The sequence below is a fragment of the Streptomyces sp. NBC_01298 genome (assembly GCF_035978755.1).
Lineage (GTDB): Bacteria > Actinomycetota > Actinomycetes > Streptomycetales > Streptomycetaceae > Streptomyces.
On the sequence record NZ_CP108414.1, the window covers coordinates 1 to 112,503 of the forward strand.

Genomic DNA, 112,503 nt, shown 5'->3' on the forward strand with positions numbered 1-112,503 from the left:
TACCTGAGCGCTGCGCGCTCAGGACTGAACGGCCTCGCTGCGCTCGGCCGGGGGCCCTTCGGGCCCAGGCTCTGCGCTTCGCTCCGAGCCATAGCCGCCCTTCGGGCCGGGGTCCTACGCTTCGCTTCGGACTGCTCTGGTTCCGCTGCGCTCCACCAGAGCGGGCCGGCTTCGCCGGCCTTGGAGCTCCCCTCGCTTCGCTCGGGTAGGTGACCCCGTTTCACGGGATCGGGGCCTTCGGCCCGTTGGGTGGGTCCGCTGCGCTCCCCCACCCTGGCCTTCCGGCTCCGCCTTCAGGCCAAGGCCCGCTCCGCGGGCCCGGCTGGCAGCAGTCGAGGTCTCTGGTTGGACTGTCGGGTCTGCGAGGAGGGGCACTGAGGTCCCGGACTGGGCTGACTCCGCTCACGCTGGGTCAGCCCAGCGGGTTCAGACTCCTCGGACGTCGGCGGCCTGCGGGCCACGCTGACCTTGGGTCACCTCGAACTCGACCCGTTGGTTCTCCTCCAGGTTCCTGAAGCCGGTGCCCACGATCGCGCTGAAATGGACGAAGACATCAGGGCCCCCACCATCAGGCGAGATGAACCCGAAGCCCTTCTCCCCGTTGAACCACTTCACAGAGCCCTGAGCCATACCCACCCCTAGAAAGACGCCCCCAGAACGCACGGACCGCGCCCGGTTGCACGCAATCCTCCCCAGGCATCAAAGGATGAAAACATGATCGTCAAGCCCATGCGCAGGCTCCGTCAGAGCAGCCATCCAACTCAGAATGCTTCAATCTTGGCTAAAGCTAGACTCTGGAAAGATCATCCCATGCCGGGTCTACGTCGCGAGAGCCGGGTTATCGCGAATCAGTGAAACTGCGCAGCGCCCGGTCCTTCCGGCTCCGCCTCCAGGACCAGGGCCCGCTCCGCGGACCCAGCCAGCAGCAGGGGGGAGAGTGGCCGGCGCGCTCTCAACCGGCGGCCGGTAGGCCACCCACACGCGGAGGGACCCTCCGCTCCTATCCCCAAACGCGGCCCCCGGCATCTGAGCCCGCCTACATTTCCGCTCGATGCCCTCGTCACCTCTCCAATGGGGAAAGAGCATGAAAGTGGCGGATCACCGGGTTGGCATACCAAGACATCAGAAACAAGTCTGAGCTCAGCGGGCCTAAAGGCCCCCACGGTGATCCGCCGTGTTCAATCTACTACGACAAGAAGAGCCCTGCCACTCAGTGCTATCAACCCGGCACAACGAGCTCGGTGTCGCCGAGCTGAGGCTGGCCTTGGGCCGGGATCCTCCGCTTCGCTACGGACTGGTCCGGGCCGCTGCGCTTCGCACGCTGCGCGTACCCAAGGCTTGCGCGCTCCGCACGGGATCTGACCCCGTTTCACGGGGTCCAGGCCTTCGGCCTGTTGGTGGGGTCCGCTCCGCTCCCCCACCCTGGGTCCTTCCGGCTTCGCCTCCAGGACCTCGGCCCGCGGAGCGGGCCGAGGTTGCCGGCCTTCGGCCGAGGGCTCACCAGCGGCCGAAGGCTACGCCTTCCCGAGCTCACCGAATCCGGTCAGGCGAACTCCACAAGCTTCCACTGCTGGAACTTCTCCTCCACCGCATCCTCCTCCATCACCTTGACCTCCATTCCCTCAGGGGCGAACGTGCCCGTAACGGAGCCCACGACAGTAAGGAGCTGGGTGGAGCCGTCCAGTTTGGTGAAGATACGCCCGCCCTTCGCCCACCAGGTCTGGAATGAATCCCGTCCCGTCGACAGCAACTCGACGCCCCCTTCCAGCTCACCGGCATCGTTCATGTCATCCATTCCGTACAGGGTGAAACGACCGTACGGCTTGAAGTCCATCCGGTTGACCAGCAGGTTCGCCGCCCTACCGTGCGAGTCCCTCGACATGTCGTAGTGCCAGCCCTGGAACACGTTCTCCCCCGACGGCAGCCGCTTCTCCAACCGCACCTCCGGCGGATCCGTACGCGTCCACGTCGTCGTGTTCCCCAAACGCTCCTCCCTGCCCAACACACGATCAGCACCCGGATAAGCCGCCAGACACAACCCCGACGCCTCATTCACGATGAAGAAATCACCCTCCGGGAAACCATTCCTCGCCACAACCCTCAACTCCCTCTCACTCCCTGAACGAAACCGGCCAAAACGCCACCAAACCCGCCGACCGGACCTTGAGAGTGAGCCTAGAGTCACCCCGCGTAGCCAAACGGGTGAAAATCGCCAACCATCCGAAACCAGACACAATCCGACCGAAACACCGCCACCCACACAGCCCCCGGCTCCGCCCTCACTCCAGGCCGGCCGAACCGCGCCTACCCGACGGCACTCACCAGCCGAGCCCCCACCCGCAGTGACCTCACCCCTGCATCAAAGCTTGGCAGTGCTGTGTAACATCCCGAGGAAAGCCTTACTCCTTCAACGGACCACAAAAGTATCTATATAGATAGACAGACCGGCTCGCCAGCAACCTCTTGCAGGAGCTCTGACCTGCCGAAACCTGCTTTCGGCAGGGGCCGATCGGGGATGATGGCCGCATGGCGCACACCATGGTTTTGGCCGTCTCCCCCCACCACCTGGAGCAGCTCGACGCGCTCGTGACGTCGCATCGGGACGCCGAGGAATAGTGGATACGGGATGAATCAGCCCGTATCGACCTTCCGATGCTGTGCGGAGCATCATGGCGGGATGCTCAGGTCCGGATCCGGGCCGCCCGCCGGCAGCACCGGGAGACCGGCCGCCACCGCCCGACACGCGCACTCGCCCTAGCACCCGCCCTCCGGGCCGAGCTGGACGCACAAGGACTCCTACGGGACTGGGACCCCATCCCGGCCGGCGCCCCAACAGCATGTCAGACCCTCGGCGGACGCGGCCCACACACGGGCGCAGGACTCACCGCGCGCCTGGTCGTCGCCCTCCCCGACGAACTCTGGCTACCCCTGACCCGAGGCGTCCACTGGACCAACCAACCCCACCTACAAGCCTTGCCGGAGTGGGCCGACCGATGGGGCCCGGCCCCACCGCCGGACACTCCACCGCCCCACCCGAAGCCCTCGCCGAACGCGCCCGGACCGCCGCCCACATCACCACCACCGGCCAGGTCCTCCGCACCGCCCTCGAACACACCCTCCGCAACCCCTGACCGGCTCACGAGAAATGAAGGCACTCTTTCGCGAGGACGGCCGACCAAGGTCCACCACCGCGCGCCGCCACGCAGGTCAACGGACTCGCCGCAGCCTGCGGTCCCGGATGGCCGGATCGCCCAGCCGGGTGATCTTGGTCGACCGAGGTAGGCAGTGACGACAAGTGAACGATCTAATGCGCGGCGTGACCGAGTCCCGGTCCGGATCCTTGAGCAAGGCAGCGCGCATGTCGACCCTGATCGTTGGCGGCGCCGCCATGATCGCCGCCACCGGCGCATACTGCGTCAAGTTCTCCAACCCGAACTTCAAGTTCGACGACGTCATCATCACCGCCACGTCCCACCAGTACGGCCACTTGCCCACGGTGACCGCCGCGGCCGCGAACTGCGGCACCGACGCCAACACCGTCCGGGTCCTCACGAACCACCTGACCAGCAGCAACTCCTACGGCGACGCCAGCTTCTCCCTCGCCGTCCACTGACCCCGCCAGGGGAGCCGTGCCCGCGCACAACCGCGTCGGCACGGCCCCCGCCCAGAAACCGGGGCCGACTTCGGTGACCGTGTGCCGCTGCTTGCGCGCCGCGTCCATGCCAGCCCGCAGTATCTCGTCGATCACCGGCTTGTACGGTCCAGCGCGGTCGGTAGCAGCGTGAGCTTCTTCCGCAGCTCCGGCCAGACCGAGCCCAAGGCCTCTCTGATCGTCCGCGGCAAGCCGACCAACTGGAAGCCCGGACCCCAACGAGGAGTGAGCAAGTGCCGCTGCGGCGCTGCTGACGACGGGGCCCAAGGAGTGTCAGGGCCGGCCGGCGCCACCGACAGGAGCCACCGTCATCCGGAACGGTGGATGTTGGACAGCTGCTTGTCCGGCTGCGGGCTCTTGCGATAAATCAGGGCCTGCTTGCCGATGGTCTGCACCAGCTCGGCGCGGCCGGCCCTACACAGTTCGCTGATGGCGGCGGCGCGCTCTGCGCGGTCTTCCGAGCTGATCTCGATTTTGACCAGTTCGTGGTCGGCCAGTGCCCGGTCCAGTTCGGCGATCACACCTTCGTTCACACCATCGCCCGTGACGATCATGGCCGGCAGGTCGTGACCCATCGTTTTGAGCTGATTCCTCTGCTCGTTACTGAGCGGCATAATCTGACCCTTTTCATCGAGTTCGCGGGTGGGCAGCGAGACTTCGCCCCCAGGCCAATGAACGAGCGGCAAGGCCGCAAGTCATGGCGAGGCGCGCACAGCTGCCCCTCACGCCCACGTCGCTATGAGGGCGGCCGCCCTGAGGCTGCCCAGCTGCCCCGGCCGTTCCCTCACCAGCCAATGCGGGCGATCGAGTTGGCCGAGCGACCAGACCGTGATCGCCGACGGCCCGGGTCTTGGCCTTGTTGGTTCTCACTGGATTTCACACCCCCTCCCCACCTGGGCCATCCCTGATCGAGGGTGATCGTTTCTCCGGGTGAGAGGCCACCTCCACCCGGGTGACGGCGGTCCAAGATCCCTTCCGGAGTGAGCTCGCGCGCGTCTACAAACGGTGCGTGATCCACACCCGTGGTCACATCCTGCGCGCCGAAGTCCGCGCCGCCCGCTGTCTGCCCCGTCACCAGCGGCGGCAGGGCGGTTTCGCGCCCCGGCACCCACCTCTGCCCAGCCGAGCAGACGAACCGGCCGGCGATCGCGGGCCTGCGCACCCTGGCGCACCACACGTAACGCCCCCTGCGGCATCACCCACTGCCGGGGTGTCGACGGTGGGCCCGGCCCCAGTGCGGGCGGGCCCACCGTCATGCGGATGGATCGTCTTCTTCTACGCGCAATGGTCGCCGGCCGGATTCCTGCGGGCGGAGGAAGGCGTAGCGGCCGAGGGTTCACGTGCGTCCAGAACAGCGGCGACAGCGCCCGCCGGTCTGCATCGGTCAGCTTGTCCGCCCACTTCGGATCAGCCAGGACTTCCTGCATCAGCAGCGTGTTGACGTGCACCAACGCGGACTGGAGCAGGTGCAGCGCGAGCATGCTGACCTCCTGGGATTCCTTGTCGGCCCCGGCCAGGTCGCCGTCCTTGCCGTAGAAGAGGTCCTTGTTCGCGGAGTTCCAGTTCTCGACCACCTGGAGCCCTTCGTGGATCTGTACGCACCGCACGCCCCAGCTCTTCGATTGCCTGGTACGTGGGGTGCTTGGGGCCGCCCCGAGTAAAACGGCACAGGACCTGCTCAGCCTCGGCGGTGCCCAGACGCAGGGCGGTGGTGTACTTCACGATCTGGTCGTACTGCTGGGCGATCAGCTCCCAGTTGATCGTCTTGGTCGACAGCACTGGCGCGAGGTGGGGCCACTGGAGAGGAACCGGCCCTCCTACCAACCCCCGTCGCAGGACCACGGCCGCGGGTTCAGTCTCTGACCTGGCTGCGGCCGGTGGGTGCTGGGGGCACCGCCGCCCCCAGACCCCTGCGCAGGTCGGCATCGCCCGGCGCGAACAGGTCGTCGTGCCCGGGGCGCCGTCCGCGCCGAACGACACCGCCCACCTGGTCCTGTGGCCGGGGCAGCACAGCGGCTGGTCCTGGTCGCGCTCCTGGTCGCGCCATGCCCAATCACCACAGCGACCGTCTGAGCGCCGAGGAGAGGAGACGAAAGGGGAGGAGGCACACTCAGTTACGTAAAGTTGACCTTGCGTGCCCAGTTTCGGGACGATGGGGCCGCTTGATGATCAACAAGAGTGACCACGACCACCCGAAAAGAAGCGCTCTGCTGTGACTGAGGAGAAAACGTGACGACGGAAGAGACCGGAACACAAGAGACCTTCGATCAATGGTTCAGCAGGATCCAGGAACTCGAAGTGACGGCATATGGCAACACACAGCCCCTCGCGACGTTGGCCCGGATTTCTCGAACGCCAGAGGGGCAGGCCGACATCAAGCCTCTCGACCCCGGGACTGCCAAGGCCATCGAACAGGCCCTTCTTTCGGTCGGCATCGTGTCGAGCAACGGCCACACCTTCAGGGCGGTTCCACGGCGCAGCTAGGCCGTCGTGCCCGGGGCGCCGTCCGCGCCGAACGACACCGCCCACCTGACCCTGTGGCCGGGGCAGCACAGCGGCTGATCCTGGTCGAGCCTCTGGTCGCGCTCCGTCCGCGTGACGGTGGGCCCGGCCCCACTGGGGGGCGAGCCCACCGTCGACAGCTGGGCAGTGGGTGTCGGCGGATTCCAGCGGTCGTCGCAACACGTCGGCTGGCGAGCATTCTAGGTGGGGGCCTCTGCTGGAACGAGACGGGGCGCGCGACGATCCGAGTTGCGGGCCTCTGACGAGGCTGTTGGCCGACCGGGCCACCTTCCTCTCGGTTCCCGTCCGCCCTCGCGCTTGCTCGTTTGAGTGAATGCGCCTCGTCTTCGGCATGGTCTCGAGCGGCCGGTTGATCATGACGATGGATTGCGACCAGGTTCGGTGACCGCCCTGCGAGGTCGGCGCCGTGGCCCGTGGCTACTGCCCGGTTGCGGGCTACTTGCCGACCATCCGTTCCAGTGGGAGATGTAGTGACTGACTCGATCAAGATCGCAATCGCCGGTCCGGCGACCGGCTCGACGGCCGAACACGGCGCTGACCTGATCTTCGGTGCCGAGCGAGCCATCCGGGACATCAACGCCAGGGGTGGCGTCAACGGCAAGATGCTGGAGCGCAGGAAGTACGACGACACCGGAGAGCCGAAGCAGGCTGTCGCCGTGGCCAACAAGATCGTCAACGACGGCGTGAGGTTCGTCGTCGGCCACATGGCCTCGGCCACGGCCGAGCCGGCGGCGGACATCTACGAGGGCGAGGGCGTCCTCCTGATCACGCCCGGCGCCACCGGTCCCGAACTCACCGACCACGGCTACAAGCTCATCTTCCGCACGATCGGCCTCGACAGCACGCAGGATCCCGCTGCCGGCAACTCCTTCGACAAGGACCCCGAGAACAAGGAGATCGTCGAGGGACTCAAGGCCGACGGGACCGACCCCAGCAGGCCCTATCTCTTCCGTGCCTACGCCGCAGTCCAGGTGATCGCCGACGGGATCAAGGCGGCCGGGTCGGAGAACGCCGAGACGGTCACTCATGCGATCCGCAGCGGCAAGTTCAAGACCGTGATCGGCACCCTGTCCTTCGATGAGAAGGGCGACCTGAGGGTCTAGTTCGTCGTCTCCGACCTTCACACTGCGAGGAGTGCGGACAGTCGCTCGGCTGGGGTGTCCCAGCCCTGAACGATCCAAGCACCGCCGAACAGTGAGGGACCCGGCCGGTGGCCGGGTCCCTCACTGTTCTCACAAACGGTTCCGCACACCCCCGCGACACGCCCGGGAGCCGGATTCCGGGACCAGTTCCGGTGTCCAACAAGGGTGTTCAGGAAGTCTCGGTGTGCAGGAACGCGGGCACCCCGGTTTCGGTACGGTGACTGCCATCAGCAGCAGCCTGGCCGACAGCGGCGACGACGTCCCCGACAACCCCGAAGGCCGCGGTTACTGTAATGGGCAGCGAAGCGAGCCATCGCTATCCGAATCCGGAGTATGAGCTCGTTCGACAGACCGCGGGGCTTGCTTCACCAGCGGTGCCGGCCGGGACGAAGATCTCATCCGCCACCTGGGCCGGAAGTCCTCTAACTCCGGCCCCGGTGGTACCCCCAGCCGGGGGGACCGCGCCAGAAGCCTCCGTGCACCCGCAACGGCGGACCCTCGGCACAGGTGGCACCGGCACGCAGGTCACCACCCGGGGCTGCCACCGCCCCCGTAGGTGAGGTGCTCGCAATGCTCGGTAGGTGGAGGAGGCAGGCCGTGGGGCCGGCCAGGGCGGGAACGGTCCGCTCGGCTTCGGGGCGCGACACCGCAGGATGACCGCCGCGTCATCCATCCGATCGGTGCAGCGGGCCGCCTGGGCCGCTTTGGGACCCACGTGCGGCACGGTGGCGGCATGCGCCGCTGGCCCCTGCTCCTCGCCGCGCTGCTCGCGGCCCCCGGATGTTTCACTGTCCACCCCGCCGCCCGCCCGGCCCGGGCCGTCTGCCGCCGTGCCGGCACTGCTGTCTACCGGGACGACAGTCGCGCGAGACTGATGTCACTCATAGCCACTGGCACCTGGGAACTGACCAACTCCCCCGCCCCTTCGAGAGGGCCGGAAGGGCGTCCGCTCCTGGTGTCGAACAGGCCTCCCCCCCTCGACACCGGCTCCGGACCCGCCGCAGCGTGTGCGGAGGCCGCGGCAAAGGGCAGGGCAAACACAGCAAGCGCAACACCGAGAACCACACGTTGTTTCGTCATACCGAGATCAACGAAACCGTGCACGACAAGGTCACCCCACACCACCCCAGCGGCCCGTACCTCTCTGCATCCCGCCCCACCTGCTCACACTCGGCCGGCAGGCCGGGAGCGGGCTCCCCAGCGCCTCCGTGAGCCGGTCCGCCGCCATGGCGGCACCGGCCGGACCCCGCAGCGCCGCGCGCACCCGCTCCGCGTCAGCGGCCTCAACCACAGCCCGCGACCACAGCCCCGGTCCCGCGTCCTCGGCCGGGACCAGACCGGAGCCGGCCGCCCACCGCCACGCCGCGAGCGGCACCCGCAGTCGGCTTGCCGCCTGCCCCTCGTCGTACACCACACGCTTCCGCCTCGACATCGAAACGCACTCCCATCGCACATCAGCGGCCCGACGGTCGGGCTGCGCCGGAAATATGGCGAAAGATCCCGTTTGTTGTCAATAGCCGCGTTCTCAGGGCAAGTTGGGAGCGCACTGCACAAGTCGCCTACGCGTACGTGAGGGCCGGATTCACTCCTGCGGGGGACACGAAGCAGAGGCCGCCACCCATCGAAGCCGGCGCATTCACCGGTGATTCGATCCGCCGTGCGGACCGCCCTGCCCCGGGCGCCTTCGGGCGCCCTTCGACCATCCGGGGGCATAGCGGGGCCGGTGAGGCGCGGGTGGTTGGGGGTGCGGGAGCGTGAGCTCATGCGCCGCTGGTCCTTGCCCCTGCTCCTCGCGTGCTGCTCGCGGCCCCGGGGTGCGTCACCGTCCACTCCGCCCCCGGCCTGGCCGCGAAGGCCTCCCCGGCCCCCGTGGCGGCCGACGACAAACCCCCGGGCCCCGCCCGGCCCGGACAGCGCGACGTCCGGCCGGCGCTGCCGCTCTCCCCCCTGCCCGGCGCCCGCCCCGCAGCCGAGCCCGCACGCCGCGCCCCCGCAGCCGCTCCGGACCGGCAGAGCGCAGCCGTTCCCCGCCGAACCAGCCCAGGGTCCCACCGGCCGCACAGGGCGACCGCCCCGCACCGGGCCGCACCGTCCAAGGCCGCCGCGAAGGCCAGGAGCAAGGACACGGCGAGGGCGAAGCCCGGCGTACGTACGCCCGCCCCACGCCGCCCCGGTCAGCCCGCACCCGGTGTGCGGGCCGGGGACATGACCGCCCTGTGCCGCTCCCCGCACGGCATGAACAGCCCGGCCATCACCACCTTGTGCCGGGACACCTACGGCCGGTGACCCGCCGCCCGGAGCACTCGCAAAGTAAATCGAACACGTGTTTTAGTTAGGGGTGACACCGCACCATTTCCCAGCCGATCTCCTCGCCCTCCAACAGGCCCGGGAGCAGACCTACGCCCAGCTCGCGCACACCCCCGCCGGGGCCGGCACGGCCGCGCTGCGGCGCGCCCTGGTCCTCCTGGACCTCAGCCTCGCCACCCACCCCTACTGGACCTCGCCCGCCCAATGGCGGAACGGTGCCGCCGAACTGCGCCGCACCGCCCGCACCCCCACCCCCAGCCCCACGGCACGGAGCGCAGCATGAGCGAGCAGACCTCCGACACAACCCGCCCGCGCCCCGCACTGGTCACCTGGGCACCCAATCAATCCGGACCATGCACAAAATGGCCTGTTAACTGCACTAACGGTGCTCACGCCCCGTCGCCGTGATTTGGGGTCGGGCGGCGGTCAGACCCCGGGAAGCGGATCGGCGCGTCGGAACCCCGGGAATCGTTGGGAGGGGGCGAACTACGCCTGGCTATGCGACAGTTCATGATGCCGTGTCCCTGGTGCTGGGAGAAAGGCATGATGTGGCTGACGAGTTGGAGAGCGAGTGGCTGACGGCGCGCCAGGTGAGCGCGTTATGGCCGGGCGTCGGTGCTGGCTCGGTGTATGTAAATGCGCTGGCCCATGGAGTGCGGGTCCATACGGAGAGCTGGATGACCACTACCGGGTCCGCCGGTAAGGAGTGGTATCACGCCGGCGACGTGCGCCGAGTGGCCCCGCAGATAGCAGCCCAGCCACCCCTCAAGGACTCCCAGCTACCGTGCTGTCTGGTGCTGATCGTTCTGGCAGCGGCACCGCTCGTGTGGCTGGCGATACAAATAGAAAGCGCAGGCGGGTGGTGAAGGTCAAGTGTGTGGCTGCGCGGCCGGCCAGCCGCGGGATGCTGGGGTGTCAACTGCATCATCTCTGGCTCGTTGGGCAGGGCGTTTCCGAGCCTCAAGGAGAGGCCGATCAGATGCCTACACGCTCGGGTACGGCGTCCGCACGTCCGTAGCCGAGCACCTGGGTGAGGACTTGAAGGTCTTCGGCCGGCGCTTCGATGACGGCGCCGATCTCGCTGTCGGTGCAGAGAAGCCACAAAACGACATGCCGTTACGGGATCGGGGCGTCTCCGTTTTCTCTCGGGGTGTATCAGCTGTGGTGTGACGTGGGGTGAGGTGGGATCGTTTGCTCCTAGGGGCTGTCCGATGGGTCGTGTGACGCTCCTGCCGGGAACTCGTTCCGTGGGACATGGGCCGGGGAGATCTTTCGGATGAAGAGTGGGCTCGGCTGGAGCCACACTTGCCGACGAATCGTGGGCGGGGTGGACGCTGGCAATGCCACCGTCGGGTGATCAACGGGATTCTCTTCCGGCAGCGGACCGGCCTCCCCTGGCGGGACCTGCCTCCCTGCTTCGGTAGTTGGAAGACGGTCCACGACCGTCATCGCCGGTGGTCGGCGGACGGCACGTGGGAGAGAATCCTGCGGGCCGTCCAGGCCGACGCCGATGCCGAGGGCCGGATCGACTGGAGCATGGTCAGCGTCGATTCCACGACCTGCCGCGCTCATCAGCACGCGGCCGGCGCCTCCACCCGTGCCCCGAAGATCCTGGGGCGGCGCAGGAGCCCGGCACGTCACCGTCCCGATGAGGCCCTGGGACGCTCGCGAGGCGGGCTCACAAGCAAGATCCACTTTGCCGGGGAAGGCGGGTGCCGCCCGCTTGGGTTTGTCATCACCCCCGGTCAGTGGGGTGACGCACCGCAGATGATTCCCGTCCTGGAAGAGATCCGCGTGCCCCGGCAGGCTGGTGGACGACCGCGCACGCGGCCCGACCATGTCGGTGGCGATAAGGCGTACTCGTCACGCCGCAACCGGCGTCACCTGCGCAGACGCCAGATCAAGCACACGATCCCCGAGCCGAGAGACCAGCGGGCCAACCGCCAGCGCCGCGGAAACCAAGGCGGCCGACCTACGGGGTTCGACAAGGCGATCTACCGCCGCCGCAACGAAGTCGAGCGGACCATCAACCGGCTCAAGAACTTCCGCGCCGTCGCCACGCGCTTCGACAAACGGGCGTACGTCTTCCACGGAACGGTCACCGTGGCGGCGATCCGCCTATGGCTCCGTCCGGAGTGAAGTGCCCCGGCTCAGAGGTCCTTGGCACCCGGGTAGTGGTGGCGAAGTTCGCTGAGTACGCGCTCGTCGACAGCCCTGACGTCCCACACGGAGCTGTCGAATTCGGTCAGGACGAGCACCAGCTCGTCCCCGGCGAACCCACGTGCTTTGGCATCGATCAGCTGGAGGAAGGGGGTCGTCAGCGACAACAGTGTCAACGTGTCCATGCCGGCGTCGGCGGACCGTCTCTCCATCTCGACACAGCGAGGATCGACGATCTCGTCGAACTCGACGCGCCACGTCAGGTCCAGGCCGAAACTGCCGAGGCGAACCAGTAGCTCAGCCAGGGTCACGTAGTGCTTTCCGTGCCAGGCCGGAAACGTGATCCCCTTCATCCCCGCCTCTGTGTCGCGCGCCATGCGGCCCCCTTCGTTCCAGCGAACAGTAGGCCACGTCCCTGATCAGCTCATACGACCCATCGGACAGGCCCTAGGGCTCGTCCTCGGGGGCTGTGGCTCTGCGGCGGGTTGTAGCGTGCGCCTGCGCGTCCGCACAGGGCACCCCCTCACCCTTGCGTGGGACCTCGACCGCGAACTCGCCTTCACTCGCCCTGTATCGGAGCGGAGATCGAGATCGCCTGGCGCTCTGGAAGGCGGCCATTGTTGCCGAGGTCCGGCAACGACTTTGAACTGTCCCTATGCCAAGCTGCAGGCCATGGGGGTGGACATTCAAATTACTCGGCGGAATCGCGACCGCGCTGGGGGCCATGCTGTTCGTGCTGGCCGCGCTCACCTGGCTTCCTGGATCCTTGCCGCCGAGCGGGTTTGGGTGGCTGGTGCCAGTGATTTTCATACTGCTCTTCCCATACGGAGTTATGGCTTGGTGGGCCAGCCGGTACGGTCGGTGCCTCCGAGTCACCGTCTACCACGATGGCGGCTGGAACTACCCGAGCTTTGCAACCTGTGCACGAAGGTGGATTAGGCGTGAAAAACCCCTTGGGGAACGACGGTATTCTGAGTCGCGCGATTCCCTGGATTTCGATCGCTATCGCAGCCGCCCTGGCGGCCGCAGCGTTCTCAGGCAACTCCTCCGTCACAGTCAAGACGGGGGGTAACGATTGCAGCGACGGCGATCATTGCTCGCTGCGCCTGCTTGATCATCGATATGAGGAGAGTGGCTCGACGAGGCTGAGCAAAAAAGTCGCCGAGCTAATAACCTCATTTTTTCGTGACGGCCCGTCGATATTCGACGGGCCGTCTCGGCTAGACACTCCTCGCGCGGGTCGTCGGGGCGCATCACCGGCTGGAGCTGGTCTCGGCTAGCGCCGCGGCCATCTCCTGGCAGGTCAGCGACCCATGGCCGAGACGGCGCCGGCGCCGGTCGGCCAGGACCCGCAGGATGCGCTGGTAGTCCACCTGCATTGCCGACCAGGTCAGCCCCGCGCGCCACATTGGCACCACCGATTGCGGCATCGTCGCTGCCTTTTGGGAGGCTCTTGCTACGGATCCGTATCCCGCATTCCCTCGATGGCATCGGGAGCGGCAACTCCATCACCGCCCGGGACCAGGACCTCGCCGCCCCGCGAGCGGGCAATGCCGCACCCCTTCCAGTCCTGCTCGGCCACGACCAGCTCGGCCTGGACACGGTCGGCCTCCTCCCGAGACTCCTCCACACGACGACGAGCGGCGAGATCCCACTGTTCAAGCAACCCAGAAACTGACGGTATTCGCGGCCTCCCGGAGAAGGACAGGCCACCGCTTTCACCGAATCAGCGCTCCTATGCCCGAACCAGCGGAAACACCTCGATCATGACCGGAATGAAGCAACCGAGGACAGTCTCGCTCGATCCAGTGATAGCGCCACAGACGTTGCACTCGTTAGCGTGGCCTTGTACTGGCGCTGAGCTGCATCGACTCGTACGCACCCGTCGTGCACCACAGGCCCTCCCCCAGAGAACCCGCTGTGCGTGGCCTGCCGTGAGCGGCGCCGCGTCCAGTACGGAAGCTGACCCCTGATGTCCCACCCCGGCCGCCTTACCCTGCCCCCGATCCGGGCCGTCCTGCCCGGCGGAACCGTCCAGGGGGGAGCTCGTGCGGCGATGGCAGACCGAGGCCGGGGAATGGATCTACGTCGTTGCCCTGAAAGCGTGGGGCAGCCGCACCGCGACCAAGAGCTCCACCAGCCCTCCCAACCGAGCCGACGGGCCACGCACTGGAACAGTCACGCCGGGCGGGCGAACGCTTTTGCTTCTGCTGACAAGTACGGGGTGAGGCCGTGACGTGCGCGGCTGAGGAGAGGTGGCTTGGTGGATACGGAGACGGACGACAGATTGTTGGGCCGCTCGGCAAGGGACGCCGGGGCGTTCGAAGTGCTGGTGGTCAGGATGTCGGGCGTACTGCACGGCTACCTGGTGCGCCGCGCGCCGGCCGCGGCCGATGATCTGCTCGCGGAGGTGTGGCTGCAGGCGTTCAGCAGCCGCAAGAGCTACGACCCTGCGTTGGGGACGGCCAGGACCTGGCTGTTCGGTGTGGCACGGAACGTGCTCGCCGCACACTGGCGCCGCATCGACCGGGATCAGCAGCTGCCCGCCGCGAACGAGCGGTCCAGCGACCCTTGGCACGCTGTCGACCAGCGGCTCGACGCTGCCGCCGTCGGACCGCTGCTGCGGAGCACGATGGCCGGACTTCCCCATGTCGAGCGGGAACTTCTGCTGCTCGTCGCCTGGGAGCAGCTCACCCCCACCGAGGCCGCCGCTGTGGTCGGCATACCGCCGGGCACCGCCCGGTCCCGGCTGCACCGGGCCCGGTCCCGGGTGCGGGCCGTCATGCAGCAGGTTGCGCACACCCGTCGTCTGACAGGAGATCTGGCATGACCGAGCACGACGTACTCGACTTCCCCGGCGCGGACGGGGTACGGGCTGCAGGTGAGGTGGCTCCGCCGAGTGCGCGGGCGGTGGAAGCCGTTCTGACAGCGGTACGCGCAGCCGTCGCCGCGGAGGCCGCAGAGGTGGGGAGCTTGATGGAAGCCGTCCCGCTTCGGGCCGCTGTACGCCGCCGTCGCCTCCAGCGCCTGCTGGTGTCGGCCGCCGCCGTCGCGGTCATCGCCACCGGTATCGCCGTCTACCCGGTAGTCGGACACGGTCCCGGCGCGACCGCCACGGCGGCCGACTTCCTGCGGGAGGTCGCGGCGACTGCGAACGAGCGCTCGCTGCCGCAGGCCCCGTACTGGAAGGTGCGCTCCCGGACGGAACCCTCCTCGCAGATCAGGACCTCCTGGATCGGGCGCAACCGCAGCGTCGGCCAGCACAGTGAGGGCGGCCCGGTGGTGGAGTCCCCCCCGCCGGAGGTCTACTCGTGGCGGATCGGCGATACCGGCCAGAAGGACATCACCTGGGATGAGCTGCACTCCCTGCCAACAGACGCACAGGAGCTCCGGGCCCGGCTGACAGATGACGGCGCGGTGGCGCCGGACCTCTTGTTCAACCAGGCTGTGAACCTGCTGTGCTCGGCACCGCTCGAACCGGCCGTACGCGGGGCGCTGTTCGAGGTACTCGCCGACACCCCCGGCATCACGCTCGTGGGACCGGTCAAGGACGCCGCCGGGCGTACCGGAACGGCCGTGGAAATGCGGAGCGACGACCGGTCCTGGAGGATGGTCCTCGACCCGGCGACCGGCATGCTCCTGGAGTACGGAATCTACGAACCCGCCGGGGCCGAAGGCGACCGTCTCGTGCAAAGCGACACCTACCTCTCGGCAGAGCCAGCGTGGAGCATCCCTCCCACCGTTTCCTGGCGAACCCAACTCACCAACCCCGTGCTCTCGCCCCCTCTCCCGTGAAACAGCCCGACCTGCCTGGACAGCGGTGTTCGCTCGTGGCGACGGCTCGGCGGTCCGGCGCTCCCTGAACAAGTCCTCGGTCACCGAGCGTCGTGCGGCCTCGCCTTCCTGGACTTCCCGCGGCTCTACGTCAAGAAGTAGAGCCGCGGAAGTGCTGGGCCCGTACCGAGGGGCTGGCCGACGTCGGCAGGCCAGCTGGACGGAAGCGTTCGACGAAGTCTGTGAAGTCGGTCCGCAGAGAAGGAGAGTCGGACGGCTTCAGCCGGATCTGCTGGCGGCTGTCTGCCCACCAGATCTCGAAATCGGCAATCGTGCCCTCCGCTGGCCAGTCTTCGCCCTCACTCGGCAGCAGCAGAACGTCGACAAAACCTCCCACGCACAGGCCGATGTCCACGAAGATCCCGATCGCACCGGGCCGGGGAACCTTCACCACGGTGCCCTCGAAGCCCTGCCCGAAGCGCAGGTCCCTCCGAGTCCGAGCCCACTCGACATCTGTCACCACGAACAGATCGTCTCACCTTCGTCCCTCTGCCTCAGCGGCACGTCACCGCCGTCATTCCTCCTGGAGGCGGACCGGATTGCGGACGAGTCGTGGACGCCACGACGCCACAACCTCGCCGCCGACCCGGTAATGGACTCCGGCCTGCGGATCGAGGTAGCCGGTCCTCTTCGCGACCCATGACAGCCGTCGGTGACCATTGGCAGGAACCGGTCTCCGATCACACGGCGGCGCCCCAGCCGCCCGGGGTCAGTGGGTCCAAAGTGGGGTTTGCATTGATCCAGACTTGGTAGGACGCCCTGGCGTATTCGCGAGGCGCAAGCACGTCCCCGGCCTCCGGCGGGGCGATGAACGCGTCATCGAGGGCCAAGAGCGCGACCGCGGTGAAGCTCGCGTCGTCCAGATCAGGCGGCATCCCGGTCAGCAGCACCACCCGGTCCGCGACCACCGCGCGGTGCAGGCGGTAAGACCGCTCCTCCTCCGCCGTGACGCCGCCCTGGTGCGCGAGCACTGTTCCTCGTCGAGCCCGAGGCGGGTGGCGGCTGCACGGTGTCGAGTTGGGCCGCGGTGCCGCAGGCCGTCCAGTAGCCGACCCACTCGGCCACCGCCTCGCGCCGGCGGTCCGATCGCACTGCTGCAACCGGTTGGTGGGCTCCTGCACAACACTGGGGCAATCGCGCCGATAGAGAACCTCAGATCTAATATCCCTATTCAGTAGATGTCCTGCGGAGTTCAGCTTCGTGGGTCGCGGAGACAGTGGTGAAGCAATTCGCTCCGAGGGTTTGCACTCTGGTCATCGGCAGCTGATGATCTCCTGGGCGGTAGCAAGGGGCGCGCTAAAGTTCAGGGTTCTCCCGGCTCGCCGCCTCCTTTCCACCATCACATCTGCGCCGTGTTGCGGGGTTGGGTGCCGATGCGCAGTTTCATGCCCTGAGATCCACGCACCGTGCGGCTGGCCTTGGCCGGGTCCCGGTGCCTACAACCGGACTCTCCGCTGTTTGCGGACGTCTCTCACTCGAAAGTCAGGACCTGTTGAAGAGGACTCTGCGCAGAGCGGTCTCCATAGCCACCGCCGTGGCGGCCGTCGCGGCCGGTCTCGGTGTCATGGCGGGCCCGGCAGCAGCTGTTGACGCCGACCCCATCACCGGCCATCCCGGGACCACCGGCCCCCGGCCGACCACCGCGCAGCAGGTGCGGCCGTGGTGAGTGCGGGACGCTCCCGCGTCTGGCTGCTCGCCGGTCACGTACGGATCCGGGCCCGACAAGGTCACCGCGGTCGCCCCGGCCGATGACAGTCTCCAACCTCAACGTCACCGGCCACCCCAACAGGCTGATCCTCGGGCGTCGACATTTTCACCGACGAGAAATACGAGGACTTCGCACCCTCCGAGGGCAATATCAAGATGGTGATCGTCGAACGGGCTTCGTTCGAGGTCGAATCCGTTGACGACGGATTCCTCACGCTCACCAATTCCAGGGGCCTCGAAAGGAGCGACGTCGAGATGCCGTCGGGAGAGCTGGGCGAGCGCCTCCAGGCGCAGATCACTGCGGGCAAGGCCGTCACCGTCACCGTGACCTCAGCCATGGGCGCAGCAGCCGTCACCGAGGTCCACGAGACAACGCCGGGCGCGACCGCTTCGCTCTGATCTCCGCCAGCCGATCGGTCACACCCGTTGAAAGCCGAAGCAGCCATCCACCCGGACCGGTAGCACGCAGTGTGACCTTCAGGGGCGCGGGCCCCCCGGGAACGCCCCGGCCCTCATCCTCGTACCGACACAGGATCTGTTGGACCCGGGCCTTCCAGGCGTGGCGGGTCTGTGATCCCGTGCGTGCTTCCGTGCGCCCATCCCTGGAGCGGTCCGGCCGCGGGTGCCCCGGTGCAGACTGCTGGTCCCGGGCAGGACTGATCCGCCGCGATCGTGCCGGCCCGGGCCCGTAGCGGTCTCCTGCCCGGAGACACGCCCGGGCCAGGAGACGGGGGCATGATGGGTTCCGGACCGGATACACCCAGCGTCGGCGACATGTACGACCAGCTGACCGATCTGCTGGCCCAAGCACTCGGGGGCAACATCCACCTCGGGTACTGGAGCGGTGACAGCGACGAAAGCCCGGTCGAAACGGCCACGGACGCACTCACGGACCTTGTCGCCTCCCGCCTGGAACCCTCCGCGGGGACCCGGCTGCTCGACGTCGGCTGCGGCAGCGGAAAACCCGCCTCCCGTATCGCAGCCCTCCGGGGAGCGCACGTCACCGGGATCACCGTCAGCGCGCACCAGTGCGCTCTGGCCCGCGCCCGCCCCCACAGCGGCGCCGGCTCAGGCAGCACCACGTTCCAGCTGGCAGACGCCATGGACATGCCGTTGCCCGACGCCTCCTTCGACGGCGCCTACGCCATCGAGTCCGTCCTGCACATGAGCGACAAGGCATCCGTTTTCCGCCAACTCGGCCGGGTGCTGCGGCCCGGAGCACGCCTGGTCGTCGCGGACATCTACCGGGACGACAGCGCCGGGAGTACGAACGCCGTGCCCATCGAGGGGATGCGCGAGCTGTTCCAGGTCTCCCTCGCCACCCCTGGCGACTACCACCGCTACCTGGAGGACGCCGGGCTGAGACTGGTCGAGTTCACCGACATACGCGATCACGTGCGACGCGGCTACACCGCGACGGTCGACTTCTTCAGGGCCACCGCGGCGCAACTGGACGGAGAGCCGGCCGTACAGCTCGCGAAAGGCGCAGACGTGATCGAACAGTTCGCCGCGCTCCCGCAGATCGGCTACGTCCTGCTCACCGCCGAACGTCCCTGACAGGCACCGCCCGGGCAGGCCCTACGGCCGGCCCGGCCTGAACCCCACGTTGCCCCGCCCTGCTGCCCGCAGCGCGTCCCATGCCCGACGGTGCCCGCGGTACTGCCGCCACGGGGTGCGCGCGGTGCCCTGCACTCGCGTATCCGATCCGCCTGGTGAGGGTTCGCCTTGCCGTGGGTACGCGGGAACCGTCCGCCGAAGCAGTCCGAGGAGACCGTGTGTCCGCTCCCGCTACGCCCGGCGCCGCCGTGCCCTCGCTCTGGCAGCCGTACACCCACCGCTCGCACCCGGAGGCCGAGCGGGCGGGCAAGGAGTCCCTGGCGTGGCTGGGTTCGTTCGACATCGCCTGGCAGCCCGGCCACTTCGACACAATCCGATCGGAGAACGCCGGCTACTGGTGGAACCTGTTCGACCCGGGAGCCAAGGACTACGAGCGCTACCGGCTGGGCGTCGACTTCATCAGCGCGCTCTACCCCTTCGACGACACCTACTCCGGACCGTACGCCTGCGCGAGCCCCGCCGAGGCGGTGGCCTGGGCCGGCCAGTGGATGCGGCTCCTGGACGACCCCCGCTTCGCCGTACGGTGCGGCCACCCCTTCAGCGCCCCGCTGATCGATGTCATGCGCCGGGCCGCCGCGATGGCCACACCCGTCCAGTACCGGCGCTTCGCCGACGCGGTCAAGGCGTACGTCACCAGTCTCGCCTGGGAGTTCGCGGGCCAGGACCGCTCCGTACGCCAGCGCGTGGCCGAAGCCGCGGCCTGCCGCTTCTACACCTCCGGATGCACAGGAATCGTAGGGATCCTCCACGTCTCCCACGACCTCGACATCAGCGACGAAACGTTCCACCACCCGCTGTGGCGGGCCTACACCGAAGCGGCGGTCCTGATCCTCGCGCTCTACAACGACCTCTACTCCTACGCCAGGGAGCAGGCCGACACCCCTGACGACGTGAACATCCTCGCCGCCGCGGTCGCAGAAGGCCGCGGAGACCTGCGGCGCGGCCTGGGACGCGTAGTCACCCTCCACAACCAGGCCATGGAGCGCGTCGTACACCTCGGCGCCCGCCTCAAAAAGCACCACCCGGCCCAGGCGCGCGCCTACACCCAGGCGATAGAGGAGATGCTCGCAGGCAACCTCGTGTTCGGCCGCACAGCCACCCGCTACCACGGCGGCGAACCGGCCCTGCCCCCCTACACCCTGACAACCACACCACCCCCAACCATCGGGACCATCGAGATCCCCACCTTCGCCTGGTGGTGGGACACCGGAAGAGCCGCTCCGCGCACGGGCTGAGACAGGCGTTGTCAACGTCCCGCCCTGGCCGTGGCCTTGCCCCGGCCACGGAGATGGAGGCTCCTGAAAACGGGAGCCCCCGGCCGGCCCCGGTAGCGGCGCACAACCCGGGACGCAACGCACGGGGAGGGAACCAGTTGCTCGGGAGCTACTGCGGGCTCGGGCATCGAGCGCCCGACGGCCGTACGGCGTGCCGCCCTGGGCCGGCTGTGCGCCTTCGGGGGCGCGCTTGCCAGCAGTATCCCGAGCGCGAGTCAACTGAGCGGGTGCCTCGGACCATCGGATCCAGCCCTGGGGGTCACGTACGCAGACCGGGCGGTCAGTCACCCGGCGCCCAGCCCGTCAGGTCAGTGCACGCCTTCTCCGGAGGGTCGCCCTCGGGCCGCAAGCCGAGCATGTCCAGCAGAACGTCGAGGTCTGCGGTACCGACGGCCCTGGCGGCGACGGCGCGGCGGGCGGCGGTCCGGTTCACGGCCCCTGCCCGGGCCAGGATCGCCGGCTCATCACAACTGAATGGATCCTTCACCCACCGATGCCACCACGACCCCGGCACATCCGCAGCCCCCACTACTCCGGGTATCGCAGTCGAACCCGGCCTGCCGTACATGCCGGGCAGTGCTGCACCCACCGGTGCGGCGCTGCCCCCAGTAGTCGCTGCCGAGGTCAGCGGGCATCGGCCGGCCTTGCCATTGGTGGCGAGGTGAAGCACTGGTCTCGGCTGCGCGGCGCCCACCAACACTCTCGTCATGGACCATGACGACGTGTGCGGCGATGGTCAGCCAGTGAGCAGTACCGGAGCGCGTCCTGGCCGGATCCAGGGTGGTTCCGCCCCGCGGGGGTCATTTGCTGTCGCAGCCGATGCCGTCGCCGTCGCGGTCCAACCGGTGTGGGTCGGCGGCTCCGACCCATACGGCGCCGGCGAGGTCGGAGCAGTCGACATCGGGGCTGCCTGCGGGTGGGCCGGGCGGCAGGCCGGCAGGATTGTCCGCATCCGCTGACTTGGGCGTCTCGGCTGGTTTGGGCGCGGATCCAGGGCAAGCTGACCACAGGCCGGCTCCGGCTTTTCGGGCGGTTTCGTTGGCCTGTGAGATCTTCGGCCAGTGCGCGTCGTTGGGCGGGTAGAGCACGCCCTTGGCGTGGCCGCTGCGGACCAGGGATTCGTTGACGAACACGCCCTGCTCGTTCCAGACGTACAGCAGGTAGCGATCGTAAGGATCTTTGAGCTTAGTGTCGCGTTCGATCCGCACGCCGGAGCCTTGAGGGAGCAGTGCTTTGGTGCGGGCCGTGGCGTCGCGGCTGAAGCAGGCCCCCTTCTCTGGTGCGTCGATGGCCAGGAGCCGCACCCTTGAAGTCGCACCGGCGGGCAGGATGCCGCCGACGCCACGGACGTCGATCGTGTCGCCATCTATGACGCCCACGACGGTGGGGAGTTGGGTCACCGGCTTGCTCGGTTCGACGGGAGAGGTGCCGACGCCATGTTCTTGCGTCCGGCCCTTCGGCTGCACGGGTGTCGGTGCGGGAGGGCTGGAGACTTGTCCGTCACCGTCGCCGGCGAGTTCCCCGATGGTCACCAGGCCGGTGAAGAGCCCTATGAGGGCGAAGAGGACGGTCCTCCATCGGTGCTTGCCCTGTCTGCCCGGAGCCTGGCGCGATCGTGTCTCAGTGTCAGGACGAGGAAGCCACGTGCCTCTGGGTGAAGGAGGGGTCCGCGGGGCGTTGCGGCGCCAGGCATGGGGATCGGGGAAACGGCGCATGGCGACCACCGAGAGAATGGGGGCGAGTTTCGTTTCCGCAGGCCGAGTGCCAAGGCTGCGGAAACGTGGATTGGCTTGACCTTTGACTCAAGGTTAAAGATCAAGCCAATGGGGCTGCGGTATCAGAAAGAGTCCGTATGGGTCGGCCTGCTGGGAGCCGGCGAACGCGGGGGCTGCGATACCGAGGGCAACGGGGAGAGCGAACGCCGTCGCCACGACAGCGGCGCTGCGGCGGATGTGTCGGGTGCTCATGTGTCCTTCTTCCGAGGGCGGGCCTTGCTGGGACTGCTCCGCCGCTGGGCCCGATCGCCCCCGAGGCGACGGTGCGAGAGGGGAAAGGTCGCTGCCCGCCCGGTCTGCTTCCGCGGACGGGACTGCTCACCCTCTACCGCCTATTCGTGGCCGCATCGCAGGTTGATTGCTGGAGGAATCTACAGAAAAGCCCCGTATGAGCCTGTGTATCGGCTTTTACTGGTGTCTCGCGCCGCCGCCGACCGTGAACGCCATGCTCACCAACCCCACCACGCCGCCGCACACGGCGTTGGGCGTCGGCGGCGCCGCGTACACGGACAACGACCTGACGCGGTGGTCGCCACCAGCCTGTTCAGCGTCTCGACACCACGACCGACCGGACCTCGGTCCAGTCCCCGGCCAACGCCGGCACCCTCGCCTCCACAGGGAACCTGGGCGCCGCCGTGGGCCCCGGCGCAGGCTTCGACATCTACTGCAGCCCGAAGAACCGGCAGGTCACCGACATCGCTTCCGCTCTCCCAGCGCTGACGCACAGGATCGGGGCCGCACCATCGGTGCGGCCCCTGCGTGGAGCGGAACTGCCCGGGTCGAAGCCACGACAGCTGAGAACCCTCCCGGCCGTCGGCCCTTGATCAGCAGTACCGCACCCACTCGTGGGCGTGGACGTAGCGGGCATCGACCCAGCCGGACTGGTCGGCGAGGTGGTACCAGCCGTCCTGCTGGCAGGCCAGGTTGACGTGGCTGCCCGGGGACAGGCTCCACACCACGTGGGAATGCGTCCACGGGTGCTCACGGACATTGAGCTCGATCCGGGAGGTCACCATGCCCGACACACTGTGGTCATCGTGGTGGGACTGGGGGGCTGCCCCCGCCACACCTACGCCCGCCACACCGAATCCGGCAGCCAGGGCAATGGCGGCAAGGCCACGGCCGATCGTTCGTGCGCTCATCGCAACACTTCCTTACGTTGCCCCCGCGGCCCTGTGCCCCAAGGCCTTGAGAACCCCGGCACCGTGAGCAGCCGGCTCACGCCTCCACCTGGTAATTCGACGACCCCCACCACTCCGGATTGGTATGAATTCGCCAATTGGCCATCCTTGGATTCCGACCCGCGCCACCCTGGCTTCGCCGTCACTGCTGCCGCTCGCCCCGATCGCGGCCGTGTGGCGAGCCGGCGACCTCTTCACGGACAGCCACGGCTTCTGAGCACTGGTAACCCCTGCTCACACTCCGAGGGCAGCGCGGGCGGTAAGGCCGAGGCCGACTAGAAGGACAAGAGCGGAAGTGGCGGCGGGGCCGATACGCCCGAGCTTTTGCAGACGCGAGGATGCCCGCTGGGCGGTGTGGGCGGTGATCCGGTCGCGCAGCCGTACGAGGAGGAGGCCGGCGAGGGTGAGGGTGGTGGCCATGCCGAGGCCGTAGCCGATGACGAGGAGGATTCCGAAGGCGGTCCGGCCAAGTGCGACGGCGCCAAGGAGGACGACCAGTGCGGACGGGCTGGGGACGAGGCCGCCGGCGATGCCGACGCCGATGAGCGACCAGCGCTTCCGGCGTGAGGGAGCGTGGGTGTGGCGGCGGTCGGCTTCGTCGTGGTCGTGGTCGTGCGGGAGCGCGGTGGCGGTTTTGCTCAGGACCACGGTGGTGCCGTTGGCGGCGTCGCTGTCGGGGGCTCGGCGTGAGGACGGCAGGCCGGTCGGCAGGCCGTGGCTGTGCCCGTGATCTCCAGCGGACCCGTGGTGGTGATGGCCGTGGTCGTGGTCGCCGTGGTGGTGGTGTCCGTGACTATGGCTGTGGCTGTGGCCGTGCGGGAGAGGACGGCCGCGGAGGGCGGAGTGTAGGAGGTGGAGGCCGATGGCGGTGACGAGGAGACCACTGGCGAGGCCGAGCCAGGTGAGGACGGTTTCTCCGGCGAGGTGGGTGGCGAGAGGGAGGGCCAGGCCGAGGGTGAGGACGCCCGCGGTGTGGGTGAGGGTGACGGTGGCGCCGACGGTGACGGCGTCGCGCGGGGTGCCGCGCCGCCCGGCCAGGTAGGCCGCCATGATCGTCTTGCCGTGGCCCGGCAGCACGGCGTGGGAGCCACCGAGGATCACGGCGAGGAGCAGCGCGAGCAGGCCGACGGGAACGGTGAGTTCGCGGCTGCCGACGAGGGTGTCGAAGAGCGTGGAGATCTTGTTCAGTGCGGCGGTGACGGGGCCCGCGCCGGGCATCCCGGGCGGCACGATCCGCGCTACCGCGGGCCCCTGCCCCGGAGCCGTCCGGATGTCGGCACTGCGCTGGTCGAGCGGGTCGGCGAACGAATCCTGCGGGTAACGGCGCAGCTGGTCGGTGGTGGAGGTCGCCGGGACGGTGGAGCTGGTGAGGGTGACCTCTTCGCCGACAGCGGTGATCTCGTGCCAGCCGATGCGCCGACTGTCGTAGTGCGTGACGACGTGGATGGCGGCCGGTGAGGTGAGGGGCGCGTCGGCGGTGAGTCGGCAGGTGAGGCGGCTGGTCTTGAGCCCGGCTTCACCGGTGTGGAAGGTCAGCCTGCCTACGCCCTGGTTCCATCGGAGGCTCACGCCGCCCACATCGGTGGCCAGCTGCCCGGCCAGCGTCGTGCATGCCTCGTCCGCGTACAGGCCTTGCTCATCGGCGGTGATGGATCCGTTGTGGTCCTGGTCGATGAGCGGGCGCTCTTGTGCGGCGGCGATCTCGGCGCGGTCGACCACGATCTCGGCCTCGACCGCGTGCGAGCGCAGGGTGAGGTGGGTCGCGTAGTTGACGGTGAAGTTGCCCAGCGGGTGCGCGCCCGCGGGCGAGGCCGTGGTGAGGAGGGCGAGCGGGGTGAGCAGGGCTGCTGTGAGCGGGGCGGCGGTCAGGCGCCGGCGGGTGCTGGGGTTCATGGGGTGGTGTCGTCGATTCGCCGGAGTGCTACGTGCGCCGCGGGGGCGTGCAGCGGGTGGAAGGAAGGGTCAGTGGCCAGCGCCTGGGAGAGGTCGCGGTGGGCGGCCGTCGTGTCGCCGAGGGCCTGGTGGATGGCTCCGCGGTGGTAGCGGAAGAGCGCGCTGCGTGTGCCGAGCGCGAGGGCTTTGTCGGCTTGGGTGAGGGCCTCTTGGTCGCGTCCCGCGCGGTGCAGGGCCCAGGCGTAGGCGTCGTGGACGGCGAGGAACGGCCGCTCGCGTACGGCGGCTTCGGCCATGGCCACGGCCTGGTGGGGTTCTCCGTGGTCGGCCTCGAAGTAGATCGCGTCGGTGTCGGCGGGCGTGCCGTCGGCTCGGCGGAGTGTTTCCTGGGCGCGCAGGACCGCGTACTGGGCCTCGGCCTGGTCTGGGCGGCCGAGGGACTGCTGGAGTTCCCCGAGTCCCAGGAGGTATTGCGGCAGCGGGGCCACCGCGATGGCCGCGGTGTAGTCGGCGACCGCCTTCTCGCGATCGCCCGTGGCAGTGCGCGCCTTGGCCCGTGCTTCCAGCAGGCCCGCGTCGCCCGGGGCGATGGCCAGGCCGGCCTGGGCCTGGCGCAGGGCGGTGGTCGGATCGCCGCTGTCCAGGGCTAGGGAGGACAGGTGCGTGTGGGCGAAGGCGCGCTCGCCCGGGGTACCGGCTGCCCGCAGCGCGCGCTCCATCAGGACCTTTGCCTGGTCGGTGTCGCCGCGGAGTTCGAATACGTAGGAGGCACGGGCCAGAGAGGCGCTGTCGGGTCGCAGGTCGGCCATCTTTTGGACGGCTTCCTCCGCTTCCTTGTACTGGCCGAGTTGGGTGTGGGCGTCGGCGAGCACTCCGTAGGAGGCGGGGGTGGCGGGGCTGGTCGCGATCGCCTTGCGGGCCCAGGTGAGGGCGTCGCGGAACTGGTGGCGGGCGGCGGCGAGGGCGCCCATGCCGATCTCCGCGGGCAGGTTCTCCGCTGGCTGGAGGGCGAGGGAGTGGCGCATGGCCGTCTCGGCCTGGGCGTAGGTGGCCGGGTCGGCGGTGGTGCGTGCCTGCTGGACCAGAGCCATGCCGAGGTTCGCCCAGCTGACCGGATCTTTCGGCAGGCGCTGTACGCGCTGGCGCATCGCCGCGATCCCGCGGGTGGGGCCGGAGGGTGATGATGCCGTGGCAGGGGCGTCCGGTGTGCTGTTGCCGTTCGGGGAGAGGGCGACGGCGCCGACGGTGAACATGACCACGCCCAGGGCGATGGTGATCGCGGTGGTGCGCAGGTGTCTGCGGCGCCGGATCGCGGGGGCTGGTTCGTCTTCGGGCCGGTGCACGGGATCCTCCCCGGGGAAATGCAGTGGATGGTGGTCCGGGCGGGGACCGGAGGGCCGGACTCGGTCCCCGCCCGGAGTGGTGGGTCAGCTTCTTGCGGTTGCGGCGCAGGCGGCACCGCCGACGCCTGGGAGGAGGACGCCGAGGCCTCCCAAGGCCGCGGCGTTCCTCTCCCTGGAACCCTTTACTTGATGGTCGGGCCGCTGTTGACGGACTTGGTGTGGGGCAGCGCCAGGTACGGGAAGGAGGTGCCGAACGGCACCTCGTTGGCGTCGACCCGGTCGCCGTCGGCCAGGGCCGGAACGAGCTGGCCGGTCTGGGCGGCACCTTCGACGGCCTGGAGGGAGATGTCGATGACGTCGTCGGTCAGGCGCCGGCCGTTGGGGAAGCCCGCGAAGTCACCGGCGAGAACGCCGTAGCGGTTGGGGTTGGCGGTGGGCGGCACGGCCATGTTCAGGCGCAGCTCCTCCGCCGGCACGATGTCCCGGAGCTTCGCGTCCTTGTTCAGGCGGTGGGCGTTGAGGTCGGCCTGGATCGGGCCGCACGCCTTGCAGATACCCGTCAGGTAGATCTCGAACAGATCCCGTCGAGGGGCCGGCGGGGCCGGGATGCCGTACACCTGCTGGATCAGCTTCGGCAGGATCGGGTCGAGAACCTTGTCCACGACCGGCTGGACAGTGCGATCCTGGTCCGGGTTGAGGGTGTTGAAGGCGTCCTTGTACTTCAGCGGGACGACGACCTCGTTCACGAGCGGGTTGCCGAGGCGGGAGACCTGCTTCCACTTGTCGGCGTGCTTATCCCGGGAGTCCGAGACCTGTACGCCCTGGCGGTCCGTCGTCGACCAGACGCCGATGACCGGGTTGCGGCCGGGGTTCCCCTTCAGGGCCAGGTCCTTCTTGGGGATCTGCAGGGCAACGGAGTTGACGTTGTAGCCGGCGAGGGTGTCCTGGCCACGCTCGGACAGGTCGCCGCCGTAGAGCAGGTCGAAGACCCGCAGATCGGCGAAGAACGGGTCCTCGGCCTGCCCGGCGAACGTCTTGCCGCCGCCGGGAACATTGCGGATCGCCTCGTTGCGCAGGGCCGCGTAGTTCGGCATGGACGCCGGACCGACGCGGGACGGGGCGGCGGGCACGCCTGTGAGCAGGACCTTGCTCTTGTTGCCGTGGGAGACCACGAGGTCGTAGACCTGGCGGAAGTTGAGGTCCGGGTCGTTCAGCGAGGTGACCGGGCCGGTGTTGTAGAGGAACTGGTTCGCGTCGTCGCGGTAGCTGTTGCGGAAGCGCCAGGTGTAGGTGATGTCGGAGACGCCGTCACCCGTGTTGTCGATCTTGATGTTGTAGCGGAGGTCGTCGCCGAACGCGTAGAAGTTCGGTCCGCCGTTGGGCTCCTCGAACGGGATCCAGTTCGCCAGGAGGGTGACCGAGTCGGGGCGGTCCAGGCTGGTGTAGGCGTACACGTCGGTGTTGTCCGCCCGCGGATCGCCCGCGATCAGCGGTGCCTCACGGTGGCTCGACGCGGAGCTGACACCCGGAGCCAGGGTGAAGGCGGCCAGGCCCGTCGCGAGCGCACCGGCGCCCAGGACCAGAAGGGACTGGCGGAGCACACGGCGCGAACGGGGCCGTGCGGAGATGGACTTCAAGGATGTTCCTCTCGACTGCGAACCCCGGCCCACCGCACACACCGGCACGGCCGGACAGGGACATTCAGATGGGGTGACCACTCGGCCGGACGAGCGCGCCCGTGAAACATCAACAGCAGCCCCAAGGCCCGCCGACCCATGGGCAGCGCCATTGCGCTCAGACCGCGCAGACGAAAGGAAAGCATGTGCGGCCGGTTATCCGTGACCATAACTATGGGAACCCCTGGACACTGTCGCGCCGCAGTTGAGGCAAACGCCCTGGCCACAGCCGCCTTGAGGGAAAGTGAGAGTCGAATTAATTTGTTGCAACACGCGATGCGGATACTAGGCCGATCGAGGGCCTAACTGTTATTGCGGGCAATGTGCAATAACAGGTGAATCTGGAGGGAGGCTGAGACAGGCGGCCCCCCCCCCAGGTGGTGACCCATTCGTCGCCCGCACTTGACCCGAAGGCGCCCTACCTGCCCGATGGACACGGCGCCCCGTGTGAGGTGAGTGCGCCGGGCACGGGAGACTAACCCGAGGAGCGATGGAATTTATCTTGTAGCACAAGGATTGGCGCCACAGAATCGTTTCTTCAATAATGTAAAACCAGCCACCTGAAGCGATTCTTTTCACCCTGATGGCGCGGCCTGAATTTCTTTTGCTGTCCGTTCGGAATCTATTGCCTCTTGTGCTCCTTGGTCTTTGGACGTCCGCTCGGGTGGTCAGTGGTGAGACGCACGGGGTCGGGTCGCGGACTGCCAGCCGTGTTGAGCGCTGTGCCGGATGCGGGTGGTGACTCCCCGTCGTGTCACCACCCCGAGGGTTCCGCTCCGGCCGGACATCAGCAGGGCGGATGGCGGCGGGGAGGTCCGTCTGGACCGGAGGGGAACGGGCGGGCCGGTTCGCCCCAACGGCCCGGGCCGGGGAGGGGCGAACCGGCGGTCACGACCTTCAGCTGTTGACGCAGGTATTGCCGAAGGCGGGGTTGAGCAGGCCGATCACGCTGACGCTGTTGCCGCACGCGTTGATCGGGATGTGGATCGGGATCTGGATCAGGTTCCCCGACAGCACGCCCGGGGAACCGATGGCCGCGCCGGAGGCTTCGGCGTCGGCGGACGCCGCGGACGCGCCGCCGACGATGGCCATACCCACGGCGAGCGCGAGGACTGCACTCTTGAGAAGACGGGACATGGGGCTCTCCTTAATGAACCAGCGACGCTCGCGCGCCTACAGCCCCAGAGCGGGCCCGCATGATGCCTTCGGCAGGAAGCTGTGGGCGGATGGGCCTTCGTTGGCCGCTTACCTCGAAGGTGTTGTCCCGCCTCCTGCATCCGGCCGAACGCTTCAGCTCCGCAAGGTCGCCCGCCGAAGCCCTCCGCCGGCAGTTCCTCGTCGAGCCGGATGACCAAGGCCGCGTACGCCCCGCCCCTCTCCCGTGGTAGCCGCATGGCATCTCCCGGGCGTGCCGGCGACGGGCCGCGAGAAGCCGCAAGGGGCGTGCCGCGTGTCACGGGTCCGGTGACGGGCGCGGGCGCGGGATGTTCTCCCGGACGCTCATGCCTGATGAACCCGATACGCGGAGAGATGGTCTGGATGGATGCGAACGGCGAAAGTGACCGGCCCGATGGCCGGCTTGAGGGTCTGTCTGCCCCAGCGAGACCGACAGGACCGGCGGAGCCCCCGCGCGCACCCGTCGCCGAGCGGGTGAGGGGTGCGGTCGAGCGGGTGAGGGCGGCGGGCCCGCCGCCCGGACCGTCCCGTCCGGACTTCTGGCGCAGTCCCCTCCGGGGGCCCTGGCTGACGGGCGTGTTCGGTCTGGTGCTCCTGGCCGGAGTCGTGGTGTTGTTCGTGACGGGCCTGTTGTCCTACGCGGCGTACAACCCGGATCTGGCGGCGCGCAACGACCAGACGCCGGACAAGGGCTGGCTCGGCTTCTACCTGTTCACCTGGCCGACTTCGCCGTACTGGCTGTACCGGCTGACGCAGGGCGCGCACACCGTCCTCGGCGTGGCCCTGGTCCCCGTCCTCCTCGCCAAGCTGTGGTCGGTGATTCCGAAGCTCTTCGAGTGGCCGCCGCTCCGTTCGGCCGCTCATGCCCTGGAGCGCCTCTCGCTCCTGCTGCTGGTGGGCGGGGCCGGGTTCACGTTCGCCACCGGGATCTTGAACATCCAGCTGGACTACGTCTTTCCGGGGTCCTTCTACGTCCTGCACTTCTACGGTGCCTGGGTGTTCATGGCCGCCTTCGTCGTCCATGTCGCGTTCCGGCTGCCGCGTGCCGTCCGCGCGGTCCGGGCCGGCCGGGACTTCCAGCCCGCACCCGACTCGCCGGAGGCGGCCGGACTGGTCTCCCCCCGGCCGGCGGCCCCGACGATCTCGCGGCGTGGAGCGGTCGCGATGGTGGGCGCCGGTTCGCTGGCCCTGCTGGTGGTGACGGCCGGTCAGAGCGTGGGCGGCTGGTGGCGCAAGACAGCCCTGCTGGCCCCCCACGGGCGCGATCCGGGTACGGGCCCGAACGGGTTCCAGATCAACAAGACCGCCGCGTCCAGCGGGATCCGGCCCAGCGACATCGGTCCCGCCTGGCGCCTCACGGTCCGTGGCGGGGGCCGCCAGAAGGTGCTGACCCGGGAGATGCTGCTGGCGATGGAGCAGCGGGAGGCGGCGCTCCCCATCGCCTGCGTGGAAGGCTGGTCCACGCCCGACCAGCAGTGGTCCGGGGTGCGCCTCACCGATCTGGCCGCCCTCGTCGGGCTCGGCACAAACACCCCGCAGGTGCTGGTGGAATCGGCCCAGCGCGGCGGGTCGTTCTCCTCGGTCGTACTGGCCGCCAACCAGGCCCGTGACGGTCGCTCGCTCCTCGCGATGCGCGTGAACGGGGCCGCCCTGTCGCCGGACCACGGCTACCCGGCCCGCGTGATCATCCCGGCGGCCCCAGGCGTCCACAACACCAAATGGGTCACCCGCCTCACCTTCGGAGAACCCGCATGAGCCACCTCACCAGAGCGGGAGAGGCTTTGCGCCGGCGTTACGGGGCCTCGCCCCTCCACCTCCTGCTCACCCTGGCCTGCTTCGCCCTCGCCCTCTACGCCGGCATCCGCCTCCTGAAGGGCGACACCACGGGCGTGGCGATCTGGTTCGTCGGCGCGGCCCTCCTCCACGACCTGGTCCTGCTCCCCGCCTACTCGCTCACCGACCGCGCCGCCCAGTTCCTCTGCCGGGGCCGGGCGGCCGAGGGCGAGGGGGTGCCGCGGCCGGGCGTCAATTACCTCCGCGTCCCCGCCTTCGTCTCGGGGGTGCTGTTCCTCGTCTGGTGGCCGCTGATCCTGCGGAAGGGCGGCCGCTACACCGCCTACACGGCCTTGTCCGCCGACGGCTTCCTCGCCCGCTGGCTCCTCATCACCGCCGCCCTGTTCGCGGCCTCCGCGGTCACCCTGATCGTGCGGACTTGGCTGCGCCTGCGGCCGGAACGCACCAGGCACCGGGCTCAGGCGCAGGCCCGCAGGACAGCGAAGTGACGTTCGCCCAAAAGGCTCGTCCACTGCTCGACGGGCGCCCACCCCGACAGGCGGCCGTGGTCGACCAGGGCTCCGGATCCGACGGTGGCCCACGGGAAGACCGGGCCGACGGAGTGGTGGCCGATGTGGATCCGCACCCGGCGTCGCTCATCCACCTCGCGGGGTGATGTTTCTACGATCAGCAGCCCTCCCGGGCGGACCAGGTCGTGGACGCGTCGCAGGAGGCGCCGGGGGTCGCCTCCGATGCCGATGTTCCCGTCGATCAGCAGGGCGGTGCCCCAGGTTCCCTCGCCGGTCACAGGGCCGAAGACGGAGCCGCTGCGCGCGTGGCCGCCTCGGCACACCGTGGCAATCACGGCTGCCGGGGACACGTCGATGCCCAGGACGGCATGACCGCGGCGGGCCAGTGCTTCGACCAGGCGCCCCGCTCCGCAGCCGACGTCCAGGACCCGTCCCGCACATCGCTCCAGGACGGCCCGGTCCGCCGTGTCCGCCCGGCCCGACCACCGGTCGACGTCCAGCGGGAAGGACCAGCCCTCGCCGTCGCACAGGGTGACGTCCGCGGATCGGCAGTGGAGCGCCTCGGCGTAGGGGCCGCTGCTCCAGGCTTCGGAGCGGTCGGCGAGTCGCCGTTCGGAGGTGGTGCTCACACGGGCTCCCTGCGAGGTTGTGGGCCGGCGGGTTCGCCCGTGTCCGGTCCGGCGGTCCCGAAGGACGGGGACTCGACCGACCGTAGGCCGACCGGTCCCGGTCCGCCTGCCGGCCGACGTCATACGGGCGAGCGCGGGCGGCGATCGTGGGCCTGTCCTGCGCCGTCCGGGTGACCGCGGCGCCGCTTGGGGGGTGCCCCGACCTCTCAGGTGCGGGGGTGGCGGGAGCGCCAGTACGGGTTGTCGTGGGGCAGGGATCCGCTGACCCGTCCGTACATGCCGAAGGTCATCAGGAACAGGCCGGTGACGAAGCTGAAGAGCACGTTCTGGATGTGGAATGCGAACAGGTTGAAGCGGGTGTCCAGGACGGCGAGGCTGGCGAAGCCGGCCGCGAGGAAGGCGACGCCCACGACGATGTTGATGGTCGAGGCCGTGTTGCCGCCGATGACGGCACCCGCGAGCAGAAGGCCTCCCACGAGGACGGAGGCCGCGCTCAGCGCTCCGTTGCTGCCCAGCCCCATCACCATGCTTCCGCTGGTGCTGAAGAACCCGATCCGGTCGATCAGCCCGAGGACGCCGAACACGACGAGAAGGGCACCCATCAGGCCGGCGCCGCCGCGGTAGACGCGGCCCAGCCGGTGGTCGAGGGGGAGGTGGTCATCGAGTACGACGCCGCGCCCGCGCCGGGTCTGGTTCTGCGTGACTGTGGCCATGGGGATCAGTCCTCCTTCGTGCTCCCCGAGTGTCAGGCCCTCCTGCCCACCGGAGTGGGGTCAGGCTCCGGGGCCGTGGACGGCGGACTCTCCCTCGGAGAGGGCCTGTTCGGGATGGGGGCGGGTGGTGGAGCCGCCGTTGCCGTAGCCGCCCATCTGGTGGGGGCTCAGCCCGCCCGCGGGAAAGCCCCTCGCCTCGCGGTCTTCGGGCTGCTCGCGCACCTCGTGGACGGCCCCGCCGGCCGGGAGGTGCGGCTGGCTGTCGGGTGTGGGAGGAGGGGGTTCGTGTGCCCGGACCCTCCCGCCGAGGACGAACGCGGCGATCAGCACGGCGACGATGAGGAGTCCGACAATCCCGAACCACCCGATGTTCGTCAGGGTCATGTCCACTGCCAGGTTGTGCACGCTGGTGTCCATGCCATCCATGGTGAAGGCCCAGCCTCGAAATAGGGTGAAAATATGTCATACGGAAGTCTTACGGCAGGGGGTGTGCTGTTGGGGGCCCTGCGGCCGGGCGCTGCACTGCGGTGACAGGACCAGGTGATGGCCAGCACGAGCCCCGCAGAGGCCCCGCACGCGATGGAGGCAGGTGTCGCCCCGGATCGAGCGTCGGTCCCAGGATGTAGACAGCCGCGCCGGCCAGAGGGATGCCGAGCCATTCCCAGCGCGCCCGTCCAAAGCGATGAGCGCGATCAGAAGGAGGGCGTACCAGGAGCGGCCGGGGTGTGAGAAGGACGAAGGCCCGGCTGACGCGGCCAGGGCACGCGTGCTCCAGACCGCATGCCCGAGTGCTCGGGTCGAGTGAAGTCATCTCCGCTACGCGCGACGTCGGTTGTTCCACGCGTCGGATGCATTCCCAATCTCGTCCCCGCTGGTGTCTGTCTCGGTACGGGGGCTTGGTGCGCTCTCCCCGCTCAGAGACCGGCGACGTGACGGCAAGCCCCGGAGCGAGGGGCGGTGAGCCGCAGCCGTCCTTCCCGGGACGACCAGGCTCTACCAGCACACACGGTCCGGCACCGGCTGGCCATCTCCCACACGGTGTCCTAAATGTCGGCCACCCGGATGCAGCAGAAGGCCCACGCTCTGCGGGCCGCCCTTGCGCCCCGAACCCACTGTCGTATACGGCGGAATCACCACGCCGGATCAGTGGGCAGACCCTCCATATTCCGCGTGCTGCGGGTGGAAGGCGTACTCCCGGTCGTCGTCGGAGGACGGAGGGGGAAACACAATCCGGCGCGACTCCGCTCGTGCTTGCGCCATGAGCTGTTCGAACTCTTCGTCGGTCATTGGTCTCGCCTCCCGAGCTCTCACCAATGATTCGCGGCAGGAAGGCGGTCGGATTGGCCCTCCTGCACCTGGGCGGGGTCCGTGATGCTGCGCGTTAGCGCCTCTCCCACGCCGGTAGCCCGCCCCTTCCGTCGCAGGAACCTCCCGGTTACCGATCATCCCCCCTGCGGCTGGGCACCGCGTCAACATGCAGGGGGCAGCAGCGCTGATCAGGCCCTCGGGAGCTTGGTTGAGGCGCTGGTACGAGAACCCGGTGCAGGCGTTGTTCTGGGCGGCTTGTGGCCTCGGTGGCGAGCGAAGCGGCACCAGGGGGCGTGGTGACGTGCAAAGTGGCCGTCGTCGCCGGCTGCGCCGTTGGGGTGATCTCTCCCGCCCAGGGCCGTCCGCGAGCGTGCCGCCTCCGAAGTAACCGCGGGCCTGCCACCACCCTGGTCGGGCCATCAGTCACGCGAAAGGTGAACATGCGTACTCGTAGCACTGTCATCGCTCTCTCCGCCGTCCTCGCGGCGGCCTGCGCGACCCCTGCGCTTGCCTCTGCGTCCGACATCGACACCCCGGCGCAGACCCTCCCGGCCATGGACCACAGGGGCCTGACCGCGATCGGGCTGACCTCCGACCAGCGGCTGGTGGAGTTCGACGTCGACAAGCCGTCCAAGACCAGCGTGGTGGGCAAGGCGTCCGGTCTGCGGGGTGACACCAAGCTCGTCGGCATCGACTTCCGGGTGCAGAACGAGAAGCTCTACGGGGTCGGCGACCGCGGCGGCATCTACACGCTGAACACCACCAACGCCAAGGCCGTGAAGGTCTCCCAGCTCACCGTGGCCCTGTCGGGCACGCGGTTCGGCGTTGACTTCAACCCGGCCGCCAACCGGCTGCGCGTCATCTCCGACACCGGCCAGAACCTGCGCCACAACATCGACGACGCCGCGGCCACCCTGGGCACCACCCTCGACGGCACGCTGACCAACCCCACCACCCCGCCGTCGACCGCCATGGGCGTCACCGGCGCCGCCTACACCAACAACGACCTGAACGCGGCGACCGCGACGACCCTTTTCGACCTCGACACGATGGCCGACCGGATCTCCCTGCAGTCCCCCGCCAACACCGGCACCCTCGCCCCCACCGGAAACCTCGGCATCAACGCCGTACCGGACGCCGGCTTCGACATCTACTACAACAGCAAGACCGGCACGAACAAGGGCTTCGCCGCCCTCAGCACGGGCAGCTCCTACAGGCTGTACGAGATCAACATCCTCACCGGCAAGGCCACCGACCAAGGCGCCTTCCCGAACCGGCAGCAGGTCACCGACATCGCTCTGCCCCTGAACCAGGAGCGCTAGCCCGTCACGGGCCTCTGGCGCGGCTGCCCTGGGGGCGGCCCTGCCACCGCTGTGCGGGCCCACAGCACAAGGTGGTTTCTGGCGGACTGGAATCAGTCGTGCAAGTCCCATACGGCTGTTGGGTTGCTGCCGTTCAGGGCGGAGCGCTACGGCAGCGACCTGCCCAGTTCCTGAGGCAGGGCGAAACTGACCCGCGACGGCGTGAACCTCCTCTGGCGTGCTCGGCGGCATCACCGTGCGCGCCTGGCGGCCCGGCACCGCGGGCTTCGCCTGGGCCCGAGACGGACCCCGGGGCACGCGGTACGCCTCGGGCAGGACGGCCAAGGCGCCCGGGGCACGGGGTCCGCTGCGGACGGACAAGCCCGTGGGCCGGCCCCCTTGAAAAGGGGGCCGGCCCACAAAGTCACATCCCAGCCGTCACATCGGGGTGTTACTTCGGCATCAGGACGGTGTCGACGATGTAGACGTTGGCGTTAGCGGTCTTGACGTTGCCGCAGACCACGCTGGAGGTGTCATTGACCTTGTAGGACTCGCCCGAGCCGGTGGTGGTGAGCTTGGTCTTCTCCAAGGTGTCGAAGGAGCCCGATTCCAGCTGCTTCGGGGTCAGCTTCTCGCCGACGACGTGGTAGGTGAGGATCTTGGTGAGGGTGGCCTTGTCGGCGAGGACCTTGTCGAGGTCGGCCTTCGGGATCTTCGCGAAGGCGTCGTTGGTCGGCGCGAACACGGTGATGTTCTGGGCGTTGTTGAGGGTGTCGACCAGACCGGCCTGCTTGACCGCGGCGACCAGCGTGGACAGGGCCGGGTTGTTGGAGGCGGCGGTCGCGACCGGGTCCTTGGCCATGCCGTCGAAGGAGCCTGCGCCGTCGGCGGGAACCCCGGCACAGGCCGGACCGAACGGCTTGTCCCCGGCCATCGACGCGTCCGGCGTCGCGGGCTGCGAGGCGGCGGGAGCTTCGCTGCTCTTGTCCGCAGAAGAACCGGACGCGGAGCCACTGCCGGAGTCGGAGCAGGCCGACAGAGCGAAAGGCAGAACGGCTGCGGCGGCCACAGCGATGGCGGTACGACGGAAACGAAGCGTGCTGGACATGTGGAAACTCCTGTTGATTTTCGAAGGGTTGAGCAGGGAGGAAAGGTCTGGGATGCCGACTGTTTCTCGGCCGGTCTGGGTGCGGGTCAACCGGCGGTGACGAAGACGCTGTGCCAGCCACTGGCGCCGTCGGGGATGGTCCGGGTGCGCTGTTCGGTCTGTACCTCGCCGGTGCCGTCGGTGGCGCGGACGGTGAGGTTGTGCCCGCCGGGAGTGGTCTTCCAGGGGTAGGACCACTGGCGCCAGGTGTCGACGGTGGCCTGCGGAGCCAGGTCGGCGTCCTGCCAGGGACCGTCGTCGATCCGCACTTCGACGCGCCGGATACCGCGGTGCTGGGCCCACGCCACGCCGGCGACCGTGACGGTCCCGGCGGCGGGCCGGGCGAAGGGCTTGGGGGTGTCAATGCGCGCCTGCGTCTTGATCGGGGCCTTGCGGGCCCACTTGCGTTTGACCCAGTACGCGTCGTAGGAGTCGAAGGTCGTGAGCTCGATGTCCTCGATCCACTTGCAGGCGGACACGTACCCGTACAGGCCGGGGACCAGCATCCGGACGGGGAAGCCGTGCTCGAACGGCAGCGGTTCGCCGTTCATCCCGACCGCCAGGATCGCGTCACGGCCGTCCATGACGTCCTCGACCGGTGAGCCCAGTGTCATGCCGTCCACCGAGCGGGCGACCAGCTGATCGGCCTTGCCTCCCCGGGACGGCGGCTTGACGCCGCACTCGCGCAGCAGGTCCGCCAGGCGCACACCGAGCCAGCGGGCGTGTCCGATGTAGGGGCCGCCGACCTCGTTGGAGACACAGGTCAAGGTGATGTCCCGCTCGATGAGCGGACGCTCCAGCAGCTCCTGGAAGGTGTAGGTGCGGGGGCGGGTGACGCCCTTGCCTCGGATGCGCAGCCGCCAGGTGTCCGCGTCGACCTTGGGGACGACCAGAGCGGTGTCCACGCGGTAGAAGTCCTTGTTGGGGGTGGTGAAAGCGCTGATGCCCTCCGCTTTCAGCTGCACTCCCTTTGGGAGGGGCTGGGCCGGGGAGGCGGGTGCAGGCAGTTCGACGGCGGTCCGGGAGGCGACGGCGCCCTGGCCGCGCCGGCCTGTCAGGGTCCGGCCCAGGGCACCTGCGCCCGTTGCGGCGAGGCCCGTGACCGATGCGGCGACCAGGAAGCCTCGCCGTGACCAGCCGTCCGTGCCCGATTCGGCGGAGGTGGGGCCGGAGGTCAGCTTTCCCGCCAGGAAGTACAGGATCGCCGCGCCTGCCAAAGCGCCGGCCACCGAAGGCAGGGCGTCCGCCACTCCCCCGCTATCTGGCCGGGTAAGGGAGGCCGCTGCGCCGATCACGCCGAAGAGGAGCACGCCCGCTGCTCCGGCACGTCGGTAGCGCAGGGAGACGATGCCGAGAACAATGCCGAGCAGACCCAGGGTGGCGAGGATGCCGAGCTGCAGGACGAGCTTGTCGTTCTCGCCGAAGGTACGGATCGCGAAGTCCTTGACCGCGGCCGGTGTCCGGTCGATCGCCGCGCCGCCCACTACGGTCACCGGTCCGGCCTGCGGCCGCACCAGCGACGCCACCAGCTCCGCCACCGCCAGGGCGGCGTACCCGGCCAGGAGACCGGACACGGCGCCCAGTGCACCGCGGGCCAAGGACTTGCGGAAGTTGCTCACACTGCCCATTCGCTCAGCTCCGCCCGGCGGATTGGTCCTTCTTCCTGCGAGGTCATTCCTCCCGCCCGGGGCAGGCGGTGCTGCGGGTGGCGGTGCCGACCGCCGCCCGCAGCAGATCCCCTCAGCAGCGCTCACCCCTCAGGGAGCGGGAGTACCTCTGGCGCTCCTGGGCGCGTCGAGCGGGATCGTCCGGCCCCTGCCTCCCCGTTGGCGACAGCGGGCCGGCGAATGTTGGCCGCTCAGGCGTTGATGCAGGTGTTGCCGAAGGCGGGGTTCAGCAGCCCGATGACGCTGATCGAGTTGCCGCAGGCGTTGACCGGGATGTGGATCGGGATCTGGATCAGGTTGCCCGAGCCGACACCCGGCGCGTAGGCGGCGACACCCTGCGCGCCGGCGTCCGCGGAAGCCGCCGATCCAGCGCCGAGCACGGCGGCCGCGACGGTGAGGGCCAGCGCAGCGCTCTTGAGAACACGGGACATGACTGTCTCCAAGGATTCACGGAAACGGGGGCCGGGGCCCGGCTCGGGCCCTGGCTTAGGCCCTGTTGCCAGGCCTCAGTGATCGCTTCGGTGGTGCGGGCGGGGCGGCTGGCCGGTGGCAGCCGGTTTCGCTCGATCGGATGACTACCGGTGTGCGGCGTTGCCTTGCGCGGAGCAATCCGTGCAGGCGCCCGCTACGAAGAACATGCAAGACCAGCGCAATGAACAGGCCGGCCCCGGCATGGACCAGGGCCGGTCCTTCTCTCGGCGAAAGAGCGGTCGATGGCATCACAGTGCAAGGTCTGGGCGGCGCTCCACGGCGCCGGTCCGCGGCAGCGCACGCGGCGATACGCAACGGGGTGCCGATGACACAGCCGCTGCAGTTCGGGAACGCGGGGGCGGGCGGGACGCGGCTGGAGGAGGTGATGGAGCGAGTGAGTCATGGAGACAAGGACGCCTTCACCGTCCTCTACGACGCGGTCTCCGCCACCGTGTTCGGTATCGCCGTCAAAGTCGTCCGGGACCGGGCCCAGTCGGAGGAAGTGGCGCAGGAGGTGATGATCGACCTGTGGCGTCAGGCCGCCCGGTTCCGCCCGGAACAGGGATCTGTCATGACGTGGGTGGCGACGATCGCCCACCGCCGGGCGGTGGACCGGGTCCGCTCCGCCCAGGCCGCCGCCAACCGCGAGCACGCCACAGCTGTTCGCGACCAGGTACGGCCCTTCGACGAAGTCGCCGAACAGGTCGAGACCAGGCTGGAGAGCGAGCAGGTACGCCGCTGCCTGCGAGGCCTGACCGAGCTGCAGCGCCAGGCCGTGACCCTGGCCTACTACCGGGGCCTGACCTACCGCGAGGTCGCAGAAACACTGCGGTCCCCGCTTCCGACCATCAAAACCCGAATGCGCGACGGGCTCATCCGGCTGCGCGACTGCATGGGGGTGACCACATGAAACACGACGAACTTCTGCACACCCTCACCGGCGCGTACGCCCTGGACGCACTCACCGGCGAAGACCACCGCGCCTTCACCACACACTTGCGGCACTGCGAAGCCTGCGCCCAGGAAGTCGGCGAGTTCGCAGCAACCGCCGCACGGCTGGCCGTAGCGGCCAGTCGGCCCGCGCCCGCCGCGATGAGGCAAACAGTCCTGCGCCACATCGACACCGTCCGTCAGATGCCGCCGCGTACCCATCCCCTTGCCCCGGTCCGGCTCGCCACCCTCCTGACGCGTAAGGCCGGCCCCTTCGTCATCGCCGCGAGCATCGCCTCCGTAGCGGCCTTCGGCGGACTCGCCGCCTGGCAACACCAGCAGACCGAACAAGCCCGAACCCAAGTTCAGCAGGCCACCCGGCAGGCCCAGGACGTGGCCGCCGTTCTGGCAGCCCCCGACGCCCAGACCGTGCACGGCCGCACCACCACCGGAGCTGCCACCACGGTGATCACCTCGGCATCGCGCGATCAGGCCGCCTTCATCAGCAGCGGCCTGGCAACCCCTCCAGCCGGCCACACGTATCAGCTTTGGTTCGACGACCACGGCACCATGCGCCCCGCAGGACTCCTCCCCCACGACGGCGCCACCGTCATGCAAGGAGATCGGGCGGGCGCCCGCGCCATCGGCCTCACCCTCGAACCCGCCGGCGGCTCCCCCCAGCCCACCACCACCGCCCTGCTCCTCCTTGCCCTCCCCACCTGACCCACCGCCCAATCCGGCACCACGACCTCCCGAGCTCCGCCCCATCCGTCCCAGCTCGCTGGCGACCCGGCTGAGGACCGTGATGGCGGCCCGCGCCCGCAGCGGCATCGCGACCTGGCAGCACTAAACGGACTAGGGCAGGCCGCAGCACCGCACCGCCTCGCAGCCTGTGGGTCAGGGAGTGAGTGTGACCGGGTGGATCAGGGCAGTCAGGAGTCACTACTGATTCCCCGGTTGTGAGCCAGACCCTCAGTGGCCCGGCCCGTTTCGAGAGGACACCCATGCCCGACCAGCCAGAGACAAACGACCAGCGACGCGGTGTGCGCCGCCCGGGATCAGCGGAACCGCTCCTGGACATGGAGCTGCAGATGCTGGTCAGCCTCGTGGAGGAAGACCAAGAGGACCGCTCCCACTTCGGTGTCTCCCTGAACATCCCCGGCGGCGTGATCTACGGCCACGTAATCAGCCGCCACGCGTACGTCCAGGTATGGGAATCCGAACTGAGGGAACTACCCGGGGCCGGTGCCACGTCACTGGCCCGGCTACCGAAGCTGATCGACGAAGTCCTCCACGAAGAGCGGGCCGCCGCCGCCAGTCCTGGTGCCGGCGCCGGTGGCGGAGCCGATCCGCTGCCACGCTGGATCCACCTGCAGGACGCCCGCTTCCTGACCGGATCGTCGAACCAGACGATGCACTACGCCCTGTGGCGCGGACGCCTCGCCGACGTCGTCGGCTGGTCACTGTCGATCCCTTCCTGACACCCGAGCTGCCGGGACCGGAGGGCGCCAGTGGGGGCGGTGTTCGTCAGCAATCTACCAACGGGCCTGGCGAGTGCCGCCGGGATGCGCGGCGCCCGACGCAGCCGCCGGTACGTGTTCCCCCTGTGGGGAGGCATCGCCATGACCAGGGAGGCATGCTTTGAACTGGTCAGCCCGATTCGTAGCACGTAAATCTGGCCGGCCCCCACCAGGGAACTCCACACCTGGCGACACACCGACACCTACGGCGCCAGCATGCGCTGAGCACCCCCTCGCGCCGGACCGAGAGCTCATCCGGCGGCCTAGACGCGAGGCGCGGCCACGAGGGGTGTGCCCGGGGGTGTGGTGAGGGCCGGGCGAGTGAACAGGACCATGCGGCGGGCGAACTCGCCTGGCCGCCCAGGCGCCAGGAGATGCCACCGTTCAGTCCAGGCGGGAGAAGTTGAGGTCCACCAGGACCTCCTTCAAGTCGATGTCCTGGTCAAGACAGAAGCCCCGGAACTCGTCCCACATCTCGTAGACGTCCTCCAGAGCACCACCGAGCAGGGACAGCTGACCGCGGTCCTCGTCGTGCTCCTCGTCGTGGAGGTAGACCATCTCGGCTTTCTGGAGCTCGTGTACGACGCTGAGCAGCGTCGTACGGTCCGCCGAGAAGCGCCTCATCACCAGTTCGAAGTCCGTGGTCTGCTCGTGCACCACGAGGGCGAGGACCTGTCGGGCCCTCCGCGTGAGGCCGCCGACGCGTCCCGCGAAGCGGTTGACCAGTTCGAGGGTGTCCTGTTCGTCCTCCGGATCCTGGTTGGCGTCCTCCCAGGCGAAGAAGCGGCGCATGGTGGTGGCGGGTCGCACCAGGGAAGCGTTGACCGTGTCCCGGAACTCGGCCTCAATGTCGTCGACTGTGTACCGGTACTTGCCCTCGTGCTTCTCTTTGACTGCCCGCAGGTATTCGACGGTGTACTTGCGCCGGGTGACGCTGCTGTCGATCAGGTCGTGGTGGTTCCCGCACAGCAGCATCAGGTTGTCGAAGTCCCGCAACTGTTCGGCGTCCTTGCCGTCCCATGCCTCGTGCCGGGCGCTGCCGGGCTCGGCTCCGATGATGTGGGCGATCTTGCCGATCCAGGCGCCTTCATCCGTGACCAGGCGCGTTGAGCAGTGAGGGTCGCCCCAGGCGCATTCGTTGCCGGAGAACGCCCACAGACGGCGTGCGACGTCGGACACCGGCTCCTTGCGGTTCTTCTCGGAGCCGTTCATCCGTTTGGCCACAGCGCGCCCGTCCTTCCCCTGACAACAGCGCGCAGCGTAGTCCAGGTCACTGCGGGTTGTCCGGCTGTTACCAGCGCAGGGTCGGGCGGGGGCGGGGGTGAGCTCGGCTTGCTCGGCGACGGCGACGAGGCGGTCGGTGGCCTCCTGGCCGGCTGCCTCGGTGAGGCAGTCGAGGTTCGAGACGATCAGAGGCCAGGAGCGCCGCGGCAGCAGGCTCAGGCGGGTGACTGCGTCTGCGAGTGCTCCCGCTTCCAGGGCCGTCATGGCCTGGACGTCGCCGGAGCCGGGTTTCAGCGGAACCTTGGCTTCGCGCATCAGGCCGTTGGAGAGGGGCAGGTCGTCGATGACCGTGATGGGGGTGGTGTTCTCGATCATGCTGGGGTCGTAGCTGCGCCCGTGCTCGTGGGCCTGGTGGACGGTGATGTTCTCTTCGCGGTAGCCGGCGGTGAGGAGGCGGCGCAGCCCGGCGTAGGCGGTGTGGGACTTGCCGGACCAGTGGGGTTCCAGGAGCAGTAGGCGGGCGGTGTCGCCGGCCAGGATGGTGGAACACCACTGGGCGATGTCGGGGTGGTCGGTCTCTGCTTCGCTGAAGTGCGGGGGGTACGAGAGGCATCGGCACGGCGTGTGGGGGCGTTCTGCTGGGTCCGGTGCCGGTTGCACTGGGTCCCGAGCAAGCCGCTCGTCACCTGGGGCGGCATCGTCGCGAGTTCGACTACCTCGCCGGGGCTGGCGTTCTCGCACCGGCAGGGCGCAGTGGCACCAGAACCCTTCAGTTCTTGCGCTCGGTACTCGACTCCGTCGCCGGCGAGCCGCTGGGCAGATGAGCGTCGCGACGCAGCTCGCCCTTTCGTTCCAGTGCGAGGAGCTGGTGCGCGACGCTGGAGGTGCTCGAAAGTCCGACTGCCTTGCCGATCTCGCGCATCGACGGCGGGTATCCGCGATCGGCGACTGCGCGGGAAATGTAGTCGACGATGTTCCGCTGCCTGTCGGTGAGCCCATCGGAGCCTGGGCGAATGCCCGACGGTCGGCCCGGCCGGAAGTGGGTGATGTTCATGGTGCCCCCTAGCGATCTTACTTCCATGGACAATAGCCCCACCCCTCGACAAATGGAACATTTTTTCGCATGGAGGCGTATTTGTTCCTATCCCGCTGATGACGCTCTTGGAAAGCGGGTGACGACCTGCTCGGCCGCGCTCCGTACGGGAAACGTCGGTCGGAACGAGACCGGGCAGGACGGGTCGGTCCGGTGCGGTATACACAGGGAGATCACAGACTGCCGCATCGCGAGGCGGCGCATCGGGGGTGGGGGAATTGACCGTTCCGCACATGAGTACTGCGCTTTGCCCAGGGGACTACCTCCAGATCGCTTCGGAGCGGATGGCTGTCGACGGCGTGCCGGAGGGCGAGGGGTTCGCCCGGATCGAGCGGGTGGAGCTCATATCCGACATTGGCTTTCTGGCTCCGGACTCCACGCGCTTGCGGACCCGGGCTGCCCGGCAGATCGCGGTCGTGTTCTGCCACGGCATGCCGGGCCCGGTCATGCTGCGCCAGGGTGATCAGTGGACCCTCGGCGAGGTGGATGGCGACCGAGCTCGCTGGGATTCCACTCATCCCTGGTGGCCCAAAATGCCCGAGCCGCTTTTCACCGGAGGCCACTTTCCAGAAGGTCCCCGCCCCTTTCGCAGCAGCCTCCAAGGCCCAGACCTCATACCATCGGGCAGCTCGTCCAAGTCGCGGCCGCCCCGGCAACGGGCAGCCGTGTTCGACAAGCCGGCCCATACCGTCATGGTCGGTGACTACCTGCAGATCCATGCCCTGCGTCACCCGACGTGGGACATGCGCATCGACGAAGGATTTCACCGTGTCGAGTGGATCGGCCACCTCACCGGTGAAGCCCTCGGCGGCGTACTGAACGATCCGACCTGGGCGCGCGGCCGCCTTGCGCTCGCCTCGGTCCACGGCCTGTCCGGCATCCTCGTGCTGCCCGAGATCCCGGTGACCGTCCTGGTCCAGCCCAACCCGGAACGTCGCCGCTCCGACGAGGACGAAGCCTGGCACGAGGGCCCCTTCTACGAGCTGGCCGGCGCCACCGAACCCGACCTCACCGCGCAGCAGCACGCCGACGCCCGTCTACGGCCGCAGCCACCCGAGTCCGAGGCCGCGCTGTACCCCAGCAGGTTCAGCAACCCCACCCAGCGGGCTCTCCACCTGGACGGCGTCACCCGCATCCGACCCGTCGCAGCCTCCCAGCTTCCCTGGCCTCACGGCTTGTTCAAGTGCCCCTACGGCGAGCGGGCCAAGGACCTGGCCGCTACCTACCCCAAAAGCCATAGCCAGACCGCCCACGCTGAACTGTTCACCCAGCTCGGCGAGCAGGACTTCGCCGCCTGCCCCTACCACCAGGCCGACGACTGGAGGGCCGTCTCCGAGACGGTGCTCGCCTTCGCCCGCGCCGAACCCGACAGCGACGAACAGGACCGGCACTACGACGCCGAGCACCTGAGCGACCGCGACCGCGCCTGGTTTCGCTCATTCATCGGCAGGGGCCCCATCCGGTGGGACTCCGGTCAACAGAGGCTGACCAACGGCCAGCACCGCCTGTGTGCGCTGCGCGCCGCCCGCCTCGAGGTAGTCCCCGTCTACGGACGGCATCTTCCCGACGACGACGAGACCACGCCGTCCCAGGACGCCCAGGCACACGCCAGGCGCACCGTGGAGGACTTCTGGTCCGCCCACGTCACCGCCGTCCTCAAACCGGGCCTCCTCAGCACCCACCTGGCCCGGCTCCTCGCCCGCTACCCACGACTGCGTGCCCTTCTACCGAAGAGCGAGTGACGCACCGCGCCACACCCGGATGGCCTGGTAGTCGCGAGGGATCGGAGAGCCAGACATCGGGCCAATGTAGGCACCGACCTGGTAGAGCGTGCTCCTGGGCGTCGTGCACGGGGGGGCCTGACGCCCTGGGCCCATGCCTGCCGCTGCGCCCCTGCGGCCGTCCAGGGCGTCAGCGAGGCAGAGGATTGCGGAGATGATGCCGCGGGTGTCGTTCCTGCTGGTTTCGCTCAGCACCTCGACGACCTTCGCACGGTAATCAGTCATGCCCGCAGGGTAGTTGGTGCCGCGTGCCGGAGTTACGTGGTTGGTGTACTCGGTGATCGCGTTGTAGCCCGCCCTCACCGTTCCCCAGATCCCGGCCTGGGTGCCCGCCTTGGCCTTGGGTCAGGCGCTGCGGGGTGACGTCTTGCGGGCGCGGGCCGCGGTCTTCTTCGGCGCCGTCTTCTTCTTGGCCAGGGCGTCGGTCTTGATCTCGTGGACGGTCGCGTCCTCCTGGCCATGCCCACTGCGGGCCGCCTTCGCGTCCTGCACCGACTGCTCCAGGGCGGCCATGAGGTCGACGACCTGCCCGCTGGGCGCTTCGGCCGGCTCAGGGGGCTGGGCCCGGACGCCTTCCGCCTTGGCCGCGATGACGGCTTCGAGCGCCTCGCGGTACTCGTCGTGGAGATCCTCCATGGCGCGGCCCGAGAGCGCCTCGGTCAGGGCGACCCCAGCCTGAACCTCCTCCTCCGGCAGTTCCACGTCGGCCGGCGGCGTACGGACGCCGTCGGTAGATCGCAGTTCATCCGGCCACAGCATGATGGGCAGGCACGGGGCCTCACCGACGACACGGAGAAGGGCCAGGCGTTCCCGGCCCGCGGAGCGCGACCTTCGCGACAGCCACCTTGCTGGAGCGCTCCAGGGCCATGCGCAGCAGGACGTATGGCTTCGCGGAAGCCGGCCCGCCGGCCATCAGGTAGTACGGCGTGCCGACCGCGATGGGGTCGATCGAGGCAGCCGGAACAAAGAAGATGATATCGATCGTCTTGGCCGTGGGGAGCGACATTCCGTCAAGGTCCTCGTCGGTCACCGCCACGAGCGTGCCGGTCGCGGTCTCGTAGGCGCGCCCGATGTCCGCCTGGCTCAGCTCCTGGCCGTCGAGCTCACACCGCTTGCTGTACCGGACACGGCCGCCGTCCGTCGTATGGATCTGACGGAAGGAGACCGAGTGGTCCTCGGTTGCCGGCACAAGTGCCATCGGAATCGTGACCAAGCCAAAACTCACGGCCCCGTTCCATGTCGGTTTGAAGAGACCTCCGTCACCGCAGCGGACCCCTCTCCCCAGCGTCCCTGTAGGGTCTCAAATTCCGCTTCATAATCTCAGCAACAGCTGCATATGCATGGCATTTATGCAGCTGTTGTGAGACTCACAGCTCGGAGCATTCACTCTTATGAGTGATGCGGTGTAGGCCCCCCGCCACGCACGGGAAGAGCGCTGTCACCTTGGTCTCAGGGGCAGTTACTCGTGCGCTGGGGGTGTAGTGGACTCGTTCCATGAAACTGACCCCCTTCGGCAAGAAGGTCGTAGCAGTCGTCAGCACCAGGTCGTGTCAGCCCTGATGCTGAGCGTCATCCGCCTCGAACTGCGAGCCGATGTTGTTCCACATGAAGTCGACCTTCCAGTCGGCCATGCCGGCCGCCCAGCCGAGCATCGCGGTCCAGACCTTCTCCTGGGACACGGTCCGCGTTTGGTAGTGCTCGGCTGCCACGCCGTCCCGGAATTCGAGTTGGTACGTGTTGTCGTCACGCAGCAACACCTGGACATACCAGCTGCCTTCCGTGCCCTCCTCCACACGCTCCAGAATCAGATGCGCGTTACCGCGCTGGAGGTTGGCCAGCATCCTGCCTATCGCTGGCTTCGAGGGCTTCTTCACCACACGGCCCGCCTCATCAGTCGCAATCAGCATGGCGTGATCCTCCAACACAGCTCTGACATTGCCTCGGCGAGCAGACAGAGCATGTTGTCATCATGGGCTGGTGACGACATGGATGCGCTGCTGCTGGGACGAGCAAGACACCTGGTCATACTTCGAGGTCGACGCCGAAGGTTGGGTGACCCGGCAGATCGAGCTCGAAGGGCCTGAGCTGATCCAGATCGCAGCCGCCTCCCTCGCCGAATGGCAGCAGGCCCGCGACACAGGCAGCCTCGACGAGTACGACAACCGGTTCGGGATCACAGCAGAACTGCCCGTCCCTGAATGGGAAGGCCACGATCCGGAGGAGCTGACCTCCGACCAGTTCGAGGAGGTCTGGGACTCCGCCCGTCGGCAGATCACAGCCCGGCCGTCGTGATTGCTAGCCAAGGGTGGTCAAGGGGAACGGGGCTGCCTTGGATCGGGGAGCCGGGCAGCATGGCGGTGTGGCTGATCTTCTATGGGATGACGTGAGCTGTTTCTTCGACCCGGACTCGATGGGGTCGCTGCCGGACATGCGTGCCCCAGGCTGTTCGGTGCAGGACTGGCAGGCGGTTCTCGATCTTGTCGAGGAGGGGAGCTGGAAGTGCCAGTACTCCGAAGGCGGGACAGTGTTGCCGGTGCCTCGGGCGGAAACCGTGCTGTCTCGTCCGGTGGACGCTGAGTGCCCGAACCTGCGGGTCTGGCCGACTCCAGATGTTCTAGCGATCTTTCGTTTCCTTGACGACGAGGTCATCGACTTCTACGTTGACCCTCGGGAGTTGCAGGGGCAGGAGCGACTTGATGTGTTCTGCGGCTTCTTACGGGAGATCGGGCGACGCTTGGGCAAGCCGGTCCTGATGGATCCGGAGGGCGACTACGGGCATCCGGTGCTCGGCTTCGATGTCGAGGCCGATCGAGTCGTCCTCATGGCAGATCCGCTGATCATGTGACCGCCGCCCCCCGGCCTGGGGCCGATAGTCACTTGCCGCACCCGCCCTGCCAGCTCGATCATGAAGTCTTGATCGAGGAGGCTTCGTGGGATTGTGCCTGTTCCCTGGGGATGGTGACCTCACCAGCCCGGACGTCAGCTGGTCCTACTCGGGTTTCAAGGCCTTCCGCCGACGCCTGGCGCAGTCGGAGGGGTTCGCACTCCAGGACATGTGGGGTTTCGGCGGGGACCGGCAATGGAGCGAGATCACATCGACGCTTGAGCCCCTGCTTGACCATCCTGATGATGACGGTGAGCTGTCCGCTGCCGACTGCGCCAGGGTTCTGCCCCGGCTGGCCGAGATCATCACTGAGTGGGAAACCGAGGAAGGCGATCCCACTCTCTTGCGGCACATCGAGGATGCCCGACAGCTCGTGATCGTATTGAAGATCTGCGTCGACTCGAATGTTGAACTGCTCTTTGGATGACCTTAGGGAGACCTCGGCTGCGAGCCGCGGCGGCTGCGAGGAAATGACACGGCCGTGAGACAGAACGCTGGCCAACCCGCGTAAGACAGCGCTAAGACCTGCAGGTCACAGCATCGCGTTATGACGCCGAAAGCGAGAACCTACAGTCCCACCGGCGATGACCTCCTGTGACTTAGCGTTCTAGTTGGCCCGGGCAGACAACTAGAACGCTAAATCTCGGACGCCGCTGACCTGCTGAAATCCCATAGAGGGACGACATTGGCGCGTGCTGTCGGGTCAGGCGTCGATAGTGGGTCCGGCGTCCGGGAGTATGTCGGGCATCCCCTCCACCAGCACTACGACCCCGACCACCTCGCCAGCTTCGGTGCGGCCGACCCAGACGGGATAGGTGCCGTCACCTGTCGTTGCGAAGGCCGCCAGCTCGCCGCCGGTGGCCTGGTCGCGGGTACGCAGTAGGTACATGGAGTCGCTGATGTCCTCGTAGGCGTCCGGGTCCAGGTCCGGGTCTGCCTGGATCAGGCCTTTCTCAAAGAGGGCAAGGAGCGGTTCCCAGGCCCCGGCATCGGCGAAGCAACCGGTGGCGCCGTCGGTGTCGAATCCGGAGATCTGGTTCTCGATGAACAGCCGAGGATCGTCCTCGGGCCTGAGCGCCATCTCCCAGGACACTGCGGGAGCCTCGCTGACGAGGAGGCGGACGGCCAGGGTGTCGGTGCGCGTAACCTCGCTCTGCTCCCACTCGCAGTGGTAAGTGTGGCGGGCCCGCGCTTCGTCCAGTACGTACTCCCCGGGCGGGACGGGGACCGTGACGTGGGGTCCGTCTGCGTGGTCGATGTCCGGGCCTGAGATAGCCAGTAGCCCGCTGGGCACGCGCAGGGTGCCGATGCGCCGCGGCTCCACCACCGTCATCTCAGGGTGGTACCCGTCGGTCACGCGCACCCCGGGCCGGAACAACTCCCCAATCGGACCGGGCTGCACGGGGCGAGGCGGCCGCCAGCAGGTGGCGGGAGCGTGGCCGCTGCTGATGCTGTCATCGGCTGCCGCAGCTGCCTCGGCGATCTCAAAGCTCAGTGTCTCCGGCATACCGTGGAACCGGGCCGAGAGAAGCGGCCACTCTCCAAAGACAGGCCGCTCCATCCAGCGCTCGTCGTCGCGGACTTGGGGCACGGTGATGTGGGCGCCTCCGCCCTTGCCCCCGGGCTCTTCCGTCCGCCGGCCCCTCCCATCCGGGAAAAGCTCCACGGTGACACGCGGACATGTTTCGTCGGATTCCGCCATCTGCAGTCCGGTGTATTGCCAGCCGACGGTGTACCGGCGAAGCATTCGCATCGGGTCGTCCAGCAGCCGCATGTCCAGGTCGTAGGTACGGCGGCCCTGTGCGTCGTAGACCAACAGACCGACATGGTGATCCCGCCAGGAGACGAGCCGGACCTCCAGCGGAGCCTCCCGGCCCGCCGTCCGGTACACCACCACGTACGGAAGCCCAGCGGTATCCCGCTCCCGGGCCTCCTCCACGGATATCGGCCCCCAGACGACTCGAGCCTCCAGGTCCCACGCCCGGGCATACCCCACCTCAACCACCATCGCCGCTCCCCGCTCGCCTCCGTACCGACGAGCTGCAACATAGCCGCCACCTGCGACAACGTCCCTGCTGGGTCGGGCGCGGGCTTCCCAATGGAGAAGTCAAGCCATCCGAGCGTCCCCCCAACCCCTACCGAAGGGTTCGATTCGATCAGGCGGACGCCGCTGCGGCATGCAGGAGAGCCAGGTGCTTGACTCGGACGCATGACCCCTAAATCTGCTGCTGCCGACTGGTTGGAATCTCTCGCGAACGCTGTCGACTGGGGCACCAAGCGGATCCTCCAGGTCGACTGGACGGGCGTTGAAGGACACCTTGGGTACCGGTTGCCGACCGACTACAAACGGCTCGTGGAACGGTTCGGAAAGGGAACGTTCGCCGACGGATACATCGACCTGCACGCCCCTGAGGATCTTGCCGCCTGGGCTTCGTTCCATGAGCAGACCGGCGCACTCCCGTGGGCCAGCAATGAGCAGGAACTTCTGCTCTGCTGGGTCACCGTTGGGGCGGACCCGGATGCCTGGCCCGTGTGTGTGATGGAGGTCAGTGAGGACGATGGAGACCGATTCGAGTGCACCGCCACGGAGCTGATCTTGCAGATGCTCACCGACCCACAGCACCCACACGCGATTCCGGCCGACTACACCTCACATTGGTTCGTCCCCGAGGGCAGCCCTTATCGGCTTGCCCCGCCGGTTCTGACGCTGGACGGCACCAACGAGGCCGAGGTCCCCTATCAGGGCGAGACCGTCGCCTGCGGCGGTGCCACTTCGTAGAGACGTCGGTCACGGATCAGAGCCCACAGGACGTTGACGCGGCGGCGGGCGAGGGCGATCACGGCCTGCGTGTGGCGTTTTCCCTCGGCGCGTTTGCGGTCGTAGAAGGTCCGGGAGTTGGGGTCGTAGCGGACGCTGGTCAGCGCGGACATGTAGAAGACGCGCTGGAGGCCTCGATGGTGGTGACGGGGGCGGTGGAGGTTGCCGCTCTTCTTCCCCGAGTCGTGCGGCGCCGGCGCGAGGCCGGCGAAGGCGGCCAGCCGGTCCGGGGTCGCGAAGAAGGTGATGTCGCTGCCGACTCCGGCGAGGAATTCGGCGCCGAGGAGGGGGCCGATACCGGGCATGCTCGTGATGATCTCCGCGAGGTCGTGGGCGCGGAAGCGGTCCTCGATGAGCCGGTCGACCTCCGCGACTTCCTCGTTCAACACCCGCACGTCTCCGGCGATGGTCCGCACGAGCTGGGCGATGACCGTCTCGCCGGGGACCGCGGTGTGCTGCTGTTCGGCGGCCTCGACTGCTGTCGTCGCGAGCTCTTCCGGACTGCGGACGCTCCGAGCGCGGAGCCAGCGCGTCAGTCGGGCGATGCCTATGCGGCGGATCAGCTCGACGGGCAGGTCGCGCAGGACCCAGGCCAGGCGGGTGAGGTCGTAGCCGGCATCGCTGACGATCACGATGGCCGGGTCCCCGGCCTGCCACTGCCCCGCGGTGATGAGTCGTTCAACGACTCCTCGGAGCTGGGCGGCGGTGATCGCGGTTGCGTCGTCGATCGGTCCGAGCCGGACCGCGTCACCGCGCCGTCCGGGAACAGCAGCTCGAACAACTTATCGCGCCGGGCGGTCAGACACTCGTAGAACTCGCCCCGGAAGCGTGACGCTTCCGCGAACGCTTCCCTCCGGACAGCACCAGGCAGCAGACTCACCTACGGCCTTCGTCGTGGTCACACGCATCCTTGGTCGGAGCACATGATCAGACGAAGGCCGCCCCCACGTCCGGCGAATGCCCAGGTGAGCGACCCAGTTCGACGGACGATTCGAGTGGGACTTGAGGCCCGGATCTGGGCTTCGGGCTCCTACTCGGCCCGTAGGTACCGACCCCAGATCTGGGCCTTGTGGTAGGGGCCGGCCCCGTCGCAGTCGTACTGCGGCGCGTCAAAGGTCACCCAGTACAGCAGCTCGCCGCTGAGCGAGAGGGCATGTTCGTTGGGTTCGGGTGCACCCATGGCATCGATCGTTCCAGCAAACTCGACCTGCCAAGGACCGTCCCAGTCCTGGTCGCGAACAACCGTGACCCGGCTGCCCGGTGCCAGTGCACTCGTCGGCCATGCCTGGCTCAAGGGACGACCGAGGACCTGCTCGATCGCCTGGCGGTCGTCTACGTCCGCAGGAACAGGGCTGGAACTGTCTGTCATGCCGCCCACTCTGCCCGCACCCCTTCAGGAGCGCCAGAAGATAAAGAACTTCCCAATAGGGATGTCAAGCCGCCGGCGTGACTGATGGGGCTGGCCGGTAGCACGCTCCGTCGCGGAGCATGGCCCAGAGAACGTTGGCCCGGCGGCGCGCGAGAGCGAGCACCGCTTGCTTGTGGCCCTTCCCCTCGTCGCGCTTGCGTTGGTAGTACGCCCCTGACGCGGGGCACGCCCTGATGCTCGCCATGGAGGAGAGGTAGAAGGCCCATAGAAGACCGCGGTGGTACCGGCGGGGTCGGCGCATATTTCCGCTGACGCGTCCGGAGTCTCGTGGCACGGGGGCAAGGCCGGCGAAGCCAGCCAGGCGGTCCGGTGTGCCGAACGCGTCCATGGCGCCGCCGGTGGCGGCGATGAACTCGGCTCCGAGTAGAGCGCCCATCCCGGGCAGGCTACGGATCACCTCGGCGTGGGGATGTTCGCGGAACCGTGCCTCGATGAGTGCGTCGAGCTCGGCTATCTCCTCGTCGAGGGCGACGACCCCCTTCGCAAGGCGGGCAATCATGGCGGCGGCCAGCTTCTCGCCCGGCAGGGACGTCTGCTGGCCGGCAGCGGCTTCTAGAGCGGCGACGGCGATGGCTGCGGCGTTTTGACCTTGCGGTTCCTCAGCCAGGTTTCGATGCGCTTGGCGCCGCTGCGGCGGAGCGCGGCTGGAGTCTGATAGCCGGTAAGGAGGAGGACGGGACCTCTGTTCGTCAGCGCAAGAGTCCGTTCCAATGCCGGGAAAATCTCTAAGAGTTGTGCTCGGAGTCGGTTGATCTGCCGGGTGCGGTCGCAGACGAGGTCGGTGCGGCGCCCGGTCAAGGTGCGCAGGTCGACGGCAATCTCGACGCCGGGCCGCAGCATGCCGAGGTCGTTGCGCATCCGGGCCTGGTCGGCGATGACGAAGGCGTCCTTGGCGTCGGTCTTGCCCTGGCCGCGGTAGCCGGCGGATGCCTGGTGCACCGCCAGACCGGTGAGGTAAGTCATCGGCTGACCGTGGCCCAGGAGCAAGCCAATCAACAGGGCCGCACCGCCGTGATTGATGTCCACCGCCCACAGGACGTCCTCGGAGAGCGCGAGCACATCGCCGAGGAGCTCCAGCAGGACCGGCTCGTCGTTCAAGACCCGTCGCGACAGGAGGAGCTTGCCCTGAGCGTCGATCACCACGCAGTGGTGATGTTCCTTGCCGATGTCGCCTCCGGCCCATATTTGGGGCACGGTCACCTCCGCCAGTTCGTCGTCTCACATGGGTCCCAGCAGACGACCTCGCCGGCGTTGTCCTACGAAGCGATCAAGTCGCGTATCCCAATTAGCGGTCGAGTCGTCGCGGGGCTCCGGGCGGCCAAGTTCTTTGAGCCATCAAGCGGCGACAAGCTCACAGCCATACCCGGAGCCCCTGGGCACTGCCGATCTGACGAATGACGGACTCAGACCCACGCTTGGAAGGTAGGACAAGCTCAGGCTTGCCCGCACTGCCAGCGGAGGGGCTGGCCTGGTGGTCAGGTGCGGCGTGAGAACCAGCGGCCGACCTTCTGCTCGGGCACGACCTGCTCCTGCTCTGGCTCCGGTCCTTGCTCTTGTCGCCGCTGCTGGTCCGGCCAGGCTTCCCGCAGCCCGGCTTCATGCCGCTGGTCGCAGTGCTCGCACAGGGACGCGTTGGCCTCCTGGCGGGCAGTCCAGCCGACGCGCTCGACCGCCTTCCACCGCTCGTCGGTGAACGGGGTCCGGCATTCGGCGCAGACAGGGCGGCGGGGGTAGCGCTGGAACTCGTACGGTTCCGCACCGCGGCTCGCCGGTTCGTGGTGCTCCTGGTTCCCGGCTGGTCGGCCTTCGTCGGCGACGGCCCACTGCTTGCAGCCGTCGCACAGGCCCGGGTGGCTGTCGGTCGGCGTGCCCCAGTCCATCTTGCTGGCCGTCTCCCAGCGGTCGTCGGTGAACCGCGCCCCGCAGCCGGTGCAGAGGGGGCGTTGTGCCTCACGCTCGGCGGCCTTCCTCGCTGCCTGCTCCGCGGCCACCTGCCGCTGCTCTGCCCGGCTCTCCTTCAGGCACGACTGGCCTCGTCGCGGTGCCGGGCCTCGGCTGCCACTCGGCGGGGATTGCTGCGGGGTGCGCCAGCCGAAGCGGAGGAACACCGGGCCGTGTGGACCGTGCTCGCGCAGCTTGGGCAGGCTGGTGGCGATGATCGGGATCTTCCCGTCGTATTCGTGGAAGCCTCGCTCGTACTGCTCGCCCGTCCACAGGTGCCGGGTGAGCTCGGTCAGGCGCTGGGCGGTGCGGTTGGGGTCGCGCTGGCCTTCCCGGTTGAACATCAGCAGCACCGGCGGGTAGAGCTGTCGCCGGACCAGGTCTCCGGCGCCGTCCAGCGGGTGCGCCACATCGGGCGTTCCTTGCCGTCGGTGTCCTTGGTCGTCCTGCGGAAGAACCGGGCGTACTTCTCCAGCTTGGGGGCGAGCTCTTCGGCGGTCATGTGGCAGTTGTCGACCTCGATGAACAGCAGCGGCATCTTGTCCTGCGGGGCGGTCAGGACGAGGTCGGCCTGGGCGCCGCCCTTGCCGGGCGCGTTCCAGGCACCGGTGGCGGGGAGCGGGACTTCGGTCCAGTACGAGGCGATCGTGCCGATCCCGGCCGGCTCGTCGACGACGGCCTGCGCGGCGGCCCGGACTTCGGCCGGGTCGTCGGCGAGCTTGGCCATGTCCGGCTTCGGGCGCAGCATGGCGATGACGGTCTCGTTGACGGCCATCGGGTGGGAGCCGCCACTGGAGCCCGCGCCGCGGGCGGTGGAGCCCATCTCCGTCACCGGGCGGCGCAACTCGTGGGAGGCCGCCTCCAAGCCCTTGAGCGTCAGGTTCCGCAGCCTGTCACCCGTAGCCGCGACGCCGCCGGTCTCGGACTGGTTGTGCTTGCGCATGTCGGCGAGCGCGCCGTTGTGTGCGGCGGTCCGGGCGGTCTTCTGCTCGGAGAGAGTCTTCTTGTCGGTATGGCGGTGGTTCAGGTGCGGAGCGCTGATCCGCTGGATCTGATCGGCCGTCGCGACTTTCAGCGCTCCGAGCACGCGCAGCACATCCCCGCGCAGGCTGTTCGAGGATCCCGCCGGGTTGGTCACCCGCTTGCCCGTCATCAGTTCCACCCCTGCGCCTGGTGCGACCGACGGCCGGCTGCCCGCTGGTCTTGTCCGGCCCGCAAAGGCGTCCACGCCGCCCGGGGGCGACCGTCTTCTCACATACATCTAGGTGAGAAGACGGTTGTGACGCTGCAATTTTCGCGCCGATTGCTGCCCTGAACAGGGGTTTTACAACCGCCTTGGGTGTCGGGCACCCAAGGAGGTCCCCAAGCGCCCCCTCAAGGAGCCCACTTCGGCTCACCCAGGCGACGCTGGGCTGGGCCGCGCGCCCCTCGGCGCTCCCGGCCAGGGACCGCGGCCCGTGGGCCGGACGACAACAGGCCCTAGCCGCGGACGATTGCATTGAGGGGTGCACGGCATCGTCCCCTCGATGTCGTGCACTCCCGAGACGATGTCGAGCATCCATGCGGGCAGTGCACGACATCGTCGGTGGCCACCGGTCGCATCGGATGCACTCAGCGTCCGGCTCCTGGCCCGTGATGCCGGTCAGGCTGCTGCGGGCGGTACGCCCGCTGGTCGCCCTCTCGAACCGGGTTCGGTGTGGAGGCGCCGTAGCGTCGTCGTACGGGCTCCATCACCAGCCTTCTTGAAGGCGTCCGTCACGCCACGCAGCTGCTCGGCGGTGAAGTCCAGGACTTCAGCGCCTGTCCGGGTCGCCGAGCGCGCCACCCGGTCCTGCGTCCAGCCCGAGGTCCTAACAAAGGCGTTGGACGTGTCTGTGGGTGATGAGGCAGGTGGCGAGGCTGAGGAAGGCTGAAGTGGCCCCTGCGGTGGTTGCGGGCCCTGAGCCCCGTCAGCCGCCCAGCAGTCGCTCCCCCAGATCGCTTCGGCCGTACAGGACCACGCGGCCGACACGGGCGCGGGTCACCAGGCCGGTGGTGCGCAGGGTAGCGAGGTGCTGGGAGACGGCGCTCGGGGTGATCGACAGGCGGCGGGCGAGGGTGGCGGTGGTGGTGGGGGTGTCCAGGGCCGCGAGGACGGCGGCCTTGCGGGGGCCGATCAGGGAGCCCAGGGCGTCCGGGGCGGGGGCGGTGACCGTCTCCCACAGGGTGGCGACGCCCCGGGCCGGGTAGGCGACGCGCGGTACGTCACCGATGGGGGCGGTTGCCCTGCGGCCGAACAGGGTCGGGCACAGGGTCAGGCCCCGGCCGGACTCCACGCGGTGTGGTGCTGTCATGCGGTGCAGGCGCAGAATCCCCGAGTCCCACTGCACGTTGGAGTGGAGGCTGCCGAAGAGCGCGGCGGCACCGCCCTCTGCCAGGAGCTGGGCCCGGTGCAGGATGTCCGCCTCCAGGACCCCGCGCATGCGCGGCCAGTGAGGGGCGAGGGCCAGATGCCAGTACGACTCCAGGATGTCCGCGATGCGGTCGCGGACCTCTGCGGGGGTGCCTTGGAGGGTGGGCGGGAGCTCTTCGTCGCGGTAGGCGGCCGCGAGGTCCGCCGCCACCGTCGCCGGGTCGGTGCGGCGGACCGTCGCCAGTTCCTCGGCCAGGTCCGGCATCCGGGCCAGCGGGCGGGGTGTGATGAAGTCCGGCAGCCAGCGGCGCCGGCTGACCAGGGAAAGGAGCAGCTCCGTGTCCAAGGCGGGCAGGTCGTCGCGGATCAGGCGCAACCAGCGCAGGTGAAGCGGGAATTCGCCCGGGTAGTGCAGCGCCCACAGACTGAACGAGGTCTCCTGCAGCGGTGAGATCGCGAAGCGCACATGGGCCAGGTCGTCCACGTTCAGGAACATCTCGATCATGCCGCGAGCCTAATGGATTAAGACGTCGGCTAAATGTCTACCTCGTGTGCCGTGCCGGGCGGTGGACTGATCGGCATGTTCCTGCCTCCCCCCGGGCCCCTGCGGGCCTATGCCGTCATGTCCTTCTTCGACTCGCTCGCCCGTGGCGTAATGCTCGCGGGCGGCGTCCTCTACTTCACCCGAGTCGTCGGCTTCGGCGCCGTTCAGGTCGGGGTGGGGCTCTCCGTCGCCACCCTCGTGGGGCTCTCGGCGTCGCTGCCCACCGGGGTGCTCGGCGACAGGATCGGTCACCGAAGGCTCCTCGTCGGCCTCCATGCGGCGCGGGCCGCGCTGCTCGCGGCGTATCTGCTCGTCGACTCGTTCCCCGTGTTTCTGCTGGTGGTCGGGCTCGCCGGGCTCGCGGAGAACGCCGTGGAGCCAGTGCGGCAGGGCTGCCTCGGCACCCTGACCACGCCCGGCAACCGGGTCGAGACCCTCGCGTACAACCGGGTTGTGCACAACGTCGGTATCAGCCTCGGCACCCCCGCCCTGGGTGCCGCGCTCGTCGCCGGGACCGCGTTCGCCTTCCGGCTGCTCATCACCTTCGGAGTGTTGGGCATCCTGATCGCCTGTGCGGCGGCGGCCCGGCTGCCCGATCGCCGTCCGGAGAAGTCGCCCGGCTGCAGCCTGATGACGGTCCTGCGCGACCGGCCCTACCTCGGACTCGCGCTCCTCAACGGGCTGCTGAGCCTGCACAGCGAACTCCTGGAGATCGCCGTGCCGCTGTGGGTCGCCGAGTACACCGGCGCGCCGGAGTGGACCGCGCCCCTGCTTCTCCTCGTCAACGTCTTCCTCGCCATCGGCTTCCAGATGCGGGCCGGGCGCGGCGTCACCGAGGTCGGCTCGGCGGCCCGCGCCATGCGGCGGGCGGGTCTGGCCGTGCTCGGCTGCGCCCTCGCGTTCGCGACGACCGGCTCACTGCCGTCGCCGCTCGCAGTGGCCGTACTCGTTGTCGCGGTCACCTTGCTGACGGCGGCGGAGCTGTTCCAGTCGGCGGGCTCCTGGTCGCTCTCGTACGAACTCGCCGCACCCGAACGGCTCGGCGAGTACCAAGGTGCCTGGAACGTCGGCACCCAACTCGGCCGCGCAGCCGGCCCGTTCGCCATCACCCTGGCCCTGAGTGGCCTCGGCGCGGCCGGCTGGGTAGTACTCGGTCTGACGTACGCGGCGGCCGCGACCCTCGCCCTTCCACTGGCCCGACGCGCGGCGGCGACCAGGCCCCGGGAGGCCGCGGTCCAAGAACGCGTCGCCGCCGAGCAGTTGGCTGGTGTCTAAGTGCCAACCTCCGAACTTCAGCATCAGAGTCAAGGGGTGAGCGGGCCGGCCAGGTTGGGAAGCGGTCTGGTTCGTCACTGTGGGTTCTTCAGCTCGGGGCTCTGTGTTCCTCGCGTGGCGCTGGGGGCGGGAGCGGGGAGTGTGAGCACGGCGGCCAGGCGTGCGATGGAGGCGATGTCTCCTTCGACCTGGACGTCTCCTTCGGTGATGGCGTCGGCCAGGGTGCGTCCTCCGTAGACGACGCGCGCGAGCGCGGAGGGCTGTGCGGTGATGACGGCGTCCGGGTCCTGCTGGTGACCTCGCTCGGCGTGCAGGATGCCGTCGGCGATGACGACCCGGAAGACCTCGGCGTTGATGTGGAGTTCGTATCGCCCTTGCACGCCCTGGGCGCGGCCGGGGTCGAAGTTGGTGCGCAGGCCGAGGATGAACGACGTGGCGCTCAGGTGGGCGGTGCGGTCGTGCTGGGGGGAGCGCAGGGCCCATCGGCCCAGTGCCCGTACGACCGGTTCGAGTTCCCGGCCCCAGGCGGTGAGTTCATAGGCCTCCGTAACTGCGGGCGCCGGCAGGCGCTGCTTGCGCACGAGGCCGGAGGCCTCCAGTTCGGTGAGGCGCTGGGCGAGCACGTTGGTGCTGATGCCGGGCAGGTCGGACCGCAGTTGGCCGTACCGCTTGGGGCCCAGTAGGAGTTCGCGAACCACCAGCAGTGCCCATCTCTCGCCGACGAGGTCGAGGGCGTGGCCCGTTCCGCATGCGTCGTTGTAGCTCCGTCGCGTTGCCATGCCGCCAGTCTACCCGAGTTACTTGCAAGTCAGAAGTGAATGCTTGTTTTTTGAAAGCACCATGGCTACCTTGATCACATCACCGACCGACAGCACGTTGCCCGACCGAGAACTGAGGAACCACAGATGCGTACGCTGATCAGCTCCGCCTTCATCTCCCTCGACGGCGTCGTGGAGGCCCCGGGCGGCGAGCCCGGCTACCGGAACTCCGGATGGACCTTCAAGGACATCGAGTTCCTCCCCGAGGCCTTCGAGATCAAGGGCCGGGAGCAGCAGGAGGCCGCCGCGATACTGCTGGGCCGGACCAGCTACGAGGCGTTCAGCCCCGTCTGGCCGGACATGGAGGACTTCGCCCAGTACAAGGAGATGCCGAAGTACGTCGTCTCCACCACCCTCACCGACGACGGCCTGGTGTCGAACTGGGGCGAGCAGACCATCCTGCGCTCGCTCGACGAGGTCGCCGCACTGAAGGAGACCGAGGGCGGCCCGATCATCGTCCACGGCAGCGCCACCCTGAACCGGAACCTCTCGGACGCCGGCCTGATCGACCGCTACCACCTGCTCGTTTTCCCGCTGCTGCTCGGTGCGGGCAAGCGCCTGTTCAGCGGCACGGACAAGGACACCCAGAAGCTGAAGCTGGTCGAGCACGAGGCGTACGCCAACGGTCTGCAGAAGCAGGTCTTCGACGTCGTCCGCTGATGCGGCGGGACCGCCCGGCGGTCCATGCAGGTCAGGCTGCCTGCGCCAGGCAGTCCGGGGTGATAGAGCAGAAGATCCGATCGTGTGAGAATCGCGCTGTGGAGTGCGACGTGTGCGGGCGTTTGATGTGGCAGTGGCGTTGGATCCGAACGAGTGGGCTGAGGAAATCTGCTCCTGCTCCTGCTCCTGGCGCTGCGCGGTGACCATGTGGGCGGCGAGTGGTTCTAGATCTCCCGTCCGCCGTATGCGCCCGTGGACCGTCGCTGGGAGACCGCGGTCGCGGAGGGGTTGCCTCCCGATCCTGCTCACGCCTTCGGTTTCTTCGAAAGGACGCTGTGCGGGATCGAGCTCCCGGGCATTGCTCCGTCCGACTACCTCTGGCTCCCGGAACGCCTGAACGCATGCGGTGCATGTAGGGAAACCGCAGTCGTCATCGATGAGCGTTGGCCGCGCGAACTGCGGGACGACCCCGCACGAATCAGCATCGCGAAGCGGCTGGCCACGTAGTCAGCACTCCCCGTTTGCGCCAGCCCCGCCTGGGGTCGGGCGTCGACCGGGGCCCGGCTGATGCTGTTGAGCTTGGGGGTGGCGGCGTCGAGGCTCACCTGGAGTCCCTCGACTTCTCCGAGCCAGCCGTTGCCGCGCGCTTCGCGGATGCGTTCGCGGAGGTTCTGGATGATCTCGATGAGGCGTGGCCGCAGGCGGGGGTCGATCTGAAGAACTGCGCAGCGGATGCAGGCTTCTCTGAACTGGCGATCGCTACTCGGGGCTCTGGGTAAACCGCTGGCAGCTGGGTCCCCGCCCGGGCAAAGATGCAGCCATGCGCTATGCCAACACCGACCCCGAGCTCATGGACCTGGTCCGACGATTCGTCACGCCCGGCCGACGGTACCTGCGGCTGGGTGGAAGCTCGCTGCGGTTGAGCGGGCCTGAGCGCGACTTGTTCATGAGAGAGCTGGTCAAGGCTGCCGGGGAGATCACTCCCGCTGAGCTCGGCGTCCTTTTCGAAGGCGGTTGGCGAGAGCGCAAGACTGCCTCCTGGCTGGTTGCTGTAGCCGGCAGGACCGATTTCCGCGGCCGCATCGGCGAACTCCTGCTGGCCAGCGAAGGCCCCGGCGGCGGGGCCCACTGCATCACTCTTGCCACCTTCGGCACCAGCGCGGACGCCGATCTAGTCTGCAGATACCTTGATCGCTGCTTGCCTCAACCCGACCGCGTCTACGACCAGATCGTCGCTCTCAGCACACTGCTTCACCTCGATGCCGTCCTTGGGACCGAGCGAGCAGCCCCATACCTTGCCGCCGGTGGCCTGTGGCAGCACTGGACCGACGCCACGCCGAACCTGTTGCGGGATCCGCAGACGTACCGGCAGGTCGTGGACCAGCTCTGTTCCTTCGCCAGCGAGTGCGCTGAACTCTTCGCCAGAATGGAAACCAGGCGCTGATCCTCCCGGCCTGACCGCTGGACGCCGACTGCTTCGGACTCCTCGGTAGAGTCTGGGCAATGACAGGAAACCAGGGCCGCTGGCCAAAGATCGACCAGGATGGTGGCATCGAGGACGTGACGCTGCTCATCCTGGAATGGCTGGGCGAGCAGGGCGTGAATGCCATGATCAGGGTGGATCCGGAGCGGGTGGCTGATAACGCGCCAGCGTGGACGTTCGCCGCCAGCGGAGGTCCCCTGGAGCACGGCATGCGCGCTGATGGGAGAACCGTGCGGCAGTGCATGTCCGCCGCCCTGGCCCGGCTGCGCGAAGCCGGGTTGTCTGTTCCGTTTTGATCTTCGTTCGCCACTTGCTTCGATCACGGCGTTGCTCTCCTGGCCTCTGTGGTGCCTGCCGGCTGGCGGACGCCCGGCATACCGAGTTCGACAGCGATCGACTGTCTCTTGACGAGTGCGTCGACCTGGGCGAGCTTGTCCTCAGCGCCGACAAGGCTGACCTTGAGTCCTCCGACCTCGCCGAGCCAGCCTTCGCGTTCGGCTTCGGCGATGCGGGCGATGAGGTTGTCGCAAATCTCCTCGATGCGGGAGCGTTGGTCCGGGTCCGGCCTGAGGAGTGCACATCTGACACAAGCATGCTCATGAACACACGGAGTGGAAAATGCGCGGCCGCAGGTGCCGATGGACACCTTGCGCTTCTCGAAGTGCGCGAGGAAGGCATCCCACTCCTCCTCGGTGGGAGTTCGGTATTCTTCGCTGGGCTGGGTGGACCGGCGGCGGGTGATGAACGCCCTGTGCGCCTCGATCGTCTCGGCCGGGTAGACGGCTAATGGTGGAGTCGGGTATTGGAACTGTCCGAATGCCTCTGCCTTCGACGCGCTTGGCATGGGTCCCCGGTGTGCCGGGGACCCATCTCAGGTCATGTCAGTGCGAGGGTCGATGGCCCAGTGGTTGGTTCGTAGGACTCGACCGGCGAAGGGCACGTCCTGCTCGCCCAAGAACCTGAAAACGAGGGAGCGGCAGATACCGTTTGACGGAGCGTTCTTTGTGGCCGGAAATACATGTATGAGCCCCCAGCGGCCGTCGTCGCGAGCCAGCTCAAGCAGCAGGCGGACGCCCTGCTTGGCGAGTCCTCGTCCCTGGAACTCCGGGAGTACCATCCAGCCGATCTCGGACATGCGCTCGGCATCGGTGTTGTGAGGCCACAAGGTCACGGTTCCCGCGACCAGTCCCGGCTCGGCTTCATCGGGCACGATCATTTTTGTCCAGTCCGTGCCCGCCGCCGCCCGTTGGACATCACGTCGGACCTTCGACTCCATGCCCTCGCGAGGCAACGGGCCGCCAAGCTCGACCATCATGGCCGGGTCGCATCGCATCCGAACGTAGGCGTCGACGTCGCCGTGCTCAACGTCACGTAGCAGCATCCGTGTTGCTCCTTTGTCTTCTGGTCTCATGCTTCTCCCGCAATCATTCCGCGAGGCTGTCGGATATGGACGTCATGGCTGGCGGTTGCTGACATCGGCTGCGTAGGCGGCCCAGTCGCCGGCTGATGCTTTCTGCCACTGGACGGCGACTTGGATGTGGATGCCGAGCACGCGGGCGAGGATGGCTGCGGGGAGCTCGGCGGCGAGGGTGAACAGTGCGGTGGAGCGGTCCTGCCGGGGCCGGATCCCGATCTTGTGGAGGCGCTGGGCGATCCGGTCGTCGCCGAGGGGGTGCCCGGGGCGGCCCCGGGGAGCAGCCAGGGGACGTCGTCGGGGGTTCCGATCTTGGCTTTGCCGCGTCGGGTCGCGACGAGTTCGCGGACGAGTGCGGCCAGCGGCTCGGGGAGAACGACCGGCGAGGTGCCGAACGTGATCGCGACGGTGTCGTCGTTGATGCGGACGTCGTCGACGGTGAGCTGGCTGATGGTGGCGATCTTCTGGGCGTAGAGGATCAGCAGCAGTCCGGCGACGCGGTCCGGGGTGGGCAGGGCGTCGTCGTGGAGGAGCCGTCGGGCGCCTGACCAGCGTTTCTCGCTGTCGATGGTGCTGAGGGGGCCCGTCCAGCGGGTAGTGCCGTAGGTGAGGCCGCGGGCGTGGCGGTGCTGTACCGACCAGCGGACGAAGTGGCCGGTCTCGTCCCGGTAGGTGGCATCGGCGCCTGAGGTCCATCGCTCCAGGTCAGGCTGGGTGCAGTCGCTGAGCGTCAGGCCGTTGCCGGCCAGCCAGTCGAGGAAGTTGGCCGCTGCGGTGACGTGGCAGCGGACGTTCAGGGCTTGGAGATGGGTGGTGTGTTCCTTGCCGAGGCGTCGTCGGAGTCGACGCAGGTGATGCCAGCTTGCGTATCCGTGCAGGATCCGGCGTTCGGTGGGGTCGGCGCGGGCCTGAACTGCCGCGGTGATCCAGCCCTCCAGCGCGACGAGGCGTTCGTCGCGGGCCGGCAGTGCTCCGGTGGCGACCATGACGCTGCGGAGATGTGCGAGAACCTTGCTCGCAGGCAACTCGTCGAGCGTTTCGTGCGTGACGGGTCGTTCGTCGCGGCCGATCTGCTGGAGCAGGATGCTGACCTTCGAGCCCGATAGCCAGAACATGGTGCTGGTGGGGCGTTCGGCTCCGGACAGTGCCTCGTAGAGGGGGACGAGGTCCTGCCGGATTGTGCCGGTGTTGCCGCCAAGGAGGTCGCGTACCAACTGGTCGAGCGTGCATCGCTGGCAGGAGCGGGTGCTGAGCTGCCATGTGGTGCGGCAGACCGGGCAGCGGCCCCAGAAGTCCGGGTCCGGGTTGGTGCACTTCGCGCACAAAGGCGCGTCCCAGGTGCCGCCGCGGACGTGGTCGACGGTGCCGCAGCTGCTGCATAGTGTCCACCGCAGCTGGCACCGGTTGCACCAGGGTTCGCCCGTGACCCGGGAAATCTCACAGACCGCTGTCCGTCCGCAGATGCTGCACTGGGTGGCGGTCCTGGGCCGGCAGTTGGCGCAACGGGGTCCGTCGGGAAGGCGGACGGCGACTTTCTGGCGGCGCCCGCAGCCGCGGCATTCCTCGAGGTTGACGGGGTCGCTGACGAGGCAGTTGGGGCAGAGCGGGTGCCCTTCGGCGTCCCGGGCGGTGGGCTCGCGGACGGCTCCGCAGCGGATGCAGGGCACGGCCGAGTTGCGGGCGAAGCAGTTGCGGCAGACCCGTTTGCCGTCCAGCAGCTTCGAGAGTGCCTTGACCTCCTGGCAGCGGAAGCAGGCCGGGTTGACCACCGTCGTGGCCCCGGCTTGGACGAGTTCGCTGATGAACCGCAGGACGGCGGGGGTCGGGGCGTCGTAGCCGGCGCCGGTCAGCAGGTCGGGCTGGGCGATGACCGCCCAGGCCAGGCGGCGCCGGCCAGCCGTTCGGACGGTGGCGCGTTCGAGGGCTGATCGAACAGTGTCGGTGGTCAGCACGGCATCGAGGGCGGTGACGAGTCTGGTGAGTTCGGCGAGTGGATCGCCGTTTGTGTCCGGGCACTTCGCGCAACGAGGGTCGCCGTGGCGGTCCCGGCTGACGACGCGCCGCTGCTGATGGCAGCCCGCGCAGACGGCTGGCTTGTCGAAGCAGGGCGAGCAGCCCCACCGGCCGCCGGTGCGGCTGCCCACGTAGGGCCGTCCGCAGCCGCACCCACCGCAGCGGGGAAGCGCGATGTCCTGGGCGCCGGCGTCGCGAAGGGCCATCAGCAACCGTGCGACGCAGAACGGTGCTGGAGGCCGTCCGGTCCGCAGCAGCGACGGATCGTCATGCAGGGCCTGGGCGAGGCGCCGACGACCGGCTCTCCCCGGCATCCCACCCCCCGACCGCGAACGGATCTTCGAACGCTTCACCCGCCTGGACAGCGCCCGCGCCCGCAACACCGGCGGCAGCGGTCTGGGCCTGGCCATCGCACGCGAAATCGCAGCCCGCCACGGCGGCACCCTGCACGCCGCCCCCACCCCGTCAGGAGCCCTCCTCATCGTCGAGCTCCCCCACCCACAGCGAGTCCGAGCTGCTTAACTCCGGCTCCCCATCCAGCGGGGCGGGGTGAGAGGGCCACGCCCAGTTTCAGGTCGGAGCCCTGTCATCGTCCGGACACAGGTGGCAGGACGGGGCGGCGTTCGCGGGCCGAAGGGGCCCAACGGAACTGCGGCCTCCCTGATCCGGACCTCCGCGGGTGCCCAGTGTCCACGCCGACCGAGTCGTCGAAGCATTCGCGAACCTGCGCCAACGACACGTCGTGCGCGAGCGCGCAGCCCGAGAACCAGACCGGCCTGCTCGCGCCCTCCGCGCGGCTGTGTCGGGCATTCGCCAGGTCCCGGGGCAGCGACCGCGTTCCATGGTGGGATCACCGGCTCCGCCCGCTACGAGCAGGACTGGGTCCAGATGGTCGAGACCAGGGTTTGTCCTCTTGGGGCGTGAGGGATGCATCGGCCGTGTTCTCGATGCCTGCGCCCTCGGGGAAGCTCGACAACGACCACATGGCCCCCCTCGCGAACGCCTGGCGCTCCGGCGCGAACTCCTGGACAGCCGCGCGGCGCAAGGAGTTCGCCAACGACCTGACCCGCCCCCAGCTCCTCGTCGCCGCGAAGCCCTACGAGCTGCTGCGCCGGGCCCTGGAGCGCAGCGGCAAGGTAGCGGTGGCCTGAGGCCCTGGCCGCCATCCCCGCGATCGTCAAGGAACGCGCGGCCGCTCTCCTGTGGGCCGCGCACCACCCCGGGCCGTTCCCCGCGCACCCCGCGAAGACCACCCGCGCACGTACCGAAGGAAGTCCCACAAGCCGCGGCCTTGGCGCCGTCGGCGCGGGCCACGGCCTCAAGGGACCGATTCGCCTCGGCGCCGCCCCCTGGCCACGAAGGTGCTGCAACACAGCCGTGGGGCAGGACCCGGCCCGGTCACGTCGTGCAGACGATCCGGCGGATCTCTGCGTCGAACTGCAGGAACGGGACGAACTCGGCCCAGGCGTTTTCCCTCAACCGGACGATCCCCGGATGCTTCTGCCCCCATTCCTCGCAGAATTCGAGGAACCGGCTGGTGGCCGCGTCTTCGGTCGGAGCGGTGTAGACCGGCTTCAGAGCTTTGGCGATCTTGTCCCATTCCTGGCGGCCCGCATAGCGGAACGACGCCCGCAGCAGGCCCGCCGAGGACTGCCCGGACACGACCGTCGTCTACGAGATCGCCCCGTAGGCCGCGGGACGGGACCCGCTTCCCGGACCAGCGTGCTCATCAGTACGCGCTCCACCGTCCGAAGCGAGCCATCAGCTTGCGTACCGCGTCCTCGTCGAGCCCGAGGTGGGTGGCGGCCTGCACGGTGTCGAGGTCGGCGGCGGTGCCGCGGGCCGCCCAGTAGCCGACCCGCTCGGCCACCATCTCGCGCCGGCGGTCCGACCGCGCTGCCGTAACCGGTTGCTGGACTCCTGTACAGCACTGGGGCAATCGCGCCGATAGAGAGCCTCAGATCCAAATATCCCTATTCAGTGGGCGTCCTGCGGAGTTCAGCTTGGTGGGGCGCGGCGGCGGTGGTGAAACAATTTGCCCAGAAGGTTTGCACTCTGGTCAGCCGCAGCTGATGATCTCCTGGGGCAGGAAACAAGAGGCGCAGCAAAGTTCGGGGTTCTCCCGGCTCGCCGCCTCCTATCCACTATCGCCTCTGCGGCGTGTGGCGGGGTTGGGTGGCGATGCACAGTTTCATGCCCTGAGATCCACGCACCGTGCGGCTGGCCCTGGCCGGGCCCTGGTGCCTACAACCGGACTCTCCGCTGTCTGCGGACGTCTCTCACTCGAAAGTCAGGACCAGTTGAAGAGGACTCTGCGCAGAGCAGTCTCCATAGCCACCGCGGCGTCCGCCGTCGCGGCCGGTCTCGGCGTCATGGCGGGCCCGGCAGCAGCAGTTGACGCCGCCCCCATCACCGGCCATCCCGGGGACGAAGTCGTGATGCCCGGCACCTTGTGGCAGAACGCGGTGGGGCTCGGCGTCAGGCGCGGCACGATGATCTACGCGTTCTCCACGAAGCCGCTCGACGGGCCGGTAGGGACGGCTGACGGACTGCCCGCCTCCTTCACCATGGAGCCCTATGGATGCGAGAAGGTCGACGGGGCGACCTCCGTCTACGCCTGCTCGGTGGAGGAGAGTGCCTTTCCGGGCCTCCTCATCAGCCGGAACACCGTCGACATGACGACGGTCTACGGGGGCTACGCCTACGTACCTGCCGGCGGGGACCTGAAGGCCGCCATAAAGGTGGCGCAGAGTGCCGGCACCCGCCCCGACGGTCCGACCGGCGGCTCGTCCAAGGTGACGGTGAAAACCCTGAAGCGGGCCGCCCGCAACACGGTCACCTTCCACACACCCGATGTCCCGGCCGGCAAGTCGGTCCGCCACCGCATCGACGTGCACGCTCTGGACGCGGGCTGGCGCAACCTCGTCTACCTGCCGGGCGCGGGTGCACCCGAGTGGGGATCCGGCTCGCTCGCCCAGCTGAGCGATCTGCGCACCAGCAAGGGCATGGCATGCACGCTCGACCCGGCCATCACCTGGCGCTGGGCGAACGCCACCTGCAACTACACCGCGGGCGAGCACTGGATCGAGTTCACCGTCACGGTACCCAAGGGCAGCGGCACGACTCCCCTCATCGTGGACAGCACCAGCAGCATCTATACCCGTGGGGGCGATGAGGGTTACAGGCGGGATGCGGCGTCCTTCAAGGTGGGCAGCGGGCCGCTGCGTCGGCTCAACGAGCTTCTCGCTCGCGACGGCAGCGGGCAGCTGTTCGGGTACAGCGCGAACCGGGAGGGCTCGCTGTCCACTGACAAGTACCTGATCGGCACCGGCTGGAACACCTACGACCAGCTCACCAAGCTGACCCCGGTCACCGAAGACCTCTTTTATCCGTCCGGCACCCCCGCCAGCGCGATGACAGGGAACGGCGAACTCGTCGGCCGTGACACCGCCGGAGTGCTCTGGCACTACCAGCGCCAGTTCTCCGGCAACGGACCGTACGCGCCCCGAACCCGGGTCGGCGGCGGCTGGAACATCTACAACCAGCTCATCGGCGCCGGTGACATCTACCGAGACGGGAAGCCCGACCTCCTGGCCCGCGACGCCGCGGGCGTGCTGTGGCTGTACAAGGGCTCCGGCAACCCGGACAGCCCCTTCCGCACCCGAACCCGGGTCGGCGGCGGCTGGAACGCCTACAACCAGCTCATCGGCGCCGCCGACATCACCGGCGACGGCCGCCCCGACCTCCTGGCCCGCGACGCGGCGGGCGTGCTGTGGCTCTACAAGGGCAATGACAACCCGACCGACCCGTTCGACGCCCGCACCCGCGTCGGCGGCGGCTGGAACATCTACAACCAGCTCAGCATCGTCGGCGACGTCACGGGCAACAACCGCGCCGACCTCGTCGCCCGCGACGCGGCGGGCGTGCTGTGGCTGTACAAGGGCAACGGAAAGTCGACCGCCCTGTTCGACGCCCGCACCCGCGTGAGCGCAGGCTGGAACACCTACAAGCGACTCCTCTGAGCACAACCCCAGGCACCAACTGCTACCGGCCTATGGAGCCTTGAAATGCGAACAGCCACAGCCCCCTCGGCCTGATGGCCGAGGGGGCTGTTCGCATTGGTAGCGGGGACAGGATTTAAACCTGCGACCGATCGGACTGTCTGCGGGCTGCTCCGATGCCGGCCACGACCGCGAGGACCGTCCCGGCGCCTGTAGACCTGGACACGGCGTGGCGCTACGAGTGGCACTGCGACCCGCTGACGTCCCCGTCGGCGTCTGTTCTGCGCTCACGAGCCGGGAATACCGCACGATTCGAATAACGCTCCCCGCCAGTTGAACAGACGACCTGGTCCGCTGCTCGGCGTGAGGCGTACGCCAACGACCAGGCCCGCCGGACACATTGATCGCGGTCTCCGCAGACAGCACAGGAGCGAAAGTGACAAGGAGCCGGCGGAATGGCTGCCGTCCGACGGGTCCTACCACCGCACGTACGCCGCGACCTGGGTCGGCACGAAGCTGAGATGGGACCTGGCAGCCGACGACGCCGAGGTACAGGCGCTCCTCGGACTCGCGGAGGACTGCCCTGAGACGACCGTCGTCTACGAGAGCGCCCTGTAGAGCATCGCCGTTCCGTGGTCCGTGCCCGCGGTCCGCGTGGTCGGCATGCGTGGGCAGGGTGGTCCGGGCATGCTGGCCGGTGGAGCCTGCCCGGGTCCTCCGTCGCACGTCGGTCCGGGCGGGGGCCGCCAACCCTCCCGCCGGGTGGCCCGTTCGGGTCAGCGGTAGGGGCTCCAACGGCCGAAGCGGGCCATCAGCTTGCGTGCCGCATCCTCGTTGAGGCCGAGATGCGCTGCGGCCTGCGCGGTGTCCAGGTCAGCGGCGGTGTCGCGGGCCGCCCAGTAGCCGACGCGCTCGGCAACGATCTCCAGGTGGCGGGCCGCCCGTACTCCTGCGACCGGGGAAGTCTTCGTCAGCCTGGCGATCTCCGCCTCCAGTCGCTCCAGCAGCGTGGTGACGGTCTCGGGCAGGGGGACGGTCGTCGTCTCGACCTCGGTGGTGTGTCCGTCCCAGTCGCGTTCGCCGGCGTCCGCCTGTTCGCTCCCGCCGTCCTCCAGGTCCTGGTCACCGATCGCCTCCCAGTCCAGGCGGTGTTCGGGGCCCGTCCAGCCGCAGGAGCACACCGCGCGCAGCGCGGCCGCTTTCGGTGTGTGGGGCCAGTGGCCGTCGTAGACGCTCCACTGCGAGACCGGGTCCCCTCCCCCGCCCGAGCCGGCGTCGAAGTACACCGGAGGTGGCACGGTGCCGTCGGCAAGGACAGCCTCGACCGCGCCCGTGTGGGAGGTGCCGAACTCCTCGGTTGTCCAGGTCTCGCGCCTACTCACCATCGCCCGTCCCCTCCCTGCCCCGTGTTCAGGCGGCCCGCGGTGCGGGGCCGCCTGAACACGACGATGCCGCAGCCGGGTCGCCGGGCAGGCGGGTTTTCACGAAGTGGTGCCGGGGACCTCCGAGGCACCGCCGGCCTTCACGGCCTCGACGACACGTTCGTGGAACGCGGCGAGGCCGCCGGGTGGGAGCGGGGTGGGGCTGCCGGTGAGGGTGTACCACTCCTCCGCGCCGGTGTACTGGATCCGCACCAGCGCTGTGCCGTCCGGGCCGGCCTCGGTCGTCAGGGTGACGTCGCCGGTGATGACGCCAACCTCGTCCGTCATCGCCCCGCCCGGCCCCGCCTTCACGTGGTCGGTCAACGGGACCGACCCCTCCGGCACGGCACCGTCGTCAGGCTGTCGCGTGTTGTCGGGCTGGTCGGTCATGAGCACGTCTCCATCATCTCGGTCAGCTTCTTCTTCTCCGCCTCGGTCCCCGTCAGCTGGTACGTGGACTCACGTTCGTCCACGCCGTCGCGTACGTGCACCAGTAGCCCTTGGCCGGGGGCTGCCAGTCCTCGGGCCCTTGGTCGCCCTTTCCGCGGTTCGTCGCCGCGGACACCGCGAGGAGCTGAGGGCGGGGCAGGTCGTTCGCGAACTGCTTACGCTGCTCGGCCGTCCAGGATCCGGCGCCCGATCGCCGGGCATTGGCGAGGGGCACCATGGAATGCGGTAGAGCCCATCACGGTGGGCGACCGTGCCTCCCTGCACCAGCAGAGCTCCTGCCCTCTACGCGACCCAGCAATACACAGCATGGTCGTTTGCTTCTGCCCCACCGGCCAGAGCTCCCAAGCTTCCCGGCATCTCGACCGCCACCTCAGATCCGATCTCCTCGCCGTCCACGGCCCGCTGCCTGGCCCACTCCGTGGCGAACCCACGCAGTCGGGCAGATTCCGCCTCGTCCAGAGCATCCACCAGACGGGCCGAGAGCGCGAAGACAACACATCCACCATCGTCCGCACCAGCGACAATCCGCGGTTCACCGGCCTCAGTGCTCCTCGAAGTCGTCGCCGCAGACGAGGCACTCCCACTCCACCGCGGTCCGTTCGGAATCGAAGCTGCCGAATGAAACAGACTCAAAAGCGAGCCCCGGTCCGCCCCTGACAACGCGGGCGGCAGCCGCATCGTCCGGTGCCACGAAGTCACCCCGGTGGGGTCCGAGGCTCCCGCGCCCGTGGTCCGGGCCAACCTGCGGAGCAAGTCCGGGAGCCCGTCCGAGGGGCAGCAGGTCGCCTTCACGCTCGAACTCGGTGCCGTCCGGTTCGAGGCCGGAGACGTGCGCCCCTGACCGGCCGGAGCCTGCCGGACCGGGCGCGCAGCATGGTGCGGGTCTCCTTCGCCGCCGCTGCGACGCCTCACCACAACGCGATGCCGTAGTGCCGAGCGGCCCCGCCCCCTCTCGCGGACAGGTCTTCCCATGGCTGGTGACACCGGCCCCCTGCACACGCTGGAGATGGTGACAATTCCGGCCCCCAAATCAGGGCCGGAATCCGGAAGCGGCCCTACTCGACGACGACGTCGTTGCAGGGCTTCGCCGGCGGGGCCACCGCGCTGCGAGCATCGCGCCAGCGGGCCACCTCGCCCTCGACGCCGCCCTTGGCGAGCGCGCTGTAGCCAGCCCACGGGCGCGGGTCGTTGTCGTCCATGTCGGTAAGGCCCACGACGTACTGGCGGCCCGGCTCGAGTACGACGTGCACCGGGTCATCGTGCACCGGCTCGCCCTTCGGGGTGACGCCCTGCGTCACGGTGAACGACTCGGGCACGGTGCCTTGCAGCGCCCGCAGGAGACGTACCTCGCTCGACCGGTAGGCGCTCCCCGACTCCTCCCACGACCTGGTGGTCCGTACGGCTTCCACCACGGCCAGGCGCTCGAACTCGTCCGCGACGACCGCGTCCTTCGACAGATCCACGTCGCACACCGCGTGGCTCGTGCTCTCCGCACTGGCCAGCGCGTACCAGCCGCCGCCGGCGAGGAACACCCCGGACGCGATCCCGGCCACCATCCACACACGAGCACTCATCATCAGCCCCACAGCCGCTTGTAGTTGGCCTTGTCGACGCCCTGAGGCACGTCGTAGGTGTCCTGGACGGTCGGCCACATCAGCGACTCCGTGGTCGCCTTCGCCTTGTGGCAGAGACCGAGCGCGTGCCCGAGCTCGTGGGCAACGACGCTCTTGCGCCTTTTCGGCGCGTAGTCCTTCATCCGTGCCTTGTTGATGCTGATGTAGTCCGTCCACCCCGGGGCCGCCTTGTACTTCCAGATCGCGGCGGCCGCCTCCTTCGGGTCGTTGAACTCCTCGAAGTCCAGGTCGTTGACCGTGCCCGCCGTGTCCGCGAGGAGCTTGATCTTCGAGCCGGAGTACCGCCACGCGGAGATCGCGTGGTTGATCTCCGTGAGGTACGCGGCCGAGTCCGTGTACCGGATCTCGCCCGCGTCCACGGAGCTGAACGACGTGGACTCCGACTCGCCCTTGAGGCACGGCGCCGGATCCACGGCGTGCGCCGGGCCGGGGGCGAGGAGCAGCAGCGCGGCGGCGGCCGATAACGCGGAGAGAGGACGCTTCACCCTGTCCACGGTAGGGGCTCCGTACGCGGGGACGATCGTTTCAGCGCCGGGGCCCGGAAGACATATTGTCTTCCGGGCCCCGGCGTCGACGCCTAGTGCTGTGACCGGGAAGGTTCACCGGATGAGTCCTGCGAGATGATCACGTCATGAGTGAGATCGTCTTGATGTCGGATCCCAAGGTTGCCGCCATACCCGTTGCGGAGTGCGGTGAACGTCTCGTAGACGTTCGCCGGGGCAAGTCGTTGTTGATCGATTCGCGCAAGCAGGACCCGGCAGATGCCTATGCGTATGTGCGGGAAGGTGTGGTGGAGCGGCTAATTGAGGCCCAAAAGCTTCTTCCGCACGGCTTGCGACTGCTGTTTGTTGAGGGTTACCGGCCACCCTCGCTTCAGCGCGCGTACTTCGAGGAGTACGCCGGCCAGCTGCGGGCCATCCATGCCGACTGGTCCGCCGAGCAGATCCACTCGGCGGCGAGTCGGTACGTATCACCGCCCGACATCGCTCCGCACAGCGCCGGCGCGGCTGTGGACCTCACCCTGGCTGATGCCGAGGGACGCGAGCTGGAGCTGGGCACCCGGATGAACGTAGACCCCGAGGAGAGTGACGGCGCCTGCTACACCCACGCCGCCAACATCAGCACGGAAGCCCGCGCGAATCGGAAGCTGCTGGGTTCCGTGCTCACTGCCGCGGGTCTGGTGAACTACCCCACCGAGTGGTGGCATTGGTCCTTTGGCGACCGATATTGGGCTCTGATCACTGGTGAGACCGCAGCCCTCTACGGCCCGACGGAGATGGCCTCGTCAGCCTGACAGCCTGCTGGCCACCTGGTCACGCGGCAGCGGGGCGTCCGCCCCAGCGGATGCCTTTCTCGCTGCGGATGCGGGCGCGTTCGCGTCGTTGGGCAGCGAGGACGTCGGGGTGGCGGGCGTTCTGGTTGCGCGGATTCGCCAGTTGAGGTGGGCGGAGAGGTTGTCGAGGATCACGTGGATCGGGGCGCCGTCCGGGCGGGCGGCCCGGATCGTTCTCAGGGCGCCCGGCGGTCAGCATGGCGTCCTCGTGAGCGCCGAAGTCGGCGAGGCGGTGGGTGATGAAGTGGTCGAGCGCGGCCAGTGCCTCGCGGCGGCTCGCGGGAAACAGGCGGGGCCGTCGCGGCCCACGAAGGTGATGCCCTCTTCGCGTTCCCAGCGGTCCAGGTCCTGCCTGGCCCCTTCGTCGGTCTCGTCCTCGCGGGGACGGTACAAAGGCGGCGCGCCGAGTGTGGTGAGGCCGCGGGGCGGTGGCTCGCGGTTGTCGTGGTCCAGGTTCCACCGTCCTCCCGCCGGCCCGTCCCCTTCCATCAGGATGTCGTGAGTGCGCCGGGTGTGCTGGTAGAGGTTCTCCTGCAGAAGCCGCCTGCCCTGCTGCAGCGCGGCCCAGTCCGCGAACTCCCGGTGCCCGACCAGAAAGCCGCGGGCCGGGTGGACGGTGATGTGAGGGAGCGACGTCACCAGGGCGAGGGCGGCACGGGACGTGGGGTGGTGGACGGAGACGGGTGCGTCACCTACGGCCTGCAGCAGCCCTTCCCGATAGGTCTCCGCCTTGACGTACTGGGCTCGCTCACCCAGGTCTGCCGCCCGGTGGCGCATGGCGCTGAGCACGAGGTGGGCCTTGGCCCGGTGGAATCGGCGCCGCCGCAGAACCGCGAGGGACTCGATGAGCAGCCACCGGACGTTCCTCGGCGCCCCGCCCCCGGCGGTGGCGGTGAAGTGCGGTCCGAGCTGGTCTCCGAACAACCAGTGCACTGGGCTCATGCCCGCATCCAACCAACTCGGACCAGGCCGACGACGAACGACGCGGCCGTTCCACACGTTCGTACGCTCACGTCCACCGTCCCCCTCGCAGGGCTATCGCAGCGGGTCACATCGGCGTGAGGACGGTGTCGATGATGTTGACCGTGGCGTTGGCCGTCTGGACGTCGCCGCAGACGATCTTCGCTGTGCCGTTGACGGTGAAGCTCTCTCCGGATCCGGCAGTAGTCAGAGAACTACCCTCGAGGGTCTTGAAGGAGCCCTTGTCGAGCTGGTTCGGTGCGATCTTCTCGCCCACCACGTGGTAGGTGAGGATCTTGGTCAGTTCCGCCTTGTCGGCCAGGATCTTGTCCAGATCAGCCTTCGGGATCTTCGCGAACGCCTCGTTGGTCGGCGCGAACACGGTGATGTCCTTGGCGTTGTTCAGGGTGTCGACCAGACCGGCCTTCTTGACGGCCGTGACCAGCGTCGACAGGGCCGGGTTGTTGGACGCCGCAGTTGCCACCGGGTCCTTCGCCATGCCGGCGAGACTGCCTGAGCCTTCCTTGGGTACTGACGCACAGGCCGGTCCGTACGGGTCCGCCTGAGGGGACTCGGCGAACGCCGGTACTGCCACGCCCAGCGCTAGGGGGAGAGCGAACGCTGCTGCCGCGAGTGCGGCGGTGCGGCGTACGTAGTGGATAGCCATGGCTTCCTCCTCCGAATGGGTCTTCGGGGCTCTGCCGTTCGCTGAGGCGGCGCCTTGCCGGGCAGAGCACCTTCACTCTTGATTCGTCACCGGACACAGGAGTGATTGGTTCGGGTATCGGCGACATCTTCTTATTTGATATTCATCAATACTTGGCTCCGAGGTTGCCATCGCTCGCGAGCGGCACGGCGTCGGTCGCCCGTCACCCGTGTCGGGCCTCGGCCGCGATGGGCAGTCGCTCCGCGACCTTGTCCGCGAGCGCCTCGAACTCCGACCGCAGGAAGGGTTCGGCAACTCTGGCAAGGCCCTTGAACCGCAGGGAGGCGGTATAGGTGAGCCGGGTCGCGGTCGCCGATCGCGGCTCGAACTTCATGACGTCCCTGGCGGCTACGGTCTTGTTCGCCCCCGCGAAGACGAGCTGGTGTGCATCGCGGGATTCCAGGACGTAGACCAGATCCGTGGTCCGCCCTCGAAATCGAGAGGTGTTGTTCCAGGTGGCCCCAGGCCGCACTGGCCCTTCGTCGGTCCGGACGCACCGTACGGTGCCCGGGTCCCAGTCCTGGGCATGACCGAAGTCCGCCAGGTAGGTGGCCAGGTCTTCCAGCGGAACTCCGACGATGAAACCGCGCTGCACCGTGATCACTGTTTTTCGCCCCTTCTGCCGCCTCCGTCTCTACCGAAGCGCCCCGAGACTGCACCTACTCTTCGCTCCACGGGCCGGCACCGGATGCATCCGACGCGGTTGGTTGCGTCCTTGTCGGCGTACAGAGGTAAGCGGCCGGTGCCGCCGGACGGAACCCCACGCCGATCGCCTCAAGATCCGGCTCATAGGCGCCGTGCCGGCGGGCGCACCGGGCCAGGTCCCGGTCGTGGCGGAACGCACCCCCTCGGGTGACGTGCCGGTCGAAGGCCCAGCCCTCGGTGCTCGGCACCTCGGCGGGCGCGCCCGGGTAGCCCGGGTAGCCCGGGTAGGGAGCGTAGACGGTTGAGGTCCACTCGTCGGCGTTACCCGCCATGTCCAGCACCCCGAAAGGGCTGGCGCCCTTCGGGAACGAACGAGGGCGAGTCGTTCCCCGAGCCACCGGCAGTAGGCCGTCGCCGCCTCCCAGGCGACCCCGATGACCGGGTGGTCCGCCGGCCCCTGTGCGGCCGGGCGGCCGGTGGCTGCCGCGAAACGTGTCCACTGGCCGACCGTGACCGGGGTGCGGGCGATCCGGAACGCCGGGACGTGGATCTCCGCACGTGGGGCTTCCTTCATGTACCTCACCCCCGGGCAGCCGATGGTCCGACCGCGACAGGCAAGGGGGTGTCCCAGCCTTTTCACCGGTTCGGCCGTACCGCACCCGCTCGTGGGCGCTGCCGTAGCCGGCCTCGACTCAGCGGGACCTCCGGGCCGAGCACGGCCCGCGCGCCCTCATACAGACCGGACGAGTCGGCCTCGCAGCCCGGCGGGGCTTCAACTGGTCATGCCGTGGGAGCGGTGGCTTTGGGCCCGGGCAGTTCCGTGTAAACGGAGGCGAAGGCTGAGGCCGCAGCGTCAATCGAGTAGTTCGCGCGAACCGTTGCCCGGGCCCGGCGCGCCATGGAGTCGAGAACCGCGGGCTTCAGGGACAGCAGTCCCTCCAGCCCCTCGGCCAAGGTCTTGGACGACGAGGTGTCCAGGAGAAGACCGTTGACCATGTCCTCCAGGTAGTGGGGAATTCCGCCACGACTCGTGGCCGCGACCGGCAAGCCCGCGTCCATGGCTTCGAGCACGGCGATGCCGAACTCCTCCTTCGCGCTCGGGCAGACGTAATAGGCTCGGCCCGTGCTTCCAGAGCGGGCCAGCGCCCGCTCCAGGCAGCGGACTTCGGTGTTGGCCATCGCTGCCACCATCGCGAGCCGTGAAGACGCCCCAGGGTTCGCCACGATGAGATCGGCGATCGCCTTCCGCACTTCCCGCTCACCCGGATCCGCCCGATCCCCGCGAGGGGATCCGCCCACGACCACGAGCGTCGAGCGGAGATGGAGTCCGGACTCGATCCATGCCTGCACCAAGACGTGCTGCTGTTTGAGCGGGTGCAGGCGCCCCACGGTGAGCAGGATGGGCTGGCTGCGCTCGTCGGCGTCGAGGGCGGAGGGCAGTCCGGTCTCGAAGAGCCTTTCCAGCAGGTGCTCGTATCTCCGGGTCTCGTCGACGGCGGGCCGATAGGCCGTGATTCCTTCCGGTGGCGCGATCGGTCCCCGTCCACCTCGTGCGGCTGCGAGTTGGGGAAGGTAGCGGACCAACTCGGCTGTTCCGCCACGGCCCGGGATGCCGATGACGGCATCGGCGCGGTCGACGAGCCGGTCGGCCGCGAAAACGCGGTGCAGGTCTTCGCGTAGGGCCTCCGTCGGGGTGCCGCCGGTAGCCGTGCGGCCTGCATGCCGCTCGCTGACGCGGCGGTGCGGGTCGGGTGTGGCAGTGAAGACCAGTCTGGTGCCGAGCCGGCGCGCTGCTTCGGCGACTGCTAGGGATCCGTCGTCGGCGAACCTGACATGAACCAGGTCGGGCCGTCGTTCCAGCCCTTCGAGGAGCTTGCGCGTCCACCAGGTGAGCGCGCTTGCATCGCCGGCTGGTCCTCCCCCGGGAGTAGTCACGGTGTGCGGGTCGGTCGGCAGGCTGAGCGTCCAGTGCCCCGGTCCGCGACCTCGCAGGAGAGTGGGCTCGGTCAGAAGTTCACGCGCGTCTTTCGTCACGAGGGTGATGACGGCATCAATGCGCTCGGTGCGCGCGAGTGCGTCGCCCAGGCCGGCGAGCAGGACACCGAGACCGCCGCTACTCCCCTCTCCTGGGCTGTCCATCTCGCCGAGCAGCATCGACTGGACCACGAGCAGGCCGGCTCCGACCGGCAGGGCGGGAGATTCGAATAGTCGCTCGCCTCTGGCGGCCGTGAGCAGCAATCGTTCATAGGCCTCGGTAGCGGAATCGGGTTTCGGCAGTAGACGCCGACCCGCGGGGTGGCCCGCGACGTGGCGCCACAGGGCCAACCTGGCCGGCCTCCCGGTCAAGGGGCGCTCTCGGGCGCGGGAAGCCCACTGGTCCGCATCCATGACGTGGAGCCCTCCCGCGGTGGCGAGGTCGATCAGGTGAGCCAACGTTTCGGAGTCGGTACATTCGCGGATTTCTCTGATGAGCGTGCGGCGGACCGGATCGGTTCCGTGACGGCGCAGCGACAGCGGCCAGGCTTCCGCGACGGTGCTGCGCAGCCGTTGGTCCGCGTTCAGGGTGGCGGCCAGGAGGGCTTCGGGGTCGGTGGACCCGCGCAGGCGCAGGGTGCGACGCAGTAGGGCCGTTTCCCTGTCGCAGGGATCCGACAAACCGTCGGCCGGATCGTCGTCGTGCCAGGGACGGTACTCGGCGTTGAGGAAGGAGGCCAGTGTGCCGAATGTCGCTGGTGTCCGCGGCGCTTCTTGTGTGTCCCAGAAGGCCTGGCGGGCCGCGACGAAAGGGTCGAGCCCTTCCTGCGGGGTGGTTGCGTCCATGGGGCGCTGCTCTCGCTTGGGCGGATGGTCACCGTTGTTTCCGCCGCGCTCGCGCCTTCGGATGCGGACGGAGGGGCAAGCAGTCGTCGGGCTGCGTCCGGATGCCCGCCTGGTGCCGAAGAGGGCAGGACAGTCCTCTGCCGGAAGTGGGGCCCTCGTGCCGCGTGTCACCGTGATCGCTCCGCCGTTCCACTCGCACGCTGCCCCGCTGTCCGTGCTGGCGGGCGAGCTCCGGGCAGCGGGGGCGGAGGTCACCTTCGCCTGCGCCGAGGCGTTCGCGCCGCTGGCTGAGGCCGCGGGGGTGGATTTCACCCCACTCACGGTTTCGCGCAATGCGAATACCGGAATCGCCCGGCGCACGGTGCAGGGTCGGGACGAAGCGCGACGCCTGGAGGAGTTCCTCGATGCCACGCTCGCCGGGGCTGTTCCCGCGCTGCTGGTTCAGGCCCGCCACCGCGGGGCCGACATGCTGGCCGAGCCGGAGCGGGTGCTGGAGGACCTGCGGTCATTGCACGCCCGCCGGCCGGCGGACTGGTACGTGGTGGACCAGCTGAGCTACTCCGTCACCCTCGCACTGCACTGCCTGGACCTGCCGTACGCGACGTTTTGCCCGGGGCATCCCAGTTATTTGCCGGCCGCGCCGGACGCGCTGTTCGGGGTGCCCTATGCGTGGCCGCAGGCCGTGCGGCCGACGACCGCCGGGCTGCACACGCTGCGCCAGGAGGCACGGGTGAACGACCGCTCCTTCACCGCGCTCTTCGCACGGTTCATCGCCCTTCACGCACCGCATCGACCGGTACCGGGGCGGGCGTTCTCGCTCTGTTCGCCCCGAGCAGTGGTTCTGCACTATCCGCGTCTGGACTGGCTCCCCCCGCGCCCCGAAGGCCCCGAGTACGTTTTCAGCGGGCACTTCACTCGCGCCGAACAGGAAGAGCCGGGTCCGTTCTGGGAATCCGAACTGCGCCGGCTACGACAGGGAGGCCGACGTGTGGTGCTGGTGGCGCTGGGAACATTCCTTTCAGCCCGGCATGACGTACTGGAGGCAGTCGCTCGGGGAATCCTGGCCGAGCGCAAGGACACCTCAGTGATCATCGCGGCCGGGGACCGTGCCGACTCGCTGGCCTCCCTGGCCGGTCCTCGGGTCTCGGTCGCGGCGACCGTACCCCAGCAAGCGCTGCTTGCCCGGGTGGATGCGATGGTCCACCACGGGGGCAACAACTCCTTCACCGAGTGCCTGGCCGCCGGGGTTCCCGCCCTCCTCCTCCCCTTCTCCAGCGACCAGTTCTCCATCGCTCACGATGCCGAAAGGGCGGGGGCGGGCCTGTGCCTCGACCCGTACGGTTTGGACGCCGGCAGCGCGGGCCGTGCCGTCTCCACGCTCCTGGACGCACCCCGACACGCCCTCGACGAACTGCGCCGGCACGTGCGCTCACGGGGTCCCGCACAAGCGGCCGGGCGACTGCTTCATTTGATGGCCTGAGCCGCTGCGCCGGCTCACTGGTACGAGGGGGTGTCCCACGGTCCGATGCTGCGCGATCGGACCGGCTCCGCGAAGCGCGGCGCGGCGCGGCGCGGCGCGCGGGCGACGGCCTGTCGGGAATCGGCGTGGCCGCGGGCGGCGCGGGGTGCTTCGAGGGCGAAGTGGGCCAGAGCCGTGCAGATCGGATCGCCTTCGCCCGCGCCGCTCTCCTCCCCGATGACCCGGGCAAGGGCGTCTGCGTGGCGCAGCCACATGGCCTGCTGGTAGTCGCGCAGCGCCGGGGTGGCATCGACCAGCGCGAAGAACGCCGTGAAGCGCGGATCGGCGCCCGTGGCCGCCATGCGGTGGCGCAGCGCGTGCTCGCGCAGCGCGTGCTCGCGCAGCGCCGCTGGGATCGACTGGCCTTCCGGCCGGTCGCGCACCGCTGCGAGCAGGCCGGCCTCTTGGTCGGCGTCCTCGTCGAAGACGAGGACCTCTTTGACCGAGAAGTGCTTGAAGAGCGTGGTGGTGGACACGTCGGCGGCGTCGGCGATCTCGCGGATGCCGACGCCGTCGTACCCGCGCTCCAGGAACAGGCTCAGCGCGGCGTCCGCGATGGCGCGGTGGGTAGTCGCTCGCCTTCTTCCGCTCACGGCGTCCCGCCGGCGTCGCCGGAGCAGGGGCGAGGTCCGTCTCGGACATGGCTCCACCCTATTTTTCCGGTTGCGCGGATCACAAAGTTGAATGGTTGCACTTATTGATCGGTTATGTTTTTCTGGAGGAGCGGGCGTCGGAACAGATGCCTGCCTCCTCTCCCTCATGCCCGAAAGGAGTGATCAGTCATGTCCACGACTGCCTCCCTCCCCTCCGAGGGCCCCTCCGTCGGCCCCGCGACGGGCCCCACGGCCGGCCCCACGGCCGTACCGAAGAACGTGCGCTGGGTGCTGCTCGGCGTCATGCTCGCGATGCTGTTGTCGATGCTCGACAACATGGTCGTCAGTACCGCGATGCCCACGATCGTCGGCGATCTCGGCGGCCTGGAGCACATCTCCTGGGTCGTCACCTCCTACACCCTGGTCACCGCCGTCACCACGCCGATCTGGGGCAAGTTCGGCGACCTCTTCGGCCGCAAGCCCATGTACCTGGCCTCGATCGGCGTCTTCATCCTCGGGTCCGCCCTGTGCGGGACCTCCGGCTCGATGGGCGAGCTGATCGCCTTCCGCGTCGTGCAGGGCATTGGCGCCGGTGGCATCGGCGCGGGCGCCTTCGCACTGATCGGAGCCCTCGTACCGCCGCGCGAGCGGGGCAAATACCAGGGCATGACCGCCTCCGTGATGGCGATCGGCACCATCGGCGGACCGCTCCTGGGCGGCTTCGTCACCGGCCACTTCGACTGGCGCTGGGCCTTCTACATCAACCTCCCCATCGGGCTCCTCGCCCTGGTCTGGCTGTGGCGCAAGCTCCGGATCCCCGCCACGCGCATCCGGGCGAAGATCGACTGGGCGGGCATCGCCCTGCTGACCCTGTCCATCACCGCGATCGTCCTGGCCGCCACCTGGGCCGGCAGCACGTACGCCTGGGGGTCCTGGCAGATCCTGTCGCTGGGCGCCGCCGCGATGGTGGGCCTGGTCCTGTTCATCCAGGTGGAGAAGCGGGTCAGTGAGCCGCTGCTGCCGCTGAGCGTGTTCACGGGGCACCGGAACTACCCGCTCGCGATGGTCCTGATCCTGGCCGCCGGTGTGGTCATGTTCGGCGCGGGCCTCTACCTGCCGCTGTTCCAGCAGACCGTCCAGGGCGCCTCGGCCACCAACTCCGGACTGCTGATGCTCCCGATGATGATCCCCGTCGTGATCGTCTCGACCATCGCGGGAAAGGTCATGTCCGCCACCGGCAAGTACAAGATGTTCCCCGTCGTCGGCACCCTGTTCCTGACTGCCGGGCTCGGCCTGCTGGCCACCATGGACGCCCACACCTCGTCCCTGCTGACCAGCCTCTCCATGGTCCTCGTCGGCATCGGCCTCGGCTTCACCCTGCAGATGGCCGGCACCATCGCCCAGAACAGCGTCTCGCTGCGCGACATGGGCGCGGCCATGAGTTCGGTCAACCTCTTCCGCACCCTGGGCGGATCCCTCGGCGTCGCCGTCTTCGGCTCGCTGTTCACCCGCGCCGTCCAGCCCACCCTGCCCGCCGGTGGGGACACCGGCCCGGGCACCCTGCGTAACCTGCCCGCCGGAGCCAAGGACGCCTACCTCACCGCGGTCACGGACGGCACCAGCCACATCTTCCTCACCGCCGCGATCGTCTGCGCACTCGCCTTCCTCGCCTCCCTCTTCGTCATCGAAGTCCCCCTGAAGAAGGCCGGACCGCCCGCACCTGCGGCCACCCCCGAAGAATCCGCCGCCTCCCCGGCCAACTGATATCCCCCTACACGCGGCAGCGATGCCGACCATACGAGCGGAGCGCCACCATGAACACGACCACCACACCCCGCATCGCGATCGTCGGCGCGGGCCCCGGCGGGCTGACCTGCGCCCGCATCCTCCAGCGCCACGGCATCGCCGTCACCGTCTACGACCGCGAGTGCGGTCCCGACGCCCGCAACCAGGGCGGCACCCTCGACCTCCACGAGGACAACGGCCAGATCGCCCTGCGCGAAGCCGGACTCCTGGAGGACTTCTTCCGGCTCTCCCGCCCCGAAGGACAGGAAATGCGCCAGCTGGACCCGGCCGGCACGATGCTCTTCCACCACACCCCCGACGAGGGCGAACACTTCAAGCCGGAGATCGACCGCGGCGACCTCCGCGACCTCCTCCTGAACTCACTGGAACCCGGCACCGTCCGCTGGGGTCACACCCTGCGGTCCGTCGAAGGCCCCGAGGAGGGCCCCCGCCAAGTGCACTTCGGCGACGGCACCACCATCGAAGCCGACCTCGTCATCGGCGCCGACGGCGCATGGTCCACAGTCCGCCGCGCCCTCTCCCCCGCGCTCCCCGCGTACACCGGAGTCAGCTTCCTCGAAGCCTGGTTCCAGGACGTCGAAACCCGCCACCCCGCCATCGCCGAACTCGTCGGCCAGGGCGGCGCCGCCGCGGCCGACGGCGAGCGCGGCCTCTTCGCCCAGCGCAGCAGCGGCGACCACATCCGCGTCTACATCATCCAGCGCGTCCCCGCCGACTGGATCGCCGCGAACGGCCTGACCGTCAACGACACCGAGGCCATCCGCGCCCACCTGCTGGAGCAGTACCGCGACTGGTCACCGGCCCTGCGCCGCCTGATCACCGACAACGACGGCCGCTACGTCGACCGCCCCATCAACGCCCTGCCCGTCCCGCACACCTGGGACCACAACCCCACCGTCACCCTCCTCGGCGACGCCGCCCACCTCATGCCCCCGCTCGGCGTCGGCGTCAACCTCGCCATGCTCGACGCCACCGAACTCGCCCTCGCCGTGGTCAGCAGCGACACCCTGGCGGAGGCCGTCCGCGTCTACGAGAAGACCATGGTGCCCCGCTCCACCGAGATGCAGCGGCTCCTCGACCACGGCGCCGAAGAACTGCTCTCCACCGAACTCCCCGACTTCGCCGACTCCGCCGACTCCGCCGACCAAGATGCCTAGACGCCTATCGGCCGGACAAGTCCTAGCTGTTCCCACACCGCGTCCGATCAGCAACGGCCCGGGCATCGGACACCAGGAAACCCTGTCCAAAACTTCTGCGCGGCGGTGACCAGGCCGCTCGCCAGGACGCCGGAGCCGGTGACCTACTCGGCGGCCTGGGCGAGCATCGGCTCGAAGGGCGGGGACAGAACCACTCGGGATGGCCTCCTTCACCGCCCCTCGAACCTGGCACCAATAGCCTTTCCCGCCAGGCCGGACCTCGCTCGCGGATTCGGCCAGAGAGCCCTGCCACATCAGGCTCCGGGGTGGGTTGGTCCCGGCATACCTCCGCGATAGCCCTTGCCCAGAGGCACCTCACCCACGACTACGCCTCAGGGCGCCCGGCAGTCCGGGGAGGGGGTGGGCTGCCGGGCGCATGGCACGAGGGGCGGTCCTGTCACCGCGGCCCTGATGCCGTGAACTCCCAGGAATACGGGGGCGCCGGGGGAAGGCGCCCATGCGTGCACTCCGGGGGAGCTCGACCCTTTCAACGACCCACCACAGAAACGGTTCTGCACGCATGTGCGGGCCCCTCGCGCGCCAACCGTCCCGTCATCGGCTCGTTGACCGCGTACGGGGGATGCGCACCCGTGTCCGGCGCTCCAAGCGGTGTCGGATGCGGGCTCTGAATCACACAGCTCGGAGTACTGGGGTCTGCCAGTGCAGCGGTACCTGGCAGACCCCAGCCACGAACCGGATGGCTTCGCGCGGCTCCGGCCGGGCCCGTGGCCGGTGGGCCTCACTCGCCGCCGGAGTGCGTATCCGAATCCAGGCCGGGGCCGGGACCGCCGTGACGACGATTGCCGCCCGACCGTCTTCGGGACTGGCCCGCTGGGCGTGGCGCGGCCCCTTCCCAGCGCGGGGTGCGATGAGGGAAGACGTACTCCAGCATGCGCGGGTCAAGCCGGGCCTCTTGGAGATGCCGCCGGCCCGCAGGGGTCATCTGACGCTCCCCGCCTGCCACCAGACCCCACGTGGCCAACCCGCGGCCGATCTCCTCAACCTCCGGGGAGCGCTCAAGGACCGCTCGTACGAGCTCGATGCCCGTCGGGCGCCTGCAGAAGACGACCATCGCGCGCTCGACCGGATGCAGAGGCTGCCTCCCCTCCACCGCATGAACCTGTGCGCTCTGCACCACGAGCAGCTCACGCTGGTGCAGCGCGGTGACCGCACTGTCCACCACATGCCGGGGCCCGCCCGCCAGGAACGCGACGTCATACACGTCCAGGGGTCTCGTCTCGCCCGATCCCCTGACGATCCACCGGAACACCCACCGCATACCAGCCCCCCGTCACGGCCCGCATCTGCCCCCTGGCAGTGCAGCCTTCCCGATCCCTCAAAGCCTGATGGCATGCAATCAACTTGGGGCGGCACAGAACAGCCCGCCCCAGCACCGGAACACCCTGCCGGCAGTGGTCGGGGTGTGCCGGCGGAGTAGTACAAGCGGCACACCACCCCCGGGCCGCCAGCCGGAGCGGACTCCCCGGGGCGCGGGTCGTAAAGCGCCCGGCCGCCGGGCCACCGCCCCAGTTCGGTGATCAGGGCGGCACCGTCCTCGATCTCCTCCGGCCGCCAGCCCGTGATGTCGAGCAGCAGTCCGTCCAGCGGCCCACCCACGAGCACGGCGTACGTCTGGTGCGGCAGCGGACCCGGGTTGACGTCGTCGTGGTCGCGGCCGTACACCCGTCCGCGCAGCAGCTGCTCGTCACTGTCGTTCATCCGACCAGCCTCCCGGCCGCCACCGACAAGCCAGGCGCCGGCTGCCGATACGAAGGGAGCTCTTTCCCATGGCTATCGCATGGGAAGGAGACATCCGATGGGGTTAACGGGTCAAGCGGCGATGGCCAGTTCGATCTTGGGCGGAGCCGGGAAGGCGGTGGTCTCGTTGTAGGGCGTGCCCGTGGCCAGGCAGGGGTGGAGGCAACCGAGGAGCCGGTTGTAGAGGTTTCCCTGGGCGGAGCTGTGGCGGTCGCCGGCCTTGCGTCGGCGGTCGCAGGGGGCCCTGGCGCCGGGCGAGGCGGTGAGAGAGGCGAAGGCCCAGACGTAGCCGACGGCGGCGAGCCGCTGGTTCTTGACCCGGCGGACCATGACCGCGTGGCTCTTGCCGGAGGCGCGGGTGACGGGCGCTGATCCGGCGTATGCCTTGCGGGCCTTGGCGCCGGCGAAGCGGGTGCGGTCGTCGCCGATCTCGGCGAGGACCCGGGCGCCGCTGAGCGTGCCGAGGCCGGGGAAGCTGGTGATGACCGCGGCGTCGTGGTGCCGCTCGAACAGCTGGACGGAGGCTTCGGCGAGGTCGGCGGCGGCGGTGCAGGCGGCCTCGAATTTACCCAGCAGGGCCAGGGCCTGGCGGCCCATTGCGCTCTCGACCAGCGGGAGCTGGCGCATCTGCGGGACGCGCAGGGCGGCGTGGAGGCGCTCGACCTCGGCGTCACGGTCAGGAATATGCCCAAGCCCACCTACATAGCGGGAGCCAAGGCCCGGGCCGGGCAGAGGGGTGGGCAAGCCTGCTGGACGGCGGGCTTGTCCAGGAGAACGTTCGGCTTGCCCGATGCCCTGACCCCTCATCGGTCACAGTCACCGGTCGCAGGGTCCGCGTGACCGATCCAGGCTCCGCCATCGGTCAAACCGCAGGTCAGGGGTTGTGACCGATCCGTGCAACTCTCTGCGGAACCGGGCGCCTGAGGGCTTGCCCAGTGACCTGTGACAGCGAAGCTGGACCGGCAGGGGCTTGAGCCGCGCCATCCCGGAGTCCGGCTCGCCGGAGGATCGCTCTTTGCCGCAGGTGCCCGAGCACCACTGGCGGGCGCGGGATGGCTCGAGGTGGCCGTGGAGGTTCCGCATGCCGCACATTCCCGCTGGTCACACCTCTGGTGAACTCCTGCTCGAAGGAGTGGTCCGAGCACCAGGGGTTTGGCCTGAGGGGCTGGAAGGGGCAACCGCAGGTCAGCCAGGACGAACAGACACGCCCAGAAGGTCTGCACCCGACTAGGTTCACGCCGAGAGCGTCAGCACTTCTCCTTCCGCGCCTGCTCGATCAGCGGCTCGGCCTCGTCCAGCGTGGAAGTGACCTGCCAGGTTTCGGCCGCCCGGTGCAGGGTGTCGGCGAACTCCTGGTAGACGTGGTCCTGTTGAGCCGCGTCGGCGGCGCGGTTGGTCGCCGCGTTCAGGTACTGCTCGGCGGTCTGGTAGTAGGGGTCGGTCAGATTTGACGGCCGGGGGCGGGCGAGGTGGTCGGTCAGCTGCTGCAGGGAGGAGCAGGCGGACTTGGCGAAGTCGCGCGCCGCCACCGTGGCCTTGGAAGGCGTCGAGCTGCAGGCCGCCAGGGGGAGCGTGGACGCCAACAGCAGGGGCAGGGGCAGTGACAGACGAAGTATCAGCTGACGTCGACTAGTCATGGATCAATCCTAGTTGGCATGCCGGCCTGACCGACCGGAAATCCGGTGGGCCGCAGCCACCGTCTCGCCCGGCCCACATCTGGGCCTTGTCTGCTCGGGCTGCAACGGCGGCCATCAACGACGGCGCCGCTTCCGCCCACTCTCGCCTCAACGCCCGCGCACCTCGGCGGGCTCGTCACCCGCGACGGTAGAAGCCAGCCACACGATCACATACCAAAACCCCGCGAAGCACCCCAGCAAGGCACCCGCACCGAACATGCACCCACCCCAAGTCGGTCCAACTCAGCGTTCAAGGGTGTGCTGGCCCGCCACGCCGGCATCGCCCGTGTCCTCGCGCACGACCCGCTTCTGGCGTTCGGCTGCCACACGTCCATGCTCCAAGTCGCCTCGCCCGCCTGGGACATCTTCGCTATGGAGGTGTGGGCCCCACTGGTTCACGGCGGCACCGTAATCCTCCACGACGGCCCGCTGGACACCACGGGTCTGCGCGATGGTGTTGCGCGAGGTGCGAACACCGTGTTCCTGACCACCACCCTGTTCAACCTCATCGCCGATTTAGGACCTCGACGCCTTCGACGGTCTCAGCGTGGTCATGTCCGGCGGAGAGCGCGGGTCGGCGAGGCATTGGGCCAAGGTCGCCGATCGCCACCGCGGTATTCGTCTGCTGCACGGCTACGGCCCGGCCGAGGCCACCATCGCCACCACCTTCCATCCAGTGACACACCCTGTGGCGACTGAGCGCGAGATGCCCATCGGCACACCGATCGCACAGACCCAGATCTGGCTGCTGGACCGGCACCTGCACCCCGTACCAGATGGAACGCCCGGCGAGATCGCCGTGGCAGGGGCCGGCCTGGCGCTCGGCTACCTAAGCGACCCGCAAGCGAGGTCGAGCGCGTGATGGGCGCTCTGCCCGGCATCGACAGCGTCGCAGTCCTGCCTCTGCCCATCGACGGCCCCACGCACCACAGCATCGCCGCCTACTACACCGGCGCAGCGGCCCCCTCCCCGGACCTCGTGCGCCAAGCTGTCGCCGACGCCCTGCCGGGCCACTTCGTCCCTGGCACCGTCCTGCACGTGCCTGAGCTGGACCATCTTCACCGGCTCATTGCCGCGCCCGTCGGGGCCGACACCGACATCTTCAGCGTGGGCGCGACATCCTTTACAGCCGTCCACGCTGCCTCCGCCATGTCACGGGTCCTGGGGCGGGCCGTGCCGGCCGCGGTCATCTTCCGGCACCGCACCCCGATCGAAATCGCCACCGCGATCGCCGATGGGTGCAGCTCTCTCCCCGAGTAACAAGGCGTTGCCTCCCGTTGCCAGTCCCGGCTTGCCGGTTTGACGATGGTCCACGTAGCTCGCCATGTGGGGGTGGATAACCTCCGTGTCGGACGGCATGGCCTCGGCGCGGGCCCATTCCTCGACCATCGACCGCGGCTTCTCTCGTTGACACACCCCGCCATCACGAGCACCGGCAGGTTTCCCGTTCGGGGGGGGCTTCGCGCGGGCCGGACACGGGAGCCGCCCCGGCACCTCCGTGATCGTTTCCAGGGTCCGTGTCGTGGGGGCCCGGTGATCGAGGCATGCGAGTCCCGATGAAGTCCCTGCCACCTGCCCTTGCCGTCTCCGCCTCCTGTACGGCCCTGGCCTGGGCCCTGATCGCACAGCCCGCCGGAGCCGCCGCGTCCCCCGTTGGACAAGACCACCGACACGACGGCCCTGCCCGCGGCCGAGGCGTTCCTCGGGGGCAATCCCGCTCGCCTCCAGGACACGGTCGCCCACTGCACCCGCGTCATGTGGAGCTGCCGAGGTCGAGGATGCGGGACATGAAAAAAGGGGGGTCCTTCCCGTTGAGGCCGTCGGGGCCAAGGCCCTCGGTGTGGCACGTCCCCCCTGCCTACCCCCTCAGATATACCAGAGGCATACCAGATGAACGAACGGCCCTTCGGTCCGCTCCACCTTCCCTTCGCCCCCTCTCCAGGGGGCGTCCGCCTACTCAGAGTGGAAGCCGCCATGCCCGTAGAGCCCGCATTCAGCCCCGTGGCCCCCGATGGCGCCCAGCCGCCGTACGTCCTGGCCAAGCAGGCCCTGGCGCACGCCATCGCGGCCGGCGCCCTCGCCCCGGAGCAGCGGCTGCCCTCCGAGCGGTACCTCTGCGAACAGCTCGGCATCAGCCGCACCACCCTGCGCCGCACCCTCAAGGAACTCGCCGAGGACGGCCTGGTCGAATCCTCCGAGCGACGCGGCTGGCGGGTGAAACGGGTCGGCTTCAGTCACTCCGCGGACAGCTCCGCCCTGGACGGCTTCGGCGAGGTGAACCGGCGTCTTGGCCGGGCGGTCACGGCGCGCGTGCTGGCCCGCCGCACCCGGGCAGCCACCTCACGGGAGGCCGAGCCCCTGCAGGTCCCGACTGGCGCCGCACTGTTCGAGCTGCGCCGGGTGCGGCTCCTGGACGGCCTGCCGGTGTGTGTGACGCACGACCTGGTCCCGCTCGCCGTGGCCCCGGCCGTCGCCGGGGCCGACTTCACCACCGCGTCCCTCTTCGGACTGCTGGCCGCCGCCGGTCACGTACCCGTCGGCGCCCGGTACACGGCCCGCGCGGCCCTCGCCGACGCCGAGCAGAAACGGCTCCTCGACCTGAGCGGCCCCTCGCCCGTACTGAACACGCGGCGGCTCTCGCTCGACTCCGCCGGACTGCCGTGCGCCTACAGCCGGGAGACGTACCGGGCCGACCGCTATGAAGTGCGGCTCACCCTCGGCTGAGCGCGGGGCCATCGACCCGCCGCGCCGGGCCCTTGGTCGGAAAGGCCCCTTCCGAACTCCCCCATTTCTCACCAGGGCGCCCAATTGTCCGTGTTCATCGGCTATACCTGAATTGATCTGGTCTGCATCTGGTACAGGTTGCAGCCCCCGGATGCCACTCCGACCCCACCCCGGTCCAGGGCATCCCCATGCGTTCAGGAGGAACCGGCGATGAGTACGACCACGGCTGCTGCCCCGCCCGCGAAGAAGCGGGGTGCCGGGCTGATGCAGGGCATGCAGAAGGTCGGCCGCAGTCTGCAGCTGCCGGTGGCCGTGCTGCCCGCCGCCGCGATCCTGCTGCGGCTCGGCCAGGACGACGTCTTCGGCAAGGACGGCCTGCACTGGGGCAAGCTCGCCGACGTCTTCGCCACCGCCGGCAACGGCGTCTTCGCCAACCTCCCGCTGCTGTTCTGCGTGGGTGTGGCCATCGGCTACGCGAAGAAGGCCGACGGCTCGACCGCGCTCGCGGCCCTGGTCGGCTTCCTCGTCTACAAGAACGTGCTCACGGCCTTCCCCGTCGACGGCTCCGTCACCGAGCTGCTGCCCAAGGGCACGCCGCAGGACCCCGGCGTACTCGGCGGCATCCTCGTCGGCCTGGTCAGCGCGATCGTCTGGCAGCGCTTCCGCCGGACCAAGCTGGTCGACTGGCTCGGCTTCTTCAACGGCCGCCGCCTCGTGCCGATCCTCATGGCCTTCATCGGCACCTGCTTCGGCGTGCTCTTCGGCCTGGCCTGGGGCCCGGTCGGCAAGGCGCTGGGCTCCTTCAGCGAGTGGCTGATCGGCCTCGGCGCGGTGGGTTCCGGGGTCTACGGGGTCTTCAACCGCGGCCTCATACCCGTCGGCATGCACCAGTTCCTCAACACGTTCTTCCAGCAGCAGGTCGGTTCCTTCACCAAGCTCGACGGCTCGATCGTGCACGGCGAGATCCCCCGCTTCTTCGCGGGCGACCCGACCGCGGGCCAGTTCATGTCCGGCTTCTTCCCGATCATGATGTTCGGCCTGCCCGCCGCCGCGATCGCCATCGCCCACTGCGCCAGGCCCCACCGCCGCAAGGCCGTCATGGGCATGATGATCTCGCTCGCGCTCACCTCGTTCATCACGGGCGTCACCGAGCCCATCGAGTTCACCTTCCTCTTCCTGGCCCCCGCGCTGTACGCGGTGCACGCGGTCCTCACCGGGGTGTCGATGGCCGTGACCTGGGGCCTGGGCGTGCACGACGGATTCGGCTTCTCGGCCGGCCTGATCGACTACCTGCTGAACTGGAAGCTCGCGGTCAAACCGTGGCTGATCCTCCCGATCGGCGCGTGCTTCGCCGCCGTCTACTACACGGTGTTCCGCTTCATCATCACCAAGTTCGACCTCCAGACCCCCGGCCGCGAACCGGACGACGAGAGCGACCCGCCGTCGGCCTGAGCGGCGCGAACCCGCACCGCACCGGAAGGCGCACGTAGGACGCGAAGGACAGAGAGCGAGCCGTGAACCCCCACACCCAGGCGATCCCCCGCCCCCACTCGCACCTTCATGCCCCGCACTACCGGGGCCTGGCGGACGACCTCGTCCAGCGGATCGCGCGGGTCGAACCCGCCGCCACGGCCGCGTCCCTCCTTGAGGTCGGGGCCATCGCCCGCCCCTACCGCGTGCCTGCCGCCACGGCGCAGTTCGTCCTGCGGGCCGCGCACACCCGCCTGCGTCCACGCGCCCTGCACTCCCCCCTCGTGCTCCGAGCGGCCGCCGCCCCACCGACAGCGGTGCCCGGGCAGGGCCCCGTAGAGCCTGCCGACGCCCCCGCGCCGGCGCGCGGGGAAGGGACCGCCCACGCGGCGGCGCACACGGCGGTCTACCGGACGGTCGCGCACGACCTGCGGAACCGCATCGAGCACGGTGAGATCGAAGCGACACTGCCGTCCCGGCAGCGGCTCACCACCGAGTACGGAGTCTCCCACCACACGATCAGGAGGGCTGTCGAACTGCTGGCCGCGCAAGCAATCCTCGATCCGCACGGCGCCGCCGGAACACCGGTGCGCGGGTCCGCCCGCGGGTCCGGCGCGGGCCAGGCGGCCCAGGACCGCCAGCCTCAGGTGCCCACGCCCCACCGAGTAGGGAGAACCCCATGAGCACGCATGCCCCAGAGGGCCCCACCGCCCCGGACCTCTCCGTCGCGCGTCGGCGCAGTGCCGAGCTGGAGGAGCGGATCGCCGCCGATCCGGGGAGCTTCCGGGTCCTGACCGGCGACCGGCCGACCGGGCGGCTGCACCTCGGGCACTACTTCGGGACCCTGCAGGGCCGGGTACGGCTCCAGGACCTGGGCGTGGACACCTTCGTGATCGTGGCCGACTACCAGGTGCTCACCGACCGCGACGTGGCCGACCGCCTCGGCGAGCACGTCGAGGAACTCGTCCTCGACTACCTGGCCGCCGGCATCGACCCCGAACGCTCCACGGTCTTCGCGCACAGCGTGCTGCCCGCCCTCAACCAGCTCCTGCTGCCCTTCCTCTCCCTGGTGTCGGTGGCGGAACTGCGCCGCAACCCCACCGTCAAGGACGAGATCGCGCACTCCCGGCAGGCCTCGGTCAGCGGGCTGATGTTCACCTACCCGGTGCACCAGGCCGCCGACATCCTCTTCTGCAAGGCCGGGGTGGTGCCCGTGGGCCAGGACCAGCTCCCGCACCTGGAGGTCACCCGCACCATCGCCCGCCGATTCAACGAGCGTTACGGGGCGAACGGGCCGGTCTTCCCCGAACCCGAAGCCCTCCTGTCCGCCGCACCGCTGCTGCTCGGCACCGACGGAACCAAGATGAGCAAGTCCCGGGGCAACGCGATCACCCTGTCGGCCACCGCAGACGAAACGGCCCGCCTCCTCAAGGGCGCCAAGACCGACGCCGTCCGCCGCATCACCTACGACCCGGCCGCCCGCCCCGAGGTCTCCAGCCTCGTGCTGCTCGCCGCGCTGTGCCAGGACCGCGACCCGCAGACGCTCGCGGAGGAGATCGGCGACGGCGGCGCGGCCCAGCTGAAGAAGGTCGCCACCGAGGCCGTCAACGAACACCTCGCCCCCCTGCGGACGCGCCGTACGCAGCTCGCGGCCGACCGCGGCCACGTACGCGAGGTCCTGCGGCGCGGCAACGAGCGCGCCAACGCCGTCGCCGAGACCACCCTGGCCGAGGTCCGTGCCGCCATGGGGATGGCTTACTGATGACCCGCGGCCCGCAGTGGCTGCGGCACACAGTCCGGGTCCGGGCGGTGCCGGTGGACCGCGCCCTGGTGGCACGCGGCGCTGTCGGCATGCTGCTGCCGCTGGCTCTCGGCCAGGCGGCCGGGCGGCCCGACCTGGGAGCGGCGGCCGCTCTCGGCGCCTACGGTGCGGTCGCTGACGATTCATCCGCGCCGTGGCGCACCCGCGCCCTCACCCTGCTGCTCCCGCAGCTCGGCGGCGCGATCGGACTGGCCCTGGGCCGGCTCACCGGAGGCGAGGCGTGGGCGCAGATCCTGCTGGTCGCCCTCGTCGCCCTGGTCTCGGGGCTGATGTCGACGGTGGGCCGGATCAGCGACATGACCGCTCTGGTGCTGCTGCTGGCGACCGCCATGGGGCTCGGGCTGCCCACCACCCCGCCGTGGTGGCAGGTACCCCTGCTGTTCCTTCTCGGCGGGATCCCGCTGATGCTGCTCTCCCTGGCCGACGCGCTGCGCCATCCCGGGCGAGCGGAACGGCGGGCCGTCGTGGGAGCGGTGCGGAGCGTCGCCGACCTTCTCGAGGCTACCGAGGGCACCTGGACCGAGCGCCGTCACAGGGTGACCGAGGCCATGGACGCCGCCTACGACACCGTGATCGTCCGCCGCCTGTCCGCACCCCGGCCGGGCACCACCGCGGCCCGGTTGGCCGGCCGTCTGGAGTCTCTCGTCGAGGTCATCGCCGCGGCCCCGGCCATGAAGGCACCGGCCGAGTATCCGGACGTGGTGCGCCAGGTCGCCGCTGCCGTGGAGGCGGATGCCGGTGCGGCTTCGATCGCTCTTCCGCCCGTCCCGAAGGTACCGGCACTACGCGCCCTGCACGCCGCTGTCACCGCCCTTGCCCAGCCGGACCGGGAGGCGGCCGCCGGGCAGACGTCCCTGCTCCCGTCGCGCCCCACGCTCAGGCGACGCCTGGGCGACGCGCTGGCCGCGCGCATCGGCGACCCGGTGGCCCGGCGCTACGCCCTGCGCCTGACGGCATGCCTGGCAACCGCCCAGGCGGTCGCCTCGTTCAGCGGCCTGCCGCACTCCGGCTGGCTGGTGCTTACCGTCGCCCTCGTGGTGCGGCCCGGTCTCGGCACGGTGCCGGCCCGGCTGGTGACCCGCGCCGTCGGGACCATCGCCGGAGTCCTGATCGGTCTCGCCGTCATCGCGCTCTGCCCCGCGGGATGGTGGCGCATCGCCGCCACCGTCGTCCTGACCGGCCTCCTCCAGGCGTACGCCCGCCGCAACTACGCCCTGCAGACCCTCTTCCTCACCCCGGTCATGCTGCTGCTCGCCGACCCGCTGGGCCAAGCAGGCTCCACCGTCCCCCAAGCACGCCTGCTCGACACCGTGATCGGCTGCGCCGTCGCCTTCGTCGTCGGATATCTGCTGTGGCCCGAGGACAGCCGCGCCAGAGTGGACCACCGGCTGGCGAACGCCCACGAGACCATCGCCGCCTACGCCGACGCGCTGGAACACGACCGTGATGCCGGGACTCTCCACACCATGCGCCGCCGGATCCACGGCGACCTCGCCGCCGTCCGTAACGAACTGGTCCGTCTGCGCACCGACCCGCGCCACCACCACACCCTCCGAGCGCGGCAGGACGAACTCGCGTACGCGGACGCCGCGATCACCCGCCTCACCAGCCTGGCCGCCACGAGTCACCACGGCACTCCGCCAGCGGCCCAGGAGATGACCCGGGACCTGTCCGCGGAGCTGCGCCGACGAGCCGAGCGGCTGCGGGAACACCGGCCCCGCCGGGTGCGCAGCCCGCGCTGACCCACTTCGCACCAGTCAGGTCGGCTCAGTCCTCCAGTGGTGGCGGATCGCCGCGCGGCAGGCGCTGATCCAGGCTCTTGTCGTCGACGGCGTTGGGGCCAATGCAGGTATTCGGCGGCGTCTCAACCCGAGCCACCATGACCAAGACCGTACATTTACGAACATGTCGGCCACAGAGCGTACTACTGCGAATCGGTATCCCGAGCGGGTCACCTACGAACGGGACGCGGTCTACGCGATCCTCGACGAGGCCCTCGCCGTCCATGTCGGCTTCAACACCGACCTCGGCCCGGTGGTCATCCCCACCCTGCACATGCGGGTGGGTGATCAGCTCCTTCTGCACGGCTCCGCGTTCGGCCGGTTCATCACCACCGCCGCGTCCGGCGCGCCACTGTGCGTGACCGCGACCCTGATCGACGGCGTGATCCTGGGCCGGGCCTCCTCCCACCACTCGGCGGCCTACCGCTCCGCCATGATCTTCGGGACCGCCACGGCGATCGAGGACGAGCAGGAACGCGCCGACGCCCTCGCCGACGTCGTGGAGAGCGTCATCCCGGGCCGGCTGTCCGGGCCGCATGCCGCCCGCCGCCCCAACGTCGAGGAAGCCCGGTACACCGCCTGCCTGACCATGCCGATCACGGAATTCTCGATGAAGGTCCGCGAGGGCTTCGCCCGGGACGAACCCAAGGACGACCACATCGAATCCTGGGCGGGCTGGATTCCGCTGACCACCACCCCCGGCACCCCCGTCCCCGACACGATCACCGGCGACCGCTTCCCCGCCCCCCACTACGACCCGTCCATCCACCGCTTCCGCCAGAACTGACCACCCCCGGACGGAGAACCCCTGATGAACACTCCCGAAGAACGACTGGCCGAAGCCGGTCACATCCTTCCGGCGATCGCGACGCCCGTGGCCGCCTACACCCCTGCCCTGCGCAACGGCCCCTACGTGTTCGTGTCCGGCCAGCTGCCCACGATCGACGACAAGCTGATCCACGTCGGCGAAGTCGGCGCCGAGGTCACCCCCGAGCAGGCCACGGAAGCCGCCCGGCAGTGCGCCCTGAACGCCCTGGCCGCCCTGAAGTCCGCCGTCGGGGACCTCTCCACCGTCAAGCAGGTCGTCAAGGTCGTCGGCTACGTGAACGGCGACCCCTCCTTCACCTCCCCGCCCGCGGTCATCAACGGGGCCAGCGAACTGTTCGCCACGGCGTTCACCGGAGCAGCCGGCATCCACGCGCGCAGCGCCGTCGGAGTCGCCATGCTCTCCCAGAACGCCCCCGTCGTCATCGACGTCCAATTCGAGGTCTGAAGCCCACATGCCGAACGCACCGTCCGGCAGCCAGGACGCGCTGGGCGACTTCCGCGAAACGATGGCCCACCTCGTCTCCGGGGTGGCCGTCGTGACCGTGAGCAGCCCACAGGGTGTACCCGGCGGGCTTCTCGTCTCCTCGATCACCTCGTACGGCACGGACCCCGCGACCGTCATGCTGGCGGTCAGCCGCACCGCGCGGACCTACAGCCTGCTGCGAGAGGCCGAAGAGTTCGGAGTGCACCTCCTCGCATCCGACCAGACGGAACTCGCCGGCATCTTCGCCGGCCACCAGGACGACAAGTTCACCGGCATCGCCTGGGAATGGGACGGCACGGTACCCCGGGTCAGCGGCTCCATGGCCTACCTGCGGTGCCGGACCGTGATGTTCACACCCTTCGCCGACCACGCGATCGCCGTCGGCCAGGTAGCCGGACTCAAGATCGAGGGCGGCGAGCCCCTCGTCTACTTCAAACGCCGCCTGGGCTGGCACCTGTCCTGAAACTGATGGAACCGAGGGCAGAATCGCGCAGGCGCCGTTCGGCGCAAGTACCCGTGTCTTAGCCGTCCATGACATGTGGGCGCGTCTCCGGGAACCGGATACCGGGGGGCCGCTGACGGATCCCCCGCCTCAGCATCAACCAGGGCCGGTCGGCCGAGAGCTGGACTGCCGGGCAGATGCCGGCGCCGGGGCTCCGATCTGACCGCCGCTCGCTGGGAACGGGGCCCTTGGGCAACTCGGCCCGTTCTGTCGGCTACTCGTGCGCGATCGCCGGACAGGACGGCGGTCCGGCGTTGAGGGCGTCCGTCGTGCTCGCCCTGCCCACCACGATGGAGTCCACCGCGCTCGCCTGCTCGGACGTTCTGATCGAGAACCCGCAGGCCTGAGCGGCGGCCATCCCGCCGACAACGGTGTCCTGCCCGACCTCGACTCGCTCGCGGACCTGGCGTCGCTCGCAGGAACGACGGCGGAACCAGGTCGCGGATGGCCGTCACGATCACCGCCGCGCCGGCCATGGGCCGGGCGGAGCGCCATAGCCTGCCGCGGGAGGCACTGGTACACACGGCCCGCGAGTTCGGGTACGTCGACGCGGAGGTGGACCTGCTGTAGCTCGGCGGCCCGGCGACGGCCGTTCTGATCTGGGGCCGGGTCAGGAGCCGACCGGGGCAGGCGGCTTCAGGAGCGCGGCCGGAAGGTAGGCGGACCTGTTCTGCAGGTCCCAGCCATGAACCTGTACGGCGAGGGCGGCCAAGGCGATCGCGCCGAGGGGAAGCAGAGTTCCGGGCGCGGGATTCTCACCGGCACCGGCGCGGTGCTGCGCCAGTCGTTCGTCCAACGCCCGCTCGAAGGCGCTCTGATCGTCGGCGAGCAGAACGCGCAGCAGGCGCTGGTCGGGACTGACCGCGTGGGCGGCGTCCCGGGCAAGTGCGGCGTCCAGTCGGTGGTCCGTCGAAGGCTTGGTCAGCGTCACCTGCGGCCAGTCGCGGGGCAGGTGGCCGCGGGCCGGGGTCAGGTAGCCGCACAGGGCGTCCATGTGCGCGAGGTCGGCCGGATCGGAGACGGAATCCCGGCCGGCGTGGGGCAGGTTGTTGCGCAGTGCGGGCGCGAAATCGTTGCGCAGGAGGAGACCGATCACCCGTTGCCAGTCCTGTATGAGACCGCTGGCGACGCAGATGTCGAAGGCGTCGATCCAGGTGCGGGCGGTGACCGTGTCAGTCGCGTCGTGCGTCTCGTCGTAGTCCAGTTCTTCGCTGGTCAGACGCGTCCTGGTCAGAGGCAGGGGGATCTCACAGTCGCCTCTGGGGCTGCATCCCAGATCCAGCACGCCCAGGCGGCACTCAGCAGCGGTGAGCAGGGCGAGGCGGGTGCGCTCGTCGTCGAGGTCGGGGTCCTGGGTGGTGCGCGCTGCGACGTGGTCGAGGAGCTCGTGTCCGAGTTCCTCGAGCATCACGCGCATCGGGTAGCCACGTTGATAGACGTCCTCAAAACGCTCCTGGACACGGTCCACCTTGTCACCAAGGGCCCGGTTCAGGCGCTGCTGGTTCACGGGATGACGTAGCGCGTGGTTGATCTCCATCCGTGCATCCTGGCAGGCACCACCGACAGCGCCGCTCCCACGCTTTCCGTCCGGCGCCGGCCGACGGCGCGAGCAGCGAGGCATCGTGGGGTGCCGGATCACCCCGTGGCGCTCCAGGGCTGCTCATCGTCGGACCGGACGGTGCGCTGATGTTCCGATCGGGCCGCTTCGAGCAGGCGGCGCCAGGAGGTGACCAGCGGCCGGCGCCGCAGGAGAGACCGCCGTTCCCGCTCGGTCATGCCGCCCCAGACGCCGTGCTCAATGCTGTTGTCGAGGGCGTGGGCGAGGCATTCGGTGCGCACCGGGCAGCCGGTGCAGATGGCCTTGGCCCTGTTCTGGGCCGCGCCTTCTACGAACAGCTCTTCCGGGTCGGCAGTACGACAAAGCGCCCGCTCGCTCCATGCGTCGTCACCACCCGCGACCACCCCCATGCCGTCCTCTCCCCGATCAGCCTGCCGCCACCGTGGGACGTTGGCAGTTCGGTGACGGTACGCCAATCGGGCGAGGCAGGGAACATCGGAATCAGGCAACAACTCCTACGGGTGAACGGGCGCTTGGCCGCCGATGGGTACGGCGGTACGGTCCGGGGCCTTCAGCAGCACCAGGCCGACGCCGGCCGGTGTCAGGCCCCGGTGCCGGCGCAGGCCGGTGTCGGAGGCGTGGTCCACCTCCAGGATCCAGGACTCGCCCAGCCGTGACTCGTGCCCGGTGACGACCTGGGGGATGACGACCGTGCGCAGGAAGACCGAGGCGGCGCAGCAGGCCGCTGGAGAGCCAGGCTGCGGCGCGCCAGGTGGGGTCGTAGGAGATTGGCTGGTGTTCGTCGTCCCACTGCTTCTCGTGGTCGGTCCAGGTGCAGGCGTAGGCCGGCCGCGGGGGGCTGGACGTTTCGGATGCCGAGCGGGAACTCTTAGTAGTGGCGCTGGGGACTGAGGACCCAGTAGAGGACCTCGGACTCGAGGATGAGCTGCGCATGTTCGGCCGGAGCGGGGATGAGGGGCGCTTCGGGTGGCCGGGCGGCGACGACTTCGCTGGCGAGCTGGCGCGGCGCACCGGTGTACAGGGTGTACGTAGGGGCGCGGCTGCTGGTCTGGGAGGCCGACATCGGCAAAGGCCCTTTCGCTCTGCTCCGTCGGCCCGCGGAGTGTGGAGGAAGGGGTGTCGCGTGCGTCGCGGAAGGAGCAGCAGACCAATGCCGCAGGGCTTCACCGCAGTCCCCGGAAGTGACATGCGTGGAGCGCCACGCCGCGCGGGCGGACTGGCTCGGTCGGCGCTGTCGCGGCCCATCATCACGGGAGCGTTCCGGCGCGGTGTCTTTACTGCCTACCGGTGGCGCGGATCGGCTCCTGGTGGAGCATGATGCGGATCTCGGAAAATGGCCAGGGCTACTAGTCTCCGCACTTGGTCCGGCATTTAACGGAGCGGGGAGCTTCAGCGAGCGTCATGGGCGTGGTCGGTCAACGGAAGCGCGGCTGGAGTGCCCGTGCTGTGACTGCGAAGACCCAGGTTACGTTCGGCGCCGACGATACCTTCCGGCCCTTGGCCCGTCAGGCTATCGAGGCTGGTCTCCGACGGAGACCAGCCTCGACTTGCCGCTCACGGCTGCCGTGTTGCCTACCGCGGCATGCACATCACGTAGAGGTCCGCGCTGAACGTCTGGTTGTAGTAGTTCGGGGACTGGGCGGCCTGGACCCACCAACCGTCACGTGTGAGGCCCTCGCTCTTGAGGCCGGGCCGGCTCGCGAACAGGACGGTCTCAGGCCCGTTCGAGGAGGCCCCGCCGCCCACGACACGCTGCGTGTCCAAGCACGACAGGTACCCGCCGACCGGCATGGTCGAGGTGCGGGTGTAGCGCGTCACGGTGATGTCGGGGACGGGGTCGGCGCAGACCACATAGCCCACGATGCCGACAGTCGTGCGGTAGCTGGCCCGGCCGGCCACGACCCACTTGTTGCCCTGCCCGGTTCCGGCAGCGATCGGGTAGGACTTGCCGAGAGCGGAACTCTCGCCTTGCGCCTCGCCGCCACCGCCGAGTGCGGTCTTCCCCGCCGGGCAGGTAGCCGTGACCGGCTGATCGTTCGGGACCTGGCTCAGGGGCGTCTGCACGACCTCGTACCCGCCAGGAAGTCCGACGCACACCGCCCAGACGGTGACGGTGACCGGGTCCTCGTAGAAGTTGCGGGCGTTGGCGACCCATCCGTAGGCCTTGTTACTCCCCAGCAGCTCGGGGAAGCTGCCGACCAGTGCCTTCGAATCGGCCGAGGAGACGGGGGTGGCCACTTCCGCGCCCCCGCTCATGGCCCAGGTGTAGTTCGGGCAGCCGACGGTGACCCGCTCGAAGTCGTTCACCGTCGCGGTCTTCTTCACGACCGAGTGCACGAGCAGCTGCTGCGGGGCCGGGGCGCTCAAGGCGGCAGCGGGCTGGGCCGTCCCCGCCACTGACGCGACCAGCCCGATCGCCGCGGCGAAGACGCCGAGCCGGGAGGCGAAGCGGGACAGGTGTTGCATCCGAAGGTTCATGGAACCTCGTTCTCTGAGGGGCGCGACTCAACGCATAGCGTGATCACCGTATGGCTCTGCGTGACGAAGGCGTGAATGCGCGTCGCTCGATCCCCTGATTTCCGGCCACCGACGAATCCGCCCCGCAGCCGGCCGCCGACCGCCCCACCATGTCGCGCCGCGTCCGCCACGGTCCTGCTGCTCCTGGCCGCCGCCCTCCCGGCCCGCCCTCCGGGAGGACGGCGGGAATTCGAAGACGGACAACCGCCACCGAGCTTTGGCCCGCCCGGGCCGACTGCGCACCGCCGCTTCACCGAGTGGAGCCGAGCCCGGGTGTGGGGCAAGTCGCACCGCCTGATCTTGGATGAGCTCGGCGCACGTGGCGGACTGGACCGGTCGCGGTGTGCTATCGACTCGGTCAACATGAGAGCCCTCAAAGGGGGGACCTGATGGGTCCGAATCCCGCAGATCGCGGCAAAAAGGGATTAAAGATCCACTTATGGCTCCGTTCCCGCACCATCACACGGCGCATCGCGCGCCGGGGCATCGAATCCTCCCAGCGCCTGGGCCAGCACCGATGGACCGTAGAGCGCACCGCGGCATGGCTGTCTGGGTGCCGCCGCCTGCACCGTCGCTACGAGCGCAAGGCCGAACACTTCCTGGCATTCGCCGGCATCGCCGCCGCCCTGATCCACTACCGCAGACTGGCAGCCTGGCCGGCGGGACCACAGAGCTAGGGTGATCCCGCCGCAAAGACGGTCCATCAGCGAGGACCGCCATGACCGACTACCTGTCCGCCGCCATGGCGATGCTCGGCCCGGCCCAGAACCGCTACACGGACCCCGCCGCCTGGGACCGCCTGCACACGGAGCTCGGAATTCGGCTTCCAACCGGCTATCAGACCCTTGTGGACGCGTACGCTCCCATCCAGCTCAACGGCCACCTGTCTCTGCATCACCCCGCGACCGCGCGCTGGAATCTCGGCGACTGGATACAGGACACGGCCCGCGCCTGGTCCGAGGTGTCCTGGGACGAACTTGATCCGGACGAGGCCCCTCGCCTGCTGTTCGGGCTCACAGAGTTGAGCTTCGGAACGCGTAACGGACTGTGGCCAATCGCTAGCACCAACCGAGGCGAGACGCTGTTCCTCTTGGCTGCGGACGAACCGCTCCCTGGGCTCTTGGTCGAAGACGGCGAAGGCGGCTGGGCGCAGTACGACATGAACTTTACTGAATGGCTCTACCGTTACCTCATCGGCCAAGACATGGCCGGCCCCGACACCACAGCCTTTTATCCCCGACCGGTACAGCTGCGCCGACTTCCGATGGCCGCCGGCGAACGGCCCGAACCCTGGAGCGGGCCGGACCGCGGAATGTAAACCGAGTGGCGGGGGGGGGGAATTGGCCTTCCCGCTACTTCACGGAGGCAGGTTCCATTGCGGTGGATGCAATGCGGTCTCCGGCGGAAGTCGGTCTCCTCAATCGAGGAACCCAGGAACGCAGGGCTGGACCGAACCCCCGCTCTGGAACGACATCACATTGCCGAACGGGGCAGATACGCAGTGGCCTGCCTGGCGGACCATGCCGACGCAGGCTCACTCCTCGCACGGCCTTCGTCGAGGTCGCAAGACTGAAAGCAGCTGAGGCGCCCGAGACCGCCGCCCTCACATCACACGTCTGTTTTGCCCTGCGCGACGGCCACGCGCCGCCCACGGCTGGTCGTCGACGGGCGGGCCGGACGCGCCCACGAGGCTGCCAGGCCTTCGCCGTGGCGGTCGGGACGGTCAGGGGCCGGGCAACAGACCGGCCCGGTCGGCGCACAGCGCAGCCTGTACGCGGCCGGTGACTTCGAGTTTGGTGAAGATGACGCTCACGTGGTCTTTGACGGTGCTGGGCGCCAGGTGCAGGCGCATGCCGATGTCGGTGTTGGACAGGCCTGCCGCCATGAGGACCAGCACGGTGCGTTCCCGCGGTGTCAGCCGGGTGGTGTGGTCCGGCTCGAGTGCCCGTGCCGTGTGGTGGAGGAAGCCGTCCACGACGAGGTGGCTGGTCTCGGAGGAGAGCATGGTCCAGCCCTGGGCGAGGAAACGGACCAGCGGCGGGAACCGGTCGGGGTCGGTGTCTTTCCGTACGTAGCCGCGGGCACCGCTGCCCAGTGCGAACGCGGCCAGGTCACCGCCCTTGTACCGGGAGAGAACGCAGACTGCCGGCCGGACCGGAAAGCGGTCGAGAGCGGCACTGACGGCTGGGGCGTCTTCCGGGCAACAGTCGAGGAACACGACGTGCGCCTCTTGCTCGGCGAGAGCGGCGGCCGCGTCCGAGACGGGAACCGCGCCCGTGGTGGTGATGTCCGGCACGGTGTCGAAAACGTGTTTCAGACCGGCTCTGATCAGCGGTTCATCGTCGATAACCACGACTTCGATCATGACGCTCCCACCAGGAGACCCCTGTGCCATTGTTCCCGGTGCCGCCGCAGAGGAAACCGGGACCCCGGGAGCCAGATCGACCCGTACGTCTCAGGGGGCGGGACCGGGGACCGGAACCGGGTTCGACACGCAAAAGCGTGCACGGTGAAGCTGGTCGTGCGGCCTCCTCTCCTGGCTGAGACGGCCGCACGCGCGACGGTCAGCCGCTGGCGGGGTCCGAGGGCTTGCGGCCGTCGACCCTGCCGAGCCCATAGGTCATGACACCGACGACGACCGCGGTCGCGACGAGCTCGCCCCAGTACGGGATGCTCAGGAAGCGATTGACGAGCACCAGCACGGTGAACGCCACGGCCAAGATGATGATTCTGGACAGCATGCGCGGATGGTCCTGTTCAGTCGAGGAGAGGGGTTTTGCAGCCAGCCGCACGGTGTTCACGGGGATCTCCCGGGCCGCCTTCTCGTTGCCCCGGCCCACGATGGTCAGGCGTCATTCGCCGCTGCGAGAGCCGTGATGAACCCGGCAATCAGCACGAGCCCCCACAGGCCGGGGGAAGGCCGGGTGCGCCTGACGCCGGCGAGCACGAAACCGGCGGCGATCCCGAACACAGCGGCGCCTTGGAGCAGCCAGGCCCAAAAGTGCAGATGGGTGGATCCGTTGCGCGCGGCGGTGCGTGCGATGGCAGCTGGGACCATCAGGAGGGCGAAGCCGAGGGCTACGGAGTCCGGTGTGGTCGGGCGCCTGCGAGGGCCGTGGCTCTGACTGGGCGTGGGGGGCATGGATGTGACTGTGCCGTTTCTGTGGCGGGGTCGCTCCCGGCCCGGGAACCCGTCCGTGTTCCCGGGCCGGGACGGTGTTCTACTGGGTCAGGCTTGCGAGGTAATTGATGGCCTCGTTCTGGGCTGCGCCGCCGAGGACGACCCAGGCGCCGCGCACTACGATGTTCTGCTTGCCGATCCATGCCTGGAAGGCGCCGTGCCCGGCCTTTGCCTTGCCGATGGCGGCCTTGAACAGCTTGGGCGAGCCCTTGAGCTTGTCGATGAACGCCCGCCACGGGATCTTGACGCCGTAGCCGTGCTGGGGCCGGTCATCGCCGGAGAGCTCCTGGGCCAGCCGCTGCCACTGAGCAACCTCCGCCTCGTTCAGCTCGATCGTCTCGTTGCCGAGCTGCAGGACGTTCGCCGACTGCGCGGGGGCGGGGGCTGGCGTCGATGCGGCGACCGCGGCCTGGGAGCCGACGCCCAGGGTGACGGCCGTTGCCAGGGATATCGCGATGGTGCGTGCGCTGAAGCGCATGTATTTCCTCCAAGAATCAGCCGGTCCTCCCGGCCACGGCAACAGTCTTATTTCTGCGCTCACTTGGAGGTAGTGGACCTTGGGGCCGGTGTCCCGCCGGGCACCGGAACGGCGCCGGCCGCCTGCCCACACAGCTCACGGTGGTGCTGGTGCGCCACCAAGGCCGCGCCAAGACGAGAGGACACCCGCAGCTTCTCCAGAATGCTCGTCACGTGCTTCTTCGTGGTGCGCTCCACCACGCCGAGGCGGTAGGCGATCGACGCGTTTCCCGCTCCCCCGGCCAGCAGGAGAAGAACCTGCCGCTCCCGGGGGGTCAGCGTCACGATCTCCCGCCGCCGCCAAGCAGCAGGTTCCCCCAGCCCGCACCCGCAGGAAGCCAGGCCAGAGTGCTCGAAGCTCTCCACAGAAGTCATGTTCCGTTCTACGTCGTCGTGCCACATGTACCGGAACGGATCCTCACCCAGATGCTGCCCCCACGGCAGGCGCCGAACGTCTACCACTGCCCCCGCCACCCGGTGGGGTGCCGACGACTGACACACCGACGCAAGGGGCGTGAGCGGGCGTCTGCAGCCGCACGCCATCATCATGACGACCCGCACGATCACCCCGACTTGGCATGGCCTCAGCTGTGCCCGGCAAGGAACGCGACATGCACCGCCTCCCGCGCTCCCTTGCCCAGGCCGGCGACCCATGCGATCCGCAGAACCACATGCACGGGCTCTACCCGAAGCTCGGCCACATCAGGGTCTACGAGCACCAGCACGGCCGGCCCCTGCTCTCAGCGCCCGTCGTCGCCACGGCAACCGGCCGACCCGGGGCCGGCTTTGCCGAACATGCCTCACAGCTCGGCTTCGAAGCCGCCGAAGATCCAGGGTTCTGGGAGCATCAGGTCGCACGGGCAGTGCGCTTCTGGTCCGCTGATGACCGGGTCATGCTGATGGACTCCGCTACGGACCAGGTGCCCCGGCCACGGAGCCATCGCCGCAGGTGAGGGTAGTCGTAGCCCTTGTCCCCGTGGAGCTTGTCGGGCCGTCGGCACCTGCGGATCGGCGGTATCGACGCAACGCGCAGCAGCTCCGTCTCACGGACCTGGCGCGGCAACCGCGCCAGGTCCCCGCGCGCTCGGTCACCGTCAGCGCCCGGGTGCTCGCCGGGCAGCTCGCAGGGGCTGGCTCCCCGCACCGCGAGGCTCGACGGGCGGGGAGCCGACGGGACTGTCAGCCCGCCCGGAGGTGGAGCGTGGTGATCGCTACCAGCGCGCCGCCACACCTGACTCCGCCGATTCCCCGCAGAGGTCCGAGGCGGGGACTGGCCTGCATGGTCCTGGGCGAATCACGCCCCCGTGGTCGGCTCGGCCGAGCCCCCGGCCCGTGACTGGTGGCGTTGACGGCCGCAGGTGCCTTGCGTCAACCGTGATCTGGTCCCCGTAGAGGGCGTCATCAGCCGCGGAGGTGGGGCGGCGAAGTGGTCACGCGCATGCGGTACCGAGGACTTTTCCGGGTGGATCGGGGCTCGTCAAGAGACGTATTAGTGGGACTTTCGGGACCCCGCGGCCGTCGCGGAGAGTGGCGTCACGTCGTCGTTGATCGACCGATCCGACTGAGGAGACTGACCACCGCATGGCCACTCACGACCACGGGCCGCTGCCCCTGACCACGCCGCAGAACGGCGTCTGGTTCGCGCAGCAACTCGACCCCACCCGCCTCGACTACACCATCGGCGAGTACCTGGAGATCCGCGGGGCGGTGGATCCGGAGCTGCTCGCCGAGGCGGTGCGCACCGTGGTGGCCCAGACCGAGACACTGTGCGTGCGGTTCGCCGAGCTGGACGGGGTGGTGCACCAGATACCGGCCGGGCCTCCGCCGCTGCGGATGGACACGGTGGACGTGAGCGCTCACCCCGATCCGGACGCCGAGTCCGAGCGGTTGATGCGCGCCGAGCTGGGCCGGCCGACGGACCTGGCGAACGGGGACGTGTGCCGTCAGCTGCTCGTGCGGACCGGTCCGCAGGTCTACCGCTGGATGCAGGGCTACCACCACCTCGTGGCCGACGGGGTCACCGGTTCGATCCTCGCGCGGCGCACGTCCGAGGTGTACTCGGCGCTGGTCGCGGGAGAGCCGGTACCGGTCCCCGGCAGCGCCCCGTGGGAGCGGATCGTGGCCGAGGAGGAGGAGTACGCCCGCTCCGAGCGGTGCGCGGCGGACCGGGAGTTCTGGCGGGCCCGGCTGGAGGGCGCCCCCGAGCCCGTCTCCTTCACCGGGAGTGCCCCGGCGCCGGCGTCCGGTACGACGGTGCGGGTGAGCGGCGAGCTCGCCCCCGCCGACGCCGGCACCCTGCGCGAGGCCGCGCGCCGGTACGGGACTCGCTGGTCGGCGCTGGTGATGGCCGCGGCCGCCGCCCACCTGCACCGTGCCGGCGGCACCGATGACGTGGTCCTCGGACTGCCGGTCACCGGCCGCACCACCCACGACGCCCGCCGGACGCCCGGCATGTTCTCCAAGGTCCTGCCGTTGCGGCTGACGGTGACCGGGGACACCACGGTCGGCGCACTGGTGCGGAACACCTCCGCCGGCATCAAGGAGGCCCTGCGCCACCAGCGGTACCGGATCGAGGAGTACACCGGGACCGGGCCACGGTCGTGGGACGCAGCGGTCAACCTCATGTCCTTCGACTACGAGCTGTCCTTCGCCGGCGCACCCGCGTCGGCGCACAACCTCGCGGTCGGACCCGTCGAGCACGTCTCCCTCAACGTCTACGACCGTGGCGGCGACAGCCCGTTGACCGTGCAGGCCGAGGGCGACGTCGCCGATATCGGCGCGGCCGAACTCGACGCGCTGCGCGTGCGGTTCACCCGGTTCCTGGTCGCGCTCGCCGCGGCCGACGACGAGGCCCCGGTCGGCTCGCTGCCCTTCCTGACCGCCGAGGACACGGAGCGCCTCGCCGGTCTCGCCGAGGGCGGCGGCGAGACCGCTCTGCCCGGCGGGCTGCTGCACACGCTGTTCGAGGAGGCGGCGGCGCGGGCACCCGAGTCGGTCGCCGTGGTCTGCGCCGGCGAGGAAGTCACCTACCGCGAACTCGACGCCTGGGCTTCGGACATCGCGGACCGGCTGCGGCCGGCCGTGGAGCCGGGCACCCCCGTCGGTGTGTGCGTGGAGCGCTCCCCCGCGATGGTCGCGGCCCTGCTCGGAGTCCTGAAGGCCGGCGGCTGCTACGTACCGCTCGACCCCGGCCTGCCGCCGGAGCGGATCGCGTACGTCGTGCGCGACGCGGGGCTGCGTACGGTCGTCGCCGGGGCCGGGACTCGTGACCGGCTGCCGCAGGACCTGCCGTCCGTGGTCCTCGCGGGAGCGGTGGACGACCCGGTCCGCGGTGGCCTCGGGGGCGCCGCCGTGCCGTCGGCCTCCGCCGCCTACCTGCTGTACACCTCGGGCAGTACGGGCGAGCCGAAGGGCGTCCTCGTCCCGCACGCGGCGGCCGTCGACTTCGTACGCGGTCACCTCGCGCTGTGCGGCGCGGGCGAACGCGCCGGATCCGCGGCGGCAGCGGGAGCGGGAGCCGGGCGTACGGAGCGGTTCCTCGGCTTCGCCTCGGTGTCCTTCGACGTGTCGGTCCTGGACGTCTTCGGCTCCCTGCTGAGCGGTTCCACCCTGGTGCTCGCCACCGACGCCGAGCGGGGCGACGTCGACCGCCTCCAGGCCCTGCTCGCCGAGCACGCGGTGACGGTCGCCGACCTCCCGCCGGCACTCCTGCCGCTGCTGGACCCTGCCTCCCTTGCCGAGCTGCGTTTCCTGTCCACGGGCGGCGAGGCCCCGTCCGGGGACGCCGTCGACCGCTGGGCGGTGGACGGCCGCGAGGTCTGGAACGCCTACGGGCCCACCGAGGCGGCCGTGTCCGTCACCATGCACCGGGTGGTTCCGCCCTCGCACGGCCGGATCCCGCCGATCGGGCGGCCGATGGCCCGCCACCGGGCGTACGTGGTGGACCGGGACCTGCGGCTGCTGCCGCCGGGGGCGACCGGCGAGCTGTGCGTGGCCGGTGCGGGGCTCGCCCAGGGGTACGCGGGACGCGCGGCCATGACGGCCGACCGTTTCGTGCCCGATCCGTTCTCGGGTGTTCCCGGTACGCGGATGTACCGGACGGGCGACCTCGTGCGCTGGTCGGCGCGCGGCGAACTGGAGTTCCTCGGTCGGGTGGACCGTCAGGTCAAGATCAACGGCCACCGGATCGAGCCGGGCGAGATCGAGGCCGTGCTCGCCCGGCAGCCCTCGGTCGGTCAGGCCGCGGTGATCGTGCACGCGCCGCCCGGCGCCGCCCGGCGGCTGGTCGCCTTCGTGGCACCGCCGCAGGACGGTCCGGCGCCCGAACCAGAGCGATTGGCGGCGGAATTGGGCCGGGTCCTGCCCGGCTACATGGTGCCCCGCACCATCGTGGCCGTGGACCGGCTGCCGCTCACCCCGGGCGGCAAGGTGGACCGCGCGCGGCTCCACGTACCGCAGGCCGCGGCGCGTCCGGAGCGCCCTCAGCAGACGTACGGGGCCGTCGAGGTGACCCTCGCGGCGCTGTTCTCCGAGGCCCTCGGCGTCACCGCCGCCCCCGACGACAACTTCTTCGAGCTCGGCGGTGACAGCATCACCGCCCTCACCCTGACCAGCCGGGCGCGGGCGCACGGCTTCTCCTTCACCTTGCGCGACGTGTTCGCGCACAAGACGGCGGCCGCCCTCGCCGCGGCCGTGGGTGAGCCGGCCACCGGTACGTCCCCGTCCGCCGCTCCGGCCCCTGACGCGTGCGGTCCGCTGCCGGCGACGCCGGTCATGCGCTGGCTGCTGGACGGACCGGGCCCCATCGGGCGCTTCAGCCAGTCCATGGTGCTGGCCCTGCCCGGGCACGCGGACGACGCGACGCTCGTACGGGTCCTGCAGTCGGTCGTGGACCGGCACGCGGCGCTGCGCCTCGGCGTGGCCGCCGGTTCCGAGGGACCGCTGTGCACGGTCGGCGAGCCCGGTTCGGTCGACGTGTCCCGGCTGTACCGCACCGTGGCCGTGGCGGGGCAGGACGCGGCCGCCCGCGCCGACGCCGTGGCCGAGGCGGCGCGGGAGGCGGCCGGGCAACTGGACCCCGCGGCCTCGGTGATGCTGCGGGCGGTGCGCTTCGACGCCGGTGGTGCCGGACCGGACCGGCTGCTGCTGTGCGTGCACCACCTGGCGGTGGACGGGGTGTCCTGGCGGATCCTGACGGCGGACCTGGCCGACGCCTGGGAGGCCGCCGTAGCCGGGCGGCCGCTGCCGGCCGCCGACGGGGAGGTGTCGTTCCGCGCCTGGGCCCAGCACCTCGACCTCCTGGCGCAGGACCCGCGGGTGCTCGCCGAACTCCCCTTCTGGCGCTCGACACTGGAGGTTCTCGGGGCGGGGGCGGACCCCGAGGCGCCGTGGAACCGGGTCCCCAACCCGGTTCGGGACACCGCGGGCACCGCCCGCACGCTGACGCTCGACCTGCCGCGCGAGGTCGCCGGCCCGCTGCTGGCCGGGGTGCCCGGCGCGCTGCGCACCGGGCCGGCCGAGGTGCTGCTCGCCGGGCTGGTCCTCGCGGCCCACCGCCTCCGGTCCCCCGGGAGCGCCGCCGGGCCGCTGCTGGTCGACCTGGAGGGCCACGGCCGTGGCGACCGCACCGGCCGCCACGACCTGGCGCGGACCGTGGGCTGGTTCACCACTCAGTACCCGGTCCGCTTCGATCTGGACGGCCTCGACCTGGACGCGGCGGCCCGGGGCGGCGAGGCGCTCGCCGAGCTGGTCGCCCGGATCCACACGGTGGTCGCCTCCGTGCCGGACCACGGCACGGGCTTCGGCCTGCTGAGCCGCCTCAATCCGCGGACCGCCGCGGAACTGTCCGCACTCCCGCGCCCCCGGGTCCTGTTCAACTACCTCGGCCGGTTCTCCGGCGGTGACGAGGCGCCTTGGGGCCCCGCCCCCGAGGCGGGCGGACTGCGGGCCGACGCGGACCCGGCGATGCCCGTCGAGCACGCCGTACAGATCGACGCCCTGGCCGTGGACGGCGCCGACGGTCCCACATTCACCGCGGCCGTCACCCATCCTCGGGCCCTGCTGACCGACGCCGAGGCGGACGCCCTGGTGGCGGCCTGGGGGGAGGCGCTGCGCCTGCTGGCCGCCTGGACGGGCGCCGCCCGGCCCCGCCGCCTCACCCCCCGGGACCTGCCGCTGGTCCGGCTGACGCAGCCGGAGACGGACGCCCTGTCCGCACGCCACGCCGGGCTCGTCGACGTACTGCCGCTCTCACCGCTTCAGGAGGGCCTCTTCTTCCACTCCGCCTTCGACACGGGCGCGCTGGACGCCTACACCGGCCAGCTCGTCCTCACCCTTGAGGGCCCTCTCGACGAGCGCACCCTGCGGACCGCGTGCAACGGGCTGCTGCGCCGCCACAGTGCACTGCGCTCCGCCTTCACCGACCAGGGGCTGGACCGCCCGGTGCAGGTCGTCCTCGAATCCGTGGAGGCGCCCTGGGAGACGGTGGACCTCGGCGGACTCGGATCCCCGGACGGGCAGCGGGAGTGGGAGCGGCTGCTGGCGGCCGACCGGGCCCGCAGCTTCGACCTGGAGCGGCCCCCACTGGTGCGCTTCACCCTGGTCCGGTTCGGCACCGACGAGCACCGGCTGGTCATGACGAACCACCACATCCTGTGGGACGGCTGGTCCTCGGCGGTCCTCCTGCGCGAACTGCTCGCGGGATACGCCGAACGCACCGCGCACGCCGGGGGGAACGGGCCCGGGGAGGGCGGCCCCGTCGCGGAAGGGGCCGCGTACCGCTCCCACCTGGACTGGCTGGCCCGCCAGGACCACCGCGCCGCCGAGGCTGCCTGGAGCGGCGCGCTGGCCGGGCTGGCGGAGCCGACGCTGCTGGGCGCGGCCGACCCCCACCGGATCGACGCCCTGCCCGAGCGGGCCGCGGTGGAGCTGTCGGCGGAACTGACGGCGCGGCTCACCGCACGGGCCCGTACCGCGGGGGTCACCCTCAACAGCGTCGTCCAGGGCCTGTGGGCGGTGCTGCTGGGCCGGGTGACCGGGCGGGACGACGTGGTGTTCGGCGGGACCGTCTCCGGGCGCACCGCGGACCTCGCGGGCATCGAGGAGATGGTCGGGCTGCTGATCAACACGCTGCCCGTGCGGTTCCGGATCCGGGAGGACGAGCCGCTGCTGGCCGCGCTCGTCCGGTTCCAGGACGAGCAGGCGGACCTGATGGACCACCAGCACGCCGGACTGGCCGGCATCCAGCGGGCAGTGGGGCTGGGCACCCTCTTCGACACGACCGTCGTCGTCGAGAACTATCCGCTCGACCTGGAGTCGATGCGGGACCTGGCCGGCGGGCCGCGGCTGACCGGGGTGGAGGGTTCGGACGCCACCCACTACACCGTCAACCTCATCGTCCTGCCCGGGGAGCGGCTGCGGCTGCACCTGGACCACCGTACGGACGTCCTCGACGCGCGGACGGCGCGCAGTCTGGGCGAGGCGCTGGAGCGGCTGCTGACGGCCGTCGCAGATGCCCCCTCCACCCCGGTCGGGGAGGTGGACCTGCTCTCCGCGGAGCAGCAC

General features: G+C 69.3%; 102 protein-coding genes and 18 pseudogenes (1 of these 120 only partly in view). 54 read left to right on the top strand and 66 right to left on the bottom strand.

Translation table 11 applies throughout. The features are described from left to right. Nucleotides 1–426 precede the first annotated feature (426 nt). Both OG730_RS00005 and OG730_RS00010 read right to left on the bottom strand, forming a co-directional pair. Nucleotides 427–630, bottom strand: a complete 204-nt coding sequence (locus OG730_RS00005; protein ID WP_327302109.1) for a cold-shock protein — start codon at nt 628–630, stop codon at nt 427–429. A 913-nt stretch (nt 631–1,543) separates the two neighbouring features. After that, nucleotides 1,544–2,095: a hypothetical protein gene (locus tag OG730_RS00010; RefSeq protein ID WP_327302110.1), complete on the bottom strand. Its 552-nt coding sequence runs from the start codon at nt 2,093–2,095 to the stop codon at nt 1,544–1,546. Nucleotides 2,096–2,981: 886 nt separating this feature from the next. Between OG730_RS00010 and OG730_RS00015 the strand changes: the two genes are divergently transcribed. Both OG730_RS00015 and OG730_RS00020 read left to right on the top strand, forming a co-directional pair. Beyond that, complete coding sequence (locus OG730_RS00015; protein ID WP_327302111.1) at nt 2,982–3,131, top strand: hypothetical protein; 150 nt, start codon at nt 2,982–2,984, stop codon at nt 3,129–3,131. Between the two features lie 227 nt (nt 3,132–3,358). After that, nucleotides 3,359–3,613, top strand: a complete 255-nt coding sequence (locus tag OG730_RS00020; RefSeq protein ID WP_327302112.1) for a hypothetical protein — start codon at nt 3,359–3,361, stop codon at nt 3,611–3,613. Nucleotides 3,614–3,960: 347 nt separating this feature from the next. On the opposite strand, the gene OG730_RS00025 is transcribed toward OG730_RS00020, so the two are convergent. Further along, nucleotides 3,961–4,266, bottom strand: a complete 306-nt coding sequence (locus OG730_RS00025; RefSeq protein ID WP_327302113.1) for a YhbY family RNA-binding protein — start codon at nt 4,264–4,266, stop codon at nt 3,961–3,963. Between the two features lie 717 nt (nt 4,267–4,983). Next, a pseudogene (locus tag OG730_RS00030) lies at nt 4,984–5,449 on the bottom strand (Tn3 family transposase); the annotation flags it as partial. A gap of 432 nt (nt 5,450–5,881) precedes the next feature. Here OG730_RS00030 and OG730_RS00035 point away from each other — a divergent pair. The 5 genes from OG730_RS00035 (at nt 5,882) to OG730_RS00055 (ending at nt 11,763) form a co-directional block, all read left to right on the top strand. Beyond that, a complete protein-coding gene (locus OG730_RS00035; RefSeq protein ID WP_327302114.1) occupies nt 5,882–6,136 on the top strand; it encodes a ribosome-recycling factor in 255 nt (84 codons plus the stop codon). A gap of 509 nt (nt 6,137–6,645) precedes the next feature. Beyond that, nucleotides 6,646–7,278: an ABC transporter substrate-binding protein gene (locus OG730_RS00040; RefSeq protein WP_327302115.1), complete on the top strand. Its 633-nt coding sequence runs from the start codon at nt 6,646–6,648 to the stop codon at nt 7,276–7,278. A gap of 1,833 nt (nt 7,279–9,111) precedes the next feature. Next, entirely contained in the window at nt 9,112–9,603 is a 492-nt protein-coding gene (locus tag OG730_RS00045) for a hypothetical protein (protein WP_327302116.1), read from the top strand. A 52-nt stretch (nt 9,604–9,655) separates the two neighbouring features. Beyond that, a complete protein-coding gene (locus tag OG730_RS00050) occupies nt 9,656–9,907 on the top strand; it encodes a DUF8825 domain-containing protein (protein ID WP_327302117.1) in 252 nt (83 codons plus the stop codon). A gap of 971 nt (nt 9,908–10,878) precedes the next feature. After that, entirely contained in the window at nt 10,879–11,763 is an 885-nt protein-coding gene (locus tag OG730_RS00055) for an IS5 family transposase (RefSeq protein ID WP_327302118.1), read from the top strand. Between the two features lie 11 nt (nt 11,764–11,774). Here the strand turns inward: OG730_RS00055 and OG730_RS00060 are convergent, their stop codons facing one another. Next, entirely contained in the window at nt 11,775–12,161 is a 387-nt protein-coding gene (locus OG730_RS00060) for a hypothetical protein (protein WP_327302119.1), read from the bottom strand. A gap of 906 nt (nt 12,162–13,067) precedes the next feature. Then, nucleotides 13,068–13,468: pseudogene (locus tag OG730_RS44195) on the bottom strand (hypothetical protein); the annotation flags it as partial. A gap of 579 nt (nt 13,469–14,047) precedes the next feature. Here OG730_RS44195 and OG730_RS00075 point away from each other — a divergent pair. Both OG730_RS00075 and OG730_RS00080 read left to right on the top strand, forming a co-directional pair. Then, on the top strand, nt 14,048–14,614 hold the full coding sequence (locus OG730_RS00075; RefSeq protein WP_327302122.1) for an RNA polymerase sigma factor: 567 nt from the start codon (nt 14,048–14,050) through the stop codon (nt 14,612–14,614). Further along, the gene (locus tag OG730_RS00080) at nt 14,611–15,579 is read left to right on the top strand and encodes a CU044_5270 family protein (RefSeq protein ID WP_327302123.1); all 969 of its coding nucleotides are present in this window, start codon (nt 14,611–14,613) and stop codon (nt 15,577–15,579) included. Before OG730_RS00075 ends, OG730_RS00080 begins: the two co-directional genes overlap by 4 nt. A gap of 130 nt (nt 15,580–15,709) precedes the next feature. Here OG730_RS00080 and OG730_RS00085 read toward each other — a convergent pair whose 3' ends face one another. Together OG730_RS00085 and OG730_RS00090 are read right to left on the bottom strand one after the other, a co-directional pair. Then, the gene (locus OG730_RS00085) at nt 15,710–16,081 is read right to left on the bottom strand and encodes a hypothetical protein (RefSeq protein ID WP_327302124.1); all 372 of its coding nucleotides are present in this window, start codon (nt 16,079–16,081) and stop codon (nt 15,710–15,712) included. Between the two features lie 217 nt (nt 16,082–16,298). After that, nucleotides 16,299–16,589, bottom strand: coding sequence for a hypothetical protein (locus tag OG730_RS00090; protein WP_327302125.1), 291 nt, complete (start codon nt 16,587–16,589; stop codon nt 16,299–16,301). A gap of 521 nt (nt 16,590–17,110) precedes the next feature. Here OG730_RS00090 and OG730_RS00095 point away from each other — a divergent pair. The 4 genes from OG730_RS00095 to OG730_RS00110 all read left to right on the top strand — a co-directional run bounded on the left by OG730_RS00095 (nt 17,111) and on the right by OG730_RS00110 (nt 20,177). Further along, the gene (locus tag OG730_RS00095) at nt 17,111–17,284 is read left to right on the top strand and encodes a hypothetical protein (RefSeq protein ID WP_327302126.1); all 174 of its coding nucleotides are present in this window, start codon (nt 17,111–17,113) and stop codon (nt 17,282–17,284) included. Nucleotides 17,285–17,481: 197 nt separating this feature from the next. After that, nucleotides 17,482–17,724, top strand: a complete 243-nt coding sequence (locus OG730_RS00100; RefSeq protein WP_327302127.1) for a S1 domain-containing protein — start codon at nt 17,482–17,484, stop codon at nt 17,722–17,724. Nucleotides 17,725–18,060: 336 nt separating this feature from the next. Continuing rightward, nucleotides 18,061–18,882: an SAM-dependent methyltransferase gene (locus tag OG730_RS00105; protein ID WP_327302128.1), complete on the top strand. Its 822-nt coding sequence runs from the start codon at nt 18,061–18,063 to the stop codon at nt 18,880–18,882. 218 nt (nt 18,883–19,100) lie between these two features. Further along, nucleotides 19,101–20,177, top strand: a complete 1,077-nt coding sequence (locus OG730_RS00110) for a terpene synthase family protein (protein ID WP_327302129.1) — start codon at nt 19,101–19,103, stop codon at nt 20,175–20,177. A gap of 319 nt (nt 20,178–20,496) precedes the next feature. Here OG730_RS00110 and OG730_RS00115 read toward each other — a convergent pair whose 3' ends face one another. Continuing rightward, a complete protein-coding gene (locus OG730_RS00115; RefSeq protein ID WP_327302130.1) occupies nt 20,497–20,649 on the bottom strand; it encodes a hypothetical protein in 153 nt (50 codons plus the stop codon). 367 nt (nt 20,650–21,016) lie between these two features. After that, entirely contained in the window at nt 21,017–21,748 is a 732-nt protein-coding gene (locus OG730_RS00120) for a thermonuclease family protein (protein WP_327302131.1), read from the bottom strand. An 854-nt stretch (nt 21,749–22,602) separates the two neighbouring features. Here OG730_RS00120 and OG730_RS44200 point away from each other — a divergent pair. Next, nucleotides 22,603–22,815: pseudogene (locus OG730_RS44200) on the top strand (hypothetical protein); the annotation flags it as partial. On the opposite strand, the gene OG730_RS00130 reads toward OG730_RS44200, so the two are convergent. From OG730_RS00130 to OG730_RS00150, 5 genes are all read right to left on the bottom strand, one after another. Beyond that, on the bottom strand, nt 22,816–23,133 hold the full coding sequence (locus tag OG730_RS00130) for an SH3 domain-containing protein (protein WP_327302132.1): 318 nt from the start codon (nt 23,131–23,133) through the stop codon (nt 22,816–22,818). Nucleotides 23,134–23,406: 273 nt separating this feature from the next. After that, on the bottom strand, nt 23,407–25,065 hold the full coding sequence (locus OG730_RS00135; protein WP_327302133.1) for a nickel/cobalt transporter: 1,659 nt from the start codon (nt 25,063–25,065) through the stop codon (nt 23,407–23,409). After that, the gene (locus OG730_RS00140; RefSeq protein ID WP_327302134.1) at nt 25,062–26,408 is read right to left on the bottom strand and encodes a tetratricopeptide repeat protein; all 1,347 of its coding nucleotides are present in this window, start codon (nt 26,406–26,408) and stop codon (nt 25,062–25,064) included. Before OG730_RS00140 ends, OG730_RS00135 begins: the two co-directional genes overlap by 4 nt. A gap of 182 nt (nt 26,409–26,590) precedes the next feature. Further along, nucleotides 26,591–28,045: a DUF4331 domain-containing protein gene (locus tag OG730_RS00145; RefSeq protein ID WP_327302135.1), complete on the bottom strand. Its 1,455-nt coding sequence runs from the start codon at nt 28,043–28,045 to the stop codon at nt 26,591–26,593. A 936-nt stretch (nt 28,046–28,981) separates the two neighbouring features. Continuing rightward, a complete protein-coding gene (locus tag OG730_RS00150) occupies nt 28,982–29,221 on the bottom strand; it encodes a chaplin (RefSeq protein ID WP_327302136.1) in 240 nt (79 codons plus the stop codon). A gap of 615 nt (nt 29,222–29,836) precedes the next feature. On the opposite strand from OG730_RS00150, the gene OG730_RS00155 reads away from it, so the two are divergent. Together OG730_RS00155 and OG730_RS00160 are read left to right on the top strand one after the other, a co-directional pair. After that, entirely contained in the window at nt 29,837–31,015 is a 1,179-nt protein-coding gene (locus tag OG730_RS00155; RefSeq protein ID WP_442814790.1) for a molybdopterin-dependent oxidoreductase, read from the top strand. Beyond that, nucleotides 31,012–31,542: a hypothetical protein gene (locus OG730_RS00160; protein ID WP_327302138.1), complete on the top strand. Its 531-nt coding sequence runs from the start codon at nt 31,012–31,014 to the stop codon at nt 31,540–31,542. Before OG730_RS00155 ends, OG730_RS00160 begins: the two co-directional genes overlap by 4 nt. Here OG730_RS00160 and OG730_RS00165 read toward each other — a convergent pair. From OG730_RS00165 to OG730_RS00175, 3 genes are all read right to left on the bottom strand, one after another. Further along, the gene (locus tag OG730_RS00165) at nt 31,512–32,192 is read right to left on the bottom strand and encodes a class I SAM-dependent methyltransferase (protein ID WP_327302139.1); all 681 of its coding nucleotides are present in this window, start codon (nt 32,190–32,192) and stop codon (nt 31,512–31,514) included. The two genes, OG730_RS00160 and OG730_RS00165, sit on opposite strands and share 31 nt — an antisense overlap. Nucleotides 32,193–32,398: 206 nt before the next feature. Beyond that, the gene (locus tag OG730_RS00170; protein ID WP_327302140.1) at nt 32,399–32,905 is read right to left on the bottom strand and encodes a DUF4383 domain-containing protein; all 507 of its coding nucleotides are present in this window, start codon (nt 32,903–32,905) and stop codon (nt 32,399–32,401) included. A 60-nt stretch (nt 32,906–32,965) separates the two neighbouring features. Further along, entirely contained in the window at nt 32,966–33,322 is a 357-nt protein-coding gene (locus OG730_RS00175; protein WP_327302141.1) for a DUF6479 family protein, read from the bottom strand. A gap of 1,331 nt (nt 33,323–34,653) precedes the next feature. Here OG730_RS00175 and OG730_RS00180 point away from each other — a divergent pair. Then, nucleotides 34,654–35,535: a DUF4394 domain-containing protein gene (locus OG730_RS00180; RefSeq protein ID WP_327302142.1), complete on the top strand. Its 882-nt coding sequence runs from the start codon at nt 34,654–34,656 to the stop codon at nt 35,533–35,535. A gap of 430 nt (nt 35,536–35,965) precedes the next feature. On the opposite strand, the gene OG730_RS00185 is transcribed toward OG730_RS00180, so the two are convergent. The 3 genes from OG730_RS00185 to OG730_RS00195 all read right to left on the bottom strand — a co-directional run bounded on the left by OG730_RS00185 (nt 35,966) and on the right by OG730_RS00195 (nt 38,759). After that, a complete protein-coding gene (locus OG730_RS00185) occupies nt 35,966–36,622 on the bottom strand; it encodes a fasciclin domain-containing protein (protein ID WP_327302143.1) in 657 nt (218 codons plus the stop codon). Between the two features lie 86 nt (nt 36,623–36,708). Continuing rightward, nucleotides 36,709–38,289 carry a molybdopterin-dependent oxidoreductase gene (locus OG730_RS00190; protein ID WP_327302144.1) on the bottom strand — a complete coding sequence of 527 codons (1,581 nt, stop codon included), beginning with the start codon at nt 38,287–38,289 and terminating at the stop codon, nt 36,709–36,711. Nucleotides 38,290–38,519: 230 nt separating this feature from the next. Next, nucleotides 38,520–38,759, bottom strand: coding sequence for a chaplin (locus OG730_RS00195; RefSeq protein WP_327302145.1), 240 nt, complete (start codon nt 38,757–38,759; stop codon nt 38,520–38,522). Between the two features lie 365 nt (nt 38,760–39,124). Here OG730_RS00195 and sigK point away from each other — a divergent pair, with 365 nt between their 5' ends. From sigK to OG730_RS00210, 3 genes are all read left to right on the top strand, one after another. Further along, nucleotides 39,125–39,709: an ECF RNA polymerase sigma factor SigK gene (sigK, locus tag OG730_RS00200; RefSeq protein ID WP_327302146.1), complete on the top strand. Its 585-nt coding sequence runs from the start codon at nt 39,125–39,127 to the stop codon at nt 39,707–39,709. After that, entirely contained in the window at nt 39,706–40,452 is a 747-nt protein-coding gene (locus OG730_RS00205) for an anti-sigma factor (RefSeq protein ID WP_327302147.1), read from the top strand. The genes sigK and OG730_RS00205 overlap by 4 nt, the downstream gene beginning before the upstream one ends. 356 nt (nt 40,453–40,808) lie before the next feature. Further along, nucleotides 40,809–41,210 (top strand): GvpU-like protein, encoded by a 402-nt coding sequence (locus OG730_RS00210; protein WP_327302148.1) that lies wholly within the window; start codon nt 40,809–40,811, stop codon nt 41,208–41,210. A gap of 423 nt (nt 41,211–41,633) precedes the next feature. Here the strand turns inward: OG730_RS00210 and OG730_RS00215 are convergent, their stop codons facing one another. Together OG730_RS00215 and OG730_RS00220 are read right to left on the bottom strand one after the other, a co-directional pair. Then, a complete protein-coding gene (locus tag OG730_RS00215) occupies nt 41,634–43,133 on the bottom strand; it encodes an HNH endonuclease (RefSeq protein WP_327302149.1) in 1,500 nt (499 codons plus the stop codon). A gap of 133 nt (nt 43,134–43,266) precedes the next feature. Beyond that, a pseudogene (locus OG730_RS00220) lies at nt 43,267–43,527 on the bottom strand (transcriptional repressor LexA); the annotation flags it as partial. Nucleotides 43,528–43,799: 272 nt separating this feature from the next. On the opposite strand from OG730_RS00220, the gene OG730_RS00225 reads away from it, so the two are divergent. Next, nucleotides 43,800–45,308, top strand: coding sequence for a hypothetical protein (locus tag OG730_RS00225; RefSeq protein ID WP_327302150.1), 1,509 nt, complete (start codon nt 43,800–43,802; stop codon nt 45,306–45,308). Between the two features lie 384 nt (nt 45,309–45,692). Here OG730_RS00225 and OG730_RS00230 read toward each other — a convergent pair whose 3' ends face one another. The 3 genes from OG730_RS00230 to OG730_RS00240 all read right to left on the bottom strand — a co-directional run bounded on the left by OG730_RS00230 (nt 45,693) and on the right by OG730_RS00240 (nt 47,254). Further along, nucleotides 45,693–46,106: a hypothetical protein gene (locus tag OG730_RS00230; protein ID WP_327302151.1), complete on the bottom strand. Its 414-nt coding sequence runs from the start codon at nt 46,104–46,106 to the stop codon at nt 45,693–45,695. Nucleotides 46,107–46,125: 19 nt separating this feature from the next. Next, nucleotides 46,126–46,572: a non-homologous end joining protein Ku gene (gene ku / locus OG730_RS00235; RefSeq protein WP_327302152.1), complete on the bottom strand. Its 447-nt coding sequence runs from the start codon at nt 46,570–46,572 to the stop codon at nt 46,126–46,128. Nucleotides 46,573–46,897: 325 nt separating this feature from the next. Next, nucleotides 46,898–47,254: a hypothetical protein gene (locus tag OG730_RS00240; protein WP_327302153.1), complete on the bottom strand. Its 357-nt coding sequence runs from the start codon at nt 47,252–47,254 to the stop codon at nt 46,898–46,900. Between the two features lie 82 nt (nt 47,255–47,336). Here OG730_RS00240 and OG730_RS00245 point away from each other — a divergent pair, with 82 nt between their 5' ends. The 3 genes from OG730_RS00245 to OG730_RS00255 all read left to right on the top strand — a co-directional run bounded on the left by OG730_RS00245 (nt 47,337) and on the right by OG730_RS00255 (nt 48,658). Beyond that, nucleotides 47,337–47,639: a hypothetical protein gene (locus tag OG730_RS00245; RefSeq protein ID WP_327309109.1), complete on the top strand. Its 303-nt coding sequence runs from the start codon at nt 47,337–47,339 to the stop codon at nt 47,637–47,639. A gap of 67 nt (nt 47,640–47,706) precedes the next feature. Then, a complete protein-coding gene (locus OG730_RS00250) occupies nt 47,707–48,192 on the top strand; it encodes a hypothetical protein (RefSeq protein ID WP_327302154.1) in 486 nt (161 codons plus the stop codon). An 85-nt stretch (nt 48,193–48,277) separates the two neighbouring features. Beyond that, nucleotides 48,278–48,658 carry a hypothetical protein gene (locus OG730_RS00255; protein ID WP_327302155.1) on the top strand — a complete coding sequence of 127 codons (381 nt, stop codon included), beginning with the start codon at nt 48,278–48,280 and terminating at the stop codon, nt 48,656–48,658. Nucleotides 48,659–48,934: 276 nt separating this feature from the next. Here OG730_RS00255 and OG730_RS00260 read toward each other — a convergent pair whose 3' ends face one another. Beyond that, nucleotides 48,935–50,239, bottom strand: coding sequence for a DUF4241 domain-containing protein (locus OG730_RS00260; protein ID WP_327302156.1), 1,305 nt, complete (start codon nt 50,237–50,239; stop codon nt 48,935–48,937). Nucleotides 50,240–50,440: 201 nt separating this feature from the next. Here OG730_RS00260 and OG730_RS00265 point away from each other — a divergent pair, with 201 nt between their 5' ends. Beyond that, nucleotides 50,441–51,010: an SMI1/KNR4 family protein gene (locus OG730_RS00265; RefSeq protein ID WP_327302157.1), complete on the top strand. Its 570-nt coding sequence runs from the start codon at nt 50,441–50,443 to the stop codon at nt 51,008–51,010. Here the strand turns inward: OG730_RS00265 and OG730_RS00270 are convergent. The 6 genes and pseudogenes from OG730_RS00270 to OG730_RS00295 all read right to left on the bottom strand — a co-directional run. Next, nucleotides 50,971–51,798, bottom strand: a pseudogene (locus OG730_RS00270) (transposase); the annotation flags it as partial. The gene OG730_RS00265 and the pseudogene OG730_RS00270 sit on opposite strands and share 40 nt — an antisense overlap. A gap of 281 nt (nt 51,799–52,079) precedes the next feature. Beyond that, nucleotides 52,080–52,418, bottom strand: coding sequence for a ferrous iron transport protein A (locus OG730_RS00275; RefSeq protein WP_327302158.1), 339 nt, complete (start codon nt 52,416–52,418; stop codon nt 52,080–52,082). Between the two features lie 64 nt (nt 52,419–52,482). After that, nucleotides 52,483–53,678: pseudogene (locus OG730_RS00280) on the bottom strand (IS110 family transposase). A 275-nt stretch (nt 53,679–53,953) separates the two neighbouring features. Beyond that, nucleotides 53,954–54,829 carry a hypothetical protein gene (locus OG730_RS00285; RefSeq protein ID WP_327302159.1) on the bottom strand — a complete coding sequence of 292 codons (876 nt, stop codon included), beginning with the start codon at nt 54,827–54,829 and terminating at the stop codon, nt 53,954–53,956. Then, a complete protein-coding gene (locus tag OG730_RS00290; RefSeq protein WP_327309110.1) occupies nt 54,763–55,572 on the bottom strand; it encodes a replication-relaxation family protein in 810 nt (269 codons plus the stop codon). Before OG730_RS00290 ends, OG730_RS00285 begins: the two co-directional genes overlap by 67 nt. Before the next feature lie 796 nt (nt 55,573–56,368). Then, nucleotides 56,369–57,316 carry an ArsR/SmtB family transcription factor gene (locus OG730_RS00295; protein ID WP_327302160.1) on the bottom strand — a complete coding sequence of 316 codons (948 nt, stop codon included), beginning with the start codon at nt 57,314–57,316 and terminating at the stop codon, nt 56,369–56,371. A 75-nt stretch (nt 57,317–57,391) separates the two neighbouring features. On the opposite strand from OG730_RS00295, the gene OG730_RS00300 reads away from it, so the two are divergent. Continuing rightward, nucleotides 57,392–58,630: an MFS transporter gene (locus OG730_RS00300; protein ID WP_327302161.1), complete on the top strand. Its 1,239-nt coding sequence runs from the start codon at nt 57,392–57,394 to the stop codon at nt 58,628–58,630. Between the two features lie 74 nt (nt 58,631–58,704). On the opposite strand, the gene OG730_RS00305 is transcribed toward OG730_RS00300, so the two are convergent. Further along, nucleotides 58,705–59,409, bottom strand: a complete 705-nt coding sequence (locus OG730_RS00305; protein ID WP_327302162.1) for a winged helix-turn-helix transcriptional regulator — start codon at nt 59,407–59,409, stop codon at nt 58,705–58,707. A 126-nt stretch (nt 59,410–59,535) separates the two neighbouring features. Between OG730_RS00305 and OG730_RS00310 the strand changes: the two genes are divergently transcribed. From OG730_RS00310 to OG730_RS00320, 3 genes are all read left to right on the top strand, one after another. Further along, nucleotides 59,536–60,108 (top strand): dihydrofolate reductase family protein, encoded by a 573-nt coding sequence (locus OG730_RS00310; RefSeq protein WP_327302163.1) that lies wholly within the window; start codon nt 59,536–59,538, stop codon nt 60,106–60,108. 820 nt (nt 60,109–60,928) lie between these two features. Beyond that, nucleotides 60,929–61,552, top strand: a complete 624-nt coding sequence (locus OG730_RS00315) for a DUF6000 family protein (protein ID WP_327302164.1) — start codon at nt 60,929–60,931, stop codon at nt 61,550–61,552. A gap of 59 nt (nt 61,553–61,611) precedes the next feature. After that, nucleotides 61,612–61,887, top strand: coding sequence for a hypothetical protein (locus OG730_RS00320; protein ID WP_327302165.1), 276 nt, complete (start codon nt 61,612–61,614; stop codon nt 61,885–61,887). 23 nt (nt 61,888–61,910) lie between these two features. Here the strand turns inward: OG730_RS00320 and OG730_RS00325 are convergent, their stop codons facing one another. The 3 genes from OG730_RS00325 to OG730_RS00335 are packed head-to-tail and all read right to left on the bottom strand — an operon-like array spanning nt 61,911 to nt 65,224. Continuing rightward, nucleotides 61,911–62,435 carry an integrase gene (locus OG730_RS00325; RefSeq protein ID WP_327302166.1) on the bottom strand — a complete coding sequence of 175 codons (525 nt, stop codon included), beginning with the start codon at nt 62,433–62,435 and terminating at the stop codon, nt 61,911–61,913. A gap of 27 nt (nt 62,436–62,462) precedes the next feature. Continuing rightward, on the bottom strand, nt 62,463–62,972 hold the full coding sequence (locus tag OG730_RS00330; protein ID WP_327302167.1) for a GNAT family N-acetyltransferase: 510 nt from the start codon (nt 62,970–62,972) through the stop codon (nt 62,463–62,465). A 26-nt stretch (nt 62,973–62,998) separates the two neighbouring features. Then, nucleotides 62,999–65,224 (bottom strand): site-specific integrase, encoded by a 2,226-nt coding sequence (locus tag OG730_RS00335; protein WP_327309623.1) that lies wholly within the window; start codon nt 65,222–65,224, stop codon nt 62,999–63,001. Nucleotides 65,225–65,330: 106 nt separating this feature from the next. On the opposite strand from OG730_RS00335, the pseudogene OG730_RS00340 reads away from it, so the two are divergent. Together OG730_RS00340 and OG730_RS00345 are read left to right on the top strand one after the other, a co-directional pair. Next, nucleotides 65,331–65,540, top strand: a pseudogene (locus OG730_RS00340) (ATP-binding protein); the annotation flags it as partial. A gap of 446 nt (nt 65,541–65,986) precedes the next feature. Beyond that, nucleotides 65,987–66,100 (top strand): annotated as a pseudogene (locus OG730_RS00345) (HNH endonuclease); the annotation flags it as partial. A gap of 319 nt (nt 66,101–66,419) precedes the next feature. Here the strand turns inward: OG730_RS00345 and OG730_RS00350 are convergent. Further along, nucleotides 66,420–66,656 (bottom strand): annotated as a pseudogene (locus OG730_RS00350) (transposase); the annotation flags it as partial. A gap of 91 nt (nt 66,657–66,747) precedes the next feature. Next, entirely contained in the window at nt 66,748–66,891 is a 144-nt protein-coding gene (locus OG730_RS00355) for a hypothetical protein (RefSeq protein WP_327302168.1), read from the bottom strand. A 427-nt stretch (nt 66,892–67,318) separates the two neighbouring features. Between OG730_RS00355 and OG730_RS00360 the strand changes: the two genes are divergently transcribed. Both OG730_RS00360 and OG730_RS00365 read left to right on the top strand, forming a co-directional pair. Beyond that, complete coding sequence (locus OG730_RS00360) at nt 67,319–69,040, top strand: FG-GAP repeat domain-containing protein (RefSeq protein WP_327302169.1); 1,722 nt, start codon at nt 67,319–67,321, stop codon at nt 69,038–69,040. A 342-nt stretch (nt 69,041–69,382) separates the two neighbouring features. After that, a complete protein-coding gene (locus OG730_RS00365) occupies nt 69,383–69,637 on the top strand; it encodes a hypothetical protein (protein WP_327302170.1) in 255 nt (84 codons plus the stop codon). Between the two features lie 158 nt (nt 69,638–69,795). Here the strand turns inward: OG730_RS00365 and OG730_RS00370 are convergent, their stop codons facing one another. The 3 genes and pseudogenes from OG730_RS00370 to OG730_RS00380 all read right to left on the bottom strand — a co-directional run. Further along, nucleotides 69,796–70,404, bottom strand: a complete 609-nt coding sequence (locus OG730_RS00370; protein ID WP_327302171.1) for a hypothetical protein — start codon at nt 70,402–70,404, stop codon at nt 69,796–69,798. 96 nt (nt 70,405–70,500) lie between these two features. Further along, nucleotides 70,501–70,830: a hypothetical protein gene (locus OG730_RS00375; RefSeq protein ID WP_442814792.1), complete on the bottom strand. Its 330-nt coding sequence runs from the start codon at nt 70,828–70,830 to the stop codon at nt 70,501–70,503. Beyond that, a pseudogene (locus tag OG730_RS00380) lies at nt 70,827–71,107 on the bottom strand (GmrSD restriction endonuclease domain-containing protein); the annotation flags it as partial. The gene OG730_RS00375 and the pseudogene OG730_RS00380, both read right to left, overlap by 4 nt. A gap of 486 nt (nt 71,108–71,593) precedes the next feature. Here OG730_RS00380 and OG730_RS00385 point away from each other — a divergent pair. Further along, on the top strand, nt 71,594–71,731 hold the full coding sequence (locus OG730_RS00385; RefSeq protein ID WP_327302173.1) for a hypothetical protein: 138 nt from the start codon (nt 71,594–71,596) through the stop codon (nt 71,729–71,731). A gap of 214 nt (nt 71,732–71,945) precedes the next feature. Here the strand turns inward: OG730_RS00385 and OG730_RS00390 are convergent, their stop codons facing one another. Both OG730_RS00390 and OG730_RS00395 read right to left on the bottom strand, forming a co-directional pair. Then, nucleotides 71,946–72,464: a hypothetical protein gene (locus OG730_RS00390; protein ID WP_327302174.1), complete on the bottom strand. Its 519-nt coding sequence runs from the start codon at nt 72,462–72,464 to the stop codon at nt 71,946–71,948. Nucleotides 72,465–72,466: 2 nt separating this feature from the next. Further along, on the bottom strand, nt 72,467–73,009 hold the full coding sequence (locus OG730_RS00395) for a matrixin family metalloprotease (protein ID WP_327302175.1): 543 nt from the start codon (nt 73,007–73,009) through the stop codon (nt 72,467–72,469). Between the two features lie 146 nt (nt 73,010–73,155). Here OG730_RS00395 and OG730_RS00400 point away from each other — a divergent pair, with 146 nt between their 5' ends. Next, nucleotides 73,156–73,818, top strand: a complete 663-nt coding sequence (locus tag OG730_RS00400; RefSeq protein ID WP_327302176.1) for a M15 family metallopeptidase — start codon at nt 73,156–73,158, stop codon at nt 73,816–73,818. A 19-nt stretch (nt 73,819–73,837) separates the two neighbouring features. Here OG730_RS00400 and OG730_RS00405 read toward each other — a convergent pair. The 6 genes and pseudogenes from OG730_RS00405 to OG730_RS00430 all read right to left on the bottom strand — a co-directional run. Continuing rightward, nucleotides 73,838–74,040 (bottom strand): annotated as a pseudogene (locus tag OG730_RS00405) (IS630 family transposase); the annotation flags it as partial. Between the two features lie 4 nt (nt 74,041–74,044). Continuing rightward, nucleotides 74,045–74,799, bottom strand: a pseudogene (locus OG730_RS00410) (cryptochrome/photolyase family protein); the annotation flags it as partial. Between the two features lie 106 nt (nt 74,800–74,905). Further along, on the bottom strand, nt 74,906–75,484 hold the full coding sequence (locus OG730_RS00415) for a fasciclin domain-containing protein (protein WP_327302177.1): 579 nt from the start codon (nt 75,482–75,484) through the stop codon (nt 74,906–74,908). 202 nt (nt 75,485–75,686) lie between these two features. Beyond that, the gene (locus OG730_RS00420; protein ID WP_327302178.1) at nt 75,687–76,127 is read right to left on the bottom strand and encodes an SRPBCC family protein; all 441 of its coding nucleotides are present in this window, start codon (nt 76,125–76,127) and stop codon (nt 75,687–75,689) included. Between the two features lie 55 nt (nt 76,128–76,182). Further along, nucleotides 76,183–76,808 (bottom strand): annotated as a pseudogene (locus OG730_RS00425) (SUMF1/EgtB/PvdO family nonheme iron enzyme). A 140-nt stretch (nt 76,809–76,948) separates the two neighbouring features. Continuing rightward, a complete protein-coding gene (locus OG730_RS00430) occupies nt 76,949–78,988 on the bottom strand; it encodes a glycosyltransferase family 4 protein (RefSeq protein ID WP_327302179.1) in 2,040 nt (679 codons plus the stop codon). Between the two features lie 214 nt (nt 78,989–79,202). Here OG730_RS00430 and OG730_RS00435 point away from each other — a divergent pair, with 214 nt between their 5' ends. Further along, nucleotides 79,203–80,468: a nucleotide disphospho-sugar-binding domain-containing protein gene (locus tag OG730_RS00435; protein WP_327302180.1), complete on the top strand. Its 1,266-nt coding sequence runs from the start codon at nt 79,203–79,205 to the stop codon at nt 80,466–80,468. A gap of 14 nt (nt 80,469–80,482) precedes the next feature. Here the strand turns inward: OG730_RS00435 and OG730_RS00440 are convergent, their stop codons facing one another. Then, nucleotides 80,483–81,100 (bottom strand): TetR/AcrR family transcriptional regulator, encoded by a 618-nt coding sequence (locus OG730_RS00440; RefSeq protein WP_442814793.1) that lies wholly within the window; start codon nt 81,098–81,100, stop codon nt 80,483–80,485. A 189-nt stretch (nt 81,101–81,289) separates the two neighbouring features. Here OG730_RS00440 and OG730_RS00445 point away from each other — a divergent pair, with 189 nt between their 5' ends. Continuing rightward, nucleotides 81,290–82,864: an MDR family MFS transporter gene (locus OG730_RS00445; RefSeq protein WP_442814794.1), complete on the top strand. Its 1,575-nt coding sequence runs from the start codon at nt 81,290–81,292 to the stop codon at nt 82,862–82,864. A 50-nt stretch (nt 82,865–82,914) separates the two neighbouring features. Beyond that, nucleotides 82,915–84,063, top strand: coding sequence for an FAD-dependent oxidoreductase (locus OG730_RS00450; RefSeq protein WP_327302181.1), 1,149 nt, complete (start codon nt 82,915–82,917; stop codon nt 84,061–84,063). A gap of 778 nt (nt 84,064–84,841) precedes the next feature. On the opposite strand, the gene OG730_RS00455 is transcribed toward OG730_RS00450, so the two are convergent. The 4 genes and pseudogenes from OG730_RS00455 to OG730_RS00470 form a co-directional block, all read right to left on the bottom strand. Then, the gene (locus OG730_RS00455; protein WP_327302182.1) at nt 84,842–85,381 is read right to left on the bottom strand and encodes a TIGR04222 domain-containing membrane protein; all 540 of its coding nucleotides are present in this window, start codon (nt 85,379–85,381) and stop codon (nt 84,842–84,844) included. Between the two features lie 140 nt (nt 85,382–85,521). After that, nucleotides 85,522–85,821: pseudogene (locus tag OG730_RS00460) on the bottom strand (hypothetical protein); the annotation flags it as partial. 111 nt (nt 85,822–85,932) lie between these two features. Continuing rightward, nucleotides 85,933–86,532 (bottom strand): annotated as a pseudogene (locus OG730_RS00465) (transposase); the annotation flags it as partial. Nucleotides 86,533–87,107: 575 nt separating this feature from the next. Next, nucleotides 87,108–87,497 (bottom strand): hypothetical protein, encoded by a 390-nt coding sequence (locus OG730_RS00470; protein ID WP_327302183.1) that lies wholly within the window; start codon nt 87,495–87,497, stop codon nt 87,108–87,110. 297 nt (nt 87,498–87,794) lie between these two features. On the opposite strand from OG730_RS00470, the pseudogene OG730_RS00475 reads away from it, so the two are divergent. The 12 genes and pseudogenes from OG730_RS00475 to OG730_RS00530 all read left to right on the top strand — a co-directional run bounded on the left by OG730_RS00475 (nt 87,795) and on the right by OG730_RS00530 (nt 97,717). After that, nucleotides 87,795–88,398, top strand: a pseudogene (locus tag OG730_RS00475) (AMP-binding protein). Beyond that, a complete protein-coding gene (locus tag OG730_RS00480) occupies nt 88,398–88,796 on the top strand; it encodes an acyl carrier protein (protein ID WP_327302184.1) in 399 nt (132 codons plus the stop codon). The pseudogene OG730_RS00475 and the gene OG730_RS00480 overlap by 1 nt, the downstream one beginning before the upstream one ends. A gap of 714 nt (nt 88,797–89,510) precedes the next feature. After that, nucleotides 89,511–90,260, top strand: coding sequence for a GntR family transcriptional regulator (locus tag OG730_RS00485; RefSeq protein ID WP_327302185.1), 750 nt, complete (start codon nt 89,511–89,513; stop codon nt 90,258–90,260). 210 nt (nt 90,261–90,470) lie between these two features. Then, nucleotides 90,471–91,712, top strand: coding sequence for a PTS transporter subunit EIIC (locus tag OG730_RS00490; protein ID WP_327302186.1), 1,242 nt, complete (start codon nt 90,471–90,473; stop codon nt 91,710–91,712). Nucleotides 91,713–91,774: 62 nt separating this feature from the next. Then, nucleotides 91,775–92,413, top strand: coding sequence for a GntR family transcriptional regulator (locus OG730_RS00495; RefSeq protein WP_327302187.1), 639 nt, complete (start codon nt 91,775–91,777; stop codon nt 92,411–92,413). Continuing rightward, entirely contained in the window at nt 92,410–93,492 is a 1,083-nt protein-coding gene (trpS, locus tag OG730_RS00500; RefSeq protein WP_327302188.1) for a tryptophan--tRNA ligase, read from the top strand. Before OG730_RS00495 ends, trpS begins: the two co-directional genes overlap by 4 nt. Beyond that, nucleotides 93,492–95,294, top strand: coding sequence for an FUSC family protein (locus OG730_RS00505; RefSeq protein ID WP_327302189.1), 1,803 nt, complete (start codon nt 93,492–93,494; stop codon nt 95,292–95,294). The genes trpS and OG730_RS00505 overlap by 1 nt, the downstream gene beginning before the upstream one ends. Nucleotides 95,295–95,457: 163 nt before the next feature. Continuing rightward, on the top strand, nt 95,458–96,120 hold the full coding sequence (locus tag OG730_RS00510) for a pyridoxamine 5'-phosphate oxidase family protein (RefSeq protein ID WP_327302190.1): 663 nt from the start codon (nt 95,458–95,460) through the stop codon (nt 96,118–96,120). A gap of 24 nt (nt 96,121–96,144) precedes the next feature. Continuing rightward, nucleotides 96,145–96,606, top strand: coding sequence for a RidA family protein (locus OG730_RS00515; RefSeq protein WP_327302191.1), 462 nt, complete (start codon nt 96,145–96,147; stop codon nt 96,604–96,606). A gap of 7 nt (nt 96,607–96,613) precedes the next feature. Next, nucleotides 96,614–97,108: a flavin reductase family protein gene (locus OG730_RS00520; RefSeq protein WP_327302192.1), complete on the top strand. Its 495-nt coding sequence runs from the start codon at nt 96,614–96,616 to the stop codon at nt 97,106–97,108. Between the two features lie 227 nt (nt 97,109–97,335). Further along, the gene (locus OG730_RS00525) at nt 97,336–97,494 is read left to right on the top strand and encodes a hypothetical protein (protein ID WP_327302193.1); all 159 of its coding nucleotides are present in this window, start codon (nt 97,336–97,338) and stop codon (nt 97,492–97,494) included. 97 nt (nt 97,495–97,591) lie between these two features. Beyond that, nucleotides 97,592–97,717, top strand: coding sequence for a hypothetical protein (locus OG730_RS00530; RefSeq protein WP_327302194.1), 126 nt, complete (start codon nt 97,592–97,594; stop codon nt 97,715–97,717). 40 nt (nt 97,718–97,757) lie between these two features. Here the strand turns inward: OG730_RS00530 and OG730_RS00535 are convergent, their stop codons facing one another. The 5 genes from OG730_RS00535 to OG730_RS00555 all read right to left on the bottom strand — a co-directional run bounded on the left by OG730_RS00535 (nt 97,758) and on the right by OG730_RS00555 (nt 101,204). Beyond that, entirely contained in the window at nt 97,758–98,684 is a 927-nt protein-coding gene (locus OG730_RS00535; protein ID WP_327302195.1) for an Imm49 family immunity protein, read from the bottom strand. A gap of 98 nt (nt 98,685–98,782) precedes the next feature. Further along, a complete protein-coding gene (locus OG730_RS00540) occupies nt 98,783–99,115 on the bottom strand; it encodes a WhiB family transcriptional regulator (protein WP_327302196.1) in 333 nt (110 codons plus the stop codon). Between the two features lie 105 nt (nt 99,116–99,220). Next, nucleotides 99,221–99,352: a hypothetical protein gene (locus OG730_RS00545; protein WP_327302197.1), complete on the bottom strand. Its 132-nt coding sequence runs from the start codon at nt 99,350–99,352 to the stop codon at nt 99,221–99,223. A gap of 242 nt (nt 99,353–99,594) precedes the next feature. After that, a complete protein-coding gene (locus tag OG730_RS00550) occupies nt 99,595–99,789 on the bottom strand; it encodes a hypothetical protein (RefSeq protein ID WP_327302198.1) in 195 nt (64 codons plus the stop codon). A 509-nt stretch (nt 99,790–100,298) separates the two neighbouring features. After that, entirely contained in the window at nt 100,299–101,204 is a 906-nt protein-coding gene (locus OG730_RS00555; protein ID WP_327302199.1) for a hypothetical protein, read from the bottom strand. Nucleotides 101,205–101,387: 183 nt separating this feature from the next. On the opposite strand from OG730_RS00555, the pseudogene OG730_RS00560 reads away from it, so the two are divergent. Both OG730_RS00560 and OG730_RS00565 read left to right on the top strand, forming a co-directional pair. Further along, a pseudogene (locus tag OG730_RS00560) lies at nt 101,388–101,920 on the top strand (hypothetical protein). A gap of 41 nt (nt 101,921–101,961) precedes the next feature. Further along, nucleotides 101,962–102,561 (top strand): SMI1/KNR4 family protein, encoded by a 600-nt coding sequence (locus tag OG730_RS00565; RefSeq protein ID WP_327302200.1) that lies wholly within the window; start codon nt 101,962–101,964, stop codon nt 102,559–102,561. Between the two features lie 405 nt (nt 102,562–102,966). On the opposite strand, the gene OG730_RS00570 is transcribed toward OG730_RS00565, so the two are convergent. From OG730_RS00570 to OG730_RS00590, 5 genes are all read right to left on the bottom strand, one after another. Continuing rightward, nucleotides 102,967–103,596, bottom strand: a complete 630-nt coding sequence (locus OG730_RS00570) for a response regulator transcription factor (RefSeq protein ID WP_327302201.1) — start codon at nt 103,594–103,596, stop codon at nt 102,967–102,969. Between the two features lie 211 nt (nt 103,597–103,807). Then, on the bottom strand, nt 103,808–104,044 hold the full coding sequence (locus OG730_RS00575; protein WP_327302202.1) for a hypothetical protein: 237 nt from the start codon (nt 104,042–104,044) through the stop codon (nt 103,808–103,810). Nucleotides 104,045–104,088: 44 nt separating this feature from the next. Then, a complete protein-coding gene (locus OG730_RS00580; RefSeq protein ID WP_327302203.1) occupies nt 104,089–104,385 on the bottom strand; it encodes a hypothetical protein in 297 nt (98 codons plus the stop codon). Nucleotides 104,386–104,464: 79 nt separating this feature from the next. Further along, on the bottom strand, nt 104,465–104,902 hold the full coding sequence (locus OG730_RS00585; protein WP_327302204.1) for a hypothetical protein: 438 nt from the start codon (nt 104,900–104,902) through the stop codon (nt 104,465–104,467). A gap of 59 nt (nt 104,903–104,961) precedes the next feature. Next, on the bottom strand, nt 104,962–105,225 hold the full coding sequence (locus OG730_RS00590; protein ID WP_327302205.1) for a response regulator transcription factor: 264 nt from the start codon (nt 105,223–105,225) through the stop codon (nt 104,962–104,964). A gap of 326 nt (nt 105,226–105,551) precedes the next feature. On the opposite strand from OG730_RS00590, the gene OG730_RS00595 reads away from it, so the two are divergent. Further along, nucleotides 105,552–105,893, top strand: a complete 342-nt coding sequence (locus OG730_RS00595) for a hypothetical protein (protein WP_327309624.1) — start codon at nt 105,552–105,554, stop codon at nt 105,891–105,893. Here OG730_RS00595 and OG730_RS00600 read toward each other — a convergent pair. After that, nucleotides 105,863–105,967 (bottom strand): annotated as a pseudogene (locus OG730_RS00600) (IS5/IS1182 family transposase); the annotation flags it as partial. The gene OG730_RS00595 and the pseudogene OG730_RS00600 overlap by 31 nt on opposite strands. A 554-nt stretch (nt 105,968–106,521) precedes the next feature. On the opposite strand from OG730_RS00600, the gene OG730_RS00605 reads away from it, so the two are divergent. Next, nucleotides 106,522–112,503, top strand: partial view of a non-ribosomal peptide synthetase gene (locus OG730_RS00605; RefSeq protein WP_327302206.1) — the 5' portion only. It continues 1,920 nt past the right edge of the window; 5,982 of the gene's 7,902 nt are visible here — the first part of the coding sequence; it begins with the start codon at nt 106,522–106,524; the stop codon falls past the right edge of the window.

What these genes read in the sequence shown, in the direction of transcription:
- OG730_RS00325 (WP_327302166.1), bottom strand. Translation starts at nt 62,435, where the DNA reads ATGCCAAGCGCGTCGAAGGCAGAGGCATTCGGACAGTTCCAATACCCG.
- OG730_RS00160 (WP_327302138.1), top strand. Translation starts at nt 31,012, where the DNA reads ATGAGCCACCTCACCAGAGCGGGAGAGGCTTTGCGCCGGCGTTACGGG.
- OG730_RS00530 (WP_327302194.1), top strand. Translation starts at nt 97,592, where the DNA reads ATGGCCGTCACGATCACCGCCGCGCCGGCCATGGGCCGGGCGGAGCGC.
- OG730_RS00020 (WP_327302112.1), top strand. Translation starts at nt 3,359, where the DNA reads ATGTCGACCCTGATCGTTGGCGGCGCCGCCATGATCGCCGCCACCGGC.
- OG730_RS00135 (WP_327302133.1), bottom strand. Translation starts at nt 25,065, where the DNA reads ATGAACCCCAGCACCCGCCGGCGCCTGACCGCCGCCCCGCTCACAGCA.
- OG730_RS00550 (WP_327302198.1), bottom strand. Translation starts at nt 99,789, where the DNA reads ATGTCGGCCTCCCAGACCAGCAGCCGCGCCCCTACGTACACCCTGTAC.
- OG730_RS00205 (WP_327302147.1), top strand. Translation starts at nt 39,706, where the DNA reads ATGAAACACGACGAACTTCTGCACACCCTCACCGGCGCGTACGCCCTG.
- OG730_RS00300 (WP_327302161.1), top strand. Translation starts at nt 57,392, where the DNA reads ATGTTCCTGCCTCCCCCCGGGCCCCTGCGGGCCTATGCCGTCATGTCC.
- OG730_RS00080 (WP_327302123.1), top strand. Translation starts at nt 14,611, where the DNA reads ATGACCGAGCACGACGTACTCGACTTCCCCGGCGCGGACGGGGTACGG.
- OG730_RS00400 (WP_327302176.1), top strand. Translation starts at nt 73,156, where the DNA reads ATGAGTGAGATCGTCTTGATGTCGGATCCCAAGGTTGCCGCCATACCC.
- OG730_RS00005 (WP_327302109.1), bottom strand. Translation starts at nt 630, where the DNA reads ATGGCTCAGGGCTCTGTGAAGTGGTTCAACGGGGAGAAGGGCTTCGGG.
- trpS (WP_327302188.1), top strand. Translation starts at nt 92,410, where the DNA reads ATGAGCACGCATGCCCCAGAGGGCCCCACCGCCCCGGACCTCTCCGTC.
- OG730_RS00295 (WP_327302160.1), bottom strand. Translation starts at nt 57,316, where the DNA reads ATGATCGAGATGTTCCTGAACGTGGACGACCTGGCCCATGTGCGCTTC.
- OG730_RS00415 (WP_327302177.1), bottom strand. Translation starts at nt 75,484, where the DNA reads ATGGCTATCCACTACGTACGCCGCACCGCCGCACTCGCGGCAGCAGCG.
- OG730_RS00510 (WP_327302190.1), top strand. Translation starts at nt 95,458, where the DNA reads ATGTCGGCCACAGAGCGTACTACTGCGAATCGGTATCCCGAGCGGGTC.
- OG730_RS00320 (WP_327302165.1), top strand. Translation starts at nt 61,612, where the DNA reads ATGACAGGAAACCAGGGCCGCTGGCCAAAGATCGACCAGGATGGTGGC.
- OG730_RS00580 (WP_327302203.1), bottom strand. Translation starts at nt 104,385, where the DNA reads ATGCCCCCCACGCCCAGTCAGAGCCACGGCCCTCGCAGGCGCCCGACC.
- OG730_RS00275 (WP_327302158.1), bottom strand. Translation starts at nt 52,418, where the DNA reads ATGACAGACAGTTCCAGCCCTGTTCCTGCGGACGTAGACGACCGCCAG.
- OG730_RS00565 (WP_327302200.1), top strand. Translation starts at nt 101,962, where the DNA reads ATGACCGACTACCTGTCCGCCGCCATGGCGATGCTCGGCCCGGCCCAG.
- OG730_RS00150 (WP_327302136.1), bottom strand. Translation starts at nt 29,221, where the DNA reads ATGTCCCGTCTTCTCAAGAGTGCAGTCCTCGCGCTCGCCGTGGGTATG.
- OG730_RS00455 (WP_327302182.1), bottom strand. Translation starts at nt 85,381, where the DNA reads ATGCGGTGGGTGTTCCGGTGGATCGTCAGGGGATCGGGCGAGACGAGA.
- OG730_RS00180 (WP_327302142.1), top strand. Translation starts at nt 34,654, where the DNA reads ATGCGTACTCGTAGCACTGTCATCGCTCTCTCCGCCGTCCTCGCGGCG.
- OG730_RS00100 (WP_327302127.1), top strand. Translation starts at nt 17,482, where the DNA reads ATGGTGATCGTCGAACGGGCTTCGTTCGAGGTCGAATCCGTTGACGAC.
- OG730_RS00520 (WP_327302192.1), top strand. Translation starts at nt 96,614, where the DNA reads ATGCCGAACGCACCGTCCGGCAGCCAGGACGCGCTGGGCGACTTCCGC.
- OG730_RS00210 (WP_327302148.1), top strand. Translation starts at nt 40,809, where the DNA reads ATGGAGCTGCAGATGCTGGTCAGCCTCGTGGAGGAAGACCAAGAGGAC.
- OG730_RS00445 (WP_442814794.1), top strand. Translation starts at nt 81,290, where the DNA reads ATGTCCACGACTGCCTCCCTCCCCTCCGAGGGCCCCTCCGTCGGCCCC.
- OG730_RS00470 (WP_327302183.1), bottom strand. Translation starts at nt 87,497, where the DNA reads ATGACTAGTCGACGTCAGCTGATACTTCGTCTGTCACTGCCCCTGCCC.
- OG730_RS00245 (WP_327309109.1), top strand. Translation starts at nt 47,337, where the DNA reads ATGCGCTGCTGCTGGGACGAGCAAGACACCTGGTCATACTTCGAGGTC.
- OG730_RS00170 (WP_327302140.1), bottom strand. Translation starts at nt 32,905, where the DNA reads ATGGCCACAGTCACGCAGAACCAGACCCGGCGCGGGCGCGGCGTCGTA.
- OG730_RS00505 (WP_327302189.1), top strand. Translation starts at nt 93,492, where the DNA reads ATGACCCGCGGCCCGCAGTGGCTGCGGCACACAGTCCGGGTCCGGGCG.
- OG730_RS00450 (WP_327302181.1), top strand. Translation starts at nt 82,915, where the DNA reads ATGAACACGACCACCACACCCCGCATCGCGATCGTCGGCGCGGGCCCC.
- OG730_RS00555 (WP_327302199.1), bottom strand. Translation starts at nt 101,204, where the DNA reads ATGAACCTTCGGATGCAACACCTGTCCCGCTTCGCCTCCCGGCTCGGC.
- OG730_RS00185 (WP_327302143.1), bottom strand. Translation starts at nt 36,622, where the DNA reads ATGTCCAGCACGCTTCGTTTCCGTCGTACCGCCATCGCTGTGGCCGCC.
- OG730_RS00585 (WP_327302204.1), bottom strand. Translation starts at nt 104,902, where the DNA reads ATGCGCTTCAGCGCACGCACCATCGCGATATCCCTGGCAACGGCCGTC.
- OG730_RS00260 (WP_327302156.1), bottom strand. Translation starts at nt 50,239, where the DNA reads ATGGTGGTTGAGGTGGGGTATGCCCGGGCGTGGGACCTGGAGGCTCGA.
- OG730_RS00310 (WP_327302163.1), top strand. Translation starts at nt 59,536, where the DNA reads ATGCGTACGCTGATCAGCTCCGCCTTCATCTCCCTCGACGGCGTCGTG.
- OG730_RS00190 (WP_327302144.1), bottom strand. Translation starts at nt 38,289, where the DNA reads ATGGGCAGTGTGAGCAACTTCCGCAAGTCCTTGGCCCGCGGTGCACTG.
- sigK (WP_327302146.1), top strand. Translation starts at nt 39,125, where the DNA reads ATGACACAGCCGCTGCAGTTCGGGAACGCGGGGGCGGGCGGGACGCGG.
- OG730_RS00330 (WP_327302167.1), bottom strand. Translation starts at nt 62,972, where the DNA reads ATGCTGCTACGTGACGTTGAGCACGGCGACGTCGACGCCTACGTTCGG.
- OG730_RS00315 (WP_327302164.1), top strand. Translation starts at nt 60,929, where the DNA reads ATGCGCTATGCCAACACCGACCCCGAGCTCATGGACCTGGTCCGACGA.
- OG730_RS00060 (WP_327302119.1), bottom strand. Translation starts at nt 12,161, where the DNA reads ATGGCGCGCGACACAGAGGCGGGGATGAAGGGGATCACGTTTCCGGCC.
- OG730_RS00105 (WP_327302128.1), top strand. Translation starts at nt 18,061, where the DNA reads ATGATGGGTTCCGGACCGGATACACCCAGCGTCGGCGACATGTACGAC.
- OG730_RS00335 (WP_327309623.1), bottom strand. Translation starts at nt 65,224, where the DNA reads ATGGCCCTTCGCGACGCCGGCGCCCAGGACATCGCGCTTCCCCGCTGC.
- OG730_RS00230 (WP_327302151.1), bottom strand. Translation starts at nt 46,106, where the DNA reads ATGCTGTGGCCGGATGAACTGCGATCTACCGACGGCGTCCGTACGCCG.
- OG730_RS00480 (WP_327302184.1), top strand. Translation starts at nt 88,398, where the DNA reads ATGGGCGCTCTGCCCGGCATCGACAGCGTCGCAGTCCTGCCTCTGCCC.
- OG730_RS00515 (WP_327302191.1), top strand. Translation starts at nt 96,145, where the DNA reads ATGAACACTCCCGAAGAACGACTGGCCGAAGCCGGTCACATCCTTCCG.
- OG730_RS00430 (WP_327302179.1), bottom strand. Translation starts at nt 78,988, where the DNA reads ATGGACGCAACCACCCCGCAGGAAGGGCTCGACCCTTTCGTCGCGGCC.
- OG730_RS00595 (WP_327309624.1), top strand. Translation starts at nt 105,552, where the DNA reads ATGCACCGCCTCCCGCGCTCCCTTGCCCAGGCCGGCGACCCATGCGAT.
- OG730_RS00195 (WP_327302145.1), bottom strand. Translation starts at nt 38,759, where the DNA reads ATGTCCCGTGTTCTCAAGAGCGCTGCGCTGGCCCTCACCGTCGCGGCC.
- OG730_RS00490 (WP_327302186.1), top strand. Translation starts at nt 90,471, where the DNA reads ATGAGTACGACCACGGCTGCTGCCCCGCCCGCGAAGAAGCGGGGTGCC.
- OG730_RS00355 (WP_327302168.1), bottom strand. Translation starts at nt 66,891, where the DNA reads ATGGTGGCCGAGCGGGTCGGCTACTGGGCGGCCCGCGGCACCGCCGCC.
- OG730_RS00305 (WP_327302162.1), bottom strand. Translation starts at nt 59,409, where the DNA reads ATGGCAACGCGACGGAGCTACAACGACGCATGCGGAACGGGCCACGCC.
- OG730_RS00370 (WP_327302171.1), bottom strand. Translation starts at nt 70,404, where the DNA reads ATGGTGAGTAGGCGCGAGACCTGGACAACCGAGGAGTTCGGCACCTCC.
- OG730_RS00130 (WP_327302132.1), bottom strand. Translation starts at nt 23,133, where the DNA reads ATGAGCGCACGAACGATCGGCCGTGGCCTTGCCGCCATTGCCCTGGCT.
- OG730_RS00225 (WP_327302150.1), top strand. Translation starts at nt 43,800, where the DNA reads ATGAGTACTGCGCTTTGCCCAGGGGACTACCTCCAGATCGCTTCGGAG.
- OG730_RS00535 (WP_327302195.1), bottom strand. Translation starts at nt 98,684, where the DNA reads ATGGAGATCAACCACGCGCTACGTCATCCCGTGAACCAGCAGCGCCTG.
- OG730_RS00175 (WP_327302141.1), bottom strand. Translation starts at nt 33,322, where the DNA reads ATGGACACCAGCGTGCACAACCTGGCAGTGGACATGACCCTGACGAAC.
- OG730_RS00240 (WP_327302153.1), bottom strand. Translation starts at nt 47,254, where the DNA reads ATGCTGATTGCGACTGATGAGGCGGGCCGTGTGGTGAAGAAGCCCTCG.
- OG730_RS00290 (WP_327309110.1), bottom strand. Translation starts at nt 55,572, where the DNA reads ATGACGGGCAAGCGGGTGACCAACCCGGCGGGATCCTCGAACAGCCTG.
- OG730_RS00055 (WP_327302118.1), top strand. Translation starts at nt 10,879, where the DNA reads ATGGGCCGGGGAGATCTTTCGGATGAAGAGTGGGCTCGGCTGGAGCCA.
- OG730_RS00375 (WP_442814792.1), bottom strand. Translation starts at nt 70,830, where the DNA reads ATGACCGACCAGCCCGACAACACGCGACAGCCTGACGACGGTGCCGTG.
- OG730_RS00025 (WP_327302113.1), bottom strand. Translation starts at nt 4,266, where the DNA reads ATGCCGCTCAGTAACGAGCAGAGGAATCAGCTCAAAACGATGGGTCAC.
- OG730_RS00485 (WP_327302185.1), top strand. Translation starts at nt 89,511, where the DNA reads ATGCCCGTAGAGCCCGCATTCAGCCCCGTGGCCCCCGATGGCGCCCAG.
- OG730_RS00265 (WP_327302157.1), top strand. Translation starts at nt 50,441, where the DNA reads ATGACCCCTAAATCTGCTGCTGCCGACTGGTTGGAATCTCTCGCGAAC.
- OG730_RS00540 (WP_327302196.1), bottom strand. Translation starts at nt 99,115, where the DNA reads ATGGGGGTGGTCGCGGGTGGTGACGACGCATGGAGCGAGCGGGCGCTT.
- OG730_RS00390 (WP_327302174.1), bottom strand. Translation starts at nt 72,464, where the DNA reads ATGAGTGCTCGTGTGTGGATGGTGGCCGGGATCGCGTCCGGGGTGTTC.